This window comes from Kitasatospora sp. NPDC088160 (assembly GCF_044741445.1).
Lineage (GTDB): Bacteria > Actinomycetota > Actinomycetes > Streptomycetales > Streptomycetaceae > Kitasatospora.
The window spans coordinates 311,075-406,925 of the sequence record NZ_JBIUSS010000003.1 but is presented as its reverse complement, the minus strand read 5'-3'; the positions used below and the strand labels follow the sequence as shown (position 1 = coordinate 406,925).

65 protein-coding genes are annotated in these 95,851 nt (G+C 73.5%); 38 read left to right on the top strand and 27 right to left on the bottom strand.

Translation table 11 applies throughout. The annotated features are described in order from the left end of the window. Positions 1 to 127 precede the first annotated feature (127 nt). Positions 128 to 799 (bottom strand): TetR/AcrR family transcriptional regulator, encoded by a 672-nt coding sequence (locus ACIOGZ_RS06495; protein ID WP_363589099.1) that lies wholly within the window; start codon positions 797 to 799, stop codon positions 128 to 130. A 135-nt stretch (positions 800 to 934) separates the two neighbouring features. On the opposite strand from ACIOGZ_RS06495, the gene ACIOGZ_RS06490 reads away from it, so the two are divergent. Then, positions 935 to 1,972 (top strand): aldo/keto reductase, encoded by a 1,038-nt coding sequence (locus ACIOGZ_RS06490; protein WP_363589133.1) that lies wholly within the window; start codon positions 935 to 937, stop codon positions 1,970 to 1,972. A gap of 50 nt (positions 1,973 to 2,022) precedes the next feature. Continuing rightward, a complete protein-coding gene (locus ACIOGZ_RS06485) occupies positions 2,023 to 2,544 on the top strand; it encodes a GNAT family N-acetyltransferase (RefSeq protein ID WP_363630570.1) in 522 nt (173 codons plus the stop codon). Positions 2,545 to 2,558: 14 nt separating this feature from the next. Here the strand turns inward: ACIOGZ_RS06485 and ACIOGZ_RS06480 are convergent, their stop codons facing one another. Beyond that, entirely contained in the window at positions 2,559 to 4,625 is a 2,067-nt protein-coding gene (locus ACIOGZ_RS06480; protein ID WP_363630568.1) for an MDR family MFS transporter, read from the bottom strand. 229 nt (positions 4,626 to 4,854) lie between these two features. On the opposite strand from ACIOGZ_RS06480, the gene ACIOGZ_RS06475 reads away from it, so the two are divergent. Then, positions 4,855 to 6,324 carry an MFS transporter gene (locus ACIOGZ_RS06475; protein ID WP_363630566.1) on the top strand — a complete coding sequence of 490 codons (1,470 nt, stop codon included), beginning with the start codon at positions 4,855 to 4,857 and terminating at the stop codon, positions 6,322 to 6,324. 33 nt (positions 6,325 to 6,357) lie between these two features. On the opposite strand, the gene ACIOGZ_RS06470 is transcribed toward ACIOGZ_RS06475, so the two are convergent. Both ACIOGZ_RS06470 and ACIOGZ_RS06465 read right to left on the bottom strand, forming a co-directional pair. Further along, positions 6,358 to 7,209, bottom strand: a complete 852-nt coding sequence (locus ACIOGZ_RS06470) for an ABC transporter permease (protein WP_363589107.1) — start codon at positions 7,207 to 7,209, stop codon at positions 6,358 to 6,360. Further along, positions 7,206 to 8,117 carry an ATP-binding cassette domain-containing protein gene (locus ACIOGZ_RS06465; protein WP_363589109.1) on the bottom strand — a complete coding sequence of 304 codons (912 nt, stop codon included), beginning with the start codon at positions 8,115 to 8,117 and terminating at the stop codon, positions 7,206 to 7,208. The genes ACIOGZ_RS06470 and ACIOGZ_RS06465 overlap by 4 nt, the downstream gene beginning before the upstream one ends. A gap of 132 nt (positions 8,118 to 8,249) precedes the next feature. Here ACIOGZ_RS06465 and ACIOGZ_RS06460 point away from each other — a divergent pair, with 132 nt between their 5' ends. Continuing rightward, the gene (locus ACIOGZ_RS06460; protein ID WP_363589111.1) at positions 8,250 to 9,470 is read left to right on the top strand and encodes a histidine kinase; all 1,221 of its coding nucleotides are present in this window, start codon (positions 8,250 to 8,252) and stop codon (positions 9,468 to 9,470) included. Then, positions 9,467 to 10,207 (top strand): response regulator transcription factor, encoded by a 741-nt coding sequence (locus ACIOGZ_RS06455; RefSeq protein WP_363630561.1) that lies wholly within the window; start codon positions 9,467 to 9,469, stop codon positions 10,205 to 10,207. The genes ACIOGZ_RS06460 and ACIOGZ_RS06455 overlap by 4 nt, the downstream gene beginning before the upstream one ends. An 11-nt stretch (positions 10,208 to 10,218) precedes the next feature. On the opposite strand, the gene ACIOGZ_RS06450 is transcribed toward ACIOGZ_RS06455, so the two are convergent. The 4 genes from ACIOGZ_RS06450 to ACIOGZ_RS06435 all read right to left on the bottom strand — a co-directional run bounded on the left by ACIOGZ_RS06450 (position 10,219) and on the right by ACIOGZ_RS06435 (position 13,427). Beyond that, positions 10,219 to 11,058 (bottom strand): SAM-dependent methyltransferase, encoded by an 840-nt coding sequence (locus ACIOGZ_RS06450; RefSeq protein ID WP_363589115.1) that lies wholly within the window; start codon positions 11,056 to 11,058, stop codon positions 10,219 to 10,221. A 129-nt stretch (positions 11,059 to 11,187) separates the two neighbouring features. Further along, complete coding sequence (locus ACIOGZ_RS06445) at positions 11,188 to 11,949, bottom strand: hypothetical protein (protein ID WP_363630560.1); 762 nt, start codon at positions 11,947 to 11,949, stop codon at positions 11,188 to 11,190. Positions 11,950 to 12,069: 120 nt separating this feature from the next. Further along, positions 12,070 to 13,083, bottom strand: coding sequence for a DUF1648 domain-containing protein (locus tag ACIOGZ_RS06440; protein ID WP_363589119.1), 1,014 nt, complete (start codon positions 13,081 to 13,083; stop codon positions 12,070 to 12,072). Then, positions 13,080 to 13,427, bottom strand: coding sequence for a GntR family transcriptional regulator (locus tag ACIOGZ_RS06435; protein ID WP_363589121.1), 348 nt, complete (start codon positions 13,425 to 13,427; stop codon positions 13,080 to 13,082). Before ACIOGZ_RS06435 ends, ACIOGZ_RS06440 begins: the two co-directional genes overlap by 4 nt. A 136-nt stretch (positions 13,428 to 13,563) precedes the next feature. Here ACIOGZ_RS06435 and ACIOGZ_RS06430 point away from each other — a divergent pair, with 136 nt between their 5' ends. The 5 genes from ACIOGZ_RS06430 (at position 13,564) to ACIOGZ_RS06410 (ending at position 20,370) form a co-directional block, all read left to right on the top strand. Continuing rightward, complete coding sequence (locus ACIOGZ_RS06430; RefSeq protein WP_363589123.1) at positions 13,564 to 15,963, top strand: DUF4118 domain-containing protein; 2,400 nt, start codon at positions 13,564 to 13,566, stop codon at positions 15,961 to 15,963. Positions 15,964 to 16,250: 287 nt separating this feature from the next. Beyond that, entirely contained in the window at positions 16,251 to 16,805 is a 555-nt protein-coding gene (locus tag ACIOGZ_RS06425) for a universal stress protein (protein ID WP_363589125.1), read from the top strand. A gap of 3 nt (positions 16,806 to 16,808) precedes the next feature. Continuing rightward, a complete protein-coding gene (locus ACIOGZ_RS06420) occupies positions 16,809 to 17,225 on the top strand; it encodes a hypothetical protein (RefSeq protein ID WP_363589127.1) in 417 nt (138 codons plus the stop codon). 399 nt (positions 17,226 to 17,624) lie between these two features. Continuing rightward, positions 17,625 to 19,196, top strand: a complete 1,572-nt coding sequence (locus ACIOGZ_RS06415; protein WP_400985074.1) for an APC family permease — start codon at positions 17,625 to 17,627, stop codon at positions 19,194 to 19,196. Positions 19,197 to 19,311: 115 nt separating this feature from the next. Then, positions 19,312 to 20,370, top strand: coding sequence for a Clp protease N-terminal domain-containing protein (locus tag ACIOGZ_RS06410; protein ID WP_400985072.1), 1,059 nt, complete (start codon positions 19,312 to 19,314; stop codon positions 20,368 to 20,370). A 190-nt stretch (positions 20,371 to 20,560) separates the two neighbouring features. Here ACIOGZ_RS06410 and ACIOGZ_RS06405 read toward each other — a convergent pair whose 3' ends face one another. The 3 genes from ACIOGZ_RS06405 to ACIOGZ_RS06395 are packed head-to-tail and all read right to left on the bottom strand — an operon-like array spanning position 20,561 to position 22,325. Beyond that, positions 20,561 to 20,950, bottom strand: coding sequence for a roadblock/LC7 domain-containing protein (locus tag ACIOGZ_RS06405; protein WP_063350516.1), 390 nt, complete (start codon positions 20,948 to 20,950; stop codon positions 20,561 to 20,563). Next, positions 20,947 to 21,969 carry a hypothetical protein gene (locus ACIOGZ_RS06400; protein ID WP_400985070.1) on the bottom strand — a complete coding sequence of 341 codons (1,023 nt, stop codon included), beginning with the start codon at positions 21,967 to 21,969 and terminating at the stop codon, positions 20,947 to 20,949. Before ACIOGZ_RS06400 ends, ACIOGZ_RS06405 begins: the two co-directional genes overlap by 4 nt. Continuing rightward, positions 21,966 to 22,325, bottom strand: a complete 360-nt coding sequence (locus tag ACIOGZ_RS06395) for a hypothetical protein (protein ID WP_363587515.1) — start codon at positions 22,323 to 22,325, stop codon at positions 21,966 to 21,968. The genes ACIOGZ_RS06400 and ACIOGZ_RS06395 overlap by 4 nt, the downstream gene beginning before the upstream one ends. Before the next feature lie 141 nt (positions 22,326 to 22,466). On the opposite strand from ACIOGZ_RS06395, the gene ACIOGZ_RS06390 reads away from it, so the two are divergent. After that, entirely contained in the window at positions 22,467 to 22,832 is a 366-nt protein-coding gene (locus tag ACIOGZ_RS06390) for a hypothetical protein (RefSeq protein ID WP_363587517.1), read from the top strand. Positions 22,833 to 23,359: 527 nt separating this feature from the next. Here ACIOGZ_RS06390 and ACIOGZ_RS06385 read toward each other — a convergent pair. Together ACIOGZ_RS06385 and ACIOGZ_RS06380 are read right to left on the bottom strand one after the other, a co-directional pair. Further along, complete coding sequence (locus ACIOGZ_RS06385) at positions 23,360 to 23,776, bottom strand: DUF3592 domain-containing protein (protein ID WP_363631942.1); 417 nt, start codon at positions 23,774 to 23,776, stop codon at positions 23,360 to 23,362. 145 nt (positions 23,777 to 23,921) lie between these two features. Continuing rightward, complete coding sequence (locus ACIOGZ_RS06380; RefSeq protein WP_363631944.1) at positions 23,922 to 24,158, bottom strand: DUF397 domain-containing protein; 237 nt, start codon at positions 24,156 to 24,158, stop codon at positions 23,922 to 23,924. A gap of 364 nt (positions 24,159 to 24,522) precedes the next feature. Between ACIOGZ_RS06380 and ACIOGZ_RS06375 the strand changes: the two genes are divergently transcribed. After that, complete coding sequence (locus ACIOGZ_RS06375; protein WP_400985068.1) at positions 24,523 to 24,960, top strand: hypothetical protein; 438 nt, start codon at positions 24,523 to 24,525, stop codon at positions 24,958 to 24,960. Between the two features lie 204 nt (positions 24,961 to 25,164). Here ACIOGZ_RS06375 and ACIOGZ_RS06370 read toward each other — a convergent pair whose 3' ends face one another. The 4 genes from ACIOGZ_RS06370 to ACIOGZ_RS06355 form a co-directional block, all read right to left on the bottom strand. Further along, the gene (locus tag ACIOGZ_RS06370; RefSeq protein ID WP_400985067.1) at positions 25,165 to 26,427 is read right to left on the bottom strand and encodes an NAD(P)/FAD-dependent oxidoreductase; all 1,263 of its coding nucleotides are present in this window, start codon (positions 26,425 to 26,427) and stop codon (positions 25,165 to 25,167) included. A gap of 142 nt (positions 26,428 to 26,569) precedes the next feature. Further along, positions 26,570 to 27,001, bottom strand: coding sequence for a nuclear transport factor 2 family protein (locus ACIOGZ_RS06365; protein WP_363587527.1), 432 nt, complete (start codon positions 26,999 to 27,001; stop codon positions 26,570 to 26,572). 6 nt (positions 27,002 to 27,007) lie between these two features. Next, a complete protein-coding gene (locus ACIOGZ_RS06360) occupies positions 27,008 to 27,811 on the bottom strand; it encodes an MBL fold metallo-hydrolase (protein WP_363587529.1) in 804 nt (267 codons plus the stop codon). Between the two features lie 117 nt (positions 27,812 to 27,928). After that, complete coding sequence (locus ACIOGZ_RS06355; RefSeq protein ID WP_363587531.1) at positions 27,929 to 29,209, bottom strand: MFS transporter; 1,281 nt, start codon at positions 29,207 to 29,209, stop codon at positions 27,929 to 27,931. A 169-nt stretch (positions 29,210 to 29,378) separates the two neighbouring features. Between ACIOGZ_RS06355 and ACIOGZ_RS06350 the strand changes: the two genes are divergently transcribed. From ACIOGZ_RS06350 to ACIOGZ_RS06335, 4 genes are all read left to right on the top strand, one after another. Next, complete coding sequence (locus ACIOGZ_RS06350) at positions 29,379 to 30,476, top strand: DUF5937 family protein (RefSeq protein WP_363587533.1); 1,098 nt, start codon at positions 29,379 to 29,381, stop codon at positions 30,474 to 30,476. Between the two features lie 111 nt (positions 30,477 to 30,587). Beyond that, positions 30,588 to 31,445, top strand: a complete 858-nt coding sequence (locus ACIOGZ_RS06345; protein ID WP_363587535.1) for a PhzF family phenazine biosynthesis isomerase — start codon at positions 30,588 to 30,590, stop codon at positions 31,443 to 31,445. Between the two features lie 83 nt (positions 31,446 to 31,528). Then, the gene (locus tag ACIOGZ_RS06340) at positions 31,529 to 32,797 is read left to right on the top strand and encodes an aminoglycoside phosphotransferase family protein (protein ID WP_363587537.1); all 1,269 of its coding nucleotides are present in this window, start codon (positions 31,529 to 31,531) and stop codon (positions 32,795 to 32,797) included. 9 nt (positions 32,798 to 32,806) lie between these two features. Continuing rightward, the gene (locus ACIOGZ_RS06335) at positions 32,807 to 33,712 is read left to right on the top strand and encodes a LysR family transcriptional regulator (RefSeq protein WP_363587539.1); all 906 of its coding nucleotides are present in this window, start codon (positions 32,807 to 32,809) and stop codon (positions 33,710 to 33,712) included. Here the strand turns inward: ACIOGZ_RS06335 and ACIOGZ_RS06330 are convergent. The 3 genes from ACIOGZ_RS06330 to ACIOGZ_RS06320 all read right to left on the bottom strand — a co-directional run bounded on the left by ACIOGZ_RS06330 (position 33,693) and on the right by ACIOGZ_RS06320 (position 36,487). Beyond that, entirely contained in the window at positions 33,693 to 34,877 is a 1,185-nt protein-coding gene (locus tag ACIOGZ_RS06330) for an MFS transporter (protein WP_400806013.1), read from the bottom strand. The genes ACIOGZ_RS06335 and ACIOGZ_RS06330 overlap by 20 nt on opposite strands. A gap of 132 nt (positions 34,878 to 35,009) precedes the next feature. Next, on the bottom strand, positions 35,010 to 35,273 hold the full coding sequence (locus tag ACIOGZ_RS06325) for a ferredoxin (protein WP_363631955.1): 264 nt from the start codon (positions 35,271 to 35,273) through the stop codon (positions 35,010 to 35,012). Further along, positions 35,270 to 36,487, bottom strand: coding sequence for a cytochrome P450 (locus tag ACIOGZ_RS06320; protein WP_363587545.1), 1,218 nt, complete (start codon positions 36,485 to 36,487; stop codon positions 35,270 to 35,272). Before ACIOGZ_RS06320 ends, ACIOGZ_RS06325 begins: the two co-directional genes overlap by 4 nt. Positions 36,488 to 37,143: 656 nt before the next feature. On the opposite strand from ACIOGZ_RS06320, the gene ACIOGZ_RS06315 reads away from it, so the two are divergent. The 3 genes from ACIOGZ_RS06315 to ACIOGZ_RS06305 all read left to right on the top strand — a co-directional run bounded on the left by ACIOGZ_RS06315 (position 37,144) and on the right by ACIOGZ_RS06305 (position 39,388). After that, positions 37,144 to 38,229 (top strand): S-(hydroxymethyl)mycothiol dehydrogenase, encoded by a 1,086-nt coding sequence (locus ACIOGZ_RS06315; RefSeq protein ID WP_363587547.1) that lies wholly within the window; start codon positions 37,144 to 37,146, stop codon positions 38,227 to 38,229. 73 nt (positions 38,230 to 38,302) lie between these two features. Continuing rightward, complete coding sequence (locus tag ACIOGZ_RS06310) at positions 38,303 to 38,932, top strand: MBL fold metallo-hydrolase (protein WP_363617457.1); 630 nt, start codon at positions 38,303 to 38,305, stop codon at positions 38,930 to 38,932. A gap of 54 nt (positions 38,933 to 38,986) precedes the next feature. Then, entirely contained in the window at positions 38,987 to 39,388 is a 402-nt protein-coding gene (locus tag ACIOGZ_RS06305) for a pyridoxamine 5'-phosphate oxidase family protein (RefSeq protein ID WP_063350534.1), read from the top strand. Positions 39,389 to 39,409: 21 nt separating this feature from the next. On the opposite strand, the gene ACIOGZ_RS06300 is transcribed toward ACIOGZ_RS06305, so the two are convergent. From ACIOGZ_RS06300 to ACIOGZ_RS06290, 3 genes are all read right to left on the bottom strand, one after another. Beyond that, entirely contained in the window at positions 39,410 to 40,318 is a 909-nt protein-coding gene (locus ACIOGZ_RS06300) for a phosphotransferase family protein (protein WP_400806005.1), read from the bottom strand. A gap of 130 nt (positions 40,319 to 40,448) precedes the next feature. After that, positions 40,449 to 40,982 carry a DinB family protein gene (locus ACIOGZ_RS06295; RefSeq protein ID WP_400806002.1) on the bottom strand — a complete coding sequence of 178 codons (534 nt, stop codon included), beginning with the start codon at positions 40,980 to 40,982 and terminating at the stop codon, positions 40,449 to 40,451. Continuing rightward, positions 40,891 to 42,552, bottom strand: a complete 1,662-nt coding sequence (locus ACIOGZ_RS06290; RefSeq protein ID WP_400985066.1) for a serine/threonine-protein kinase — start codon at positions 42,550 to 42,552, stop codon at positions 40,891 to 40,893. The genes ACIOGZ_RS06295 and ACIOGZ_RS06290 overlap by 92 nt, the downstream gene beginning before the upstream one ends. 244 nt (positions 42,553 to 42,796) lie before the next feature. Here ACIOGZ_RS06290 and ACIOGZ_RS06285 point away from each other — a divergent pair, with 244 nt between their 5' ends. Further along, complete coding sequence (locus ACIOGZ_RS06285; RefSeq protein ID WP_063350538.1) at positions 42,797 to 43,351, top strand: TetR/AcrR family transcriptional regulator; 555 nt, start codon at positions 42,797 to 42,799, stop codon at positions 43,349 to 43,351. A 221-nt stretch (positions 43,352 to 43,572) separates the two neighbouring features. Continuing rightward, a complete protein-coding gene (locus ACIOGZ_RS06280) occupies positions 43,573 to 44,685 on the top strand; it encodes an agmatine/peptidylarginine deiminase (RefSeq protein ID WP_400985064.1) in 1,113 nt (370 codons plus the stop codon). Here ACIOGZ_RS06280 and ACIOGZ_RS06275 read toward each other — a convergent pair. Next, positions 44,682 to 45,290: a TetR/AcrR family transcriptional regulator gene (locus ACIOGZ_RS06275; RefSeq protein WP_363587559.1), complete on the bottom strand. Its 609-nt coding sequence runs from the start codon at positions 45,288 to 45,290 to the stop codon at positions 44,682 to 44,684. The genes ACIOGZ_RS06280 and ACIOGZ_RS06275 overlap by 4 nt on opposite strands. A 233-nt stretch (positions 45,291 to 45,523) precedes the next feature. On the opposite strand from ACIOGZ_RS06275, the gene ACIOGZ_RS06270 reads away from it, so the two are divergent. After that, positions 45,524 to 46,723, top strand: a complete 1,200-nt coding sequence (locus ACIOGZ_RS06270) for an agmatine deiminase family protein (protein WP_400985062.1) — start codon at positions 45,524 to 45,526, stop codon at positions 46,721 to 46,723. Positions 46,724 to 46,860: 137 nt separating this feature from the next. Here the strand turns inward: ACIOGZ_RS06270 and ACIOGZ_RS06265 are convergent, their stop codons facing one another. Continuing rightward, entirely contained in the window at positions 46,861 to 49,980 is a 3,120-nt protein-coding gene (locus tag ACIOGZ_RS06265; protein ID WP_400985060.1) for a phosphocholine-specific phospholipase C, read from the bottom strand. A gap of 268 nt (positions 49,981 to 50,248) precedes the next feature. Between ACIOGZ_RS06265 and eccB the strand changes: the two genes are divergently transcribed. The 8 genes from eccB to ACIOGZ_RS06225 all read left to right on the top strand — a co-directional run bounded on the left by eccB (position 50,249) and on the right by ACIOGZ_RS06225 (position 77,517). Continuing rightward, positions 50,249 to 51,727 carry a type VII secretion protein EccB gene (eccB, locus tag ACIOGZ_RS06260; RefSeq protein WP_363587565.1) on the top strand — a complete coding sequence of 493 codons (1,479 nt, stop codon included), beginning with the start codon at positions 50,249 to 50,251 and terminating at the stop codon, positions 51,725 to 51,727. 90 nt (positions 51,728 to 51,817) lie between these two features. After that, complete coding sequence (locus ACIOGZ_RS06255) at positions 51,818 to 52,144, top strand: hypothetical protein (RefSeq protein WP_363587567.1); 327 nt, start codon at positions 51,818 to 51,820, stop codon at positions 52,142 to 52,144. Between the two features lie 41 nt (positions 52,145 to 52,185). Further along, on the top strand, positions 52,186 to 52,482 hold the full coding sequence (locus tag ACIOGZ_RS06250; protein WP_363587569.1) for a hypothetical protein: 297 nt from the start codon (positions 52,186 to 52,188) through the stop codon (positions 52,480 to 52,482). A gap of 21 nt (positions 52,483 to 52,503) precedes the next feature. Beyond that, positions 52,504 to 52,869 carry a hypothetical protein gene (locus tag ACIOGZ_RS06245; protein WP_363587571.1) on the top strand — a complete coding sequence of 122 codons (366 nt, stop codon included), beginning with the start codon at positions 52,504 to 52,506 and terminating at the stop codon, positions 52,867 to 52,869. A gap of 89 nt (positions 52,870 to 52,958) precedes the next feature. Beyond that, positions 52,959 to 55,364: a hypothetical protein gene (locus ACIOGZ_RS06240; protein WP_400985059.1), complete on the top strand. Its 2,406-nt coding sequence runs from the start codon at positions 52,959 to 52,961 to the stop codon at positions 55,362 to 55,364. 146 nt (positions 55,365 to 55,510) lie between these two features. Further along, positions 55,511 to 55,963, top strand: coding sequence for a YbaB/EbfC family nucleoid-associated protein (locus tag ACIOGZ_RS06235; RefSeq protein WP_363587575.1), 453 nt, complete (start codon positions 55,511 to 55,513; stop codon positions 55,961 to 55,963). Next, a complete protein-coding gene (locus ACIOGZ_RS06230; RefSeq protein WP_363587577.1) occupies positions 55,956 to 56,258 on the top strand; it encodes a hypothetical protein in 303 nt (100 codons plus the stop codon). The genes ACIOGZ_RS06235 and ACIOGZ_RS06230 overlap by 8 nt, the downstream gene beginning before the upstream one ends. Positions 56,259 to 56,325: 67 nt before the next feature. Continuing rightward, entirely contained in the window at positions 56,326 to 77,517 is a 21,192-nt protein-coding gene (locus tag ACIOGZ_RS06225; RefSeq protein ID WP_400985057.1) for a hypothetical protein, read from the top strand. Between the two features lie 34 nt (positions 77,518 to 77,551). Here ACIOGZ_RS06225 and eccD read toward each other — a convergent pair whose 3' ends face one another. Continuing rightward, positions 77,552 to 78,901 (bottom strand): type VII secretion integral membrane protein EccD, encoded by a 1,350-nt coding sequence (gene eccD / locus ACIOGZ_RS06220; protein WP_363588560.1) that lies wholly within the window; start codon positions 78,899 to 78,901, stop codon positions 77,552 to 77,554. A 234-nt stretch (positions 78,902 to 79,135) separates the two neighbouring features. Here eccD and eccCa point away from each other — a divergent pair, with 234 nt between their 5' ends. The 6 genes from eccCa (at position 79,136) to ACIOGZ_RS06190 (ending at position 92,666) form a co-directional block, all read left to right on the top strand. Then, complete coding sequence (eccCa, locus tag ACIOGZ_RS06215) at positions 79,136 to 83,062, top strand: type VII secretion protein EccCa (RefSeq protein ID WP_363588564.1); 3,927 nt, start codon at positions 79,136 to 79,138, stop codon at positions 83,060 to 83,062. Next, complete coding sequence (locus ACIOGZ_RS06210) at positions 83,059 to 85,785, top strand: hypothetical protein (protein WP_363588558.1); 2,727 nt, start codon at positions 83,059 to 83,061, stop codon at positions 85,783 to 85,785. Before eccCa ends, ACIOGZ_RS06210 begins: the two co-directional genes overlap by 4 nt. Before the next feature lie 215 nt (positions 85,786 to 86,000). Continuing rightward, complete coding sequence (locus ACIOGZ_RS06205) at positions 86,001 to 86,447, top strand: hypothetical protein (protein WP_363588556.1); 447 nt, start codon at positions 86,001 to 86,003, stop codon at positions 86,445 to 86,447. Positions 86,448 to 86,514: 67 nt separating this feature from the next. Then, positions 86,515 to 88,017, top strand: coding sequence for a hypothetical protein (locus tag ACIOGZ_RS06200; protein WP_363588554.1), 1,503 nt, complete (start codon positions 86,515 to 86,517; stop codon positions 88,015 to 88,017). A gap of 63 nt (positions 88,018 to 88,080) precedes the next feature. Next, entirely contained in the window at positions 88,081 to 91,440 is a 3,360-nt protein-coding gene (locus ACIOGZ_RS06195) for a right-handed parallel beta-helix repeat-containing protein (RefSeq protein WP_400985055.1), read from the top strand. Continuing rightward, positions 91,437 to 92,666 (top strand): S8 family serine peptidase, encoded by a 1,230-nt coding sequence (locus tag ACIOGZ_RS06190; RefSeq protein ID WP_400985053.1) that lies wholly within the window; start codon positions 91,437 to 91,439, stop codon positions 92,664 to 92,666. The genes ACIOGZ_RS06195 and ACIOGZ_RS06190 overlap by 4 nt, the downstream gene beginning before the upstream one ends. A 191-nt stretch (positions 92,667 to 92,857) precedes the next feature. Here ACIOGZ_RS06190 and ACIOGZ_RS06185 read toward each other — a convergent pair whose 3' ends face one another. Next, positions 92,858 to 93,862 (bottom strand): hypothetical protein, encoded by a 1,005-nt coding sequence (locus tag ACIOGZ_RS06185; protein WP_363631978.1) that lies wholly within the window; start codon positions 93,860 to 93,862, stop codon positions 92,858 to 92,860. 565 nt (positions 93,863 to 94,427) lie between these two features. Here ACIOGZ_RS06185 and ACIOGZ_RS06180 point away from each other — a divergent pair. Together ACIOGZ_RS06180 and ACIOGZ_RS06175 are read left to right on the top strand one after the other, a co-directional pair. Then, on the top strand, positions 94,428 to 94,778 hold the full coding sequence (locus ACIOGZ_RS06180) for a hypothetical protein (protein WP_363588546.1): 351 nt from the start codon (positions 94,428 to 94,430) through the stop codon (positions 94,776 to 94,778). A 217-nt stretch (positions 94,779 to 94,995) separates the two neighbouring features. Further along, a complete protein-coding gene (locus ACIOGZ_RS06175; protein ID WP_350879510.1) occupies positions 94,996 to 95,694 on the top strand; it encodes a sigma-70 family RNA polymerase sigma factor in 699 nt (232 codons plus the stop codon). The last annotated feature ends 157 nt before the right edge of the window (positions 95,695 to 95,851 follow it).

Here is a 95,851-nt window from a genome sequence, read left to right as displayed (position 1 = left end):
CCGGCCCCCGCCGCCCCCCCCGCCGCCCCCGCCCCCCGCCCCCCCCCCGCCCCGCCCCCCCCCCCCCCGCCCCCCCCGCCCCCCCCCCGGCGCCCCCGACGGCTTTCCCGGACGTTCTCGGGCGCCGTCAGACGCTCTCCCGCCGGTGCGCCCCCGCCCGGGCGGCCGCCTCGGCGGCGGCCGCGGCGCGGTCGGCGGCGGCCTCGTCGAGCGGCTCGGCGGTGGTGAGCATCCGGTAGTAGAGCGGCGCGGAGACGGCCCGGACCACCTCGAACGCGTCGGTGTCCGGCGGGAGTTCGCCGCGTTCGACGGCCTCGGCGACGCACGGCGCCCACTCCTCGACCCGGCGCAGGTAGAAGTGCCGCAGCGCCTCGGCGGCGTCAGGGTCGCAGGTGGCGGCGACGATCACCGCACGGAACAGCGCTCCCTGCCGGGGGTCGGCCAGCGTGCGCTGGACCAGCCGGGCGTTGGCCCGCAGGTCCTCGGCGAGGGAGCCGCTGCGGGTGCGCGGCAGTGACTGCTCGGCCATGTCCGCGAGCAGGTCGGCGACCAGCGCGCTGGTGGTGCCCCAGCGCCGGTAGACGGTGGTCCGGCCGACCTCGGCCCGCTGGGCGACGTCGCCGAGGTCGAGCCCGCTGAAGCCGCGCTCGACCAGGGCGTCCTCGGCGGCCCGCAGGACGGCGGTGCGGACCCGGGCGGTGCGGCCGCCGGGGCGCCGCGTCCCGGGCGTGGGGGTCTCCGGCGCGTCCGGAGTGTCCGGTGCGTCCGGTGCGTCCGGCGCGGAGGGCTCGGCAGTCATTAACGGGATTCCTGTTCCATTAGGTCGATGGGCCCTGCTAAGGTCGAACCATCCTAACGGAATGGGAGTCCCGTTAAGGGCTCCGAGGGGAGAACTGCCATGGAAAGCAGCACGACAACCAGCACGGCAACCGCCATGGAATACCGCCGACTCGGCTCGTCCGGCCTCAAGGTCCCCGCGCTCAGCCTCGGCACCGGCACCTTCGGCGGCCGTGGACCGCTGTTCGGCGCCTGGGGCACCACCGACGTCCAGGAGGCCCGCCGCCTGCTCGACATCGCCATCGACGCCGGAGTCACCCTCTTCGACACCGCCGACGTCTACTCCGACGGCGCCTCCGAAGAGGTCCTCGGCCAGGCCATCCGCGGCCGCCGCGACCAGGTGCTCGTCTCCACCAAGGCCGGCCTGCCGACCGGCGACGGCCCGCAGGACGCCGGCACCTCCCGGGCCCGCCTCACCAAGGCCGTGGACGACGCGCTGCGCCGCCTCGGCACCGACTACCTCGACCTCTTCCAACTGCACGCCTACGACGCCGGCACCCCGATCGAGGAGGTACTGGCCACCCTCGACGACCTCGTCCGGGCCGGCAAGCTCCGCTACACCGGCGTCTCCAACTTCTCCGGCTGGCAGCTGATGAAGTCCCTCGCCGTCGCCGAGCGCTACGGCCGCCCCCGCTACGCCGCCCACCAGGTTTACTACTCGCTGGTCGGCCGCGACTACGAGTGGGAGCTGATGCCGCTCGCCCAGGAGGAGGGCGTCGGCGCCCTGGTGTGGAGCCCGCTCGGCTGGGGCCGCCTCACCGGCCGGATCCGGCGCGGCCGGCCGCTCCCGGCCGACAGCCGGCTGCACGACACTGCCGACTACGGCCCGCCGGTCGAGGACGAACTGCTGTACCGGGTGGTCGACGCGCTCGACGGGATCGCCGCCGAGACCGGTCGCACCGTCCCGCAGATCGCCATCAACTGGCTGCTGCGCCGCCCGACCGTCTCCTCGGTCATCATCGGCGCCCGCAACGAGGAGCAGCTGCGGCAGAACCTCGGCGCGGTCGGCTGGTCGCTGACCGACGAGCAGGTCGCCCGGCTCGACGCGGCCAGCGCCCGCACCGCGCCGTACCCGTACTTCCCCTACCGCCGGCAGGAGGCCTTCGCCCGCCTCAACCCGCCGCTCGTGGGCTGAACCGGGTAATCCGCTTGCCGTGCCGCCCGGCCTGCGGCAAGGTCCGCACCATGTCCGAACTGCACGAACCCGAACTGCACGAACCCGAACTGCGCCGGCTCGGCTCCGACGACTGGGTGCTCTGGCGCGAGCTGCGCCTGGCCGCGCTGACCGAGGCGCCGTACGCCTTCGGCTCCACCCTGGCGGACTGGCAGGGCGCCGGCGACCACGAGGCCCGCTGGCGCTCCCGCCTGGAGATCCCCGGCGCCCTCGACCTGGTCGCGGTGCTGGACGGCCGCCCGGTCGCGATGGCCAGCGGAGTCCCGGCCGACGAGGGCGGGGCGGTCGCCGAGCTGATCTCCCTGTGGGTCGGCCCGGCGGCGCGCGGCCGGGGCGTGGGGGACCGGCTGATCGGCGCGATCGCCCGCTGGGCCGCCGAGCAGGGGTTCACCACCCTCAAGCTGGCGGTGAACCCCGACAACGACGCGGCCATCGCCCTCTACCACCGCAACGGGTTCGCCGAGACCGACGAGCCCGGCGACCTGATGGCCGACGGCGTGCGGCGCGAACTGATCCTGGCGAGGAAGCCCTAGGTCCTGGCGGCGGCCTAGGTTCGCGCCGCGTCCTTCGAACGCGCGTGGGCCGGAAGGCCGTTGGCGAGGTCCTCGACCATCAGGCGCCAGGCGATGGCGGTCGCCGCGGTGCGCAGCTGGGGGCTGCGCGGGCGGCCGGCGTCGGCGTCCAGCCGGGCGTTGAGCCAGTCCGACCAGGCCTGGGCGAGGACGCGAACCTCCTGGGAGCCGGTCTCGGTGGGGGAGAGTCGGTCGCCGTCGCGGGTGAGGTAGCCCTCGGCGGCCATCCGGTCGAAGACCGGCTCCAGGACCTCGGGCGGCACCCGCTTGCGGGCGGCGATGAGGTCCAGGGAGGCCTGGCCGACGGCCTTGGTGTGGCCGGCGACCTCCATCAGCGCCCAGGCCCCGGCCAGGTCGACCCGGGTGTCGGCGTCGTCGACGATCGAGCGGACGGTGTCGAGGTCCACGCCGCGCACGAGCTTGCCGACGGCGTACTCCAGGTGCGGGTCGGAGTCGCTGGTGGTCGGCTGGGCGAAGCCCTCGCCCATGTCGGTGGAGCCGGCCCGGGCGGTGTCCCGCAGCTGCACCTGCTTGAGGAAGAGCGCGACCACGAACCCGACCAGGGCGACCGGCACCGTCCACAGGAACACGGTGTGCAGGGCGTCGGAGTAGGCCTGGACGATCGGGGCCGCCTGCGCGGCGGGCAGCCGGTGCAGGCCCTGCGGGCTCTCGGCGGCCCGGGTGAGCAGCGCCGGGTCCGCGCCGGTGAGGCGGGCCGAGGAGGCCACGCCCTGGGCGAGTTCGGTCTTGAGGCTGTTGGCGTAGATGGTGCCGAACACGGCGGTGCCGAAGGAGCTGCCGATGGTGCGGAAGAAGGTCACCCCGGAGGTGGCGGTGCCGAGGTCCGCGTAGTCGACGGTGTTCTGCACGGCGATGGTGAGCACCTGCATGCTCAGCCCGATGCCGACGCCGAGCACGAACATGTAGAGGGAGGCGAGCGCGGTGCCCGTGCCGGGTTCGAGCCGGGAGAGCAGGTAGAGGCCGACGGCCATCACCAGGGTGCCGACGATCGGGAACACCCGGTACCTGCCGGTCTTGCTGACGGCGTTGCCGCTGGCGATCGAGGCGAGCAGCAGCCCGATCACCATCGGCAGCGTCCGCACGCCGGAGACGGTCGCCGAGTCGCCGTCGACGTACTGCAGGAAGGTCGGCAGGAAGGTCAGCGCGCCGAGCATCGCGAAGCCGACGATGAAGCTGAGCACCGAGCAGACCGCGAACACCGGGTTCCGGAACAGCCGCATCGGCAGCATCGGTTCGACGGCCCTGCTCTCCACCCAGCAGAACAGCCCGAGGGCGACGGCGCCGCCGGCGAACAGGGCGATGATCACCCCGGAGCCCCAGGCGTACTCGTTGCCGCCCCAACTGGTCGCCAGGATCAGTGCGCTGGCGCCGATCGCGACCAGTGCGATCCCCAGGTAGTCGATCACCGGGCGCACCGCCGAGCGCACCGAGGGGATGGTCCGGGCGGCCGCGATCACCACCAGGATCGCGATCGGCACGTTGACGTAGAACGCCCAGCGCCAGGACAGGTGGTCGGTGAACAGCCCGCCCAGCAGCGGCCCGATCACCGTCGCCACGCCGAACACCGCGCCGATCGCGCCCTGGTACTTGCCGCGCTCGCGCAGCGGGATGACGTCCGCGATCAGCGCCATGGCCGTCACCATCAGGCCGCCCGCGCCGATGCCCTGGAGCGCCCGCCAGGCGATCAGCAGCGTCATGTTGGTCGCCAGGCCGCAGAAGAACGAGCCGGTGATGAAGACGACCGCCGAGATCTGGAAGAGCAGCTTGCGCCCGTACAGGTCACCGAACTTGCCGGCCAGCACGGTGGCCACCGTCTCGGCCAGCAGGTAGGCCGTCACCACCCACGACATGTGCGCGGCCCCGCCGAGGTCCGCGACGATGGTGGGCAGCGCGGTGCCGACGATGGTCTGGTCGAGCGCGGCCAGCAGCATGCCGAGCACGATGGTGCCGAAGACGACGTTGCGCTGCCGGGCGTCCAGCACCGGCGGGGCGGTCGGCGGGGTTTCGGTGGCGGCGTTCATGTCCTCAGCCTCCGGGGCGCCGGGGGAGGCCGCGATCGGGTTCGGCCGTCCGGGTGAGCGGCGGCGCGGGCGGCGCAGCCCGGCTGGCGGCTCCGGGGCCGCGCCGTCCACGATGGCCGTTCGGAGGGGGGCCGCGCGCGGCGGGCGGGCAGCCGGACCGGGAAGCCGGACGACGGCCGGCCGCCGGACGCGAAGCCAGACGACCGCCGGACGCCCGGAAGGTGCTCCCATGACGGCCCAACCCCCGTGCAGCACCCCGGAACAGCAGCCCGGCGCCTCCGCCGCGGGCCGGCGGGCCGAGGCGCGGCGCTGGCGGGCGCTGACGGTCTGCCTGGTCGCCGGGTTCATGACGCTGCTGGACGTCAGCATCGTCAACGTCGCCCTGCCGACCGTGCGGGCCGGGCTGCACATGTCCGACAGCGGCCTGCAGTGGGTGCTCAGCGGCTACGCGCTCGCCTTCGGCCTGGTGCTGGTCCCGTCCGGGAGGCTCGGCGACGCCCGCAGCCGCCGGGCCGTCTTCCTCACCGGGCTCGCCCTGTTCACCGCGGCCAGCGCGCTGGCCGGGGCGGCGCAGAACCAGGAGTGGCTGGTGCTGGCCCGGCTGTTCCAGGGCGCGGCCGGCGGGGTGCTGGTGCCGCAGGTCTCCGGCTTCATCCAGGTCCTGTTCCAGGGGGCCGAACGCGGCCGGGCCTTCGGCGCGCTCGGCGCCACCATCGGTCTGTCCACCGCCGTCGGCCCGCTGCTGGGCGGCCTGCTGATCCACCTGTTCGGCCCGCAGAACGGCTGGCGCTGGGTGTTCCTGGTCAACCTGCCGATCGGCGTGGCCGCCCTGCCCATCGCCTACCGGCTGCTCCCGCCGCCCCCGCCGGCGGCCTCGCGGGCCGGGCACCGGGACTTCGACCCGGTCGGGGTGCTGCTGCTCGGTGCCGGGACGGTCGCGCTGCTGCTGCCGTTCGTCCAGGCGCAGCAGTGGCACGGCTCGACGCGCTGGCTGCTGCTGCCGCTGGCGGCGGTGCTGCTGGGGGCCTTCGTGGGCTGGGAGCGGTACTACGCGCGGGGCCGGGAGCCGCTGGTGAGCATGGCGCTGTTCGCGGTGCGCCCGTACGCGGCGGGAGTGGCGCTGTCGCTGGTGTACTTCGCCGGGTTCACCGCGATCTTCTTCATCTTCACGCTCTACCTCCAAGCGGGCCTGCACTACTCGGCGCTGACGGCGGGCCTGGCGGTCACGCCGTTCGCGGTGGGCTCGGGCGTGTCCGCGGCGATCGGCGGACGGCTGGTGCACCGGCTCGGCCGCCGGCTGGTGCTGCTCGGCCTGGTGCTGGTGCTGGTCGGCCTGCTGGCCTCGGCCCTGGCGGTGCAGCTGTGGTCGGGGTCGGCGATCGGCTGGGCGACGGTGGCGCCGCTGCTGGTCGCCGGGGTGGGCAGCGGGCTGGTGATCGCCCCGAACCAGACCCTGACCCTCCAGCGGGTGCCGATCGCCCGGGCGGGCAGTGCCGGCGGCGTCCTGCAGACCGCCCAGCGGGTCGGCTCGGCGGTCGGCATCGCCATCGTCGGCTCGGTCTTCTTCGCCCACGCCCAGGGCCCGCACCCGGACTGGGCGCTGGCCTTCCAGCTGGGCGTGACGGTCGCGGCGGGCCTGGTCCTGGCGGCGCTGCTGGTGGCGCTGGCGGATGTGGCGGCGGGCCGCCGCGACGGGTGAGCACCGCTCCCGGCGCCGCCGCCGGACGGCGGGTCAGTGGTCGCGGCGCTGGACGACGGCCACGGCGACCACCACCGAGGCGAGCGCCCAGAGCGCGAACGTGGCCCAGGATCCGGCGACGGTGGCCGGGTGCGCCGAGGGCAGCGAGTGGGTCAGGTCGACCTGGGCCAGCCGGCGCCAGGCCTGGAGCGGCATGGCGTGCAGGAGGTCGGCCGACCAGCGGTAGCGCTCGTTGAAGAACGCCGGCAGGAAGAACAGCACCAGGACGGTGCCCACCACGGCTCCGGCGGTGTGCCGGATCAGCGCGCCGAGGGCGAATCCGGCGAGGGCGCAGACCGGGGCGAACAGGGCGGCGGCCGCGACGAAGCGCAGCGCGGCGGGGTCGGTGACGGAGACGCCGATGTGCGTGTCGGCGAGGACCGCCTGGCAGGCGCCGAAGGAGACGCCCGCGGTGACGGCGCCGTAGCCGAGCATGACCGCGGTCAGTACGCAGGCCTTGGCGGCGATCACGGCCCGGCGGTCCGGGACGGCCACCAGCGTGGTGCGGATCAGCCCGCTCGCGTACTCGCCGACCAGGACGAGCGCGCCGACGCTGCCCGCGACGATCATCACGACGTCGGCGGCGATCATGGTGAAGGAGTCGCCGAGCGCGACCTGCAGCATGGTCGCCGGATCGCCGTCGCCGACGGTGTAGTGGTCGTAGGTGTACCGGGCCGCCTTGAGGTTGGCGGCGATGACGAACAGGGCGCTCAGGCCCAGCACCCAGACGGTCGAACGCAGGGACCAGAACTTGATCCACTCGGCGGCGAGCAGGTCGCCGAAGCGGGCGCGCGGCCGGGGGAGGGGCCGGGGGCGGGACTGGGGGGCGGTGGTCGCGGTGCTCATCGGGGCTCTCCGGCCTGGTAGTCGACGCTGTCGGCGGTCAGTTCCATGAACGCCTCCTCCAGGGAGGCGGCACGGGTGGTCAGGGTGTGCAGCAACAGGCGCTGCTCCAGGGCGAGTTCGCCGATCCGGGTGGCGTCCAGGCCGGTCACGGCGAGCGCGCCGTCCGGGCCGGGGCGGACGGTGGCGCCCGCGGCGGTCAACACGGCCGCCAGCCGGTCGGGTTCGGCCGCCCGGACGGTGACGCCGGTGCGGTCGGCCCGGGCGGAGAACTCCGCCAGGCTCTCGTCCGCGATCAGCCGGCCCCGGCCGATCACCACCAGCCGGTCGGCGGTGTGCTCCATCTCGGCCATCATGTGGCTGGAGACGAAGACCGTCCGTCCCTCCTCGGCGAGGCGGCGGAACAGGCCGCGCACCCACAGCACGCCCTCCGGGTCGAGGCCGTTGAGCGGCTCGTCGAACAGCAGCACCGGCGGGTCGCCGAGCAGCGCGCCGGCGATGCCGAGCCGCTGCTTCATGCCCAGCGAGTAGCCGCCGATCCGGCGCCCGGCGGCCTTGGTGAGCCCGACTTCGTGCAGCACCTCCTCGACCCGCGCGGCCGGGATCGCGTTGGCGCGGGCCAGCGCCCGCAGGTGGGCCGCGCCGGTGCGCCCGCCGTGGACGTCGCCCGCGTCGAGCAGGGCGCCGACGTCGCGCAGGCCGCGCGTCCGCGCCCGGAACGGGCGGCCGTCGACGGTGGCGGTGCCGCCGGTCGGGTCGTTGAGGCCGAGGATCAGCCGCAGGGTGGTGGACTTGCCCGCGCCGTTCGGGCCCAGGAAGCCGGTCACATGGCCGGGCCGGACGGTGAAGGTGAGGCGTTCGACGGCGGTGGTGCGGCCGTAGCGCTTGGTCAGCTCGGTGACTTCGATCATGGGCTCCACGGTGCCGGGCGGGGCCGGGCCGCCGCATCGGACCGGCGCTGACACCGCGGGCCCCGGCTGTCACCCCCGGTCGTACAACCACGGTCCGATGACGGCGATTCAGGCCGCCGATACGATCTTCGTATGCTTGCGACGCCCTCTCCGCCCCTGTTCCGGCGCATTCCGCCCGAGGTCTGGGTCGGGCTCGCCTGGTGCGTGGCCGCCGCCTACCCCGCCGTCCTGCTCGGCGGCAACGCCCGGTACCACGGCGGGGCCGCCGCCCACGGCGGACTGGCCTTCACCCTGGCCACCACGGTGGTGGCCTTCGCCGGCGCCGCGCTGGTGCGCCGCCTTCCGGTGCTCGCGGTCGCCCTGCTGTTCGTCGCCGCCTTCACGGAGACCGACGGCTGGGCCGCCGACACCCAGGTGCCGCCGGCCTCCCTGCTGGCCGTGGACGTCGCGCTCTGCCTGATCACCGCCACCCGGCCGCGCCGCAGCTCGCGGACCGCGTTCGCGCTGGTGATGAGCCTGCTCGTGCTGCACATCGGCCTGGTGCACGGCAACACCGTCGGCATCTTCACCGGCACCCACATCGGCTCCGCCGACGGCGCCGCGCTGCTCGCCCTGGTCGCCTGGCTGGTCGGCCGCTCGATGCGGCAGAACCGCGAGCACGCCCGGGCGTTGAGCACCCGGGCGGCCACCGAGGCCGTCACCGCCGAACGGCTGCGGATCGCCCGCGAGATGCACGACACCGTCGCCCACACCATCGGCATCGTCGCGCTCCAGGCCGGCGCCGCCCGCCGGGTCATCGACACCCGCCCGGAACGGGCCAAGCAGGCGCTCGGCGAGATCGAGAACGCCGGCCGGGACACCCTGGCCGGGCTGCGCCGGATGCTCGTCGTGCTGCGCCAGGCCGACGGCGAGACGTCGGCGACCACCCCTCAAGGTCTGGCGAACCTCGACCGGCTGGCCGCCGCGACCACCGCCGCCGGCGTCCGGGTCGAGGTCCGGCGGCGGGGCGAACAGGGCCCGCTGCCACCGGAGATCGACCTCTCGGCGTTCCGCGTCATCCAGGAGTCCGTCACCAACGTGGTGCGGCACGCGGACACCCGCTCCTGCGAGGTCCTGGTCGACCGCCGCACAGCGGGTGAGGTGGCCGTGGAGATCACCGACCGGGGCCGCGGCACGGGCACCGGCACCGACCGGGACCGGGGCACCGGCACCGGTCGGGGCGGGGGCTTCGGCCTGGCCGGGCTGCGCGAACGGGTCGGCCTGCTGGACGGCGAGTTCGAGGCCGGGCCGCGCCCCGAGGGCGGCTTCCGGGTCGCCGTCCGACTGCCGATCCCCGGGGAGGTGACCGCATGACACGCGTCCTGCTGGTCGACGACCAGCCGCTGGTCCGGGCCGCGCTGGAGATGGTCATCACCGAGACCGCCGACGTCGAGGTGGTCGGCGAGGCCGGCACCGGTGCCGAGGCCGTCCGGCTGGCCGGTGAACTGCGGCCCGACGTCGTCGTGATGGACCTGCGGATGCCCGGTATGGACGGCATCGAGGCCACCCGCCTGATCACCGGCGGCGGTGGGCCGACCAGGGTCGTCGTGCTCACCACCTTCGACGACGACGACCACGTGTACGCGGCGCTGCGCGCCGGGGCGTCCGGCTTCCTGGTCAAGGACATGGCGCTGGACGACATCCTCGCCGCCGTCCGGGTGGTGGCCGCCGGGGACGCCCTGATCGCACCGAGCGTCACCCGCCGGCTGATCTCCTCCTTCGCGGACCAGCGGCCGGCCCCGGGCCCGGCGGCGGCTTCGGGCCCGGCCGCCGCGTCACCGACCGCCGCGTCACCGACCGGTGCGCCGGTGCAGGCCCCCGCGCCGACACCGGCCGCCCGGCGGCTGGGCGCGATCACCGGCCGGGAGCGGGAGATCCTCACCCTGGTCGGCCGGGGCCTGTCCAACACCGAGATCGCCGCCGAACTGGTCCTCAGCATCGCGACCGTGAAGACCTACATGACCCGGCTGCTCGCCAAGCTCGACGCCCGCGACCGGGTCCACCTCGTCATCCTGGCCTACGAGGCGGGCCTGGTCGTCGTCCCCGGCTGACGTCGGCAGGCTCAGCGCTTGATCGCCACGCCCGCGTACATCGCGATGTCCTGGTCGCGGATCGGCGCGGCCCCGGCGTCCGGGCGCCAGTGGTGGACCAGGGTGACGCCGGGGTCGAGGAGGTCGTAGCCGTCGAAGAAGGCCGCGGTCTCCTTCTGGTCGCGGATCTGCAGCGGGATGCCGCGCGCGTTGTACTCCCGGCCGACGCCGCCCACGCCCACCGGGTCGGTGTCCCCGGTGAACACGGTCAGGGCGAGGAAGCTGCCCGGTGCCAGGGCGTCCATGAAGCGGCGCACGATGCCCTGCGGGTCGTCCTCGTCGAGCACGAAGTGGACGATGGCGATCAGCGACAGCGCCACCGGCTGGGAGAAGTCGAGGACCTCGCGCAGCCGGGGGTTCTGGATGATCGACTCCGGGTCGCGGAAGTCGGCGTCCACGTAACAGGTGCGGCCCTGCGACGTGCTGGACATCAGGGCCCGCGCGTGGGTGAGCACGATCGGGTCGTTGTCGACGTAGGCGACCCGCGCGTCCGGGGCGATCGACTGGGCGATCTCGTGGACGTTGGGCGAGGTGGGGATGCCGGTGCCGATGTCCAGGAACTGCCGGACGCCGTACTCCTCGGTGAGGTGGCGGACGGCGCGCTGCATGAAGTCGCGGGTGGTGCGCATGGAGATCGGCAGCGACGGCCAGGCCTGCACCGAGGCGTGCGCGGCGACGCGGTCCGCCTCGAAGTTGGTCTTGCCGCCGATGAGGTAGTCGTAGACCCGCGCCGAGTGCGGTACGTCCATCCGCAGATCCACCGACGGGTACTCCTCCTGCGGACCGCGCCCTGCCCGGACCTCGTTCGACATGCTCGTCCTCCCGTTGCTGGGGTTCCGTCACCGGCCGCCCTGGTGGCGGGCCTTGGTGCGCATGGTAACGGTGTTTCGGGACGACAAGATGACTATCTCTTGGGGTTAAGGTCCCCTTGAGGACGCATCCTAGGGCTGGGCCGCCGGGCTGCCGGTGGCCGGGGAGCCGCTCTGCCCCGGGAGGAGCGGATGGTGTCCGTACGACCGACCGGCGGCGGCGAGTTCGAGCGCGGCGCCGGTCCAGGCGGCACCGAAGGCCCAGGTCGAGAACCACTCGCACAGGTACAGCGGGCGGACGGCCCAGTCCGTGCCGACGCCGGCCACCCCGGCGACGACGGCGAGCAGCAGGAGCGCCAGGATCAGCACCCCGGCCGCCAGGTAGGCCCGGCTGACCCAGGACGGCTGGGTGGAGCGCGGGTTGCGGAAGGAGTAGACGCAGAACATCGCCAGCACGAAGAGCAGCAGTCCGGCGAAGGCGTAGTGCAGCAGGCCGACCGCGCTCTGGAACGCGGTGGCGCCCTGCGGCGCGGTCGGGCACAGGGCGACCCCGAGCGCGAACACGCCGGCGGCGGTGCTCCAGCGGTCGTCCCGGCGGTCGAAGCGGTAGCAGATCAGGAACACCCCGAGCGCGCACAGGCCGCCCACGAAGAGGTTCCGGGTGCTGGTGTAGTACGAGCCGCTCATCGAGGCCGGCCAGAATCCCGCCGTGCTCTGGCCCCTGAGCTCGGCGAACAGCCAGTTCCCCAGGGGTAGTGCGAGCGGCAGCAGGATGCCGATCAGTCCGACGCCGAGTCGTAGGAAGGTGATGGTCCGTTCGTCCTGGTTGGTGCCTCCCCGGGCGTCGACCGCGTCGCGCTCCGGGTCTTCCGCCGTCCGCCGTTCGTGGGTCACGGACGCCTCCTTGCCCTCTGCACTTATGAGCAGCTGTCAGCTGGTGTACCCACGGTGCGGCCCCTGTCCACACCACCGGAACGGGCGGTTTGAAGACGGGCCCCAGCGGCGTGACGGGGGTCAGCCGGTGGGACTGGCGGACCTGGCGATGAGGGAGTTGAGCAGGGCCGCGCCGCGCTCGGCGTCGTCGACGCTCACGGCGAACTCGCGCCCGCGCCGGGTGCGGACCACCAGGCAGACGCCGCGGCGCAGCATCACGGTGGTGCCGAGGCCGTTGACGCGGTAGCCCCAGCCACCGGCCTGGGCGGGGGTGCGCAGCTCGGCGCGGGCCGAGTCGAGGTCGGCGGGGGACCAGCGCCGGCTGGGCCAGCCGAACGGGCCGAAGCCGACGGACAGGCCCTGCGCGGTCACCCGGGCCTTGACCGAGGCCGAGCACAGGACGATGGGGGAGGTGGTGACGAACGGCACGACCGTCGCCCAGCTGAACCCCATCAGCCCGCTGGCCGGGGCCAGCACGCCGACCAGCGCGCCCAGGGCGAGGACGGAGGCGCCCAGTTGCAGCCACGGGTTGGCGGCCTGGGAGAGCCAGACCAGCTGCTCGCCCGGCGCGGTCGCCGGCGCCGGGATCCGGGCCGCCGGGCTCGCCCCGGTCGGGGAGTCGATGCGCGGGCGGACGGCCAGCCAGGTCAGCAGGCCGGCCAGGCCCGCCGCCACGACCAGGACGACCACCTCGAAGCCCATCGGCGCGGCCTCCTGCCAGCGCGTGCGGTCCAGGTTGGCGTGCACGATGGAGGTCTGTGCCCCCGTCAGGAGCACCCCGACGGCCGCCAGTGCCGCCCCGGTGGCGCCGCCCGCCGTCCCGGCCCGGAACCGGCGGGCGGCCGCGGCGGCCAGCACCAGCACCAGCCAGACCCCCGCCGGGAACAGCGCGGACGCCGTCAACGACATGGAGCCGTCCGGGTCCTGTCCGCTCCAGTGGGTGGCGAGCGGGTCCGGCAGCCGGTGGCGCGCGGCCCACGGCAGCGCGATCAGCAGGGCCAGGACGCCCGCCGACCAGGCCACCGCGCCCCAGAGCGCGCCGCGCCCCGCCCCGGGCTCCCGGCGCTCCTTCGCTATGAGCTTCCCGTCCGTCACGACATCCCCCTGATCATGTCCACGAGATCGTTCCTGCTGTAGCCGGCCCGGGCGGCATCGGCAACCAACTGCCTTACCCGATCGGCGAGTTCGGAGCGCGCGTCGGCGCCTTCGGCGACCGTGACGCCACGGCCCCGGCGGAACTCCAGCACGCCCTCGTCGCGCAGCGTGCGCAGCCCGCGCAGGACGGTGTTGGTGTTCACGCCCAGTGCCCGGGAGAGCTCTCGGGCCGGTGGCAGCCTGTCGCCGGGGGCGCACTCGCCCTCGGCGACGGCCCGCCTGATCGCGCCCGCCACCTGCTCGTGCAGGGGACGGGCGTCACCGGTGTCCAGCTTCAGCAACATGGTGCTAATGACGATAGCACCATCCGGATCTTGCGGCGGTCCCCTCGTGCCCCCCGGCACCCGCCGGAGCGCCCGTCCCCTCGCGCACCCCGGCGTCCCGGCGGAGCATGGACACCGAGGAGGTGGCGGCACGGCGGTGAGCGGACGACTGCGGGTGTTCCTGGGGGCTGCGCCGGGGGTCGGCAAGACGTGCGCCATGCTCGCCGAGGGCCGGCGGCTGCGCGACGACGAAGCCCTCGACGTCGTCGTCGGACTGGTCGAGACCTACGGCCGCCGGGGCACCGAGCACCAGCTCGGGGACCTGCCCGTGCTGCCCCGCCGCACCGTCGGCCACCGCGGTACCACCCTCACCGAACTCGACGTCGACGCCCTGCTCGCCCGCCGCCCGCAGCTCGCGCTCGTCGACGAACTCGCCCACACCAACGCCCCCGGCGGCCGCCACCCCAAACGCTGGCAGGACGTCCGGGAACTCCTCGACGCCGGCGTCGACGTGGCCACCACCGTCAACATCCAGCACCTGGAGAGCCTCAACGACGTCGTCGAGCAGATCACCGGCGTCGCCCAGCGCGAGCGGATCCCCGACGAGGTGGTCCGCGCCGCCGACCGGATCGAACTCGTCGACCTCAGCCCGCAGGCCCTGCGCACCCGGATGGCCCAGGGCGCGATCTACCCGCCCGACCGGATCGACGTCGCCCTGGACCACTACTTCCGGGCCGGCAACCTCGGCGCCCTGCGCGAACTCGCCCTGCTCTGGCTGGCCGACCGGGTCGAGGAGGAACTCGCCGACTACCGCGCCCGGCACGGCATCCGGGCGCCCTGGGAGACCAAGGAACGCATCGTCGTCGCCCTCAACGGGGCCCCGCAGGGAGAGCACCTGATCCGCCGCGGCGCCCGCACCGCCACCCGGGTGCACGGCGACCTGATCGGCGTGCACGTCCGGCCCGACGACGGCGCCACCGTCCACGAACCGCCCGCCCTCGCCGGCCAGCGCGCACTGCTGCACGAACTCCACGGCGGCTACATCGAGGTCGACGGCAACGACGCCGCCCGCGCCCTGGTGGACTTCGCCCACGCCGAGAGCGCCACCCAGATCCTGCTCGGCCCGACCAGCCGCAGCCGCCTGCGCGAACTGGTCTCCGGCTCGGTGATCAACCGCGTCATCCGGATGGCCGGCCCGATCGACGTCCGGGTCGTCCCCCCGCCCCAACCCGGCCTGCTGGCCGTCCCGCCCGCACCCCGGCGCCGCCGCCCGGCCGCCGTCCCGCCGCGCCGCCGGCGCCTGGCCTGGCTGGCCGGCCCGGCCGCAACGGCCGCCCTGGCCTGGGCGCTCTCCCCGCTGCGCGACTCGCTCGCCCTCCCCGGCGCCCTGCTCTGCCTGCTGCTGGCCGTCGCCGCCACCGCCCGGCTCGGCGGCCTGCCGCCCGCCGCCGCCAGCACCGCCGCCGGGGCGCTCGCCGCCGACTACTTCTTCACCGCGCCCTGGCACAGCCTCGCCGTCACCCGGGGCGCCGACCTCGCCGCGCTGCTGCTCTTCCTCGCCGTCGCCGGGATCATCGCCCACCTCATCGACGGCCTCACCCGCCGCTCCCAGCAGGCCGACCGGGCCCGCGCCGAAGCGGCGGTGCTGGCCCGGCTGGCCGGGGCGGCGGTCGAATCCGGCGCCCGCGCAGTGCCCGACCTGGTCGCCGACCTGCGCCAGGTGTTCGGCCTGGAGGGCGCCGTCGTCCTGGTCCGCACCGGCCAGCTGTGGCGCCCCGCCGCCGCGTCCGGCACCGCCCTCCCGCAGCGCCCCGAAGAGGCCTCGCTCGCCGTCGACCTCGGCCCGGACGCCGTCCTGGCCCTGCGCGGACCGGCGCTCACCGAGCAGGACACCCGACTGCTCGGCCCCTACGTCACGCAGCTGCGACTGGCCCGGGAACGCGAACGGCTGGCCGCCCAGGCCGCCGCCGCCGAGACCCTCGCCCACACCGACGCCCTGCACACCGCGCTGCTGGAGGCCGTCGGACAGGACCTGCGCGCCCCGCTCGCCGCGCTGCGTCGCGAGGCCGCCGACCTGCCGGGGCCGCCGGGGCGGCGGATCGCCGCCGAGGTGCGGCGGATGGAAGGCCTGGTCGCCGACCTGCTGGACCTCGACCGGCTGCGGGCCGGCGAGCAACCGGTGCTGCTGCGTCCGACCGCGCTGGCCCCGGTGCTCGCCGCCGCGCTGGCCGCCCTGCCCGCCGAGCAGAGCGGCGAGCAGCGCGACGTGCGCCTCGCCCTCCCGGACGGCCTGCCGCCCGTGCTCGCCGACGCCGGCCTGCTGGAACGCGCCCTCGCGGACGTCCTGGCGGGGGCCGCCGGGCCCGCCCTGGTGGACGCGGGCGCGGTGGGCGGGCGGATCCACCTCCGGGTGAGGGCCCCGGGCCCGGCCGCCGACGGCACCGGCCTCACCGTGGCGCGGGGCTTCGTCGAGGCGATGAACGGCGAACTCACCGTCGAGCCGTCCCCCGCCGGCGGCACCGCCTACACCCTCGACCTCGCCCGCGCCCCGGCCTGACGTTACGGCTGATCGCCCGTGATCCGGTATCCGGGGTACCGCGTCGCCTCCCGGTTCCTGTCTCCTGCCTCCCGGCTCCCGTCCGCCGAACGGGTGAAACCAGGTGCCGGCGGGAGGCAGGCGTATGGAGCGCGTTGGGAAGGCGGCCCGGCGCGTCAGGAAGGCGTCAAGGACGGGCGGCGGCCGGCCGGCGCGGCGGTTGGGTGGAGGACGACACACCAGGTGACGCGCCAGGTGAGACACCGGGCGACACGCCGGGTACCGGAACGACGACGCGAGGACGGACCATGCACGGCAACGGGCGGCACCAGGGCAGCGGCACCGGCAGGGTGGTGGTCGGGGTCAGCGGATCGCTCGGCAGCCTCGCGGCCCTGCACCGCGGCGTGGCGGAAGCCCGCGGCCGTGGCGCCGAACTCGTCCCGGTACTCGCCTGGGAGCCGCCCGGCGGTGAGTTCGGGTATCGCCGGTCGCCGTGCCCGCCGCTGCTCGCGGCGGTGCGGGAGGCGGCCGAACAGCGGCTGCGGGACGCCCTCGACGCGGCGTTCGGCGGCGCCGACCCCGGCGTGCCGCTGCGCCCGCTGGTGATCAGGGGCGAGACCGGGCCCGCCCTCGTCCAGGCCGCCGACCGGACGGACGACCTGCTGGTCCTCGGCCGGAGCGGCGGCCTGCTGCGCCGTCGGCTGCGGCGCTCGGTCACGGCGCACTGCGCGCGCGAGGCGGGCTGCCCGGTGCTGACCGTCCCGGTGCCCGAGCTGCTGCACGAGCTGGAGGCCATGACCCGGCGCGCCCGGTGGCACCTGCCGGTCGGCCCGGCGCCCGAACTCGTCGCCGCGAAGGGGTAGGGCGTGCGGATGTACGCGGCCCGGCCGGGCGGGCGGCGCTACCACCCGGTCCTGGAGCGGCTCTCCGCCCCGACCTCGGGCACGGTGGCGCTGCTCGCCGGCGGCGTCCTGGCGATGGGCCTCGGCGGGCTCGGCGAACTGCACTCCGGCGGGCTCGCCCACGTCGCCTACCTCGGCCTGTGCGCGATGCTCGGCGCCTTCTCCCGGCCCCGGGCGGCGCCGCTGATCGGACTGGCGGCCTGGCTGTGCTGCAACGCTTTCGCCGAGCACCGGCACGGTGAACTGGGCTGGGCCGGGACCTGGCCGGAGGGCTCGCACTTCGCGATGTTCACCGCCACCGCCCTGCTGGTGGCCCTGCCCACCACCCTGCCGCGCCGGACGGTCCGGGTGGCGCGGCTGCGCCTCGACCAACTCGGGTGAAACCCCACAGACGGTCCCTCACCGGCCTTCGGGTCGGCGGGCGGACCACGCCGAGACCAGGGCTCCGGCCGGTACTCCGGAGCCCTCGGCAACCGGTGGAAAACAGGTAGGAGGCGCGCGGCGCCGTGGCGGCGGAGCGGTCGCCGTTCGGACAGCGGGCCCGCCGAGCCAGGCGGGCACCGCCGCGACCGCACCACGGCCCGCGCCGCGCGTCGTCCGTCCAGCCCAGCAGCCCAGCAGCCCAGCAGCCCGGCAGCCCGGCAGCCCGGCAGCCCGGCAGCCCAGCGGCCCAGCGGCCCGGAAGTCCTGCCCCCGGGCCGCCCGCCGAGGGCGGCGTTACGCTGAGACGACCAGATCCGTCCTCGCGGCCCCCGCTGCGCACTCAAGGGGGTGGGGCCAGTGCCGGCGTCCCCGACCAGCCCCCCGACCGGCGGTCCCCGTGACCGTCCGACGGGTTCCGGGGCGGGCGAGAAGGGCCTGAAGAGCGGCGCCCTGGGCCTGCTGTCCTCGGTGTGCATCGGCCTCGCCTCCACCGCCCCCGCCTACAGCCTCGCCGCGACCCTCGGCATCGTCGTGGTCGGGGTCGGCCTCCAGGCACCCGTCGTCACCGTCCTGGCGTTCATCCCGATGCTGCTGATCGCCTACGCCTACAAGGAGCTCAACGCCGCCGACCCGGACTGCGGCACCACCTTCACCTGGGCCGCCCGGGCGTTCGGCCCGCGCACCGGCTGGATGGGCGGCTGGGGCATCGTCGTCGCCGACGTCATCGTGATGGCCAACCTGGCGCAGATCGCCGGGGTGTACGGCTTCCGGCTGGTCGGCCTGGACTCGCTCGCGGACAGCCGGGTGTGGACGGCCACCGCCGGGGTGGTCTGGATCGTCCTGATGACCGCGATCTGTTACGTCGGCATCGAGCTGTCCGCGACCCTGCAACGCCGGCTGCTGGCCGTCGAGGTGGTGATGCTGGTCGCCTTCTCGGTCACCGCGCTCGTCAAGGCGTACGGCTCCGCCGCGCCCCCGACCGCCATCCCCGTCGACGCGTCCTGGTTCAACCCGTTCAACGTGCCCTCGACCTCGGCGTTCACCGCCGGCATGCTGGCCGCGGTCTTCATCTACTGGGGCTGGGACACCGCCGTGTCCGTCAACGAGGAGACCGCCGACTCCGCGCGCACGCCCGGCCGCGCGGCCGTCATCTCCACCGTGCTGCTGCTCCTCATCTACGTCCTGGTCGCCACCTCGGCGCAGTCCTTCGCCGGGGTCGGCGCGGACGGCATCGGGCTCGGCAACCCGGCGCACTCGGGGGACGTGCTGTCCGGCCTCGGTGACGCGGTGTTCGGCACCACCGGGATCGGCGCGGTGCTCAGCCGGCTGCTGATCCTGATGGTGCTGACCTCGGCCGCCGCCTCCACCCAGACGACGATCCTGCCCACCGCCCGCACCACCTTCTCGATGGCCACCCACCGGGCCATCCCGACCGGCTTCGCCCGGGTGCACCCGCGCCACCGGACCCCGACCTGGTCGACGGTCGCCATGGGCCTGGCGTCGATCGCCTTCTACGTCCTGCTCACCGCGATCAGCGGCAACGTGCTGGCCGACTCGATCGCCTCGGTCGGCCTGGGCATCGCCTTCTACTACGGCCTGACCGGCTTCGCCTGCGTCTGGTACTACCGCCGGGTCCTCACCCGCAGCGTCCGGGACTTCGTCTTCAAGGGCGTGCTCCCGCTGGTCGGCGGCCTGATGCTGCTGTACTTCTTCGCCTACGGCGCCTTCGACGTCTACGCCGATCCGGACTACGGCGCCACCTCGATCGACCTGCCGGGCGTCGGCCGGGTCGGCGGGGTGACGGTGATCGGGCTGGGCGCGCTGCTGCTCGGCGCGGTGCTGATGCTGGTGCAGCGGGTGGTGCAGGGGTCCTGGTTCCGCCACCCGGACGTCCCGGTGAGCGCCGCCGACCCGGCCTCCGCGCCCTGAGTTGCCGGTGCCCCGAACCGGCTGGTTCTGACGTTTCCTTGACGCGCAGTCACGTGTAAAGGACTAGCAAAGCAGGCATATAGTTCGGGCAAAGCATCGTGGTGGGAGGGGCCGGATGGAGACGACGCTGGAACCGGACTGGCGCACGCTCGGCGTCCTGGGCGCGGCCCGGGGCGCGCGCGGCGGGGGCGACGGCCGCCTCGGGACGGAACACCTGCTGGCCGCCGTCGCCGGGGCGAAGGGCCCGGCCGGCGAGGCCCTGACGGCCGCCGGGGCGACCGCGACCGCTCTGCTCGCCGTCCTGCGCGACCGCCAGGGCGGGGCCGACGCGACACGCTGGGACTCGGACGACGGGGCCGGTGCGAGCGTGCCGGCCCGCGACGCGCTCGGCCCGACCGGGGAGCGCGGCGTGCTGCTCAGCGGCGCCGCCGCCCGCGCCCTGACCGGTGCCATGGAGCGGGCCCGACAGGACGGCGAGCGGAAGTTCAGCGCCGAACACCTGTTGCGCGCCCTGCTCGCCGATCCGCGCGCCCGGGCCGCCGAACTGCTGCGCGCGGCGGGCGTCGCGCCGGGAGCGGTGCTGGAGCGACTGGCGGCGCCCGCCGGCCCCGACGCGCCGGACGGTCCCGGTGCCCCGGGCGCCCCCGACGACCGCGACGACCTCGACCCGCTGCTGCGCCCCACCCGGGACGCGCTGCTCGGCCGCACGCCGTACCGGCTGCCGCGCTGGAAGCGGCTGCTGGTACCCGGCTTCGCCAAGGTGAACATCGCGGCCGCGCCGATGGCCTGGGTCCGGCTGGAGGCCGACGGGCAGGCGCAGCGCCTCGGCCGCCGTGCGCCCGGCACCGAACACGTGCTGCTGGCCGTTCTCGCCGTGCACGAAGTCGCCTGCCGGCACCCGCAGTTGGCCGGCGAGGGCGGCGTCGACCCGGCCGAGCGGCACGCGGGCGGGGTGCGGCTGGCCCGGCTCGGCCTGGACTACGCCCGGGCCCACGCCGCGCTCACCGCCGGGCGGGTGCCGCTCGCGGCCGACCCGCGGGCGGTCGAGGCCTACCTGTCCGGCGCGGCGGACAGGCAGGGAACCGGGCCGTTGGTGGAGACGCTGCTCTCGGAGGAGACCCGGGCCCGGCGGCTGGTCGAGGCCCTGCGCGGCGACCGGCCCGATCGCCCCTGATTGCTGTAACTGAATGGCGTTGGGACTAGGGCGTGTTTCATAATTCGCGTCGGATCAGCGCGCGGCGTTGGGCGCCCGGCTGGGCGTGCCGGCGAAGCGTCCTCGTACTGGGCCGTACTTGGACGTTTCGCCGGTGCGTCCAGGCGGGATGCCCGGCGTCGCGCGCCCGGCGGGAATTATGAAACACGCCCTAGACCGCGGGGACCATCCCGAGCAGCTCGCTCAGGCGGCGGACCGTGGCGGGCGACTCGCGGTGCAGGCCGGCGACGTCGAGGCCCTCGTCTCCCAGGATCATCAGCAGCGCCTGCTCCCCGATCGCCAGCACCACGACGTAGCCGCTGTTGCAGCGGGTGACCACGTCACGCAGGCCGCCCACGCCGACCTCGGCCGCGGTGCGCCGGCCGAGGCCGAGCATGGCGGCCGACAGGGCGGCGGCCGACTCGGGGTGGACGGCGGCCGTGTCGGCGGCCACCAACAGGCCGTCGGTGGTGGAGATGACACTCTCCGAGATGCCCATGACCCGGTCGCGGAGGGACTTCAACTCGTCGACCAGTACGGCGGTCGGTGTCTGGCTGCTCATGGTGCGCTCTTCTCACTCTGCTCGGTCGTCTCGATACGCGCGGTGTGCTCGGCGCGGTGTGCGTTCGGTGGGCCGTCGGAAGCCGCCGCCGCTCCCTCGGATCGGGCGGGCAGGCCGCCGGGGCCGCCCGGACCACCCGCGCCGCGTCCGCTGCGGACGCGGCGCGGCAGCGGCCCGGTGTCGGCCGGCGGCGGTTCGCTCGTCGCTATGCGCGGGGCCACGCTCGGTGCCAGGGGAGCCGGGTGCTTCGGTTCCCGGTGGAGCAGGTGCCGGGCGTCCATCCGTACGACGTCGAGGAGTACCGCGAACACACCGCGTCCCAGGGCGAAGCCGAGGTCGCGCGCGGTGCGGCGGCCGGTGGCGGCGGCCAGGATCTCCCGGTAGCGGACCGGGATCCGCAGCGCGCCGGATTCGGCCCGGGCGGCAGGACGGATCCGGATGCGGGCCAGTTCGCCGGGCGGTCCCCAGAGGCGGGTCAGCAGGGCCGTCCGCCGGGCGGTCTCCGCGAAGAGCCGCTCCGGCTCGATGCCCGGGCGCAGCGCGATCCTGGCAGGCGGCGCCGCCTCGGCCGTCTCCCAACTGCCGGGCGGGCTCAGCACCAGGGCGAAGGCCCCGTCGAAGGCGGCGGCGGCGCAGACGGCTTCGAGCTCGGCGGCGCCGATCGACCCCTGAGCCACCAGGGCCGCGCCGAGGTCGCCGCCCCAGGTCGGGGGAGCGTCGGCCGGCCGGCCGACGGACGCGGCCACCTCGGCGGACGCCCACTCCTCCTCGCCGACGCGCCGTGACTTCAGCAGCAGGGTCGCGGCGGTCGGGGCCCCGGGGGTCTCGATCGCGGTGACCAGACCCTGCTCCAGGTGGATCGTGCCGCCCGGTGCGCTGGAGACGGTGACCGAGCCGGTGAACTCCGTCCGGCGCAGCGCGAGCAGCAGCGCGGGCACGTTGCGCGCGGTGGGCGGAGCCGGCGTCGTGGGAGCTGCGGGGATGGCGGGCGGCGCCGTGTCGTGGGACGGGTCGGTCATGCCAGCAAGTCCTGCGCGCGGTCGGCGGTCTGGCGGACGGCCAGCGCCAGGTTGGTCCGTTCCCGGTCCAGCACGGTGGCCAGCAGCAGGGGGTCGCCCTTCCGGGACACCACCTGGACGACCTGGTGATGGCGGGTGCTGGTGACCACCAGGCTCTCCAACTCGCTCTCCGCCCCTGCCTCGTACAGCCGCTCGCCGATCAGGTTGGTCAGCTCGGCGAGTTCGGCCCCGGTCCCGAGCAGCCGGTGGTCCCCGGCGGACTGGTAGCTGAGACCTGTGACGGCGTCGACGAGCGCGGCACCGACCACTCCGGGGGAGCCGAGCACATCGGAGAGGGAAGCTTCGAGTGCGCGCACCAGTACCCCTTCACGTTCTGAACCCCGGTAGCGTACTTTATTCCATCATTTTCACGAGGCGACCACAACCGGTGACTTCTTGCTATTTTGTTCCTGCACACGGGAGTTCTGCCCGGAAGTCACGCAAAGGACGAACAGCGCATGAACATTGACGACGCACTCAAGGACGCGATGGCCATCGAGGGGGCCATCGGAGTGGCTGTGGCCGACTACGATAGCGGCATGTCGCTCGGGTTCCTCGGCGGGGGGCAGCAGCTCGACCTGGAGATTGCGGCCGCCGCCAACACCGAGGTCGTTCGTGCGAAGATACGCGCCTTGGCCGCGCTGTCGATCGACGATGTCATCGAGGACATCCTGATCACCCTCGGCACCCAGTACCACCTGATCCGCCCGCTGACCCGCAGTCACGGCTCGCTCTTCCTCTACCTGGCGCTGGACCGCTCGCGCGCCAACCTCGCGCTCGCCCGGCACGGTCTCAAGCGCATCGAGGCCGCTCTCGACGTCTAGCCGAGGCCGGGCCGACGGCCAGGGTGTCCGCGCCCCGTCCGGAAGGCCTGCGCGGAAGCCCTGCCTGAAGGACTGCCCAAAGGACTGCCCGAAGGCCCGCCCGGAGGGCCCGCGCGGGCCGCGTGTCGCGCGTGGAATTCCGGGCGGAGCGAATGCGGGACGTGACGAACCGGCTACGGAGATCCGTCCGTGGGAATCGGGCCTCGAATATCGCGGGTGTGCGCCGACCATGAAAATGCGTGACTTTCTGATGACTGCGCGTCATATTCGCCCCGGCTGTTCCGGCCGGCGCCGGAGCGCCGGAATACCGTGGTCGAACCGCCGGAGCGCCGGTGTTTCGGCGGTGCCGCGGAATCGGCTCGACCACGCCGCGCGCGGCACGAAGGCGCGCCGCCGAGATCCGGCGGCGGGAGCGTCCCCGGACGCGGACGACGGGTGTGTGTGTCCGCGCTGGCCCCAGGTGCGGGCGCGCGGCGGCGTCATCGCGAACCCGGCCTCGTTCTCGAAGACGATTCAGGCGGGCAGCCTCACAGGACGGCGACCGCCAGTGTGATCGCGGCCAGCACCATCAGCAGCCCGAGCGCCACGAAGCCGTACTCCAGGGGTCTGCGCTCGCGGCCTTCCACCAGGACCTGCCGGGGGTCGGCTGGATCGTAGCGGACCTGCACGTGGCCGCCGTCCGGCAGCGGGTGGCGCGGGGTGGATGGGACGGGGGAGAAGACCTCCACCACCCGGCCGTCCTCGGTCTCGAACTGCAGCAGCGGGCGCGGCGGCAGCGCGCGGTCCTCCGGGGCGGGGACGCGGGCGCGCACCAGGGCCAGGGCCGGGACGCCGACCCGGTGCAGCCGCCGGAGGTCGCGTAGGCCGACCACCCCGGCGAGGTAGGCGACCACGCCGCCCAGGCCGCCGAACACCACCACGGCGAATCCGGCCGTCCCGCCCACCGCGCCTCCCTGTCCGAATCGCCCCCGGACACCCCAGTATTGCCGACCGCAGGGACTCCTGACGCCTGGAACCCGCCCAGTTCACGGCGGAGCCCCGCCACTCCGGAAAAAGGGGTGACGGGGCCCTCAGGGCGCCGCGCGTACGTCAGACGTCGCCGAACTCGCCGGTACGGACGGCGGCAACGAAGGCCGCGAAGCCATCGGGGGAGAAGGCGAGGGCCGGGCCCTCGGGGTCCTTCGAGTCGCGGACGGGGACAACACCGGGGACGTTGGCGGCCACCTCTACGCAAGCGCCGCCGTTGTCGCTGTACGAAGACTTGAACCGCTGAGGCTCGGTGGTCGCGGTAGATCCTCTCTTGGATTCCTGCCTGTGTTGAAACACCAGGATGAGACCAGGGTGGCCTACGACGGGATCGTCGAGCTCTGTACGTTGATGTTCACTGGCCGACGGTCCAGAAGAAGTTGATCAGCGTGACGGCCGCTCCGTACAGGATCGCGGCACCGTACGGTCTTGCCCGGGACGCGCGGTTGGGGTCAGTATCGATCACGGCTTGGTCCTCCTGTCGGCGTGTGGACGTGGCTCGTCCGACAGACAGGTGCACCGACCGAGTCCCTCCGCGACCGCAGACGGCGACCCCATCGGGACGGGGCGATGCGCCGGAGGTCGGGAATGGCCGCGACATACCATCGCAGTGAATACGAAGCGCCAGGCCGAGATTCCGGCACCGGTGTGAGGGAGGGCCAGGATGTTCGGTTCGCAGAAGAAGCTCAACGATCTGATGGCGCAGCTCAGGCCCGACCTGAGTCGGGAATCGCTCGGTGTCGGGCCCGACTTCCCGGGCGTCGCCCCGAACCCGTTCCTGAGCAGTGATGCATGGAAGCGCAACGCGGAACTGCGTACGGGGGCGCTTGCGCTCGGCGTTCTCGTCGACTGGCGGGAGGTCAACAGCAGTCCACGCGTGGTCCTGATGCTCGACGTGGAGACCGCCGACGGCATCTCGTTCCGCGGTATCGCGGACGAAGGCCTCACGATCACCGAGCTCACCCGACTCGCCCCAGGACAGACGTTCCCCGTGCGCTACCGGCCGGCCGTCATGGACCACTACGTCGCCCTTGCCCGGGACGCGGACCCCGTCCACGTGCAGCAGCTCGCTGACGAGATCGCGAGCCGCAAGCGGACCTGACCCGAAGCCATTGGCCGGATCCCTGGAAGCCTCTTGAAGATCCTGCTCCGACTGCCCGACTCACCCCGGATTGCCGGTAAGTGTCGATCAGGTCGAACTGGTACAGGCCGGGCGTGCTTTCAACAGCTTCATCAGGGAGCGGTCGGCCAGGAGACCCCGCCACTCCGGAAAGGGGTGGCGGGGTCCCAGGGCAGCGCGCGTACGTCAGACGTCGCCGAGCGGGGTGTCCGGGTCGGCCAGCGCCTTCGGGTCCACCACCCGCCTGGAGCGCACCAGTTCGCGGATCGGGTCGGTGACGTCCCAGACGTTGACGTTCATCCCCGCCAGCACCCGGCCGTCGGCCAGCCAGAAGGCGATGAACTCGCGGTTGGCCGGGTCGCCCCGGAACACCACCTGGTCGTAGCCGTCCGGTTCGACGTAGCCGACGTACTCCAGGCCGAGGTCGTACTGGTCGCTGAAGAAGTACGGGATCCGGTCGTACACCGCGTCCGGGTGCCCGAGCATCGCGCGGGCGGCGGTCTGCGGCTGGTTGACGGCGTTGGCCCAGTGTTCGACCCGCAGGTGCGTGTCGAACAGCGGGTGGTAGGCGTTGGCGACGTCGCCGGCCGCGTAGACGTCCGGGTCGGAAGTGCGCAGCTGCTGGTCGGTCTTGACGCCGTTGTCGATCTCCAGCCCGGCGGCCTCGGCCAGGCCGGTCGCGGGGGTGATGCCGATGCCGACCACCACCGCGTCGGCCGGCACCGTCGTGCCGTCGCCCAGCCGCACGCCGCTCACCGCGCCGCCGGAGCCGGTCAGTTCGGTGACCTCGACGCCGAACCGCAGCTGGACGCCGTGGTCGCGGTGCAGATCGGCGAAGACCTGCGCCACCTCCCGGCCCAGCACCCGCAGCAGCGGCAGTTCGGCGGCCTCCAGCACCGTCACCTCGGCGCCGGCCTCCCGGGCCGCGGCCGCCACCTCCAGGCCGATCCAGCCCGCGCCGATCACCGCGACCCGCGCGCCCGGGCGCAGCACGGCCTTGATCCGGTCGCTGTCCTCGACCTGGCGCAGGTAGAGCACGCCGTCCTGGTCCGCGCCCGGCACCGGCAGCCGGCGCGGGGTCGAGCCGGTGGTGAGCAGCAGCTTGGCGTACTCGATCCGGCCGTCGTCGGTGAGCGTCACGGTGTGCCCGGCCGGGTCGATCGCGGCCACCGCCGTGCCCAGCCGCAGCGTGACGTCCTGCTCCCCGTACCACTGCGGCGGGTGGACGTAGATCTTCTCCCGGGGCGTCTTGCCGAGCAGGTACCCCTTCGACAGCGGCGGCCGCTCGTACGGGCGCTCGTGTTCGTCGCCGATCAGGACGATGCCGCCCCGGTACCCGGCCTCGCGCAGCGCCTGGGCGGCCTTCGCGCCGCCCAGGGACGCCCCGACGATCACGATCGGCCGCTCGCGCCCGCCGTCCTCCGCCGTTCCCGCCGTGCCCGTGCCCATGCTGAACTCCTCGCTCTCCGGCCGGAATCAGGGGCCAGCCTGCCGCCGTCCGGGTGGCGTGTCGAGGGCGTGCCGGGCGCGCCGCGCCATGCTCCCCCTTACGGGTGAACGCGAACCGCTACGGGCGCGGTCAAGGAATTCGCTACGGGGTCATGGCCTCCCGGACCAGCGCGGTGTCGGCGAACTGCTCGAATCGGACGATCCGGCCGCCGCGCACCGTGAAGTGGTGGGCGACCCGCACCGCGAGCGGCTTTCCGGTGATCTTGTGGACGGCCGTGTAGCGGGCCAGCACCACCACGTTCTCGCCGTCGACCACGTAGGTGTCGTCGTGCGCCGTCCAGTTCTCCCAGGCGGCGGCCAGGCGCTCCATGACGTTGGCGGTGACGCCCTTCGGGGTGCGGTAGGTGCCGGCCAGCGGGAAGCCGGCCATCTCGGTCCACTCCACGTCGTCGGCGAGCGTGGCGCGCAGCGCGGCCAGGTCGCCGTGGGCGGAGGCCAGGTACTGGCGGCGGACCACGTCGGCCGGGGCGGAGGACTCGGCGAACGAGGCGGTGTCCCTCGGGATCTCGATCATCGTCGCTCAGCCCCAGGCCATCTCGCCCATGGCGACCTTGGTGCCGAGGTCGACGGCGATCTTCAGCCCCAGGTCGGGGAAGCGCCGTTCCAGCGCCTCCTTCGCGGCGGTCGCGTCCGGGGCCCGGCCGATCTCGGTCTCGAAGGCGCGCAGGTAGTCCCGGGTGTGACGGACGGAGGTGAGGTCGGTGGCCGCGCCGGCGGTGCGGTGGCCGGCCGCGACGAACTCCGGTTCGAGTGCCTCGATCCCGTCCAACAGGTCGATCCAGGCGGCGCGTTGGGCCGGTTCGGGGGTGTCGGCCGTCCACACGTGCAGGCCCTCGAAGAGCAGCACGCCGCCGAGCACGGCGCGGTGGTGGTGCTGCCAGAGGTAGTGCCGGTCGGGCAGGTGGAAGTCGGCGCCGCGCAGCTCGAACCGGTGCCCCTCGAAGACGAGTTCGTCCCCGTGCAGCAGCTCGGGCCGGACCAGCCGGGTGGGCAGCTCCGGGCCGAGGTGGGCCCAGGCCTTGAGCTTGCCCTCGAACGTCTCCTGGATGTGCTCGACGGTGGAGGCGGTGGCCAGGAACCGTGCCTGGGGGAAGGCGTCCTGGACCTCCTGGGCGCCGAAGTAGAAGTCCGGGTCCCCGTGGCTGACGAAGACCGCGGCCAGCCGCTTGCCGGCGGCGCGGATCCGCTCCACCAGCCGGCGGCCGTCGGAGCGGGTGAACCCGGCGTCCACCAGCAGGGCGTCCTTCGGGCCGGTGACCAGGACGGAGGTCTTGTTGAGCGAGCTGTCGGGGCTGTCGATGATCTCGAAGTCGAGAGCACTCATGGGTCTGTTGTCCTTCCTGCTGCCGGGCACGCCTCGCGGCCAGCATCGGCCTTGCGGGTGCGCTCCGCATCCGGAGGAGGGGCGGGGCCGGGCCCGATCCGACCCGCGCCGTGGGCGTCAGGTCCTCGGGGCCAGTCGCAGCACCGCCAGCGCCCCCAGCAGGGTCGCCCCGGCCAGCACCGGCCACAGCACCCCCGGACCGGCCGCGAGCAGCGCCATCAGCGCCGCCGGCGCCGCCGCCCGGCCCACGCCCGAGGACAGCTCCCAGCGCGCCAGCGCCCGCCCCAGCAGGTGCGGCGGGGCGGCGGCCGTCACCAGGGCCGTCCCCGCACCGGTGTAGAGGATCTCGCCCAGCGTGAACACCACCGAGACCGCCGCGACGCCCGCCGCGCCCGCCGTGCCGCCCAGCGACCCGACCGCCCAGTACCCCAGGTAGGCCAGGGCCAGCGTCACCCCCGAGGCGGCCAGCACCGCCCGCCGCGAACGGTCCGCGAGCCGCAGCACCAGCACCAGCTGCAGCGCGATCACCAGCACCGTGTTGCCCACGAACACGCCCGACGACCACGCCGGGGAGGCGTGCAGGTGCAGCACCAGCAGCGCCGGCAGCGCCACCTCCAGCACGTCGAAGCAGAACGCGTACGGCAGGTTGGCGAGGCTCAGCAGGCTGATCCGCCGCAGCGACTCGCCCTGCTCCCGCACGTCCACCGCCCGGTCGGCGGCCCGCTGCGGCGCGCGCACCCGCAGCGACAGCACCAGCGCGGCGGCGGCCAGGCAGGCCGCGCCCGTCACCCCGGCCAGCACCCTGATCGCGCCCGCCCCGCCGGTCACCACCAGCGTGGCCAGCAGCGCCCCCGCGCCCAGTCCCGCGTTGCGCAGCGACCGCCCGGCCGCCAGCGCGGCGTCCCGCAGGCGGCCCTCGGTCAGCGTGCTGACCACCGCCGCGTGCGTGGTCGGCCAGGACTGGCTGCCCACCCCGATCAGCACCGACGCCGCCACGAACCCCGGCAGGCCGTCCGAGACCAGCAGCGCCAGCGCGCCCGCCGCCCGCACCGCCAACGTGGCCGCCGCCGGCAGGGTCCGGGCGCCGCGGTCGATCCACCGGCCGGTCAGCGGCACCACCAGCAGGCCCGCCACCATCCCCGCCGACATCGTCAGCCCCGCCGCCGCCGCGCCCAGGTGCAGCACCCCGATCCCGTACAGCAGCAGGAACGGCCGCAGCAGGCCGGAGCCCACCGCGTCCACCACCAGCGCGGCCGCGTACCGGGGCCCGCCCGCTGCGGTCAGCAGCCGCAGCAGCGTGGACGGGCCCCCGCGGCTCGCACCGATCGGCGGGGCCGGCGGCACGCCGTCGCGGACGGCGGCGTGGTCATGGACGGACTTCTCCTGGATCAGGCTCATGGCCGGTACCGTCCGCCCTGCCCGGCCCGCCGGGCACGTCGATTGACGCTAACCGTCAATCGACGCGGGAGCGGATCCGGGCGGGTGGCAGGATCGCCGTCGTGAGCGAACCGATCATCGAGAGGCGCGGGTGGGCGAACGCCCCTGCCGGCAGGAGCACGGCGGGCGCATGAGCGTGACCATCGACATCACCGGCCTGCCGGACGAGCGCCTGCTCTTCACACCGTCCCCGCTGGGCGAGCTGACCGCGATGCTGGACGTCCTCGCCGAGCCCGCGCACCACCCCGCGCTGCACGGCTGGGCGTCCAGCACCGCCGCGACGATCCCGCCGGAGCTGTCCGAGCGGCTGCTGGAGGCCGACTTCCTCTGGCGCTCCTCCCGTGCCGACTTCCTCGTCCCCGGCCTGCCCGGCGCCACCCTGGCCGCCGAGCTCGACGCCGTCGACCGGATGGACGACGAGTTGTACGTCGCCGCCGCCCTCGTCACCACCTGCGGCGCCTCCCGGCCGGCCCGCCGGGCGCCCTCCCCGCTCACCGACCCGGTGGCCAACGAACGGGCCCGCGAACTCGCGCTCGCCCGGGGCCCCCGGCAGGCCGCCTTCGCGGACCGGCTGCTCGCCGACCCGCCCGCCGTGCGGGCCCTCGTCCGGCGGATGCTGGAGGACTGCGAGTCCGCGTTCTTCGCCGACGCCTGGCAGCGCGTCCTGCCCGCCCTCGCCGCCGACGCCCGGCGCAAGGCCGATCTGCTGGCCCGGCGCGGCCCCGCCGAGGCGCTGGCCGCGGTCTCACCCTCCGTCACCCTCGACCAGAGCGCCGACGGGCGGCGGCGGATCGTCATCGACAAGCTCCAGGACAACGCCACCAGCGGCACCGAGGGCGGCGGCGTCACCCTCATCCCCACCGCCTTCGGCCGGCCCCACCTCGTGGTGGTGTACACCCCCGGCTGGCGTCCCGTCCTCCAGTACCCCGTCGCCGAGGCGGGCATCCCCGAACCCGTCTCGCTGGCCCTCGTCCAGCAGCGGCTGGAAGCCCTCGCCCACCCCGTCCGGCTGCGCCTGGCCCGCACCATGGCCCGCGGCGCGCACACCACCGGCGAACTCGCCTCCACCTGGCAGCTCAGCGCGCCGGAGGTGTCCCGGCACCTGGCCGTCCTGCGCAAGGCGGGGCTGCTCATCACCCAGCGGCGCGGGCGGTACATGCTCTACCAGCTCGACCTGTCCGGCAGCGCCCGGCTCGGCTCGGACTTCCTGGAGGCGTTGCTGCGGTGACCGGTGTCGTGGTGACCGGCGGACCGGCGGACCGGCAACGGGTGAGCGGCAACGGGTGATCGGGAACAGGTGAGCGGGAACAGCGGGGGAGCGGAACGCGTTCGTCCGGGCATGACCGACGACGCCTCACCCCGCATCCTGCGCTACGCCGCCTTCACCACCCGCCCCGAGGGCGGCAACCCGGCGGGCGTCGTACTCGACGCCGCAGGCCTGACCGACGAGCGGATGCTCGCCATCGCCGCCGAGCTCGGCTACTCCGAGACGGCCTTCCTGACCGCGGGAGCGACCGAAGGTGCCTACGGAGTCCGGTACTTCAGCCCGCTCACCGAGGTGCCGTTCTGCGGCCACGCCACGGTCGCCTCCGCCGTTGCGCTCGCCGCCCGCACCGGCCCCGGGCAGTACGTCTTCACGACGGCCGCGGGCGAAGTCCCCGTCCAGGTCGACCAGGACGCGGAGGGCGTGCTGCGCGCCACCCTGACCAGTGTCGAGCCGCAGGTGGAGGACGTGACCGAGGCCGACGTCGAGGAAGTCCTCGCCCTGCTCGGCTGGGCCCGCACCGACCTGGACCCGACCCTGCCGCCCCGGATCGCCTACGCCGGCGCCCGCCACCTCGTCCTCGCCGCCGCCACCCGTGACCGCCTGGCCCGCCTCGACTACGACTTCGACGGCCTCGCCGCCTACACCCGGGCCCGCGACCTGGTGACCCTCCAACTCGTCTGGCGCGAGGCCGCGGACGTCTTCCACGTCCGCAACCCCTTCCCGGTCGGCGGCGTCGTCGAGGACCCGGCCACCGGCGCCGCCGCGGCCGCCTTCGGCGCCTACCTGCGGGAGCAGGGCGCGGCGGCGGCCCCGGCGGTGCTGACCCTCCACCAGGGCGAGGACCTGGGCCGCCCGGGCGTGCTCCACGTGGAACTGCGGACGGCGGACAGCCGGATCCGGGTGTCCGGCGCGGCGGTGGCGATCCCGTAGCGCGAACGCGATCGGCCCGGTCCCGGCCCGAGGCGTCCGGAAATTCGCTCGCGTACCGGGCCCGGGTGGGCGAAGCTGCCCGGATGCAGCGAGCGAGCGAACGCACCGTCACGGTCCATCTCACCCACGGGGCCGAGTACTTCGGCCCCGTGGGCCCGTTCCAGGCGGCGGGCGGGTGGTGGTCGTCGGTGGACGGGGTGGGGGCGCGGACGGCCGAACTCGCCGGGGTGCCGGTGCTGGTGCTGCGGCTGGTGGAGGGGCGGGGCGAGCAGGGCGGGCGCGGCGGGCACGGTGGGCAGGTGTGGTACCACGCCGAGGCGCTGGAGCGGCCGACAGCCGTCGAGGCCCGGCCGCTGGACGCCGGGACGGCCGCGCTGCTCGGCCCCACCGAGCGCCGCGCGGCCTGGGCCACGTCGGCCGGGCTGGGGGAGGCGCTGGCCTGGGCGGAGGCGGAGCTGGCCGGGGCGGGCCGTCCGGTCGCCGGCCCGGCGCGGCAGATCCGGACCTGGAACCTGTCGGGCCTCCTCCGCCTCCCGACGGCCACCGGCCGTGACGCCTGGCTGAAGACCACGACGCCCGCCTTCAACGCCCGGGAGGGCGAGGTGATCGCGCTGCTCGGCGGCGTCGACCCGGGCCTCGTGCCGCCGGTGCTGGCCGCCGACCCGGCGGGCGGGCGGCTGCTGCTGGACCACGTGCCCGGCGAGGACTGCTGGTCGCCGTCCCTCGACACTGTCGAGGAGGTGGTGCCCCGGCTGGTCGCCGCCCAGGCGGCGCTGGCCGCCGACGGGCGCGCGGCGAAGGTCGGGCTGCGCGACCGGACGCCCCGCACCCTGCTCGCCCAGGCGCAGGCGCTGCTCGACCGGCTCCCCGGCGAGACCGACCTGACGCCCGGGGAACTGGCCGACGTCCGCCGACTGGTCGCCGAACTGCCTGCGCTGCTGGAGGAGTTGGCGGCCTGCGGCCTCCCCGAGACCCTGGTGCACGGCGACTTCCACCCCGGCAACTGGCGCTCCGACGGCGAGCGTCCGGTGGTCGTCGACTACGCCGACTCCTGCCTCGGCCACCCCGCCCTGGACGGGCTGCGCCCGCGCGCCTACCTCGCGCCGGAGCGCTGGCAGCACCTCGTCGAGGTCTGGCTGAAGGCCTGGAGCGAGCACGCGCCCGGATCCCGGCCGTGGCGCGCGCTGGAGCTGGTCGAGCCGCTGTACCACCTGTCCTACGCGCTGCGCTACCAGGAGTTCCTGGACCACATCGAGGAGAGCGAACGCCCGTACCACGCGGGCGACCCGGCCGCCGAGCTGCGCGCGGCACTGGCCTGCGGCGTTCCCGACCTCACAGGTCGGAACACCTAGACTGCCGGGGTGGATCGGACGACGCCAGGCCCCGTGCTCCCGGAGCTGCCGCTCCAGGAACTGGAGTGCTTCTCCGTCCTGGTGCGCCAGTTGCACTTCGGGCGGACGGCGCAGCTCCTGGGCGTCTCGCAGGGCCGGGTCTCCCAGCTGATCAAGCGGCTGGAGGGCCGGGTCGGCGCCCCGGTGTTCGAACGCACCAGCCGGCGGGTCGAGTTGACCGAGCTGGGGCGCGAGCTGGCCGAGCAGGTGGTGCCCGCCGTCGACCGGCTCCGGGAGGGCTTCGAGGCGGCCCGCGCCCGGGCCGCCTCGACGGACCGGCCGCTGCGCCTGGGGTTCCAGTGCGCCGTGTACGAGCCGGTGGCCAGGGCGATCGCGGGCCTTGCGGAGGGGGCGGCCCAGCTCGTCGAACTGTCCTGGGGCGATCCGTTCTCCCACCTGGGCCGGGGCGAGGTCGACCTGGCCATCGTGCTGTCCCCGTGCCGGGAGGACGGCCTGCGGGTGCTGCTGGAGTTCTCGCGGCAGCCGATGTACGTCGCCCTCTCCGCCGGGCACCGCCTGGCCGGGGCGGCGAGCGTCTCGGCGGACGAACTGGCCGGGCTGGCGCTGATCGAACCGCGTGGGCCCGCCCCGGACTACTGGCGCCGGGCGAACGCCCCGCGGCGGACGCCGGACGGGCGGGAGCTGGCCTACCCGGCGGGCGCGGCCACGCTCCAGGAGGGGCTGTCGACGGTGGCCAGCACCCGCCTGGGGCTGCTGCTGTGCGAGGCGAGCACGGCGTACGTCCAGCGGCCGGACATCCGCTATCTGCCGGTGCCGGGCCTGGAGCCGTCCACGCTGCTGGTGGTGCAGGGCGAGCGGCCGCCGCACCCGCTGGCCGGGGCCTTCGTGCGGGCGCTCACCGCCGTGGGCGCGTGACGGCGGCGAGCAGCAGTCCGGCCGCCGTGATCAGCGACGCCGTGAGGAGCACGGCGTGGGTCCCGGCCCGGTCGATGACCAGGCCGCCGGCGAACGAGCCCAGCGCGATGCTCGCGTTGAACACGCCCGCCCACAGCGCCGCCGAGGCCTCGATCCGGGTGGGGTCGGCGATCCGGACCCAGGTCTGGGTGGAGATCGAGACCCCGCCGTACGAGGCGCCCCAGACGACGAGCGCGATCAGCACCGCCACCACGCTCCCGGTGAGGAGCGGCAGGAGGGCGGTGGCGAGCGCGACGCCCGCGAGGGCGGTGGTCACGGCCGCCTTGGGGCGCCGGCCGGCCGCCGGGCCGAGGGTGAAGTTCCCGGCGACGCCGGCCAGTCCGTAGACCAGCAGGCAGGCGGCGATGACGCCGCTGCTCAGGCCCGCGTCGAGTTCGAGCACCGGCCGTACGTACGTGTAGCCGGTGAAGTGGCCGAGCACGACCAGCGCCGTGACGGCGAGTCCGGCGGCGACTCCCCGGCTGCGCAGCGCGTCCGCGATCCGGTCGAGCCGGCCGCGCTCGTGGACGGGGAGGGCGGGGAGCGTGCGGGCGAGGACGGCGGCGGACACCGCGCCGAGCAGGGCGAGGGCCCAGAACGCGGAGCGCCAACCGAGCAGCGCCGCGAGGTAGGTGCCCAGGGGGACGCCGAGCACCGAGGCGATGGAGACGCCGGAGAAGATCAGCGTGGTGGCGAGCGCGATCCGCGGCCCGTCGGCGAGGCGTGGGCCCAGCCCCGCGGTGATGCCCCACACGACGCCCATCGCGAGGCCGAGCAGGACACGGCCGGCGGCCAGCACGGGGTAGTCGGGGGCGAGCGCGGTGAGCGCGTTGGCCAGCGACAGCAGCAGCATGAAGGCGACCAGCATGTGCTTGCGGTCCCGGAGCCCGATGAGCGCGGGAACGAACGGGGACAGGGCGGCGGCGAGGAGCCCGGTGATGGTCAGGGAGAGCCCGGTGACGCCGTCGGAGACGCCGAGGGTCTTCGAGACGGGGGTCAGCAGCCCCACGGGCATCATCTCGGCGGAGACCACGGTGAAGGTGGCGAGGGCCACGGCGGTGATCGGTGCCCAGCGGGGCGGGCTGCCGGGGGCGGTCGGGGGCGCGAGGGTGTCGGCGTCGGTCATGGAGCCAGCCCATCAGCCGCGCCGAGGGCGGAACAAGATCGATGAGCTCATCCGTCGATTAGCCTGGCTCATCGATCCAGGGATGCCCCCGGCGCCGCCGGCCGTGGTGCGGCAGGCGGCGCCGGGGCGCGGTCACTCCGGCGGGGCGATCCGGTAGCCGCCCGCGGCCGAGTAGAGGGTCAGCGCCTCGACCGGGCAGAAGTCGACCGCGTCGGCCAGTGCCTCCGTCAGCTCGGCGCCGTCGGCCGCGTAGTCGGCCACCGGCTCGGCCAGCCCGTCGGCGCCGAGCACCAGCGAGCCGGGGGCGCTCAGGGCGCACATCCCGGAGCCGATGCAGCGGTCCCGGTCGACCCGCACGACCACCGCGTCGGCGCCCGTCCCCGGGGTGGCCGTCACCAGGCGACCTGGAGGGTCTCGGGGCTGCGGGTGAGCAGGCCCTTCCGCCAGTCGATCTCCTCGACGGGCCCGGTCAGGCGCAGCGAGGGCAGCCGGCGGGCCAGGCGGTGCAGGGCGAGTTCGAGCTCCATCCGGGCCAGCCAGGCGCCCAGGCAGTGGTGCGGCCCGGCCCCGAAGGTCAGCATCGGCGCGGCCAGCGGGGAGAACAGCTCGGTGAGCAGGTCCCCGGTGAAGACCGACGGGTCGTGGTTGGCGGCGCCGGTGTCGGCGGCGACGACGCTGCCGGCCGGGATGACCACCCCGCCGATCTCGACGTCCTCGATGGTGCGGCGCAGCAGGCCGGGCAGGTGCTTGGCGTCGCCGAGCGGGACGGCGCGCAGGATCTGCTCGGTCGCGGCGGTCGCGCTGGCCTCGTCGGCGGCGAGCCGCTGCCAGGCCTCGCGGCCGTCGGCGAGCAGGTAGACGAGCGCGTTGCCAAGGCTGGTCATGGTGGTCTCGTGGCCGGCCACGACGAGGCCGATGACCAGCGTGACCAGCTGCCGCTCGGTGATCGATCCGTCCTCGGCGGCGGCCGCGAGCAGGCTGCTGACCAGGTCCTCGCCGGGGTCGGCGCGGCGCTCGGCGATCACGGCGGCGCCGAAGCCGGCGAACTCGGCCATGGCGGTGGCGATCTCCTCGGCCGTGTAGGCGGTGGCGGAGAGCGCGTGGTCGCTCCAGTGCGCGAGCTTCTTGCCGTCCAGGTTGTCCAGCCCCATCAGCCGGCTGATCACGTGGACCGGTAGCGGCCGGGTGTAGCCGGCCACGATGTCGGCGGGGGAGCCGTGGTCGATCAGCTCGTCGATCAGGGCCTCGACCACCGAGGCGACCCAGGGCCGCCAGCGGGCGATCGCGCGCGGGGTGAAGGCCCGCTGCACGGTGCGGCGCAGCCGCTGGTGCTCGGTGCCGTCGATGTTCAGCAGGCCCTGTGGGTCGTCGAGGATGTTGGGGATGGCGGTGATCGGCGGCGCGTCCGGCTCGTACAGCGGGGCGCGGCCCAGACGCGGGTCGGTCAGCACCTGCCGCACGTCCGCGTGGCGGCTGACCAGCCAGACGGGCGTGCCGGTGGGCAGCGCGGCGAGCCGGGGCGGGCCGGGCTCCAGGCTGCGCAGGCAGTGCAGCGGGATGAGCGGGACGGTGCCGGTTCCGGCACCGGTCGCACTGTTCTCGGCGGACATCCGTACTCCAGACTCCAGGGCGGGGGGCCGCGCGTGACGGCCCGACGGGGGGTGGAACCGGGATGGTGCGGGGACGGGTGGGGCGGGCCGGCGGGCGGCTCGGCCCGGGCCGGGTCCGGCGGACCGGGACGAACGGCGGATCGGGTGGGGCGGCAGATCGGGACGAACGGCGGATCGGGTGGGACGAACGGCGGATCGAAGGCGGAAGCGAAGGCGAACGCGGACCGGAACGGGGGATGGCGCGAATCGTGCGACGGCGTACGGTCGGTACGCCTCGGCGCGGACGGCGCGCGGTGGCGCACCGTCGGGTGGGGCGGATGTGCTGAGCGTGGTCGCGTGGACCGCTTCTGCTACGACCGTACGTGGGCGGTGGCGCGCGCGTCAGCGGCACTTCCAGCCAACGGCGCTCCTTTCCGGGCACTTCGAGGCACGCTGACGGGCGCTCGGCGCCGCCCGCGCGCCCTGTCCTGCGGGCCGCGCCGGGGGTCCGGCGGATATCTCGACGGCATATGACGCCCTCGCGGCCGGTGCGGTGAGCCGGATCACCGGGCCCGCCCCGTCGGTGCCCGTCGCTACGGGCGCTACGCTTCGTGGGCAGTCGTTTGTCGCAGGTCACGCCGGTGCAGAGCCGCATCGGCCGACGGAGGTGGAATCGGATGGCCCAGCAGGTCAAGGCAGTCATCGCGCGCGCCAAGGGCGCGCCCGTGGAGGTGACCACGATCGTGGTGCCGGACCCGGGGCCGGGCGAGGCGGTGGTCAAAATCCAGGCCTGCGGGGTCTGCCACACCGACCTCCACTACCGCGAGGGCGGCATCAACGACGAGTTCCCGTTCCTGCTCGGGCACGAGGCGGCGGGCGTCGTCGAGTCGGTCGGCGAGGGCGTCACCGAGGTCGAGCCGGGCGACTTCGTCGTCCTCAACTGGCGCGCGGTGTGCGGCCAGTGTCGCGCCTGCCGGCGCGGCCGCGCGCAGTACTGCTTCAACACCCACAACGCGAAGCAGAAGATGACGCTGCTGGACGGCACCGAGCTGTCCCCGGCGCTGGGGATCGGCGCGTTCGCCGAGAAGACCCTGGTCGCGGCCGGTCAGTGCACCAAGGTCGACCCGGCGGTCTCGCCGGCCGTCGCCGGCCTGCTGGGCTGCGGTGTGATGGCGGGCATCGGCGCCGCCATCAACACCGGGGGCGTCGGCCGCGGCGACTCGGTCGCGGTGATCGGCTGCGGCGGCGTCGGCGGCGCGGCGGTGATGGGCTCGCGGCTGGCGGGCGCGGCGAAGATCATCGCCGTCGACATCGACGACCGCAAGCTGGAGACGGCCCGCAAGCTCGGCGCCACCCACACCGTCAACTCCCGCAGCACCGACCCGGTCGAGGCGATCCGGGAGCTGACCGGCGGCAACGGCGCGGACGTGGTGGTCGAGGCGGTCGGCCGCCCGGAGACCTACAAGCAAGCCTTCTACGCCCGCGACCTCGCCGGCACCGTCGTCCTGGTCGGCGTGCCCACGCCGGAGATGACGCTGGAGCTGCCGCTGCTCGACGTGTTCGGCCGCGGTGGCGCGCTGAAGTCCTCCTGGTACGGCGACTGCCTGCCCTCGCGGGACTTCCCGATGCTGATCGACCTCCACCTCCAGGGCCGACTGGACCTCGGCGCGTTCGTCACCGAGACCATCGAACTCGACGCGGTGGAGCAGGCGTTCGAGCGCATGCACCAGGGCGACGTGCTCCGTTCGGTCGTGGTCCTGTGAGCGAGCGTAGCGAGCGAACCATCGAGAGGTGCGCATCGGGCGAAGCACCTGCCAAGCGAAGCGAGGTGGGCGCATGAGTCCGCGCATTGACCGGCTGGTGACGGCCGGGACCTTCGAACTCGACGGCGGCAGCTGGGAGGTGGAGAACAACGTCTGGATCGTCGGCGACGACGAGCAGGCGGTGGTGATCGACGCCGCGCACGACGCCGACGCGATCGAGGCCGCGCTCGGCGGGCGCCGGCTGCTGGCGATCGTCTCCACCCACGCGCACAACGACCACATCGACGCCGCCCCGGCCCTCGCCGCCCGCACCGGCGCGCCGATCCTGCTGCACCCGGACGACCTGCCGCTGTGGAAGCTCACCCACCCCGAGCGCCTCCCGGACGGCGAACTCGCCGACGGGCAGCGGATCGAGGTGGCCGGCACCGAGCTGACCGTCCTGCACACCCCGGGTCACGCCCCGGGCGCGGTCTGCCTGTACGCGCCGGAGCTCGGCACCGTCTTCACCGGCGACACGCTGTTCCACGGGGGCCCGGGCGCGACCGGCCGGTCGTTCTCGCACTTCCCGACGATCATCGACTCGATCCGTGAGCGGCTGCTGTCGCTCCCGGCCGAGACGGTGGTCCGCACCGGCCACGGCGACCCGACCACCATCGGCGCCGAGGCCCCGGCCCTGCCGGACTGGATCGCCCGCGGGCACTGACGATGAACGGCCCCCGGAGCACGGCGCGTGCTCCGGGGCCGTAGCATCGCGATCATGGCCCATGATCCCCGCGACCTCGACGACGCCTTCCTCGCCTTCTGGCGGGAGCGTCACATCGCCACCCTGACCACCGCTCGCCCGGACGGCTCGCCGCACGTGGTGCCGGTCGGCGTGACGTACCAGCCGGAGACCGGGACGGCCCGGGTGATCACCAGCCGCACCAGCCGCAAGGCCCGCAACGTGGCGGCGGCCGGCCCGCAGGGCCTGCGGGTCGCGGTCTGCCAGGTGGACCGGGCACGCTGGTCGACCCTGGAGGGCGTGGCCGTCGTCCGGGACGAGCCGGAGCAGGTCGCCGACGCCGAGCGGCGCTACACCGAGCGCTACCGCGAACCCCGGGCGAACCCGGACCGGGTGGTCATCGAGATCGCCGTCGACCGCGTCCTCGGCCGGCCCTGAGAGCCCTGCTCCCGGGCTTCCTCACGCGTGGCCCGCGCCCATCCTGAGCGCGAGCTCGCGGGCGTGGTCGGCCGCCGCCGGGCCCCGGCCGGCGTCGGGCGCCTCGGAGAGGAAGACGAGCGCCAGCATCAGCGCGGCGTCCAGCCGGCCCACGACCAGGCACGGATCGTCGTCGGCCGGGGCGGTCGCCGTCCTCGCGTACCCGCTGCGGACCGCCGCCGGGTCGAGGTCGTTCTCCGGGTACCGGGCGTACTCGACGAGCCGGCCGAACTCCAGGGCCGGGGGCCCGAGCAGGGCGTTCGACCAGTCGAGCAGGGCGACCGCCCGCCCCTGGTGGCGGCGGATGTTGGCGCTGCGCACGTCGAGGTGCAGCAGGCTGTCCTCGGTGAAACCGGCGAGGTGGCCGGCGATCAGGGAAGCGGCCGGCGGCTCGGGCCAGTCGCAGACGCGGCGGCCGATCTCGGCCCAGCGGCGCCCGATGCGTGCGGCGATCGCCGCCGCCGTGCCGGTTCCCTCCGCCGCGACGGGCCTCAGCTGCGGCGGCGGCACCCGGTGGAGCCGCGCGAGGAGGTGACCCAGCTCGAAGGAGTCGAGGTCCGAGCCGTCGTCGGGGACGTAGGCGGACAGCAGTACGTCGGGGGCGGCCGGGTCGTCCGCCAGGACGAGCTCCCTCGGCTGCGCGACCGGCAGGCCGTGGGCGGCCAGGTGCTTCGCGATGGCGTACTCCTGCCGGAGCAGGGTCCGGGTGTCCACGTGGGGGTCGTTGGCGTTCGACTCGAACCGCTGGCGCGCGAGCCGCACCGCGACGGGCTGCCCGTCCCGCGCCTGCGCCCGGAACACGGAGAACTCCAGTCCCTGGCCGACGAGTTCCAGGCCGCTCAGGCCCCACCGCTCGGCCAGGTCGTCCAACGCGGCGAATCGCTCACTCATGTGCACCTTCGGGGTTTCGCGGTCGCAGGTCGGCCTGCGTCTTTCACCACCAGTGTGAAGGCGCCGGGCGGGCACGTCAGGCGTTCACCGGAGACAGCGCGGGATGGCGCGGGTGCGGCTCCTGCCCGGCTCAGCCCCGGTTGTGGTCGCCGGCCGCGCCGTCGAGGAGTTCGCGCAGGATGTCCATGTGGCCCGCGTGCCGCGTGGTCTCCGTCACCATGTGGATGAGCACCCAGCGCAGCGACACGGCGTCGCCGAACCAGGCCTTGCCCAGGTCGTCGAGGTCGAGCTCGCCGATCATCTGGTCGGCGGCGGCGGCGGCGGCGCGGGCGCGGGCGTAGTACGCCAGGACGTCCTCGGTGGACTCGTGCGGCTCCACCCTCATATCGGAGGTCTCGTCGGCCTCCAGGTCGAAGGGCAGGGGCCCCGTCCCGCGGCCGAACGCCTCGCAGAACCAGCCCGGCTCGGCACCCCCCGGGTGCTTGACCAGGCCCGGCAGGTTCGTCCCCGACGGGGTCATCGGTCGCCGCAGCTGCTCGTCGTCCAGGCCGTCCGCCCGGGGTGGCGCCGCGTCAGGCGGAGCGGTGGTAGGAGGTGAGCGAGATCCGGACCGGGCCGTCGTCGGCCGTGGCGAGGATGCGGATGATGGCGATGTCCTGGCCACCCTGGGCGCGGACGCAGAAGCTGCGGTCGGTGCGCAGGGCGTTGAAGGGCAGGGAGGAGACCGGCTGGGTCTCGACGCCCTTGACGCAGTCGGGGAGGGTGAGCCGGCCGGTCGGCGCGACGTAGGCGTCGCTGTCCTCGGGGATGGAGAACTCGCCGGCGTGGCGGCCCAGGTACCAGGTGGAGGCGTCCTGGGCGGTGACCTTCCCGGCCTTGAGGTCGAACTCGTAGGTGGGGTCGGGGGAGGCGAGTTCGAGGTTGGTGTGGACGGCGGTGTACCCGGCGGCCGTCGTGGTGGTGGCGGCGGCGGTGGTGGCCTGGCCGGGGGCCGGGGCGGTGGTGGCGGCGCCGGCGGACGGGGCGAGGCCGGCGGCGACGTTCTGGTCGTCGAGGTCGTCGAGGTACTCGGGATCGAGCAGGACGAACGCGGCCGCGGCGCCGACGAGGAGGGCGGCGGTGGTCAGGAGCACGGTGCGGGTGCGGGTGCGGGTGTGCCGGCGGGCCGGGGCGGCGGGCTCGGGTCTGTCGGGGGCCGGTTGCAGCCGGGTGGGCGGCGGGGCGGGGAGGCCGAGCGTGGTCGGGGCGTCGGCCGCGGCCCGGGCCGGGGAGAGGACGGTGGCGGGCGGGGCGGGTGTGCCGGGCGTGGTCGGCAGGTCGCTGTGGCGGCGGATCGCGCTGCTGACCCGCTGGGGCAGCCAGTCGTCGGAGAAGCGGAGCTCGCCGCCGGTGGCGGGGTGCCGGCGGGCGGCCTCGATCAGCTGGGCGGTGCCCGGCCGGTCCTCGGGGCGCTTGGCCAGGCAGAGCCGGACCAGTTCGTGCAGTCCGGGCGGCAGCTGGGAGAGGTCGGGCTCCTCGTGCACCGCCCGGTACAGCGAGGCGGGCTCGGGCCCGTCGCCGAAGGGGGGAGTGCCGGAGCCGACGTAGGCGATCAGGGCGCCCAGCGCGAAGACGTCGGTGGCCGGGGCGGCGGACAGGCCGAGGGCCTGTTCGGGGGCCATGAAGCCGGGCGAGCCGATCCGCAGACCGGTGCCGGTGAGCGGGCTGGCGTCGGCGGCCCGGGCGATGCCGAAGTCGATGACGCGGGGGCCGTCGGTGGCGACGAGGACGTTGCCGGGCTTGAGGTCGCGGTGGACGACGCCCGCCGCGTGGATCGCCTGGAGGGCCTCGGCGATGCCGGCGAGGAGCAGCAGGACGCTCCGTTCGGGCAGCGGTCCGTAGTGCTGGACGACCTGCTGGAGGGAAGGACCGGGCACGAAGGTGGTGGCCAGCCAGGGAGTGGCGGCGTCGGTGCCCGCGTCGACCACCTGGGCGGTGTAGAGGCCGTGGATGCGCCGGGCGCTGGCGACCTCCTGGGCGAAGCGGTGCCGGAACTCGGGATCCTCGGCGAGTTCGGGCCGGACGACCTTGAGCGCGACCGGCCGCCCGCCGGGGGTGTAGGCCAGGTAGACGAGGCCCATGCCGCCTGCGCCGAGCCGCGCGCAGAGGCGGTAGCCGCCGACCTCGCGGGGGTCGTCCGGGGACAGCGCCTGGAACGCCGTGGGCGACGGGGCGCCGAAGGGCTCTGCGGTCATGCTGGCTCCCAGCGGGTCGTGCGGGTGGGACGGGGGAGTGGCGGAGCGGGGGCGGGGCAAGGCGGGGCGGGGCGGGGCGGGGCGAGGGTGCGGCGGGTGGGCCGGGGCCCGGGCGGACGCCGGTGTCGTGAAGCGCACCGGATCATACCCCGACTGGGATTTCAGTCAGGAATGGGGTCCTCCGGTCGGTCGGTGCCCCGTCCGGGTAAGGTGATTCCTTGTGGCTGACCGTCGAACCTTGATCATGGAAGCGGCTGCGCGGGTCATCGCCCGGCGCGGCGTCCGCGGGCTGCGCGTGGAGGAACTGGCGGCGGAGGCGGGTGTGTCCACCGCGCTGATCTACTACCACTTCAAGGACCGCGCGGGGATCCTCCGCGCGACGCTGGAGTTCATCAACGACCGGGCCGAGCGCTACACGACGGAGCGCGCGGCGGACGCGCCGCCGCTGGACGCCCGGGGCGAGCTGGAGCAGACGCTGCTGCTGGAGCTCCAGGACACCCCCGAGGTGCGGGAGAACAGCACGGCCTGGGGCGAGCTGCGGGCGAGTGCGGTGTTCGACCCCGAGCTGCGGGAGGACCTGGCCCGGGCCACCCTCGTCTGGGTTCAGGAGGTCGCGGAGTTGCTCGGACAGGTGCGGCCGATGAACGGGGCCGCCGCCCTGGCGGCCTCGGCCGAGCGGCTGACCGCGCTGCTGGAGGGGCTGAGCGTCCGTTGGCTCAGCGGCAGCCTGCCGGTGGCGCACGCGCGCGAGCTGATGGCCGGCGCGATCGAGGCCGAAGTGGAGCGACTGCGCGGGTAGCGCGCGTCGCGTTCCGGCCCCGGGCGAGGCGGCCCGGGGCCTTCTCGCGTGCCGGGGCCTTCTCGCGCGCCGGGCCTCTTCCCGGGCCGGGCCTTTTCCCGTGTCGGGGCCGGCTGGGCAGTTCCATGATCTGGAGCTTGACTGAAAATTCAGTCAATGTCAGAGTTGCGGCTGCGGGGCCACCGGTCACTCGGTGGGCAATACTTGATTCGGAGATCGTCATGAGCAACACCCACGGTGACAACCGCTCCCTGTTCGACCGCCTCTTCGGGGCCCCGCCCCCGCACCAGGCGGAGCACGGGCTGCCGTACGCCGGCGAGGCCGGGCTCCCGCAGTGGTGGGTGGACCGCGACGACGTCCCGCACGCCCGCACCTGGATGTCCTGGCCGTCCTGCAAGTCCGTCTGGGGCCGGCAGCTGGCGGGTGTCCAGCAGGACATCGCGCTCATCGCCCGGACGATCGCCCGATTCGAGCCGGTGGTCATGTGTGCCCCGGACGACTACAGCGTCCGGGAGGCCCGGTCCCTGTGCGGATCCGCCGTCACCGTGACGGACGCCGTCCCCACCGATGACCTCTGGATGCGGGACACCGCCCCGGTGTTCCGGCGCGACGGCTACGGGCGGCTCGACGCCGTCGGCCTCAACTTCAACGGCTGGGGCGGCAAGCAGACCCACCGCGACGACGCGGAGGTCGCGCGCGGCATCGCCGAGATGCTCCGACTCCCCTTCTCCTACGCGGAGTTCGTCGGCGAGGGCGGCTCGGTCGAGACCGACGGCGACGGCACCCTGATGGCCACCGAGAGCAGCCTGGTCAACAAGAACCGCAACCGGGGCATGAGCCGGGACGAGATCGAGGAGGCCGTCCTGGAGGTGTACGGCGCGGACAAGATGATCTGGGTCCCCGGGATCAAGGGCCGGGACATCACCGACGACCACATCGACGTCACCTCCCGGTTCGTCCGGCCGGGCGTCGTCCTGGTGCAACTGCCCCCGGCGGACCGCCACGACGTCTGGGCCCGGGACGCCCGCGAGCAGTTCGACATCCTCTCCCGGGCCACCGACGCCAGGGGCCGCCGGCTCCGGGTGATCCGGGTGGACGGCCCCGACACCGTCCGCTCGCGGGACTCGAAGTTCGTCGACTCGTACCTGAACTTCCACGTCGTCAACGGGGGCGTGATCGCGGCGCAGTTCGGCGACGTGTACAAGGACGAGGCCGCCCGGCGCACCCTCGCCGAGGCCTTCCCCGGGCGCGAGGTCGTCCAGCTCGACGTCGACCGCCTGATGGCCGGGGGCGGCGGCATCCACTGCTCCACGATGCAGGAACCGCTGCCTTAGGGCCTGTCCGGTCGGCCCGGGAGACGTTCGGCCCGCCAGCCCGCGATCTCCGTGCCGATCGCCTCGCCGAGCAGGCTGCGCGCGCGGTCGAGCGGCAGCGAGCCGCTCAGCCACCGGATGGAGAGGCCCTCCAGGAGTGCGGTGAGGCGTTCGGCGGAGGCCGCGTGCGCGGGCGCGGTGCCGAACGGGTGGGCGCGGCCGAGCAGGCCGGCGATCTCGTGCACCCAGGTGTGGGTGGCCCTGGCCAGGTCCTCGCGGAGGCGGGACTCGAAGACCGCGCTGGCCCGCAACTCGCCCCAGGCGGTGCTGTTCTCGCGGACCTCGGTGGAGTCCTGGAGTTCCAGCAGCAGGGCCTGGGCCAGTTCGCTCCAGGGGTCGTTCGCGGGCGCCCCGGGCTCCGGTTCGGCGGTGTAGCGGTCGGCCCGTTCGCCGATGAACTCCAGGGTCTCGCGGAGGATCCCGGCGCGGTCGGTGAAGTGGTAGTAGATCAGCGAGGTCGACACCCCGGCCGCGGCCGCCAGTTCCCCCACCCGCAGTCCGCGTACGCCGCGTCGCGCGATGAGTCTCGTGGCCGCTCTCAGTATCTCTGTTCGACGGTCTGGCACGGTGGTCCACTGTACTCGAATTATTGACTGAACTTTCAGTCTCTCCCGGGAGGCGCCCACCCGGCCCACCCGGCCCACCCGGCCCACCCGGCCCACCCGGCCCTCCCGGCCCGGCGGATCGCCCGATTCGCCCGATCGGCGCCGCGCGGGCTCGCCGCCGGACCCGCCGGCCGCCCCTACTGTCGGATATCGCCCGTTTCGGGGTGGAATCCGTGTCGACGAGGGGACCTGCCGTGAGAGAACCCGCCCTGTCCCGCCGGGCCGTGCTGCGCTCCGGGGCGGCCGTGGCCGTGGTCGCGATGGTGGAAGGCTGCGGTTCGTCGGGGGCCTCGTCCCCGAAGGACGAGCCGACCACGGCCGCCGGCACGGGCACGGGAGGAGCCGCGAGCGCCGCGGCGTCGTACGCGATGCCGGCCGAGTGGCGTCCGCACACCAGGACGTTCATGGCCTGGCCGGCCCTCGACTCGGTGTGGGGCGACCAACTGCCCGCCGTCCGCCAGGACATCGCGCACGTCGCGCAGGCCGTCGCCCGGTTCGAACCGGTGGTGCTGATGGCCCGACCGGACCAGAGCGCCGCGGCCCGGCAGCTGTGCGGCTCCAGCGTCGAGGTCCTCGACCTGGCGGTGGACGACCTGTGGGCCCGCGACACCGCTCCGACCTTCGTCACCGGCCCGGCAGGGCTGGCCGGCGTCGACCTCAACTTCAACGGCTGGGGTGGCAAGCAGACCCACGACAGCGACGCCAAGGTCGCCCGGAACCTCCTCGACCACTACGGGATCCGGCGCATCCAGGCGCCGATCACCGGCGAGGGCGGCGCGATCGAGGTCGACGGCGAGGGCACCCTGATGGCCACCGAGAGCTCGTGGGTCAACTCGAACCGCAACCCGGGCACCAGCCGCGACCAGATCGAGGGGGCCCTGAAGGACCTGTTCGGCGTCCAGAAGGTCATCTGGTTCGCCGGCGTGGCCGGGCAGGACATCACCGACTGCCACATCGACGCCCTGGCCCGGTTCGCGGAGCCGGGCGTGGTCGTCATCCACCGCCCCGGCCCCGACACGCCGCCGGACATCTGGTCCCGCGCCTCCGACCAGGCCTTGCAGGTGCTCGGCTCCACCACCGACGCCAAGGGCCGCAAGCCGCGGATCGTGGAACTCGCCGAACCCGACCTCACCGGGCAGCCGGACCGGGGCAAGGACTTCCTGGCCACCTACCTCAACTACTACGTCGTCAACGGGGCCGTGATCATGCCCCAGTTCGGGGACAAGGCCTCCGACGACCGGGCGGCGGGCGTGCTGGCCGACCTCCACCCCGGCCGCGAGATCGTCCCGGTGAGCATCAACGCCATCGCGGCCGGCGGTGGCGGCATCCACTGCTCGACCCAACAGCAGCCCGAGGCCGCCGGGGCCTCCGGCGGCTCCTCGGGCCCGGCCTGACCGATCGGTCCGAGCGGCCGGGCCCGACCGGCCGACCAGGCTTGACCGAGCGGCCGGGCCTGACCGAGCGGCCGGGCCGCGCCGAGCCCGGAAAGCAGGGGCGGCGCAGCACGGCCGATCGGGCCGTTCCCGGACGGTCAGCCCGTGATCGGCCGGCTGTCCAGGCGGACGTGGTCGACCGCCCAGTACCAGTTGTTGCCCGCGTCGTACATCCGGAACTTCAGCGTCACCGCCTGCGCCCCCGCCGGGACGGCGAGGCGGCGGGTGACGAGGGTGTTCTGGACGTCCTTGCCGGCGTTGTCGTTGCCGGTGGCGTCGGCGCTGTAGAAGACCAGGCGGGTCTCCGTGCCGTTGTCGAACACGGCGGTGACGGACGCCTTCTGCGGGGCCTCCTGCCGGTAGTGCGAGTCGAAGGCCAGGTACAGGGTGTCGGCGCCGGCCGGGAGGCGGACGGCGGGGGAGACGAGCGTGGAGTCGAAGACGCCCTTCCGGGAGGGGGAGCCGGTGTCGTCCCAGTCGTCCGGGTCGGCGACGGCGAGGACGCCCAGGCCGCGGGTGAAGTTGCCGCGGTCCTGCCCGGCCGGGGTGGACCACTCCCGCTTGGTGTGGAAGGTCCAGCCCTGGAGACGGACGGTGCCCTGCGGCATGCCGGGGGCGTTGACCACCGACCAGCCCTGCGGCGCCTGAGCCGTCCAGCCGAGCACGCCGTCCTGCGGCTGGAGCACGCCGGCCAGCGACTCGAAGTCCTCGCCCAGCAGGTGGCCGGCCATCACGGGGGCGGGGCGGGCGGCGAGTTCGCCGTCGGCGATCGCGAAGCGGTCGCCGGCCAGCGCCCGGGCGGTGACCAGGATCCGGTGGGTGGCGCCGTCCGGCAGCTGGGCGGGCGGGGTGACCTCCCAGACGGCGGTGGCGGTGGCGCCGGCGGCGAGCGAGGCGGGCGGCGCGGTGACGGCGGTGACCGTCCAGCCCGGCGGGACGATCGGCTGCGCCTCGACGGCGGTGAGCGCGGTGGTGGCGGTGAGCACGGCCGAGACCCGGGCCGGGCGGCCGGGCAGCAGGACGGGTTCGTCGATGGTGCTGGAGGCGGCCCCGAGGGCGACGTCCACGGCGAGCGGGTCGGCCAGGCCCAGGGCCGGGTCGGTGACCGTCCGGTCGTCCCAGGGGAAGCGGCCGGCGATCCGGCGGCGGAAGGTGAGGTCCCCGCGGACGGCCACCGCGACGTCGTACCAGCCCTCGGGCCGGACCGCGAGGTTGACGGTCCGGTCGTCGCCGGCCGCGACCCGCACCTCGCGCAGCCCGTCGCCGTAGGCGAGGTCGCCGACCAGGAAGGTCTGGGCGGTGCGCGAGCGGTTGATCACGTCGACTTCGAGGACCTTGCCGTCGCGCTCCTCCGACAGCGACACCTCGTACGTGGCGGCGGCATCGCCGCGCAGGTGCCACAGCGCGCCGTTGGGGCCGTGGACGCGCAGGTCGTAGCCCTCCGGGCCGACCGTCCAGACGTCGGAGAGCCGGCTCTTCGCGCCGACGGTGTAGTGCCGGGGCGCGCCGCCCGGTGCCGGGTAGACGGCGAACACCGCGCCCTGGCGGCCCTGGTTGACCAGGTCGAGGGTGAGCTCGCCGCCCTTCAGCCGGGGCTTGACCAGCAGGTCGTAGGGCGCCGGGCGGGCCGAGCGGGTGCCGCGCTGCTGCTGCGGGAAGGCCTGCGGGCTGGGCACGGTGGGGGCGGGGAGCTTGCCGGTGTCGACCACCTTCTGCCGGTTGCCGCTGGTGTCGGGCAGCTGCGGCCAGACCGGGTTGCGGCCGGAGAAGTCGAAGACGTTGGTGAGGTCGCCGCAGACGGTGCGCCGCCACGGGCTGATGTTGGGCTCCTGGACGCCGAAGCGCTGCTCCAGGAAGCGCAGCACCGAGGTGTGGTCGTAGACGGTGGAGTCGACGACCCCGCCGCGGGTCCACGGCGAGACCACGACCATCGGCACCCGCACGCCCAGACCCATCGGGTACGGGCCGGAGACCAGGGTCTCGCCGGCCGGCAGGGTGTCGGACCAGGTGAGCGAGCCGTCCGCGGCCTTGACCCGGTACTTGCCGTCCTGACCGACGACCCGGTGGTAGGTGGCGGAGCCCTTGCCGACGCGGACGACGACCTCGCCGTCCACCGGCACGGTCGACTTGCCGCGCCCGGTGGCCAGCGGCGGGACGGGCGGCAGCTGGTGGTCGAAGAAGCCGCCGTGCTCGTCGTAGTTGAGGATGAAGACGGTCTTCTGCCACACCTCGGGCTTCGCCGCCAGGGCGGCGAGCAGCCGGGCGGTGAGGTGCTCGCCGTTCGGCGGCGCGTAGTTGGCGTGCTCGGAGAGCGCGGCCGGGGCGACGATCCAGGACACCTGCGGCAGCTGGTCGGCCTGGACGTCTGCGGCGAAGGCGTCGACCAGGGCGTCGCCCATCGCGAACGGGTCGTTCTTCTTCGCCGGGTCGCCGACGGCCCGCATGCCGCGCTCGTACAGCGGCTCGCCGGGCTTGGCCTTGACGAAGGGGGCGAACCAGGCGAGCGCGTTGTCGTCGAAGTTGTCCAGCGCCTGGTAGGTCTTCCAGCTGACGCCGGCCCGCTCCAGGCGCTCGGCGTAGGTGGTCCACTCGTAGCCGCCGGGGATCTCGGTGTTGTCGGTCACCGGGGTGTCCCGTACGGTGCCGCCGCTGGTCCCGGTCATCAGGTGGTCGCGGTTGGTGTTGGTGTTGCACTGGACGGACGCGTAGTAGGCGTCGCAGGTGGTGAACACCGAGGCGAGCGCGTGGTAGAAGGGCATGTCGGCGCTCTCGTAGTAGCCCTGGCCGAGCCAGCCGCCGGAGCGGCGGGTGACCGAGCCGTCGGCGAGGCCGTCGTTCCAGGCCTTCATGGAGTCCACGAAGCCGAAGGCGGGCGCGCCCTGCTGGTAGGCGCTGGTGTGCGCGGCGTTCATCGGGAAGGGCAGCAGGTGGCCCTCCTTGCGGCCCGGGTCGGGCTGGTGGAACACCGAGCGCCCGTTGATCCCGCGCACCGCCGTCCGGTCGCCGAAGCCGCGGACGCCCGCCAGGGTGCCGAAGTAGTGGTCGAACGCGCGGTTCTCCTGCATCAGCACCACGACGTGCTGGATGTCCGCCAGCCGTCCGGGCTTGGCCGGCGCGGCGAGCGCCTCCTGGACGCTGATCGGGAGGGCGGACAGCACGGCGGCCGCCGCCGCGCCGCCGAGCAGGCTGCGGCGCGACAGTTCGGGCATCGGACTCATCGGGTGGGGCTCCTTGCTGACGGGCGCCGGACCATCGGTTCGACCCGGACCAGTCATGTTTCTAAGTGACCGAGGTGACCGGGGCCGGGGAGTTCGATGACGATCCGATGGCCGCCAAGGGGCCCGGAGCTGTACAGACAACTTGACTTGACGCCGAGCCACGGAGAACCGCGGTCGACGAAGCCCGGTGAACTCTCGCGCCCCTCCGGGCCGTAGCACCGGGGTGGGGGCGCGGAAGCGGCGCGCCCGGACACCGGGGAGGAACTGGATGCAGTCCCGACGCGACCAGGTGCAGGCGCACCTGTTCGTGATGAGCAGGCTGGCCTCCGGCATGCTGCGGGCCGAGCCCGACGCGCCGGACACCCCCACCGGGCGGACCACCCGGGGCACCACGACCGGACTGGCCGTGGCCGTCCTGATCGGGCTCGGGGTCGTGGTGTACGGGGTCATCAAGCCCGGCGGCGACGCCGGCTGGACCAAGCCCGGCACGCTCGTGGTGGTGGAGGAGACGGGCGCCCGCTACCTGTTCGTGGGCGGGCAGCTGCACCCGGTGCTGAACGACACCAGCGCCCGGCTGGTGGCCGGCGACCAGATGGCGGTGGCCCAGGTCGGCCGGGCGTCGCTCGCGGACGTGCCGCGCGGCGCTCCGGTCGGGATCGTCGGCGCCCCCGACGGGCTGCCGCCGGCCGCCGAACTCGCGGGCGGCACCTGGCTGGTGTGCGGGACCGTCCAGCCCGGCCCGACCGGCGCCCCCGCGCCCCGGCTGGGCCTGCTGATGGACCCGGTCAAGGAGGGCAAGGCGCTGACCCCTGGTCAGGCCGTGCTGGTCTCCCTCCCGGACGGGACGGTGCACCTGCTCTGGCAGGGCCAGCGACTGCGCGTCGACACCGCCAACCAGGCCCTGCAGGCACTCGGCTACGGCGGAGCGACGCCCTTCCCCGTCCCGGCCGGGGTGCTGAACGCGCTGCCCGCCGGACCGGATCTCGCCTCCCCCGCCGTCCCCGGGCGCGGCGGCGACGGCCCGGTGCTCTCCGGGAAGCCGACCCGCATCGGCCAGCTCTTCGACGTCGCCGGCGGTGCGCACTACCTGCTCACCAAGGACGGCCTGGTCCCGCTCACCACGACCCTGTACGAGCTGCTGCGCGGCGATCCGCGCACCCAGAAGGAGGCGTACGCGAACAACGCCCCGGCGCCCGCGCTGATCGGCCCGGTCGACCTGGCCGCCCACACCGCGCCGGGCGGGGCTCCGGCCACGGGACTGCCCGAGACGCCGCCGACCCTGGTCACCCCGCTGCACGGCGAGGGGGTCTGCGCCGACCTGCACACCGGCGCCGGCTCCCCGGTCACCGCGATCACCCTCCTGGACGCGGCCGCGGCGGACACCGGCCGCCCGCCGACGGTCCCGTCGGGTGCGGCGGGCGGCACCTGCGCGGTGGCCGACCGGATCTCCGTCCGGCCCGGGCGCGGGGCCCTGGTCAAGGCGGTCTCCGGCGCGGGCACGGGCAGCACCGAGTACCTGGTCACCGAGGCCGGGGTGCGGTATCCGTTGCCCTCGACGGCCGTCGCCAAACAGCTCGGCTACGGGGGCGCCACGCCGGTCTCGGTGCCCGCCCCGGTGGTCGGGCTGCTCCCCGCCGGGCCGCTCCTCGACCCGGCGGCGGTGGCCGACGGGGCCGCCGCCACGCCGACGGCCGCCTCGACGGCCGCCGCCGCGGCCGCCGCGCCCGGTTCGGCCCCGTGCAGCTGAACCACCCGGTCTCGCGGGCCCGTTGAGTCGGTCAGGAACGTGTGCGGGGTCGCAGTCGCGCCCCCGCTCGTGCAGGGAAGGGAGCATGCCGTGGGCACACCGTCCATGTTGACGAAGGAAGACGAGGCGATCCGCCAGGTTCTTTCGAGCCTGGAGCAGCAGATCGAGAACATGGTGACCGCCGGCCGCACGGTCGAGCGGATCAAGGAGGAGCTCGCCGCCGGCTACATCTCCGGGGCGAGCAGCATGTTCCAGTCGAGGGTCGACGACTGGATGCAGCGCTACCAGCAGGTCATCGGTGCCTTCGAGCACTTCGTCCAGTCCACCCAGGGCGCCAACCAGATCCTCACCCAGGCCGAGGACGACGCCCGGGCACACGCCGCGGACGGCATCTACAACGGGCTCCAGGGCGCCTGAGGGCGCGTCGGAAGAGCAGGAAGACTAGGGAAAGCGAACCGATGGACTTCGGAAACATCCAGCTCCACCACGAGACGGTCGAGCAGTCGGCGGCCGAGCTCCGGCAGGCCGGCAACCTGATGCGCAGCAACCTGGACGAGCTCATGGGCAAGCTGAGGGGCGTGATCGACGGCGGGCACTTCCAGGGTGTCGCCGCCACCGCCTTCGAGGAGCTCTCCCGGGTCGTCGCGGCCAACGAGTCGAAGATGGACGAGGACATCGAGGGCGCGGCGGGCACGCTCACCAAGATGCACGACATCATGATCGAATCGGACTACAACGCCGGCAAGCAGTTCTAGTCCGGGCGGGGGCACGCGACCATGGGTGAATCGACGATCAAGGTGACGGTCGAGGGTCTTGAGACCTTCGTGAAGGACCTGAACGCCTTCGAGCAGGACGTCAACGGCCAGAAGACGTCCTGGAGCGAGGTGCCGGCCCTGAAGCCGGGGCGGGAATCGTTCCCCGCGACGAAGGCCTTGAAGGCCAACTTCGACGCCTTCTCCAAGAGCGTGGGCGAATCGATCGAGGCCATCCGGGGCGACGTCGACAAGATCGTGCTCGACCTGATCAAGGCGCGGGAGAAGCTTCACCTCGGAGACGGTGAAGCCCTGACGGAGGCCCAGATGATGGACGTCCTCAAGGACGTTCTCGGCGGAGTCACCGGAGCTCCCGCCCCGCCCAAGTGAGGGCCGTCGTCGGATCGGACGGTTGTGGGGCCGCCCGATCCGACGGCACACCGATGTCCTGACCCGTGTCACCGCGTTCGGAGGAAACCATGGCGGACGAGCCGCCCAAGACAGAGCCGCCCAAGGTCACGTACACCTGGGAACAGATGCTGGAGGCGTTCGCGGGGTCGGACCACAGCGCCATCGTGAAGCGGGGGGACGTCACGGGGCAGCCGTGGATCACCGGGCAGGAGCTGGTGACGGACTCCCGGTACAACAACAACCTGCGCAAGAAGAAGGACGGCCTGTCCACCCACAACGCCGGCTACGACATGTGGGCGGAGTGGGACTACGGTGACGGCAACGCCACCACCGCGTTCACCACGATCCTGGGTGTGACCTACAACTGGCCCTTCTTCGACGACAAGCCCTCCGGTAAGACGGGGAGCGTGCTGCACCTGTTCCATACCGACCCCGGAGAGATCCTCGGCGGGGCCATCTTCCAGGGGGGCCCGGGTAACGACAACACGAACTACAAGACGCTGACCGAGGCGGCGCGGATCCTCGCCCTGGTGGACACGTTCTTCGCGGACAACCGGGCGAAGATCCACCAGTGGGCCGAGTCCGTGGACGGCGCGGGCAGCGATTTCCAGGGCAGTGCGGCCGGCCGGTTCAAGGAGGTCCTGGTCGGGCTGCAGAACGAGTTCAAGACGCTGCACTACCGACTCAGCGGCGACCTCGACGCGTTCAAGGACGACGCCCCCGCGCCGGCCGCGGGCAGCAGCATCGCCGACAAGCTGAAGGCGGCAGGCGATGCGCTGGTCAAGGTCCAGCAGGACATGTACAACAACGGGTACAACCCCTGGCGCGGGTACAGCGCCTTGACGGACCCCACGGGCTCGTGGGCGTACAAGAAGAACGACGACCCGGACAAGCACGCCACGTACGCCTGGCCGGACCTGTGCATCCACTACGCGTTCACGCAGGAAGTCCAGAAGCTGACGGCGACCCGCTACCCGACGAACGACGCCTCAGGGGATTCGTACGAGGCCACGGTCACCGGCGGCTCTACGACCATGACGAGCGGTTCCACCGGAACCGCGTCGGTCGCCGCCTTCGCCACGGTCCTGAACAACGCGGCGACCAAGCAGTGGACGGACGAGGTCGTCAGGGTGCTCGACAAGGCGGCCACCGACGCCGGGACCGCCCTGGCGACCGCCTACGAGGCCGCGGCCAGGGTCCTGATGTCGTTCGCGGCCCCGGGCATGGACCTGGCGCCGGACAAGGTGGACCCCCCGAAGGACGGCCCCGACAAGGGGCCCGGCGGTCCTGACGGCCCGAAGGACGACACCAAGGGCCCGCCGAAGGGCGGCGCCGGTGCTCCGCCGCCGGGCATCGCGCCGCCCCCGCCGCCGAAGCCCGGCGGGATCGGCGGCGGGGGCGGTGGCAAGGGCGGCGGCACCGGGACCGGTGGCATCGGCGGCATTGGTGGCATCGGGGGGATCGGCGGAGGCAACGGCCAGGCGCCGCTGCTCGACAAGAACGGCAAGCCGGTCCTCGACAAGGACGGCAAGCCGATGTACGTCCCGCCGGGGACGACGGTCAACGGCAAGGGCGAACTCATCGGCCCCGACGGCAAGCCGCTGCTCGGCCCCGACGGCAAGCCCCGGCACGTGCCGGTGGGCACCGTCGTGGGCCAGCCGACCACGGGGTCGGGCGGCTCGGGCGGTTCGGGCGGTTCGGGCGGGTCGACGTCCAATACGCCGTTCAAGGTGCCGCCGGGCTCGAAGATCAACGACGACGGCACGGTCACCACCCCCGAGGGCAACCTGCTGAAGGACTCCAACGGCAACCCGGTGGTGCTCCGCAAGGACGACAAGATCGACGCGGACGGCACCGTCCGCACCGCGAGCGGTCGGCCCGTCTCGCAGTTCGAGCAGCTGCTGTCCGACGAGGAGCACGCGCTCTCCGGGCGGGGCGGCGGGCTCGTCGTCGGTGGGGGAGGTGGCAGCGGCGGCAGCGGCAGCAGCTGGACCGGCCTGCCGAGCTCGCTCGGCGGCGGCGGAATCTCCTTCGGCGGTTCCGGCGGTTCGAGCTCCCTCAAGAGCGGCACCGACCTGTTCGGCGAGCCCTTCAGCGGCCAGGGCTCCGGCCCCAAGACCATGGGCGGCATCGCCGCTCAGGGACCGCCGCGCATCGGCGTCAGCGACCGCCTGGCCTCCGCCCTGGGCATCGACAAGGGGGCGACGGCCGCCGAGGAGGCCATGGCCTCCCGCACCATGGCGGCCGAGCGGGCGTCAGCGGCCGGGCTGGCCGGCGAGGAGGCCCAGCTGATGGGCCGGGGGGTCTCCACCACCGGTGGCGGCGGCCCCATGATGCCGCCGATGGGCGCCGGTGCCGGCGCGGGCGCGGGCGGTCAGGGGGAGAAGGAACGGCAGCGCACCACCTGGCTGGCCGAGGACGAGGAGGTCTGGGGCACCGACTCGGGCGCCGTGACGGGCGTCATCGGCCGCTGACCGGGCGATTCGCGTCGGCGGTCGAACCGCAGGACCCCGCCCATCCGTAGAGAGAACCGTACGACCCCACGAGCCGGCGCGTCCCGGGCCTCACCCCCGTAGGCCCGGGACGCGTCATCGGGATTCGGGACGAGACGGAAGTGCGGGTGAAGGCGTTGTCGTACGCCGAGCAGATCGAACAGGCCATGGCCGCTCTGGAGGAGCAGCAGGCCAAGATGGCGGTGGCCGCCAAGGAGTTGCAGGCGGCCACCGCCTCGGTGACGTCCAAGGACCGGATGGTCACCGCGACGGTCGGGGCGCAGGGGCAGGTGGTGTCCCTGGTCTTCCACACCACCGCGTACCGGTCGATGGCACCGGCCCAGCTGGGGCAGGTCCTGGCTGACGTGCTGAACACCGCGCGGGCCGACATCGGCGAGCGGGTCGCGGAGACCATGGGCGCGTTCAGCGGCCTGGGCGAGGCCCTGCGGGCCTCGATGACCGGCGGGACCGAACTCGACGACCTCTTCGCGCCGCTGCGGGACATGCGGCCCGGCTACGCCGACGAGGCCGCCGCGGCGGACCGCCGCAAGCGCGACCGGCAGGAGGAGTTCCGTGGCTAAGCCCCAGCTGACCGCGATGGCGGACCTGAAGGACAAGTTCGCCAAGTTCGGCCCGCTCTCGGACACCATCGAGGAAGTCCGCCGGTGGACCGACGAGATCAACGAGTTCAACAAGAGCTCGGCGGGCAACGACGACATCGGCAAGGAGTACCACAAGAACGTGGACGGGCCGACCGCCGATCTCGACGACCTGTTCAAGAAGGTGCGCGACCAGGTCGAGGGCGCCGGAACCAAGGGTCAGAAGACCTCCGAGATGCTGAAGAACGCCGACGAGGAAGCCAAGAACCAGAACTGACGATCCGTCAGGTTCTCGGTCCGGCCCGCTTCGCCCAACCCTCGACGAACGCCAGGAGTACGCCCCCGTGTCGATCATGCTTCCCCCGGCCCTGGCCAAGCTGTTCGGGTTCGTGACCGGCATGAAGTGGCCCGAGGCCAACGAGGACCGGCTGCGCACGGCCGGTGACGACTACCTGGAGATCTACAAGAAGGTCCCCGAACTCCGCTCCTACCTGCTGGAGTTGGTGAACTACGTCAAGGAGGAGTTCGAGGGCGAGGCGGCCGACCGGTTCGTCCAGCAGATGGGGCAGCTGATCGGCGCCGACGGCGGCACCGACTACGTGACGGCCTCCGGGGATTCGGCGAAGGAACTCGGCGACTACGCCCACAAGACCGCCAACCAGGTCGAGTACGCCAAGTGGATGATCATCGCCCAGCTGGTCCAGCTGGCCGCGCAGATCGCCTGGGCCATCGCCAACATCCCGCTCACCTTCGGGGCTTCGCTGGCCACCATCTTCGCCGCCGAGGTGGCGACCAGGGAGCTGGTCAAGCAGGTCTTCATCTGGCTGTTCAAGCAGATCGCCCTGCACGAGTTCCTGAACATCACCACCTCCATGATCATGGACGGGATCATCCAGGGCATCCAGATCGGCCAGGGCCACAAGGACCACTGGGAGAAGGACACCTTCCTCCAGGCGATCGAGTTCGGCGCGATCAACGGCCTGCTCACCGGCCCGCTGGAACTGTTCACCTTCGGTTTCGGCAAGCTCTTCGGGAAGATGTTCGGCGGCGGCATCGGCAAGGAGCTGCAGAACAACCTCAAGAACCTGGCCGGCGCCGAGTTGAAGACCGCGGCAGACCTCGCCAAGGGCGCGGGCCGCTCGCTGGAGAACGCGGGGCTCAACACCCTCAAGAAGACCGGCGAGGGCGGGCTGGCGGGCCTCGGCAAGACCGGGGTGAAGGACGGCCTCAAGGGCGCGGCGGAGGGTGCGGCCAAGACCACGGCCAAGGACGCGGTCGAGGGTGCGACGAAGACCACGGCCAAGGGTGCGGCGGAGGGTGCGGCCAAGACCACGGCGAAGGACGCCGTGGAGGGTGCGACGAAGACGACGGCCAAGGGTGCGGCCAAGACCGCAGGCAAGGACGCGGCCAAGGGCGCGGCGGAGGGTGCGGCCAAGACCACGGCCAAGGACGCCGTGGAGGGTGCGGCCAAGACCGCAGGCAAGGACGCGGCGGAGGACGCGGTCAAGGCCGCCGAGAAGAAGCTGTCCAACGTCGAGAAGTTCACCCAGGAGATGGGCAAGTCCTTCGAGGAGCAGCTCGGGAGCCTGGGCATCTCCAAGGACCTGGCGAACGAGGCCGGGCGGAAGGTCGCCGAGACGATCGCCGGCAGCGGCGCCCGCTACGCCGTGGACCTCGGGACCGTCCGCAAGCTCCTGGACGCGGCGGTCAAGGACGCCGGCAAGGGCGGCGAGCACCAGGCCGTCAAGGACCTCGCGGACCGGACGCTCCACCTGATGGACGGTCTGCGGCCGCAGACCGGACTGCAGATGCTCTACAAGTTCGGCGAGGGCATCGGCGGCTACCTCAAGGGCGGCGTCCAGAACATCCTGACCGAGGGCACCTACAACTCGATCTTCGGCGACGGCTCGTTCTCGGTCACCGCCGAGACCTTCTTCGCTGGCGTCGCCATGGGCGCGATCGGCCACGCCGGGCACACCCTCACCGGCCCGGCCCGGCTCCGCTTCCAGGACAAGATCCGCGCGTGGGACGAGGAGTCCAGGAACACCAGCGACGCCACGTACTACGGCCTGGGGCATCCGCGGACCCTGCTGGCCATCGCGTCCACGCTGATGGGGCACCCGACCTCGCTGCTGATCCCCCGGCCGGAGGGGCCCAAGGCCCGCGAGGCGCGGCTGGCGGCGGAGGGGAACTTCGAGCACGCCACCCAGCCGAAGGACTTGCCCACCAGTTCCGACGGCTCCAAGTCGCAGCCGTCCACGACGGGGGAGCGGCAGACCAAGGACGCTCCGACCAAGACGGAGGCCAAGGCCCCCGAGGAGACGTCGAACAAGCCCGAGCCGCCGGCCAAGGTACCGACGTCCGGCGGCGGCTCGCACGAGCAGGGGCAGAAGTCGACGCAGCAACCCCCGGCGCACGAGACGGTGCCCGCGCCCGCCACGACGTCCGAATCCAACGTCCTCGCCCCCGCCCACGTCCCGGTGACCGGCGGGCACGAGCAGCCGAACCCCCGGGAGCAGCAGAACCCCCGGGGGAACGAGAACACCCGCGACAACGAGAACCCCCGGGAGAACGAGAACCCCCGGGAGAACCCGAAGACCCCCGAGCAGCAGAACCCCCGGGGGAGCCAGAGCGCCCACGAGAACCAGAAGACCCCCGAGCAGCAGAGCGCCCACGAGAACCAGAAGACCCCCGAGCAGCAGAACACCCACGAGAACCAGAACACCCACGCCCGCAACGAGGAACTGCAGTACCTGGAGGTCGACGAGTCCAACGCCCCGAAGGAGCACGGCCACCACCTGCCGTCCGCCGGCCCGGAGCGGCAGCCCGGCTGGGTGCTCGGTGACAGGCCGTCCCAGGAGACGTTGAAGGCCCTGGAGCGCCTGCCCCTCGACCCGTCCCGCTTCGCCCTGGTGATCCACACCAACGAGCACGGGATGCCGATGCACAACGGCCGCGAGCTGTCGGTGGAGAAGCTGGCCTCCGTCGTGCGCGGGCTCGCCCAGACCGGGCACCTCGGCGGGGACCGGCGCACGATCGAGTTCGTCGCCTGCGACCTGAACGGGCCGCTCAACTCCCGGTACGTCCAGGAGGTGATGGAGCACGTCTGGGCGGACCCGAAGCTCGCCGACGTCAAGGCGGTGGCGGCCGACGGCCCGGTCTGGGTGGTGCCGGGGTTCGACTCCCCGACCGCGATGAAGGAGGGCCCCGGTACGGGCCACGTCGTGGTCGCCGCGAAGGTCGGCTTCGGCCGGGACGGCAAGCCGGTCGTCGAGGGCGGCGGGAACTGGTACGAGTACGTCAACCCCGCGTCCGAGGAAGGCCGGGCGCGCGTCGAGGCCGGCGAGCCGCTGGTGCGCTCGTACCCCTCGCCGCTGCCCGAGCACTACACGTCGGGGCCCAAGCACACGGACATGGCGGAGGCCGCGGTCTTCGGCGACGCGGCGAAATCCGCGCAGGAGCACGGACAGCCGGCCCCAGGACAGGAACCGCCACCGGCCTACCACTACACCGACGCGCCCGAACACGTCCGCGCCGACGAGGACGGCCGGCGCGAGGAGCAGTGGCGCCAGGCCCAGCGGGACCTCCAGGACGCCTACGACGCCAAGCTCGCCGAGGCGGCCGACAAGCTGCGCCAGGACCCGGACGGCAGCGGCCACGTCCATGACGCGCAGGCCGAGGAACTGCTCCGCGAGTCCTTCACCGAGGGGCCCGTCCGCTTCCCCGACGACGCGCCGCCGGGCCTGCCCACGGCGGTGTGGAAGCGCGCCAAGGACCTGATGTACCAGGAGCTGACGGCCCGGCCGCAGGACCGCGAGCAGATCCTCGACGGCCTCGACGGCCTCACCCACCTCGCCGCGGTCCGCGAGGCGGCCGTCCGGGTGGCGATGGAGCGCTTCGACCGGACGGTGACCGAGTGGAGCGCCCCGCCGCGCGCCCTCGGCGACGGCCCCGTCACGGTTTCGCACGCCGACCTCCCGGCGGTGACCCGGGACCTGATCCGCAGCGAGGCGCGGGGCGGCTTCAGCGCCCGGGCCGAGGCCGAGGTGGCCCGGATCTACGCCCGCCCGGAGGACCTCACCGGCGCGGGCAACGCGCAGGCCCAGCACGCCCTGAACCGGCTCACCGAGCACCTGCGCGGCGAGCTCGACTTCCGCGCCGACCACGAGACCGCGCTCGCCCAGGCGGAGCACCTGGTCGAGCGGGCCACCGCCGACTGGTACGACCGCCTCTCCCCGGCCGACCGGGAGCTGCTCGCCGCCGCCGGGGTGACGGAGCGCCCCGAGCTGTCACCCGACAGCGTGACCCTGATCAGGGAACAGCTGCGGGACCGCCTCGGCACCGACTTCGAGGAGGTCGCCGGCCCCGTCGACACGGCCGCCGGACCGCGCCGCGAGCGTACCCAGGCCGCGGACCTCTTCGGCCTGGCGCTGGCCGGCCGCGCCCAGGGCCTGCCGCACGAGTTCGCCGTCCAGGCGGTCCGCGAGGCGGCGATCCGGCGCGCCGCCACGGAGGCGGAGAAGGCGACCGAATCCTGGAACACGGACGCCGGCGCCGAGCGCAAGGACCGGGCCACCGCCTTCGGGGCGACCGAGCACGACGTCCAGCAGGCCCGTGGCACCGTCACCCGCGAACTGGCCCGGGACGTCGACCGGCTGGTCGCCGACCACCTCAACCGGAACACCGAGGACACCGAGGCGTTCGGGCGGGAGCTCGACGAGCTCACCGGCACCGGCGCCGTCCACGACCGGCTCACCCACCAGGCCGCCCGCCTCGCGGCCCGCCGCGCCGCCGAGGAGGCCGCCGAGAAGGCCGCCCAGGAGCACGGCGGCCTCACCGGGCACGGCATCGGCCGCCTGAAGGAGGGGCACAGCGGCCGGATCGCCTCGGCCTTCGACGAGGTGTTCGGCAAGCCCGAGGACCTGAAGGTCCGCCAGGAGGAGTGGGACGCACGGCACCGGGAACTCACCGAGGAGCTGGCCGAGCACGCCGCCTTCGAGGCCGAGGCCGCGCCCGCCCTGCACGACGCCGCGGCGGGGTTCGAGGACCGGGCGGCGCCGCACGTCCTCACCGACGACGTGATCGCCTTCCTCAAGCGCGAGTACGGCGACGAGTTCTTCGAGCGGTACCGCGAACTGTGGAAGCTCGCCCACCTGGACGCGGCCGGCTGGCGCGCCCACGAACGCGGCCACGAGGACGCCTTCGCCCGCCGCCGGGAGGAGGAGGCCGCGGCCGCCGAGGAGCAGCTCGCGCTGGTCCGGACGACCGCTCGCCCCGACACCCCGGAGGGGGCGGGCCACCACACGGATTTGCGCGAGACGGATTTGCGCGAGACGGATTCGCACGAACGCCCTCGGCAGGACGACCTCCCCGAGTCCATCGAGACGGCGCTGACCGGCGCCACCACCCGGCCCGAGGAGCAGCCCGCACCGTCGCACACCGAGGCCCCGTCCGACCTCACGCTGCGGCCCCGGCCCGACGGCGAGGCGGTCGTCCACACCTCCGACGAGACGGTGGTCGTGCATGAGTCCGTGGAGTCGCCGGTGTCGGCGCCGCGGATGGTGGTGGATCGGACGCCGCGTTTCGTGGTGCAGTCGTCGTTCGAGGCGCGTCGGTTCGATCATGAGGGTCCGGTGACGGATCTGACGGTGCGGATCGATTTCGTCGAGGGTGGTCGGGGTCACAACACGGCTCTGGTGTGGGACAAGGTCGTTCGGGGTGTGGAGGAGTACCTCAACGCGCCTGGTTACCGGTTGGCCAATGGTGACCGGATGCATGTCACGGTGTTGCCGGCCAGGCTGGGTGAGCGGGCGCATCTGACGGTCGACCTGGTTTCGCGGGGCCGGGAGATGGACCAGAAGTCCTGGTGGCTGGACGCGGATCCGATCGACTACGCGCACGAGTTGGGCCACCAGATCGGTCTGCGGGACGAGTACCGGGCTTCGGGTCTGTCTCATCGTCCTGCGGTCGAGGGGAGTCTGCTGGGTGACCACCGGGCTCCGGCGCCGGAGGGGTTGCGGCAGGGTGGTCTGCGGGAGCGGCACTTGCAGCTGATCTCGTCGGTGGTGGGGCACCTGGACCCGGCTGCTACGCATGGCCGGACCTGGGATGAGGCCTGGTCGTTGGCGGCGGTGCATGACCGTGAGCATGTCTGGGTGGACCCGGTGTCGGCTCCGCTCGGGATCGGCTCGCACGAGGGTGGCCCGCTCGACGTCGCGCCGAGGGCGAACATCCATGAGGACAACCTGCCGGCGGAGCACAAGCGGCTCATCAAGCAGCCGGGCTATTCGTCCGGTGACCAGTTCGGGATCTCGGTCGCGCTGCTGAACGACCCGAATCTGCATGTTCTGATCGCGCGGGGGCCGCGGACGGCGGAGGGTCATGCCGTCAATCCCAAGGACAAGTCCCAGGAGATCGAGGCCTTCTACCGTTCCATCGGGATCTCCGACGACCGTATCCACACCGTGGACGTACCGAGCATGGAAACGAGTCATCTCTACGCGGTGATGGACGCGGAGGCTCATCGCATCGTGGCCGAGGACTGGGAGGTCCTCTCCGAGCAGGACCAGGAGGCGGTGGTCAAGAGCGTCACGTTCGGTACCGACAAGGTCGCCAAGGTGTTCTCGGAAACCCTGCGCGAGACCGTCCGTGACGCCTGGAAGATGGACCCCGCGCGCGACCAGCAGGTCGCGGGCTGGCTGGGGGAGCGTGGGATCACGCTTCCTGCCGAGGGTGCGAAGGTCCTGGTGCTGTGGTCCCGTTTCACCGGCAAGGTGACCCAGTGGGCCGACCTGGGTGGCCGGATGGAGCACGACACGAGCTTCCAGGGCGTGCGGCAGATCCTGCGGGAGGTCGCCCGTGAGCAGGGCATGGTGCTCATCACCGGTGACCCGCACCCTTCTCGGCAGAACAAGTGGAACGAGTTGGTCGCGGAGATGCGCGCGGAGCTCGGGATCGACACCATCCACCACATCACCGGCTTCTGGAAGGACGGCGGACCGGACCCCTCGGTCTGGACGGAGAACCTCAGGACCGGGCAGTTGAGGCTGTACGACTTCCTGGACCGCCACTACGACATGAACCACCTGGGGACCCGCTCCGGAAACCTGGAAGCCGCCGCGCTGCTCGGCCACAAGGTCACGTACCTGGAGGAGAAGGGCTCCAGCGGACGGGAGCGGATGGAGAAGTGGCACGAGCAGGACGCAGGCAAGACCAAGGCCGGAGGCATGGCGCCGGGCTACGAGCGTGTGGTGATCCCCACCCCGCCCACCGCGTCCGGCCGGTTCACCGTCCCGTTCGATCAGAAGCACGGCGGCCGCCTGGCGGCGGGTGAACGAGACAACGGTCTTGCGCCGGTGGGCAAGGGCAATGGCCACCAGCCGCTGGGCATGGTCGACCACGGGTTCCAGCCGCCGGGTGGGACCGTCCTGTGGCGCAAGCCCGCGGCGGTCTACGGCAAGGAACGCGGCTTCGGCTTCGAGGCACTGGCCAAGATCCGGGAGCAGTTGGGGTTGTCAGGTGACCGGCCGCTCGACGCCGGGCAGTTCGCCGCCGACCGTGCCCAGCACCTGCAACGCCGGTACGACAAGCTGCGCGGCGACATCGTGACGTACTCGGGCGGCGGACCGGAGGTGGAGAAGTACCTGGACACGTTCGACGAGGTCTTCCACGCCGACAGGCCGCGGTACGCCGAGAGCGCCCCGTGGCAGGTGTACCGGAGGATGGCCGAGGAGGGGCTGCCCTTGCTGCCCGAACTCTGGACGTACCACCGCAGCCTCCGCGACCGCTCGGACCTCTACCAGCTGGGCTACCAGATCCACGAGGTGCCCCGCGACGGCGACTGTCTCTACCACTCCGTCAACCACCAGCTGGGGACGGCCGTCAGCCCGCAGGCAGTGACGACGCTGCGCAACCGCGTCACGAGGTGGATCAGCCAGAACCGTGACCTGGTCACCGTCTTCGCGACCGAGCGCGGGTCGACCTTCAGCGACCTGGCCTGGATGGCCAAGACCAGGGGGTGGTGGGCCGGGTCCAACGGGGACCTGATCCCGACGATCGTCGCCTCGGCCCTGGGGGTGCGGCTGCACATCTTCGACGGGGTCAACTGGCACTCCTTGGCGCCGGTACCCGGTGCCCCCGAGGGCAACAGGGATGTGTCCCTGTTCCTCTCCGAGAGCCACTACTCCCCGCTGAGTCCTGTCCCCGCTCCGGAAGAGGCACCGGCTGCCGCCAGCACCCAGGAGGGCGATGGGGCCCCGAAGCGGCCGCTTGAGCACAACAGTGACTCGGAGCCGGAGGATTCGGCGGAGAAGAGGCTTCGGCCGGCGCCTTCGGGGGTGTCGGAGGAGTCGGTGGTGGTGAATCCGCTGGCGGTGGAGCACGGTGGTGGTATGCCGGTTCCGGGGCCGTTGCATGAGCGGGTGCAGGCGTTGGAGCACCTCGGCCCGGAGGCCCGGCGGGAGCTCGCGGCCGATACCGCTTTTGTGGAGAGCCTGCGGTCGGAGTTGTCGGCGGAGGACTTCGCGCAGGCGGCGGCGCGGTTGGTGATCGACGTCGATCCCCGTGTGCATCAGCCGGTTGCTTCGCGGCGTGAGGCTGAGTTGCAGGTCGCGCGGATGTTGCAGGACAAGGAGGTCGCGGCCAGGCTGGTGGCGGCTGGTGTGCGCGTGGTGGTGGTGCCGCGTGATGTGCCGTTGACCGGTGTTGCGGGTTTCGAGCGGCTTCGCGGTGTCCTGGTCGATGGTGAGGCGGGCAACGGGCGCAGTGTTGACCAGTTGCGGGGGGCGAACGACGAGCTTGTGGTGGCGATCCCCGAGGAGAACCTGCTCGGTGAGCGGACGACGGTCGGTCCGCATGCCACGCAGCCGGAGGGGTATTCCTCGGCGACTCATGAACTTGCGCACGCGGTCCTGGAGTTCGGGCTGAGTCGTGAGCAGAGGGCGCTGGTCGAGGAGGTGTACCGGGGCAAGCGTCTCGCCGACGGTCTGGCCGATCTGTTCGGTGACGAGTCCGTGACGGTCTGGCCCGATGGATCGCGGCGCAATGCTGCGGGTGAGTTGGTCGGCAACTATTCGTCGGCGGATGTGCATGAGTTCTTCGCTCAGTTGAGCAACACGTATCTCGGGACGAATCACGGGAACGATCCGCAGACCGGGAAGCCTCGCAATAACGGTGTCGACTGGGTCCGTGAGAACGAGCCGGAGCTGCTGCCGCTGCTGGAGCACCTTTACGGCACCGACCCGCAGTCCGTCCAGGCGCGGCCCTCGAATCAGGTCAGCCGGGCCCGGGCCGAGGAGGAGATGTACGAGGGCTTCCGTGAGTTCATGGAAGCGACCGGAGAGGAGCGGCACACCGTCTCCCACGAGGAGTCCATGCCGCAGGAATCGGTGGTTGTCCACGAGTCCGTGGAGTCGCCGGTGTCGGCGCCGCGGATGGTGCTGGATCGGACGCCGCGTTTCGTGGTTCATTCCTCGTTCGAGGCGCGTCGGTTCGATCACGAGGGTCCGGTGACTGATCTGACGGTGCGGATCGATTTCGTCGAGGGTGGTCGGGGGCACAACACCGCTCTGGTGTGGGACAAGGTCGTTCAGGGTGTGGAGGAGTATCTCAACGCGCCCGGTTACCGGTTGGCCAATGGCGACCGGATGCATGTGACGGTGTTGCCTGCCAGGCTGGGTGAGCGGGCGCATCTGACGGTGGACCTGGTTTCGCGGGGCCGGGAGATGGATCAGAGGTCCTGGTGGCTGGACGCGGATCCGATCGACTACGCGCACGAGTTGGGCCACCAGATCGGTCTGCGGGACGAGTACCGGGCTTCGGGTCTGTCTCATCGTCCTGCGGTCGAGGGGAGTCTGCTGGGTGATCACCGGGCTCCGGCGCCGGGTGGTCTGGGGCAGGGTGGTCTGCGGGAGCGGCACTTGCAGCTGATCTCGTCCGTGGTGGGGCACCTCGACCCGGCTCCCACGCATGGTCGGACCTGGGATGAGGCGCGGGAGTTGGCGTCGCCGCATGACCGTGAGCATGTCTGGGTGGACCCGGTTTCGGCCCCGCACGGGACCGGTTCGCACGAGGGCGGCCCGTTGGACGTCGCTCCGAGGGCGAACATCCACGAGGACAACCTGCCGCCGGAGCACCGGCGGTTGGTCAAGCAGCCGGGTTACTCCTCCGGTGACCAGTTCGGTATCTCGGTGGCGCTGCTGAACGATTCGAACCTGCACGTCCTGATCGCGCGGGGGCCGCGCACGGCGGAGGGCCACGCCGTCAACCCCAAGGACAAGTCCCTGGAGATCGAGGCCTTCTACCGCTCCATCGGGATCGACGGGGATCGCATCCACACCGTGGAGGTGCCGACCATGGAGACGGGCCGCCTCTACGAGGTGATGGACGCGGAGGCCCGCCGCATCGTGGCCGAGGACTGGGAGGTGCTTTCCGAGCAGGACCAGGAGGCGGTGGTCAAGAGCGTCACGTTCGGTACTGACAAGGTCGCCAAGGTGTTCTCGGACGAACTGCGCCAGACCGTCCGCGACGCCTGGAAGATGACTCCTGCGCACGATCAGCGGATCGCCGACTGGCTGACGGGCCGTGGGATCACGCTGCCTGCCCGGGGTTCGAAGGTCTTGGTGCTCTGGTCCCGTTTCACCGGCAAGGCCACGCAGTGGGCCGACCTGGGCGGCCGGATGGAGCACGACACCAGTTTCCAAGGCGTGCGGCAGATCCTGCGGGAGGTCGCCCGTGAGCAGGGCATGGTGCTCATCACCGGTGACCCCCATCCTTCTCGGCAGAACAAGTGGAACGAGCTGGTCGCGGAGATGCGCGAGGAGCTCGGGATCGACACCATCCACCACGTCACCGGCTTCTGGAAGGACGGTGGATCGGACCCGTCCGTCTGGACGGAGAACCTCAGGACCGGCCAGTTGAGGCTGTACGACTTCCTGAATCGCCAGTACGACATGAACCACCTCGGGGCCCGTTCCGGCAACCTGGAAGCCGCCGCACTGCTCGGCCACAAGGTCGCGTACCTGGAGGAGAAGGGCTCCAGCGGACGGGAGCGGATGGAGAAGTGGCACGCAAACGACGTGGGGGAGACTGGATTCGGAGGCAAGGCGCCGGGCTACGAGCGGGTGGTGATCCCGACCCCGCCCACCGCGTCCGGCCGGTACACCATCCCGTACGACGAGAAGCACGGCGCCTCCAAGCAGTCGGGGGCGGGCGGTAAGGGCAAGGAGAAGAAGCAGTCGGGTGGGGGCGGCAAGGGCAACCAGCCGCAGGCCAAGCCCAACCACGGTTTCCACCTGAGGGGCGACATCCTCCGGTGGCGCAAGCCCGTCGACGTCTACGGCCAGGAACGCGGCTTCGGGTACGACGCTGTGGCCAAGATCCGGGAGCAGCTGGGGCTTTCGGGTGACCGGCCGCTCGACGCCGGGCAGTTCGCCGCCAACCGCGTCCAGCACCTGCGGAACCGGTACGGCAAGCTGCGCCAGGAGGTCGTGACGGCCTCGGGCGGCGGACGGGCGGTGGAGGATTACCTGGGCAAGTTCGACGAGGTCTTCGCCGACGGGCCGCGGTACGCCGACAACCCCCCGTGGCAGGTGTACCGGAGGATGGCCGAGGAGGGGCTGCCCCTGTTGCCCGAACTGCAGTCGTACCACCGCAGCCTCCACGACGGCGCGTACCTGTACGAGATGGGCTACCAGATCCACGAGGTGCCCCGCGACGGGGACTGTCTCTACCACTCCGTCAACCACGTTATGGGCACGGCCGTCAGCCCTCAGAACGCGGCGATGCTGCGCAACCGCGTCTCCAGGTGGATCGGCCACAACATGGAGCTGGTCACCGCATTCGCGCAGACGCACGGGGCGAAGCCCGATGATCTCGGCTGGATGGTCAAGACGAGGGGGTGGTGGGCCGGGTCGAACGGTGATCTGATCCCGTCGATCGTCGCCTCGGCTCTGGGGGTGCGGCTGCACATCTTCGACGGGGTCAACTGGCACTCCTTGGCGCCGGTACCCGGTGCCCCCGAGGGCAACAGGGACGTCTCCCTGTTCCTCTCCGACAGTCACTACTCCCCGCTGAGCCCTGTCCCCGCTCCGGAAGGGGTACCGGCTGCCGCCAGCACCCAGGAGGGCGATGGGGCTCCGAAGCGGCCGCTTGAGCACAACAGTGACTCGGAGCCGGAGGATTCGGCGGAGAAGAGGCTTCGGCCGGCGCCTTCGGGGGTGTCGGAGGGTTCCGTCATGGTGAATCCGCTGGCGGTGGAGCACGGTGGTGGTATGCCGGTTCCGGGGCCGTTGCATGAGCGGGTGCAGGCGTTGGAGCACCTCGGTCCGGAGGCCCGGCGGGAGCTCGCGGCCGATACCGCTTTTGTGGAGAGTCTGCGGTCGGAGTTGTCGACGGAGGACTTCGCGCAGGCGGCGGCGCGGTTGGTGATCGACGTCGATCCCCGTGTGCATCAGCCGGTTGCTTCGCGGCGTGAGGCTGAGTTGCAGGTCGCGCGGATGTTGCAGGACAAGGAGGTTGCGGCCAGGCTGGTGGCGGCTGGTGTGCGCGTGGTGGTGGTGCCGCGTGATGTGCCGTTGACCGGGGTGGCGGGTTTCGAGAAGCTTCGCGCGCTGGTGGCCGGCGGTGAGGCGGGCAACGGGCGCGGCGTCGAGCAGTTGCGGGGGGCGAACGACGAGCTTGTGGTGGCGATCCCCGAGGAGAACCTGCTCGGTGAGCGGACGTCGGTGGGGCCGCACACTACGCAGCCGGAGGGGTATTCCTCGGCGACTCATGAACTCGCGCACGCGATCATGGAGTTCGGGCTGAGTCGTGAGCAGAGGGCGCTGGTCGAGGAGGTGTACCGGGGCAAGCGTCTCGCCGACGGTCTGGCCGATCTGTTCGGTGAGGAGTCCGTGACGGTCTGGCCCGATGGATCGCGGCGCAATGCTGCGGGTGAGCTGGTCGGCAACTACTCCTCGGCCGATGTCCACGAGTTCTTCGCTCAGCTGAGCAACACGTATCTCGGGACGAACCACGGGAACGATCCGCAGACCGGGAAGCCTCGCAACAACGGTGTCGACTGGGTCCGTGAGAACGAGCCGGAGCTGCTGCCGCTGCTGGAACACCTCTACGGCACCGACCCGCAGTCCGTTCAGGCGCGGCCCTCGAATCAGGTCAGCCGGGCCCGGGCCGAGGAGGAGATGTTCGAGGGTCTCCGGGAGTTCATGGACGGGAGGGCCGAGGAGCAGCGCGTAGAGGAGATGTTCGAGGGTCTCCGGGAGTTCATGGACGGGAGGGCCGAGGAGCAGCGCGTAGAGGAGATGTTCCAGGGCTTCCGGGAGTTCATGGACGGAAGGGGCGAGGAACAGCACATCGTCGTGCCCGAGGAGACGGCGGTCGTGTCGCAGGACACCTCCCACGTCGTCTCCGAGACCGAGTCGGTAGAGCAGGCCGTCGACCACACCGTCTCCCACGACGAGTCCACCACGCAGGAATCGGTGGTCGCCGAAGAGAGCGGCCTGCCGCTGACCACGGACGATGAGGGGGCTGCGCTCCAGCAGACCTCCTCGCACACCGAGGAGACCACCGAGGAGACCACTGAGGGGATCACTGAGGGGATCACTGAGGGGATCACCGAAGAGTCGCTGACGGTGGCGAACTCCCATGAGGTCACGCAGAGCTCGCAGCAGCAGCAGGATCAACAGCAACAGCAACAGCAGCTGGAGCAACAACAGCAGCAAGAGGTGCAGCCTCCGCCGCCGCCCGCCCCGCTACCGCCGTCCCGTGTCGGCGAGCGCGGGTTGGCCGCGTACGACGTCCTGGTCGCTCTGAACCACGACGACGTGCGGATTCTGAACCAGCTCACCGACCGGTTCGCCGAGGCGCTGCACGGGGACCGGGATGCCGCGCGGACGCTGGCGAACAGCCTGTTCGGCGGCGAGGTGCTGCGGCCGACGGTGTCCGCGTTGTCCCGGGGCGATGTCCGGGAGGTGGACTTCCAGGCGGGCCAGTGGTCCGGCACGGTCCGGATCACGGGTGGCGCGGGGGACGGCACGTACGTCGAGACGGTGTCCGGCTTCGAGTTCGAGTACGGCTCGGAGCAGCAGAGCATGATCGGCGTCACCTCCGACGGGTTGACGCAGGCCAACCTCGGTGTGCAGTTCAAGGCGAAGTTCGGCAGCTCGGGGGATCTCACCGAGACGCTCGGCTATCAGCACGGCTGGCTGCACGGCAGTGCCACCGCCGAGGCCAGCAGGACACTGGCCCGGGGTAAGACCGTCGAGCCGGCGGCGCTGTTCGACACGCCGTTCAACGTGCGGGTGGAGTTCCTGGACGCCCGCCTCCAGGGCGCACCGGGGCCGTGGAAGGTGCCGCAGCCGATCGACCTCGGTTTCACCGGGCGGGTCGCCGTGCCGGTGCGGGAGACCGCGAACGCGCCGCAGGTGCCCCAGGCCCACTACACGGTGCCGCGGGAGACCGCCGAGAACCTGCGGCTGGCCGGCTCGCACATCGTGACCGACGTCTGGACGACCGCCCGCCCGCCGGCGCCCGTGCCGAACGCCGCGGGCGACATCGAGCTCGCCCCGGTGAACCAGCCCGTCGCGCCGGCCGGGCACGGCGCGGCGGCCCTGGCCACGTTCGTGGCGGGCTTCGAGGGCCAGGCCGAGCAGTACTTCGAAGGGCGCTGGCCCGCCCTCAAGCGCAGGCTGCTGGAGGAACTCGACCTCGGCACCCTGCACCAGGAGCTGAAGGGGGTGATGTCCGGCCAGAAGCTGACCATCGTCGACGACAGCCTGACCGGGCCCGCCGCGGTGATCACCATCGGCGGCGGGACCGTCTCCCGGATGCAGCAGGTCCACACCCTGCCGAGCACCGAGTTCAACATCGCCACCGCGACGACCCGTTCGCACGTCGAGCAGAAGACCGGCAGCAAGGACTGGCAGACGCTGCCGTCCTCGGTCGGCAACTGGATCGCCAAGAACGGCGGTGCCGGGGGCGGGCTGGGCGGCCGGGCCGGCCGGGACGACGTCGAGCTCCACGGCTCCGGTGACGACCTGGGGCTCGGCACCAAGGTCAAGAACCCGGCGGTGCTCTTCGAGGGGGCGGCCGACCTGACCGTCACCTTCGGCTGGCGGAGCAGGCTGGCCCAGCCCGCCGACCAGGACGCCCACGTCGATCTGGGTTTCCGGGTGGTGATCGACCAGGCCGAGGCGACCCTCGTCACCCCGGTCGAGGAGGTCGTGCCCGGCACGCAGCCGCCCGTGTTCACCGCTGCTCAGCAGCTCACGCCCCCCGAGCACGCCCACGCGGTGGGAGACGAAGTCCTGGCCCCCCGAGACGAGTTCTGGCAGGGGCTGCCCGACACCGCCACCGTCCGGGACCTGCGCAGCGTCGCCCCGCTGCACGCCGAACTCGACCGGATCGGCCGGGAGGTGTTCGGCGGCGAGCAGGGCTGGTCGGCGGTGCGCGAGGACATCCTGCAGGCCTACTCGCATGCCGCCGTCAGCGCCCACCTGGTCGGGATGTCGCGCGGATCCGAACTGCGCGGTCCCGAGGTCACCCTCGGCCCGTTGGAGAAGATGCACGTCTCCGTCACGGCCCGGGTCACCCGGATCGACCACGTGCGGCCCCAGAGCAACGCCGAGCTCAACCCGATCCGCGAGAGCAGCACCTTCGACTCGTCGCGTCACCTGCGCTCCGACACGAAGACCGTGCAGGGCCAGGGCGGCGGCAAGGGTCCGGTGCACACCCGGGAGGTGCTGGACGCCGCGGGCAAGCCCTTCAAGGACACCATGCAGGGCAACGTCACGGCCTCCGTGGAGTCGCGGGTCCGCGACGGGTGGCGCGGCGGGGAGTCCAGCAAGAGCTACGCGAACGGCAAGTACGGCAGTGCGCAGGAGCTGTTCCGGACGGAGATCACCCTGGACGTGACGGTCAACGGGGAGCATCGCGGGTCGGTCCCGCTCTCCGCCGAACTGAGCCTGGAGCAGGTGCACACGGCGCTGCGCCAGGTCGGCGAGCACGACCGGAACGGCTTCACGGCTCCCTCGGCCCCGCACCAGGAGGTCGCGGAGCAGGTGGCCACGCAGCGGACGGTCACCCGGCTCGGCCAGTCCGACGTGGTGCTGAGCCTCGGCAGGGGCGACACCGCCGTGCTGAGGCAGATCAGGGAGACGCTCGAACGGCAGTCCGGCCACCCGGTGCCCGAGCGCGTCCTGGCGCGGCTCGCCAGGGCGGTCGACCCGTACGGCCTCAAGGCCGCGCTGTCCCGGCTGAGCCGGGGCGAGCGGATCCGGATCCCGGTCGACCTCGACGGGTGGAAGGGAACGGTCGTGGTGGCGGCCGAGCTGATCAACCCCCGGCCGAGGGAGACGCTGGTCACCGGCTTCGAGTTCGAGGTCGGCAGCCAGCAGCGCACCACCACCGGCACCACCTCCGACCTGCGCACCCGGTTCCGGTTCCGGCTCAAGCTCGGGGGTTCCGTCCCGCACGTCGACCTCGCCGGGGAGGCCTCGCACACCCGGGACTTCGTCAAGGGGCTCTCGATCGACCGCACCGGCGGCACCAACAGCCGGGCCAAGGCCACGGAGTTGGCCCGACTGTCCGACTCCACCGCCGAGTTCACCGTCTCGTTCGAGCCGTCGAAGCGGTCGGCGAGGCTTGACGACCTGACCGTTCCGGTGTCGGCCGTGGTGGCCGCGCCGCACCGCACCATTGATCCGGCCGCGCCCGTGCGGCAACTGCCGAGCCACCGGCTCGGCTCCTCCGACGTCGTCACCGCCGTCTACCGGGGGCTGGGCCGGGAGGGGACGGTCCACGAGGTCGTCCAGGATCTGGGCCGCAGGGCCGCGGGCTTCCTGGGCAAGGACTGGCCCGGCATGCAGCGGAAGCTGCTCGCCGAGCTGGACTTCGACCGGCTGCACACCGACCTCAAGTCGGTGATGGCCGGCCACCCCATCGTGGTGAAGCACGGCCGCAGCCGGGCGTGGATCACCGCCGAGGTACGGGAACTGACCCCGACCGGTCCGGCACCGGTGGTCGAGTTCAACATCGGCCACGGCGCCCAGACCTCGCTCACCAGCGCCGACGGCGGGACCAACACCGGCGGCGGCCAGGGCACCGCGATCACCGGCAGCCTGCTGGCCACCACCGACGTGCTGGCCACGGGGGCGGCGTTCGTCGGCGGCGGCAGCGTCACCGGGGCGTGGGGCGTCGACCGGCTGGAGCACGGCAGTGCCAGCACCGCCAGCGGGACGGCCGTCAAGAGCAAGGTGACGGACGGCCGGTCCTACCGCGCGGACGTGGTGCTGAAGGTCGAGTTCGAGCGCAAGCCGGCGGTGAGCCTGGCCTCCCCGCACAAGATCCGCCCCAGCCGCGAGGCACGGGAGCAGATGTTCCGACGGCAGGACAGGGAGCGGCAGGACGCCGGCGGCAGCGCCGCCCCGTCCAAGTTCCAGGCCCTCAACCGGGAGCTGGTCAGGACCGGGGACCGCCTCGCCCGCGTCGGCCTGTACCGGCGGACGGTCGTCGAGACGCGGATCCACGCCGACGTGCTGCTGGAGTCCGGCCGGGGCGAGCCCGTCCGGCCGCCGCGCCCGGACGATCCCGACCGGCAGTTGCCCCCGATCCCCCCGGCCGTGCCGTCCGCGACGCAGGTCGTCCGGCGGCCGCCGGAATCGGTGTTCACCCACGGGGTGCACGAGACCGGCGTCGTGCGCTGGCTCGACGACACCTCCGGCGTGCGGGACCTGCTGACCGTGTTCGGTGAGCGCTTCTTCCGCGAGGGGACGTGGTCCTGGCTGGAGTCCGTCGCCCGGAACACCCACAGCCACGCGCAGTTGTCCGCCCTGTTCGGGTCGGTCGCCCGGGGCCGGGAGATCCTGCCGCCGTCGGAGGAGCACCCGAACGCCCCGCGCCGCGACGCGGTGGTGCAGGACGGCCGGACCATCGAGACCCCGTCGGCCGGCAAGCGCCTGTTCGTCGACGACGCCGGCATCAGCGCCACCATCTCGATCGTCCAGTTGGAGTACCACAGCGACAACCGGGTGGCCGCCTTCAGCCCGGCCAACGACTCCACCAGCGGCGGGCGGCACACCCGTCTCGACTGGCGGCGGTGGAACGTCCAGGGCCAGCTCGGCGCCAAGTTCGGCGCCAAGGGCGCCGCCGAGTTCACCACCGGCGTCGTCGGTGGGGGCGGCCACCGGTGGCGTGAGGGGCCGTCCGCAGGCTCCTCCGGGAAGACCGTGGCCAACGCCAAGATCCCCACCCCGGCCGCCCGCTACGTCGGCCAGGCCGAGGTCCAGCTGACCTTCCGGGACGGCGACCGGACCGAGACCGTGCAGGGCCTCGTCCCGATCGAGATGGAGATCCCGATCAGCGAGACCACCGTCGTCCAGTCGGTGAGCAACCACCGGGTGCTGTACTCGGTCCTGCACCCCGAGGGGCAGACGATCAGCCGCGGCTCCACCGCCGACGCCGTCGCCGAGACGCTCGCCACGCCCCTGCCCGGCCCCGCCAACGGGGTGCACTACCTCGCCGACCTGAACGAGCGGGGCACCCCCGCCGCGCAGGCTGTCCTGGAGGCGCTGAGCCACCTCCCGGCGGATCCCCGGTACTTCACCCTCGCCTACCACACCCTCCAGCACGACGGGGCGCCGACCTGGCTCGGCAGGGAGCTGAGCCCGGAGGAGATGGCGGGCGCGCTGCTGCGGCTGGCCGAAGGCGGCCAGTGGCAGGGCGAGCCGCTGCGCTTCCTCTCCTGCAACTCCGGTTACCGCCCTCCCGGCCCCGAGGGAAGCGCCGAGCGCCAGGCCTCCTACGCCGACAGGACCCTGCTCGCCCTCCACGAGGCGCTCGCGGCCCGCCGGGCCTTCGCCGAGGCCAACAACCTGCCCCTCAGCCCGGCGCTGGAGCGCCTCGGCCGCCCCGAGGCCTTCGCCGCCGGGGGCCTGGTCCACCTCACCGGCGGGGACCAGCCCCGCATGGTCGTCGCCGCGCGCGTCGGCTACACGGGGAACGGCCTCCCGAGGGTCGAGGGGGCCGGCGACTGGTACCACCTGGCGGTCACCGAGCACGGCACCGTCCAGTCCACCGCACATGGCCAGGAACTCCTGCGCCCGGACGAGGAGCCCGTCCCCCAGGCCACCGAGCACGACCCCATCGACCCGGACCAGCCGGTGCCGGTCGTCCTGGGCGACGTGGGCCAGGTCGGCGTCGGACATCTGGGCGATGAGGATCAGGTCGTCGCCGGGCATGCGGGCGATGAGGACCAGACCGCCGCCGGATCTTCGAGCAGCGACGGCGATTCCGTCTACTCGGTCCTGATGACCTTCGGCGTGACAGTGCCCCTGCCGGTGGCGGAGACCCCGGCCGCGCCGAGGCCCCCGGCCGAGTGGTCGGTTCAGCGCACCCGCGCCTTGGAGCTGCTCCAACCGCCGAAGCGGAACCGGATCGAGGGGGAGGTGTACGGCCCGACGGACGGCGGCGGCGCACCCGGGTCGAGGAGGCTGGAACGGCTGGCGTACGACTACGGCACCGGAGAAGCGGCCCGCACCGCGCTGGAGCTGCGGCTGCGTGATTCCGCCACCGTGGCCACGGTGGCGGTCACCCGGCCGGGCGGCTCCGCCGAGGTGTGGACCGTCCGCAGGAACACCGCGGAGGAGGGAGGTGGCCTGCACTGGGAGCTCAAGGAAGCACAGGAGAACGTGGAACAGTCCGCCAGCGCGGTCGTTCCCCCGTCGATCACGCCCGACACCCACCTGTGGGTGACGGCGTCCGGTGACCACGTATCGGCGGACGGTCTGAAGCTGCTTCCGAAGACGACTTACACCATCAGGGCGGAGAACTCCGGCGACATGTACCACATGCGCGCCGCCCTGGTCGCCTATCCGGACCGCGGCCTGGTGATCTGGAACGTCACCGAAGCCACCAAGGGCCAGGTCGAACAGATCATCAATCTGCATGACGACCTGATCCGATCGGGGCGCACGGTGGTGTACACGACCGAGACGCAACTGCCGAGCAAGTTCGGTCGCAACGAGACCGACGCGTCGGAGGATCTCGCCGCCTACCTCAAGCGGCCGCTCGTCGCCGACCATCTGAAACTGGTCAACAGTGCCGTGCCGTCCGCGACGAGGAACGCGGAGACCAAGGAGCAGGTGCAGGTGCAGGTGCAGGAGCTGACACGGGCCGTGGGCATGGTCGAGAAGCGCACCGCGAACTATCAGGATCCGACGGGCGAGGTGACGTTCCAGGACGCCCGGGTGACGGAGTTCGCCCGTGGCTACGGGCACTACACCCCGGAAGAGGGCGAGGCCTTCCGGCGGGACCTGGCGAATCCGGACTTCGGGGGCTTCGAGGAGGGGAAGAAGTACGTGCTCGTGGTGTACCGGGGCAGCGGTCACAGCGGCCGGGCCGGCGCCAACGCACCGGCCCTCGACACCGGTACGGAGGGCGTGGTGCAGATCATCGAGCAGGCCAAGGCGGCGCTCGGGGACGGTCACACGATCGTTCCGATGGGCGAGGAGCCCGCCGTCTGGGAGGGGCCGGCCCTGCGGGAGTACTGGAACTGGCCGTCGGTCGGGAACCGCCGCAAGGAGCTCGCGCTCCTCAAGTACCTCTCCGACACGTACGAGGTGGTCGGAGCGGTCGGCATGCGCAGCGGCGTGATGGACGAGCTCTCCTTCGCCGGAATCAAGATCGTCTCGATCGACATCAGCCCGCACCGCAACGAGGGCGACGGGCTGCCGAACCTCAAGCAGTCCAAGGGATGGACGCGCGGACTGAAGTTCGAGGAAGCCATGGGGCGGAACTACGGCCGGGCATTCATCACCGAGGCGAGGGCGAATGACCGGATGCTCGAAGGCGCGTTCCCCGGAAAGTTCCTGGGGGGCGATCCGAAGGTGATTCGAAGTGCGATCGAATTCTATCTGGGCCGTCACGAGAGGCCCATGGAAGTCGGGCACGAGTCCCACCCGCACCTGGCGGATCCCGTGCGCGTGGGCCTGGATCAGATGAAGGCCGTCGAGGAGATGACCGGCTTCGAACTGGCGAAGCAGACCCTGCCCTACCTGCGTGAATTCAACGAATTCAAGGAGCGCCTCGCTCCTGACGCGTGGGAGCAGGTGGAGGGGCAGCTGGCTCTGGCGGAGGACATGGCGCACGAGATCGAGTCGGCGGCCGCCAAGGTCTGCGCGACTGCCGTGCCGGAGTTCGGCGCCAACGGACTCAAGGCGCTCGGAGTCACCTGGATAGCCGACAACCACTGGAAGGTCCTGGCGGAGGACTACACCGGAACCATCGACAAGAAGGTCAGCAACGCCGCTTTCAAGGCGATCAGGGAGGGGCTGGAGGAGGCTCTCGCCGAGTACTTGACGAGGCAGGCCAACCCCGGGGTGGACGAGAAGACCATCAAACAAATGCGGAAGGGTTTCTGGACCCCGGAAGTCAAGGAAATGGTCCGGAAATTGACCGAGGACCAGCTGAAGAGGATCTACCAGATCTGCCGTGAGCAGTACAAGGCCCCGTCGGACGAAGACGGCGAGGCCCCGGCCGGATGATCCGGCCGGGGCCCGCCCCGGGGGCCTTGGCGGCTCAGCCGCCGAGGCCCCGCAGGGTGTGGTAGACGCCGCAGGCCTGGAGGGCGAGCGGAAGCAGGGAGAGGGCGCTGAGGGTGTGCAGGATGTCGGCGATCCGGCCCCAGTAGGGGAGCAGGCGCCGGCCGGGGACCGTCCAGGCGACGACCAGCAGGGCGACGGCCACCGCCAGCAGGCCGCCCAGCAGGCCGAGCCGCTCGGCGGGCGAGGCCGTGTGCGCCGCCCGGGAGACCAGCACCAGGCCGCCGTAGACCCCGGGCAGCAGGATGCTCAGCCGCTGGCGGATGCTGCCGACGGCCCGGCCGTGCAGCAGGAGCAGCAGGCTGAGTGCCGCGGCCTCGGCCGGGCCGGCCCAGCCGTCGGTGAAGGCGAGGACGGTCAGGCAGGCCGCGCAGACGGCGCCGATCGCCGTGTAGAGGGCCATCAGGTAGTCATCGGCGATCAGGGCGCGCGGCAGTACGGCGGCGGCCGGGACGGGCTCGATGTTCTCCTGCAGTTCCTCGGCGTTGCGCGGGAGCATCGGCAGCCGCAGACCGGAGAGCCGGAAGGCGAACGACGGCACGAAGGCGCCGATCAGGACGGCCACCACCGCGACCACGGCGACCAGCTTGCCGAGCGTCAGCCCCGCCAGCACCAGCACCCCCGCCAGCACCCCGAGCACCGCGACCAGCACCACCCCGAGGAAGAGCGGGGCGGCCCCGCCCACCGCCGCCAGGGCCAGCACCGCCGCGCCGGCCCCGGCGGAGGCGGCCGCCAGCACCCGGGCGCCGAGCAGGTCGTCCCCGCCCGGGCCGCTGGGCAGCAGCAGGGCGGCGAGGCCCAGGTACGGGACGGCGGCGGCGCCGAGCGCGGCGCCCGCGCCGGCGTCGGCCATGGCCCGGGAGGCGCTGGCGGCGCCGAGCAGCAGCAGGGCCGCGACGGCCGCCGCGGCGGCCTGGCGCGGGCCGGCGGGGCCGGGCAGGGCGAGCAGCACCCAGGCGGCGGCGAGGGCCGTGAGGGTGACGGCGAGAGCGAGGCGGCGGGTGAGGGCGGGGCGCCAGGTGTCGCCGCGCTCGTTCATGCCGGAGGCCACGCCGTCGACCAGGTCGTCGAAGTGGACCGGCGGCAGGGCCTGGTGGCGCGGGCGCAGGTGGACCGCGTCGCCGTCGTGCAGCTTCAGCGCCTCGGTGCTCTGCTCCTCGTCGAGCGGATCCTCGCCGAGCCGTTGCAGCACCCAGCCGCCGTGCTCCAGCCCGGTCTCGGCGAGGTCCGGGCCCGCGTGGCCGAGGATGGCGGGAAGCAGGTCGCCGAGCGGTACGTCGGCCGGGACGGCCAGCTCGAAGACCACCTCCGGCGCGTGGAACCTCAATCGGCACAGTCCTGCGACGACACTGCTGCTCACGCCAGTCCTCCGGCTCGGTGGTGTTCTCCGCTCGGTTGAACGGGCGGCTCGGCGCGCCGCGTTCAACCGCGGTTGAACCCCGGGTGCCACGCCGTCCGTGAGCCAGAGGGACGGCTGTCGCAGTGAGGAGCCCGTCACAGTGAGGAGCCCTGAGTGAGCGTTGTGCTGGTCACCCGGACGCCCCGGCGCCCGGGGCCCGAGATGCCGGACGGCGAGATCCAGTTGCAGGAGCCGCCGGGTCTGCCGGAGAAGCAGAGCGGCATGGCGAGCGTGATCAGCATGGCCCCGATGGCGCTCGGCTCGCTGTCGATGGTCTTCATGTTCCTGCACCCGGGCGGCGGCGAGGGCGGCGGTGGCGCGCTCAGCTACCTCGCGATGGGGATGATGGCGCTGTCCGCCGTCGGCATGCTGGTCACCCAGCTGATCCGCGGCTCCAGCGACCGCAAGCAGCAGTTGCGCGGCGAGCGCCGCGACTACCTGCGCTACCTCTCCCAGGTGCGCCGCCAGGTGCGGCGTTCGGTCGACGCCCAACGGCAGGCGCTCGCCTGGCGGCACCCGGCCCCGGACGAGCTGTGGTCACTGGTGGGCACCACCCGGCTGTGGGAGCGGCGGGCCGCCCACCCGGACTTCAGCGACGTCCGGATCGCGGTCGGCGCCCAGCGCCTGGCCACCCCGCTCGCCCCGCTGGCCACCAAGCCGGTCGAGGACCTGGAGCCGCTGTGCGCGCACGCGCTGCGCCGCTTCATCCACGCCTACGGCACCGTCGCCGACCAGCCGATGGCGATCCACCTGCGCGGCTTCGCCCAACTGCTGCTGCGGGCCGAGGACCCGGAGGCCGCCCGCGCCCTGGTGCGCGCCGTGCTCGCCCAGCTCGCCGTCGTGCACGGCCCGGACGAACTGCGCATCGCCGTCGTCACCGACGCCGAGCGGCGCACCTCCTGGGACTGGGCCAAGTGGCTGCCGCACGCCCTGCACCCGACCGACACCGACGGCGCCGGCCCGGTCCGGCTGGTCGCCGGCAGCCTCGGCGAGGTCGAGCAGCTGCTGGGCGAGGAGTTCACCAGCCGCCCGGGCTTCGAACCGGACGCCGTGCCCAACCGGGACGAGCCCTTCACCGTCCTGGTGCTCGACGGCCCCGGCGCCCACACCGGCAGCCGCGCCGCGCTCACCGGCTACCGCAACGCCGTCCTGATCGACCTGTCCGACAGCCTGGAGTGGCGCGCCGCCCGCACCACCCTGCGGCTGCGGATCGACGACGGACGGCTCGCCATGATCGGCGCCGACCGCAACCGCAAGGACGTCGTCACCGACCTCGGCCGCCCCGACGCGCTCGCCGTGCCCGCCGCGACCCGCCTCGCCGCGCTGCTCGCCCGCTACCGCATCGCCGACGGCGTGGACGTCGCCGAGCCGCTCGCCACGGACTTCGACCTGACCGCCCTGCTCGGCATCCCCGACCTGAACACCCTGGACGTCGAGGCGCTCTGGGGCCAGCGCGGCATCGCGCAGCGGCTGCGCGTCCCGCTCGGGCTCGGCCCGGACGGCCGCCCGGTCGACCTCGACCTGAAGGAGTCCGCGCAGGGCGGCATGGGCCCGCACGGCATGCTGATCGGCGCCACCGGCTCCGGCAAGTCCGAACTGCTGCGCACCCTGGTGATGGCGCTCGCCGTCACCCACTCCTCCGAGGTGCTCAACTTCGTCCTGGTCGACTTCAAGGGCGGCGCGACCTTCCTCGGCCTGGACGGCCTGCCGCACACCTCCGCCGTGATCACCAACCTGGCCGACGAGGCCGCGCTGGTCGACCGCATGCGCGACGCCCTGCACGGCGAACTCATCCGCCGCCAGGAGCTGCTGCGCGAGGCCGGCTACGCCTCGCTGCTGGACTACGAGACGGCGCGCGCCGGCGGCGCCGCGCTGCGCCCGATGCCCACGCTCTTCGTCGTCGTCGACGAGTTCAGCGAACTGCTGTCCGCGCACCGGGACTTCATGGAACTCTTCGTGATGATCGGCCGGCTCGGCCGCTCGCTCGGCGTCCACCTGCTGCTCGCCTCCCAGCGCCTCGACGAGGGTCGGATGAGCGCGCTGGAGTCCCACCTGTCCTACCGGATCGGCCTGCGCACCTTCTCCGCGATGGAGAGCCGCGGCGTCCTCGGCGTCCCCGACGCCTACCAGCTGCCCTCCCAGCCCGGCAACGGCTTCCTGCGCAGCGACATCTCCACCCTCACCCGGTTCAAGGCCGCCTACGTCTCCGGGCCGTACCGGCCCAAGCGCCGGGCCTCCCAGCAGGCCGCCCTCGCCGGGCAGGTCGTCGCCTACGGCACCGACTACGTGCTGCCGCGTCACCTCCCGGCGACCGCGGCCGAGCCCGAGGAGGAGCAGGCGTCCGACGGTTCGCTGCTGGAGGTCGCCGCCGGCCGGCTGCGCGACGCCGGACCGCCCGCCCACCGGGTCTGGCTGCCGCCCCTGGACGTCCCGCCCACCCTCGACGAACTGCTGCCGCCGCTCGTCCCGCACCCCGAACGCGGCCTCACCACCGAGGACGAGCGCTCCCACGGCTCGCTCGGCCTGCCGGTCGGCATCGTCGACCGCCCTTTCCAGCAACTGCGCGACCTGCTCACCGCCGACCTGGCCGGCGCCGGCGGGCACGTCGGCATCGCCGGCGCCCCGCAGAGCGGCAAGAGCACCATGCTGCGCACCCTGATCACCGGCCTCGCCCTCACCCACACCCCGCGCGAAGTCCAGTTCTACTGCCTGGACTTCGGCGGTGGCACGCTCTCCGCCCTGCGCGGACTGCCGCACCTCGGCGGCGTCACCGGCCGGCACGACGGCGAACGGGTGCTGCGCACCGTCGCCGAGGTCAACGGCATCATCACCCGCCGCGAGCAGTACTTCGCCGAACTCGGCATCGACTCCATCGCGTCCTTCCGCCGCCGCAAGGCCGCCGGGGAACTGCCCGACGACCCGCACGGCGACGTCTTCCTCGTCATCGACGGCTGGAACACCCTGCGCCAGGAGTTCGGCGACCTCGTCCAGCCGCTCACCCTGATCTCCCAGCGCGGCCTCAACTACGGCGTCCACCTGGTCATCGCCACCACCCGCTGGGGCGAGATCAGCGGCGGCCTGCGCGACCAGTTGCAGACCCGCTTCGAACTGCGGCTCGGCGACTCCGTCGACTCCGTCATCAACATGCGCGCGGCCGCCAAGGTCCCCAAGCTGCCCGGCCGCGGCCTCACCGACGAGCAGCTGCACTTCCTCACCGCCCTGCCCCGGATCGACGGCTCCGGCGACACCGACGACCTCGGCGACGGAGTGGCCGACCTGGTCGACGCCGTCGCCGCCCACTGGACCGGCCCACGGGCCCCCGAGGTCAGGATGCTCCCGCTCACCCTCGACGCCGCCGGGCTCCCCGCCCCCGAGGGCCGGCTGCGCGTCCCGATCGGTCTGGAGGACACCGAGGTCTCGCCGCTGTGGCACGACTTCGAGGAGAACCCGCACCTGCTGGTCGTCGGCGACAGCGAATCCGGCAAGACCAACCTGCTGCGGCTCATGATCAACGCCATCACCTCCGCCTACACCCCCGCCGAGGCGCGGATCATGCTGGTCGACTACCGGCGCGGCCTGTTCGACGCGGTGCCCCAGGAGTACCAGCTCGGCTACGCGGTGGCCGTCGACAAGCTCCGCCAGATCGTCGACGGCGCCTCGCGCGCCATGAAGAACCGCATCCCGCCCGCGGACATCACCCCCGCCCGGCTCAGGCTGCGCGACTGGTGGACCGGGCCCGAACTGTTCATCCTCGTCGACGACTACGACCTCGTCGGCTCCACCAGCGGCGCCCACCCCTTCGCGGCCCTGCTCGAAGACCTCTCCCAGGGCGCCGAGATCGGCCTCCACCTGGTCGTCGCGCGCGGCGCCAACGGCGTCGGGCGAGCTCTCGGCGACCCGCTGATGCGCAAGCTCCAGGAGGTCAACTCGCCTTCCCTGCTGCTCTCCTGCCCGCCCTCGGAGGGGTACCTGTTCGGCAACGTCAAGCCCCGGCAGTTCCCCGCCGGGCGCGGCCTCTACATCACCCGGCGACGCACCGTCCAGGTGCAGACCGGGCACGTGGCGGACGAACCGGAGGCCGGCCGGTGACCGCCTCCACGCTGCGGGCGCTCGGCCCGCACTACGTCATCGCGCCGCCCGGCGCGGAGGCCGCCGGACTGGCCGAAGCCCTCGCGCCCGTCGGGGCCGAACCCGGCGCGCTGCTGCTGCTGGCCGCCGCCGCGGACGCCGCGCCCGTCCTGCTCGCCTCGCTCGACGACCTCGTACGGGCGGCGGGTGAGCGCGGCGCCGACGTGCTGGTGCTCGCCGCCTCGGGACTCGCCGCGATCGGGCCGGACGGACGGCGGCCCGCCGAACTGCTCGCCGCCCGCTCCGGGCTGACGATCGTGGCGCCCGACGCGATGGTCAGCATCGAGCCGGACGGAACGCTGTCGGCCCCGGACGGCTCCTGGTGGCGCTGCCCGCCGGGCGGCGCCCAGCTCCGGGCCGAACCGCTCGGCGCGCGGTGGCCCGCCGCGGCCGCCATCACCCCGCTGACGCGCGATGCGTACTGGGTCACCGAAATCGCGGGCCGGGCGCGGCCCGCCGCGCTGGACCACGCGGCCGCGACCGACGGCGGACTGCTGCTCGTCCTCGGCGAACCGGCCGGGCGGCTGCCCACCGGGGCCCAACTCGCCAACGCCGCCGCGCTGCTGCTCGGGACGGTCGCGGAGGACGCGCGCCTCACCCTGAGCGCGCCGTGGGCCGCGCCGGTCGAGCTCATCGAACTCGCGGCGGTCGCGGCGGCCTCGCTGGGGCGCGAGGTCCGGGCGGCCGTCGGCCTGCCGGTACGGGGCGCGGCCGGGCTGCGCCACGTCCACCTCGCCGCGGACGGCACCGAAGGGTGGGAGCCCTACCTCACCGAACTGGTCGCCTGCCCGACCGACCGCACCGTCACGGCCGTCGGCTGGCGCAGCCGGCCCGACCTGCCCGCCGCCCCCGGGCCCGCGCGCTACCCGGCCTTCCCCGGCTGGGAACTGGAAGCCGTCGCGGCCGGACTCTGGCTCCGCCCGGCCGCCACCGCGGACCGCGGCCCCCGCCTTCGGAGGCCCGACCCGGCCGGCCCCGCGCTGGTCGTCGGGTCCCCGGGACGCCCCGTCCCCGAGACACTCTGGGACCACCTCGGGGCCGTGCTCGGCTCGCTCCCGCCGGCGCCCGCGCGCCTCGCCCTCGCCGTCGAGGGGACGCTGGACGTCGAGTCCGGGGCGGTCGGGCGTTTCTGCGCCCGGCTGTACGGGCTCGACTGGGTCGGACCCGCCGCTGCTTCGGCTGCCGTGGCGGCGCCCGGCCCGGAGGCGGCGCCCGCGCTTGCGGCGGGGCCCGTAGCTGTACCTGAGCCCGCGTCGGTGGAGCTCGGAGCGTCGGCGGAGGCGGACCCGGCGCCGCTACCGGTGTCGACCGAGCCCGGGGCGCCGGAGCCGGTGGCCGCGACCGGTCCGGTGTTCGAGATCGAGACGGAGGCTGGGACCGGGACGGAGACCGAGACCAGGACGGAGTCCGAAGCCGGGATTGGGACGGAGAGCGGGATCGAGACGGATCCGGTGGCCGTACCGGTCCCTATGGCCACGATGGGGGTCTTCGGAGGAGAGCCCGGGGAACGCCCCGCTTCCCCTCCCACCCCCGAGCCCGCCCCCGGGCCGACTGCGGCCGCGGTGGGCGACACCGGCACGACGGTGGCCCCGGACGCCGGCCCCGGCCCGGCCGTGGAGCCGGGGGCGAGCGTCGCACCCGGGGGAGGAGACCGGACGCCGCCCGACGGGGAGGCCGGCCCCGGGCCCGCGCCGGCAGCCGCTTCGGAGGAGAGCATCCCCGTAGCGGAGGAGGTGCCGACCCCTGCCCCGGCACTCGACCCTGAGCTGGCCGTGTCCACGGAGGCCGCCGAGTCCACGGAGCCGCCGGGAACCATGGCGGGCCAGGCCGGGGCACACTCGACGCCCGAGCCTGCGGCCGGCTCCACGCCAGTGCAGGCCCCGGGGCCTGCCCCCGAGCAGGTCCCCGAGCAAGCTCAGGCGCAGTCGACCGCCCCCTTGTCGGACCTGGTCGAGCTCTCCACCCCCGCCGAGGACCGCGCGGCCCTGGTCACCCTCCTCGGGCCCGCCTACCAGCGCTTCGTCCGGCGGGCCGAGGACGTCGCGACCCGCCTGCCCGGCCTGCGGGCCCGGGCCGACGAGGGCGATCCGCGGCCCGAACTGGTCGCCGTGCTGCTCCACCACACCGACTCGACCGTCCTCGCCGAGCGTGCCGAGCTCCGCGCCGCGGCGCGGTCGGGCGCCCCGGGCCCGTTCGGCCCGTACCTGCGCTGCCTCGCGGCCGGGCTCCGGCGGCTGCCCAGCCACTACGGAGGCGTGCTGGTGGCGGGCCCGGTCGAGTCGGCCGACCTGGCCGCCTACACCCCGGGAACCGTGGTCACCGAGCGGGCCCCGGTCAGCGGCCTGGCGGCGCCGGGCGCGGACTTCGGCGAGGACGTCGGGGTGGAGTTCGCCATCTGGTCCGTCGGTGGCCGCCGCAGCTCGGTCTTCGGCGAGCCGGGCGACCAGCCGACCGTGATCTTCGCCCCGGGGACGGAGTTCGAGGTGGTGGACGTCGACCTGCCGGACGAGACGACCGGGCGTCCGGCCCGCGTGCTGCTCCACGAGATCGGCGGCGTCCGCCCGCGCCCCGACCGCCTGCGCAGTTGGCTGGCCCGGCGCGACGCCGTCGCTCCCGCCGACCGGATCCGCCCCGCCGACCCGGCCCGCTACCTCCTGGACCTCGGCGGCGCGGCCGGACGGTGACGTCCTGTGGGGGCCGGGCGGCCGCGTCGTGGCGCGGATCACCTGGTCCGAGGCGCGGCACCGGCGCCCCTCCCACTCTCCCCGGCCGGTGGTGGGCCCTGGCCCCGACCCGGCCGGTCGGGCCGTCGGCCGACGGACCGGCACCGCGATGAACCCGGGGCGGCCTTCCGTCCGTCGGACGAAGCGTAGGGGCGAACCGGCGGGAGGAGTGCGGGATGAGCGGGACGAGCGGGACGATGCGGGACGACTTCCGGTTGGCGTCGGTGTTCGACGCCGTGGACCCGGTGACGGGGCCGGGCTTTGGGCCGGACCGGCCGAGGATCGAGGAGCGCGCGGAGCGCGAGGCACTCGTCGGCTACCTGCGCGCGGGCGCGCCCGTGCTGCTGACGCCGATGCTGATGGACGACGTGGTGGACCGGCAGCGGCGCTCCATCGTCCCGATGGGCTTCCGTACCGACGGGTCCTGGATCTGGACCGACACCGTGACGTACTACCTGGAGGAGTACGGGCTGGCGCCCGACCCGGAGCTGCTCGCTCACGTCCGCGCGCAGGGCGACGGTCCGTGGGCGGCGCCGGACGCGGCGGTGCTGGAGCGGGCGGTGTCCTTCGTCCTGACCCCGCCGGACTCCGACGAGGAGCCGGTCTGGACGGTCGGCTCGTAGCGGCTGAACCGGTTCGGCCACTCCGTCCGTACCTCCCCACAGGAGTGTCGTCGAGTGCAGGGGATGCATGGTGGCCGAGGAGAAGCGCGGCGAGGCGGGGCGGACGGGCGCCGGGTTCCAGCTCCCGGAGGTGAACTGGGCCCTGGCGGCGGAGGTCGAGCCGCCGGAGGGTGCGTCGGCGGCGGCCGCCTCGGAGGGAACCGCCTCGGCGAAGGGTGAAGCGGCGGAGGCGGGTTCCGGCGCCGCGACCGCGGTGCTGCCCGCGCAGCCGGAGCGCGAGCAGCCGGCTGCACCTCCCGCCGTCCCGCCCGTGCCCGCACCGGCCACGGCCACGACGACCGCAGCACCCGCCACCGCAGCACCCACCGCCGCCGGGACGCCCGAGGCGGTGGCCGCCGCGAGCGTCGCCGAGCCCTCCACCGACACCGGCACCGACCAGGGCCCCCGGCCGGGCCGGGTCTCCCGCCCGATGATCGCGGCGGCCGTCGCCGTCGGCCTGGTGCTGGTGGGCACTTCCGTGGTGGTGACCCAGCTCGGCGGCAACGAGCACAAGGGCGGCCCGGCCCAGGCGGACGCCCCGCCCGGCTACGGGCAGAGTGGTGGGGACGGCGGCAACGGCTTCGTCCCGAACTTCGACGAGCACGGTGGTACCAGCGGCTCCGGCGGCACCCCTGCCCCCGGTCAGCCCGACGCGGTGGTCCCGGCCGCGGACGCCGGCACGGGCACGCCCGCCCCGGGCGACCAGCCGGCCTCGGCCCCGAACGGCACCGGAAGCAGCGGAGGCGCGGGAGGCACTGCCGCTCGATCCGGCGGAGCCGCTAACTCCGGTGGTGGAAACGCGAGTTCGACCACCGCTCCAGGTCGCGCCCAGGGCGGCTCCGGCTCCGGCTCGGGTTCCGGCTCGGGTTCCGGTTCCGGTGGCGCCGCCGCTGCCGCCGCAGGTGGCGCGGCGGGGAGCGCGGCCGGTGGCGCCGCCAACCCCGCCCCGCAGAACCCCGCGCCGCAGCAGCCGGCCCCGCAGAACCCCGCGCCGCCGCCGGCTTCCCAGCAGCCCGCGCCGCCGCCCCCGCAGAAGGCCGCGCCCACCGTCGTGGTCACCGGCCCGTACTGCGGCAACAAGAGCGGCGTGTACAGCCAGAAGGGCTGGTTCGACCAGGGCGACTCCGGCTGGCGGAGCAACTCCGGCGGCTACAGCGGCGACGGCTGCAACGGGACGTACACCTCGGTGCCGATGTCCGGGGACGGCTCGGACGACAAGAACTCGGTGGTGTGGACCTTCACCGTGGACAAGGTCACCAGCTGCACCCTGGACGTCTACATCCCGGCCAGCGGGGACGTGAAGAAGGTCGGCGGGAACCCGACCTACTACACCGTGCAGAGCGGCAGCGGGTCGAGCGACTTCAAGATCAACCAGACCTCCAACCAGGGCCGTTGGGTCGGCGAGGGCACCTTCCAGTACCGCGGCTCGCTGTCCGTCACCCTGCACACCCGCGGCCAGGACTGGGTCGGCGGTAACAAGACCTACGCCCACCACGCCGCCAGCGCCATGCGCGTCACCTGCACACCCTGACCTGACCCTCATCCTCCGAGCAGGTCACGAACGAACGCCCCACGACGAAGGGAACCCCCAGGCATGTCGCGCCCGGTGCTGACGGTCTGCGCGGAGCAGCGGGAACGCGGCTCCTACCGTACGATCGGCGAGGCCCTCCAGGCAGCCCGCAGCGGCGCGGTGATCTCCGTACGCCCCGGCCGGTACGAGGAGAACCTGGTGCTCACCAAGGTGGTGACCATCACCGCCGAGGACGTCCGGGGCAGTGTGCGGATCAGTCCGCGCCGTGGCTCGGTGGTCCAGGTCCTGGCCGAGGCCGTCCAGCTGACCGGCCTGGTGATCCAGGGGCAGGACGACGACCTGCCCGCCGTCGACGTCCCGCGCGGCCAGCTCGCGCTACAGGACTGCGAGGTGATCGGCAACGCCTGGACGGCCGTCCTCACCCGCCAGCAGGGCGAACTGGCCATGCGCGGCTGCCGGGTGGTCAACACCGCCGGCGCCGGGCTGGTCGAGACCTCCACCGGCGCCAGCGTCATCGAGGACAGCGTCATCGAACACCTCGGCACCTCCGCCCTGGTGATCGGCGAACGGGCCAACCCCACCGTGCGGCGCTGCGTCCTGCGTGACGCGCGCGGCAACGGCATCTGCGCCAACGGGGAGGCGCGCGGAGTCATCGAGGACTGCGAGATCTCCGCCACCGACAAACCCGCCGTGGCCCTGGAGGAGCAGAGCACCACCCGCCTGCTGCGGACCGAGGTCCGCGACAGCGCGGTCGGCGTCTTCCTCGGCTCCACCGCGCGGGTGGTGCTGGAGGACTGCACCGTCACCGCCGTGCGCGGCCACGGCTACGTCCTCACCAACGGCACGGACCCCCTGCTGCGCCGCTGCCGCGCCGTCCGCAGCCAGGGCCACGGCCTGCACATCGCCGGCCGTGCCCGCGGCACCTTCGAGGACTGCGAGGTCACCGCCGCCGCGCAGGCCGGCATCCACGTCGACGAATCGGCCAGCCCCAGCCTGGTGCGGGCCGTGGTGCGCGACAGCGAGACCGACGGCGTCGACCTCACCGGGGAGAGCGCCGCGGAGTTCGACCGCCTGGAGGTGCGCGACGCGGCCGGCGCCGGCATCGTCATCCGTGACGGCGCCAACCCGCTGCTGCGCCGCATCACCGTCACCGACGCCGGTGGCCACGGCGTCGAGGTGGCGCGGGACGGGCGCGGCCGGATCGAGGACGCCACCGTGCTGGACGCGGGCAAGAACGGCATCCGGATCGCCGACGGCGCCAACACCTACCTCGGCGGCAGCCTCGTGCGCGGCAGCAAGGCCTGCGGCATCTCGATCGGCGCCGAGGGCATCGCCACCCTGCGCGACGTCGAGTCCGCCGACAACGCGTTCGACGGCGCGAGCGTCGAACACGGCGGCGAACTCACCGCGACCAGGACCAGGCTGCGGGCCAACCGCCGCCACGGGCTCCACCTGCTGCCCGGCGCCCGCGCCACCCTCACCGGCTGCCAGCTGACCGACAACACCGTGGACGGCCTGCGCTCGGAGTCCGCCGAACCCGTCCGGCTCACCGACTGCGTCACCGCCGAGAACCAGGGCGCCGGGCTGCGGCAGAGCGAGCCCACCGACCGGCTCGCCGTCGAGAACCTCGACAGCCGGGACAACCGCTCGCCCGACGCGCACGGCACGGTCACCGCCGCGGCGACCGCCGCCGGGGACGAGGGCGAGTCCGCCGACGGCACTCCGCAGGAGGCCCCCGCCGCTCCCGGGCCGCAGGGCCCGCAGGCCGTCCTGCAGACCCTGGTCGGGCTGGAGGGCGTCAAGGAGCAGGTCGCCACCCTGGTCAACCTCAACAAGCTGGCCCGGCGCCGCGAGCAGGCCGGGCTGCCCTCCCTCCCGATGAGCCGCCACCTGGTGTTCGCCGGCCCGCCCGGCACCGGCAAGACCACCGTCGCCCGGCTCTACGGCGCCATCCTCGCCGAACTCGGCGTGCTGCGCAGCGGCCACCTGGTCGAGGTCGCCCGCGCCGACCTCGTCGCCTCGATCATCGGCGGCACCGCGCTCAAGACCACCGAGGTCGTCATGGAGGCGCTCGGCGGCGTGCTCTTCATCGACGAGGCGTACACCCTGTCGGCCGGCTCCGGCGGGACCGGACCGGACTTCGGCCGCGAGGCCATCGACACCATCGTCAAGCTGATGGAGGACCACCGCGAGGACCTGGTGGTGATCGTCGCCGGGTACGAGAACGAGATCCGTGACTTCCTGGCCTCCAACCCGGGCCTCGCGTCGCGGTTCAGCCGCACCGTCGAGTTCCAGAACTACAGCGTCGACGAACTCACCACCATCGTCGAACACGCCGCCGGGGGCCACGGCTACGAGCTCGCCGACGGCACCCGCGAGGCCCTCGCCGTCCACTTCGACCGGATGCCCAAGGGCGCCGACTTCGGCAACGGCCGCGCCGCCCGCAAGGTCTTCGAGGAGATGGTCGACCGCCAGGCCTCCCGGCTCGCCGAACTGGAGGACTTCGACAACGCCGACCTCAGCCGGCTGCTCCCCGCCGACGTCGGCGAGCAGGCCGCCGCCGCCGTCGCCCGCGCCGCCGCCGGAGCCGACCAGCCCGAGGAGCCCGGCCTGCTCGACCGGCTGCGCGGCATGGTCGGCCTCGCCGCGGCCAAGGAACAGGTCGAGGACCTGGTCAACCTGACCCGGCAGACCCGCCGCCGCGTCGAGGCCGGACTGCCCGCTGCCACCATCAGCCACCATCTGGTCTTCTCCGGCCCGCCTGGCACCGGCAAGACCACCATCGCCCGGCTCTACGGCGAACTCCTCGCAGAACTCGACGTCCTGCCGGCCGGTCAGCTCATCGAGACCGCCCGCGCCGACCTCGTCGGCCGCTACATCGGCCACACCGCGCAGCTCACCCGCGACGCCTTCGAACGCGCCCGCGGCGGCGTGCTCTTCATCGACGAGGCCTACACCCTGACGCCCCGCAACGGCACCGGCGGCGACTTCGGCCAGGAGGCCGTCGACACCCTGATGAAGCTGATGGAGGACCACCGCGACGAGGTCGTGGTGATCGTGGCCGGCTACCAGGAGGAGATGCGCGGCTTCCTCTCCTCCAACCCCGGTCTGGCCTCCCGCTTCTCCCGCGAGATCACCTTCGACCACTACGCGGACGACGAACTCGTCACCATCGTCCGCCTCCAGGCGGAGACCGCCGGGTACAACTGCACCCCGGAGACGCTGGCGGCGCTCGGCGAACTCTTCGCCGCCGTCCCGCGTGACCGGTCCTTCGGGAACGGGCGCTTCGCCCGGCAGGTGCTGGAGTCGATGATCACCCGGCAGGCCGGCCGGCTCTCCCGGCTGGAGGTGGCGGACCTGGACGAACTCAGCCTGCTGCTGCCCCAGGACATCCCGGCCGGGCGGATCGGCAGCCTCGCGTGAGGACGGCGGTCGCCCTCCTCGCCGTCGGACTGCTGCTGCCGACGGCGGGCACGGCCCTGGCCGACACCCCCGCCGGCGACGACAGCCTCCCGGGCGTCACCCAGCTGCGGCGCGACGCGTCCGGGAAGCCGGCCGGCTGCCTGCCCCCGTCCACCAAGCGCACGTCGCTCACGCCCTGGCCCCAGACCTTCCTGCGCCCCGACCGGGTCTGGCCGCTCAGCCAGGGTGACGGCGTCACCGTCGCCGTCCTGGGCTCCGGCGTGACCGACGGCACCGGCCTGCTCGCCGGTCGCCTCGACTACGCCCCCAAACTCACCGGAGGCGGGGACCCAGCCCGTGACTGCGTCGGCCACGGCACCTTCCTGGCCGGCCTGATCGCCGCCGACCGCCGCGACGGGACGGGCTTCGCCGGACTCGCCCCACGGGCCCGGATCCTCGCCGTCTCCGTCACCGACGACGGCGGTGCCACGACGGCGGACCTGCTCGCCCAGGGGATCACGGCGGCGAGCGAACGGGGAGTGCGGATCATCGCGGTCGGGGCGGCGTTGCCGGCCGGCAACGACGCGCTCGCCGGGGCGGTGCGGGCGGCCCGGAGCAAGGGGGCGGTCATCGTCGCGCCTGCGGCCCCTGACGTCCAGCCCGGCTCGGGGAAACCCGGACCGGCCTATCCGGCCGCCTACGGCGAGGTCCTCGCCGTCCGCGACCTCGCCCCCGGCGGCGCCCTCCCCTCGGGCGCCGGAGCCGTCCCGATCGGCGGCCGGGTCGACCTCGCCGCCCCGGGCGACGCCGTCACCGGCACCGGCCCGTCCGCCGGCGGCAACTACACCGGCGCCGGGCCGAGCTTCGCCGCCGCCTTCGTCGCCGCCACCGCCGCCCTCACCCTCGGCAGCCACCCGGACCTCACCGCCGACCAGTTGATCCGGCGCCTGGAGACCACCGCCTACCACACCGTCACCACCCCCGACCCGCAGGTCGGCTACGGCACCATCGACCCCGTCGCCGCCGTCACCCAGATCTCCGTCCCCGACCAGGCGCCCCCCGCCGCGACACCGGCCGCCCTCGCCATGCCCCCCGCTCCACCCGCCTCCACCGCCCCCACCCAGGCCGTGGTGATCTCCCTGGCCGCACTGGCCGTCATCGCCCTCGTTGCCGCCGCCGGCGCCGTCACGCCGCGTGCCCGTGCTCGCGGCTGGCGCCCGGGGAGGGCGGAGGACGGCCAGGCGTGAGAGGTCGGCCCGGCCGTCCTCCCGCTGCACCGTCGCGCCGCTCCTCGGGCGTGGGCACCGCGCCCTCGACCGCCGGGCTCCCGGTGGCCCCGGCGCTCGTAGCCGCTCTCCGGGCGGGGGCGCCCCCTGGTTCGTCCCGTGACGCACGTACCCCGAGGCCGCCCATCCGTCCTCCGGGCGGGGGTGCGGCCTCAGACGGTGTGGCGGATGGCCAGGGCGTCGCCGACGAGGGCGGCGAGTTCGAGGTAGGCGAGGTGGGTGTGGGGGCGGAGCCGGCCGGGGGTGCCCGGGGTGTGCGCGGGGAGGAGGACGACGTCGCGGCAGAGGGTGCGGAAGTGGGCGAGGAGCTGGCGGTCGGCGACGGGGCGCTCGGTGGGCGGGCTGGGGACGAAGACGACGGTGCCGCCGCGGACGAGGTCGCCGTGGCCGCGGAAGGTCAGGTGGTCGATCAGCGCTGAGGCGTTGCGGGCGCCGTCGGCGGAGGCGTGTTCGCAGATGACCAGTTGGTCGGCGAGTTCGACGGCCGTGAGCTGGACGTCGTCCGCGGCGGCCGTGGTGTCGCTGAGGATCATCGGGTAGCGGCCGCTGAGGTCGGTCAGGGCGTCCCGGAACGCGGGGCCCGGGGTGTCCGGGCGGACGGCGAGGATGTCGAGCCGGCCGGCCGCGCTCCGGTCGAGGATCCGCCGGTCGGCGTGCGAGACGCGGGAGGCGTCGGCGAGGTCGAGGACGATCACCGGGTCGGGCCGGTGCTGCGCCAGGAGGGCGCCGAGCGTGACCGGGACGCCCTCGGCGGGCCTGCCCAGGAGGGCGATGCGGTGGCAGCTGCGCAGCGGGGTCCGGATCCGCTCCACGAGGCGGCGGCGCCGGGCCTCCGTGCCGCCGCCGAAGGGCAGTCGCAGGGCGCGCGGGTGGGCCGCCCGGTCCTGGCGCGCGGCGGGGGCCGTGGCCGGGGACGGCGTGGGTACCGCGAGCAGGGCGGTGGGGGTGGGGTCGCCGGGCGGTGCGGGCGGCTGCGCCTGAGACGCCGGTGTGCGGGTGAACAGCCGCCGTTCGGCGGGCGGGATCAGGACGGTGCCGAGTGGGTCGAGGGGCTGCCGGGGGAACAGCGGGACGGGCTCGGGCCAGGCGGCGGGTGTGTAGTCGGGCCGTTCCGGGGTGGCGGCGGCTCCGTCGGGGCTGCCGTCGGAGAAAGCCATCGGGTGACCTCCTGGTTCACGGTGCGCCGGGCCGGACCGTCGGTGCGTTCAGTCGGGACTACGGGCGAAGGGCCCGTTCCGGTTCAACGCGCGTCACCCTGCGGATCGGTGAACCGCCCCCGGTGGAAGGTCCGTTGAGCGGGACAGGGCGCACCTCGCGTTCCTCGTCACGCTCGGAGGAGCTCATGCGCGCCACCAGGAACCGCGCCGTCACGACGGCCGGTCCGCCGTCGTCGGCCGGTCCTCCGGCCGGTGCGACCGGTGCCACCGGCGGCGGCCCGGCCTCGACGGCGGTCTGGGGCGGGGCCGGTGTCGTGGTGCGGGGTGGGCGCCCGCCCGGTGGCCGCGGTGTTGCCGAAACGCGGAGGCCCAGCCGGGCGCCTCGTCGCCGGCCGAACCGGTGTGCGGGCGGCAGCTGAGCGGCAGCTGCCCGGCCGTACCGGAAAACCCTCTGCTGGACCGGCTGTCAGTAGATACCGTCTTCGGATGGCACTCGATGCGGAACGAGTGCCATGCAGGAGCAGCCGGCGTGACTCCCGTGGGACGGGATGGGGGAGGGACAACGATGGATCCGGACGGGCCGGACGTGCGCGAGGTGGTCGCGGCGCTGGTACGGCAGGAGGAACCGAGCAGGCCCGGGCCGCCCGCGCTGGTGGTGCCCGAGGGCACGGCGGAGGAGGTGACCGCCGCCGCCCGGCGGCTCGCCCTGCGGGCGCTGCCGACCGAGCGGCGGAGGCCGGAGCCCGCACCGGGGCTGCGGGAGCTGGCGGCGGCGCTGGTGGTCGACGAGCACCCCTCGGCACCGGCCTGGTCGGCGGTGGAGCGGGAGCAGCTGGCGACCTGGGTCGCGGTGCTGATCGAGCACCGGGGGGAGGACGGGGTCCAGGAACTGGTGCGCGTGCTCAACGAGGCCTGAGGGGCGGCCTGGTGGCCGTGGGGCGGCCGGGAGATGGCTGCGAGATGGCTGGCTGGTGTCCGTGCGGAGTCCTGGCCTGCGGCCCGGCCGTGCGGGGCCGGGGCGTTGGCGGATCGTTGGTGCGGCCTTGGCGGCTGCGGGCAGTCTGCTGCTTGTAGCCGCCGGGGAAGTCCGGTCGGTGTGTCGCCCTGCCCTTGCCCGATCTGAGAGGCCGCGCGTGTCGAAGCAGCCCGTCGCCCAGCCCACGTCCGTCGCCCAGCCGCCCGTCGGCCCGCCGGCCGGCACGGACCCGTCGGCCACCACGGGATCCGCCCCCGCGCCCGGCACGCCGAAGGCGGCCCGCCCGACCCTCGACCCGGACACGCTCGCCGAGATCCACCGGCTGCACGGCGGTTACCTGCTGCGCGCGCTGCTGCGCGCCACCGGCGGCGACCGGGGCAAGGCCGAGGACATCCTCCAGGAGACCCTGCTGCGCGCCTGGCAGCACCCCGAGGCGCTGGCGGCCGGGGCCGAGCAGAGCCGCCCCTGGCTGTTCACGGTGGCCCGGCGGATCGCGATCGACCACTACCGGATGGCCGCCGCCCGCGCCAAGGAGGTGATCGGCGAGCCGCTGGAGGACCGTCCGCTCGCCGAGGACCCGTACGAGCAGGTGGTCGTCGCCCGGGACATCGCGCTGGCCCTGCGCCGGGTGCAGAAGCACCACCGCGAGGTGCTGGTCGAACTGCACCTGCGGGACCGCTCGGTGGTGGAGGCGGCGGCCCGGCTCGGGGTGCCGCCGGGGACGGTCAAGTCCCGCAACTTCTACGCGATCCGGGCGCTGCGCCCGGTCCTCGCGGCGGAGCACGGCTACGGCCCGGCCGACGGCCGGGGCCAGGCGGCCGCGCTCGACCGCCCGGGTGCCGCCGTCTCCCGCTGACCGTTGACTGCTGACCGCTGACCGGCTCCCCGTGGCGGGCCCCCCGCGGCCCGGGGGGCCCCCCGGGGGGGCGGGGCGGGGCGGGGGGGGGGGCGGGGGGTGGGCGCCGCCGCCCGGGGGGGGGGGGCCGCGGGGGGGCCCCCGCGCCGGCGGGCGG

What these genes read in the sequence shown, in the direction of transcription:
- ACIOGZ_RS06495 (WP_363589099.1), bottom strand. Translation starts at nt 799, where the DNA reads ATGACTGCCGAGCCCTCCGCGCCGGACGCACCGGACGCACCGGACACT.
- ACIOGZ_RS06490 (WP_363589133.1), top strand. Translation starts at nt 935, where the DNA reads ATGGAATACCGCCGACTCGGCTCGTCCGGCCTCAAGGTCCCCGCGCTC.
- ACIOGZ_RS06485 (WP_363630570.1), top strand. Translation starts at nt 2,023, where the DNA reads ATGTCCGAACTGCACGAACCCGAACTGCACGAACCCGAACTGCGCCGG.
- ACIOGZ_RS06480 (WP_363630568.1), bottom strand. Translation starts at nt 4,625, where the DNA reads ATGAACGCCGCCACCGAAACCCCGCCGACCGCCCCGCCGGTGCTGGAC.
- ACIOGZ_RS06475 (WP_363630566.1), top strand. Translation starts at nt 4,855, where the DNA reads ATGACGGCCCAACCCCCGTGCAGCACCCCGGAACAGCAGCCCGGCGCC.
- ACIOGZ_RS06470 (WP_363589107.1), bottom strand. Translation starts at nt 7,209, where the DNA reads ATGAGCACCGCGACCACCGCCCCCCAGTCCCGCCCCCGGCCCCTCCCC.
- ACIOGZ_RS06465 (WP_363589109.1), bottom strand. Translation starts at nt 8,117, where the DNA reads ATGATCGAAGTCACCGAGCTGACCAAGCGCTACGGCCGCACCACCGCC.
- ACIOGZ_RS06460 (WP_363589111.1), top strand. Translation starts at nt 8,250, where the DNA reads ATGCTTGCGACGCCCTCTCCGCCCCTGTTCCGGCGCATTCCGCCCGAG.
- ACIOGZ_RS06455 (WP_363630561.1), top strand. Translation starts at nt 9,467, where the DNA reads ATGACACGCGTCCTGCTGGTCGACGACCAGCCGCTGGTCCGGGCCGCG.
- ACIOGZ_RS06450 (WP_363589115.1), bottom strand. Translation starts at nt 11,058, where the DNA reads ATGTCGAACGAGGTCCGGGCAGGGCGCGGTCCGCAGGAGGAGTACCCG.
- ACIOGZ_RS06435 (WP_363589121.1), bottom strand. Translation starts at nt 13,427, where the DNA reads ATGTTGCTGAAGCTGGACACCGGTGACGCCCGTCCCCTGCACGAGCAG.
- ACIOGZ_RS06425 (WP_363589125.1), top strand. Translation starts at nt 16,251, where the DNA reads ATGCACGGCAACGGGCGGCACCAGGGCAGCGGCACCGGCAGGGTGGTG.
- ACIOGZ_RS06410 (WP_400985072.1), top strand. Translation starts at nt 19,312, where the DNA reads ATGGAGACGACGCTGGAACCGGACTGGCGCACGCTCGGCGTCCTGGGC.
- ACIOGZ_RS06405 (WP_063350516.1), bottom strand. Translation starts at nt 20,950, where the DNA reads ATGAGCAGCCAGACACCGACCGCCGTACTGGTCGACGAGTTGAAGTCC.
- ACIOGZ_RS06400 (WP_400985070.1), bottom strand. Translation starts at nt 21,969, where the DNA reads ATGACCGACCCGTCCCACGACACGGCGCCGCCCGCCATCCCCGCAGCT.
- ACIOGZ_RS06390 (WP_363587517.1), top strand. Translation starts at nt 22,467, where the DNA reads ATGAACATTGACGACGCACTCAAGGACGCGATGGCCATCGAGGGGGCC.
- ACIOGZ_RS06375 (WP_400985068.1), top strand. Translation starts at nt 24,523, where the DNA reads ATGTTCGGTTCGCAGAAGAAGCTCAACGATCTGATGGCGCAGCTCAGG.
- ACIOGZ_RS06370 (WP_400985067.1), bottom strand. Translation starts at nt 26,427, where the DNA reads ATGGGCACGGGCACGGCGGGAACGGCGGAGGACGGCGGGCGCGAGCGG.
- ACIOGZ_RS06365 (WP_363587527.1), bottom strand. Translation starts at nt 27,001, where the DNA reads ATGATCGAGATCCCGAGGGACACCGCCTCGTTCGCCGAGTCCTCCGCC.
- ACIOGZ_RS06360 (WP_363587529.1), bottom strand. Translation starts at nt 27,811, where the DNA reads ATGAGTGCTCTCGACTTCGAGATCATCGACAGCCCCGACAGCTCGCTC.
- ACIOGZ_RS06355 (WP_363587531.1), bottom strand. Translation starts at nt 29,209, where the DNA reads ATGAGCCTGATCCAGGAGAAGTCCGTCCATGACCACGCCGCCGTCCGC.
- ACIOGZ_RS06350 (WP_363587533.1), top strand. Translation starts at nt 29,379, where the DNA reads ATGAGCGTGACCATCGACATCACCGGCCTGCCGGACGAGCGCCTGCTC.
- ACIOGZ_RS06345 (WP_363587535.1), top strand. Translation starts at nt 30,588, where the DNA reads ATGACCGACGACGCCTCACCCCGCATCCTGCGCTACGCCGCCTTCACC.
- ACIOGZ_RS06340 (WP_363587537.1), top strand. Translation starts at nt 31,529, where the DNA reads ATGCAGCGAGCGAGCGAACGCACCGTCACGGTCCATCTCACCCACGGG.
- ACIOGZ_RS06330 (WP_400806013.1), bottom strand. Translation starts at nt 34,877, where the DNA reads ATGACCGACGCCGACACCCTCGCGCCCCCGACCGCCCCCGGCAGCCCG.
- ACIOGZ_RS06320 (WP_363587545.1), bottom strand. Translation starts at nt 36,487, where the DNA reads ATGTCCGCCGAGAACAGTGCGACCGGTGCCGGAACCGGCACCGTCCCG.
- ACIOGZ_RS06315 (WP_363587547.1), top strand. Translation starts at nt 37,144, where the DNA reads ATGGCCCAGCAGGTCAAGGCAGTCATCGCGCGCGCCAAGGGCGCGCCC.
- ACIOGZ_RS06310 (WP_363617457.1), top strand. Translation starts at nt 38,303, where the DNA reads ATGAGTCCGCGCATTGACCGGCTGGTGACGGCCGGGACCTTCGAACTC.
- ACIOGZ_RS06305 (WP_063350534.1), top strand. Translation starts at nt 38,987, where the DNA reads ATGGCCCATGATCCCCGCGACCTCGACGACGCCTTCCTCGCCTTCTGG.
- ACIOGZ_RS06300 (WP_400806005.1), bottom strand. Translation starts at nt 40,318, where the DNA reads ATGAGTGAGCGATTCGCCGCGTTGGACGACCTGGCCGAGCGGTGGGGC.
- ACIOGZ_RS06290 (WP_400985066.1), bottom strand. Translation starts at nt 42,552, where the DNA reads ATGACCGCAGAGCCCTTCGGCGCCCCGTCGCCCACGGCGTTCCAGGCG.
- ACIOGZ_RS06285 (WP_063350538.1), top strand. Translation starts at nt 42,797, where the DNA reads ATGGAAGCGGCTGCGCGGGTCATCGCCCGGCGCGGCGTCCGCGGGCTG.
- ACIOGZ_RS06280 (WP_400985064.1), top strand. Translation starts at nt 43,573, where the DNA reads ATGAGCAACACCCACGGTGACAACCGCTCCCTGTTCGACCGCCTCTTC.
- ACIOGZ_RS06265 (WP_400985060.1), bottom strand. Translation starts at nt 49,980, where the DNA reads ATGAGTCCGATGCCCGAACTGTCGCGCCGCAGCCTGCTCGGCGGCGCG.
- eccB (WP_363587565.1), top strand. Translation starts at nt 50,249, where the DNA reads ATGCAGTCCCGACGCGACCAGGTGCAGGCGCACCTGTTCGTGATGAGC.
- ACIOGZ_RS06250 (WP_363587569.1), top strand. Translation starts at nt 52,186, where the DNA reads ATGGACTTCGGAAACATCCAGCTCCACCACGAGACGGTCGAGCAGTCG.
- ACIOGZ_RS06245 (WP_363587571.1), top strand. Translation starts at nt 52,504, where the DNA reads ATGGGTGAATCGACGATCAAGGTGACGGTCGAGGGTCTTGAGACCTTC.
- ACIOGZ_RS06240 (WP_400985059.1), top strand. Translation starts at nt 52,959, where the DNA reads ATGGCGGACGAGCCGCCCAAGACAGAGCCGCCCAAGGTCACGTACACC.
- eccCa (WP_363588564.1), top strand. Translation starts at nt 79,136, where the DNA reads ATGCCGGACGGCGAGATCCAGTTGCAGGAGCCGCCGGGTCTGCCGGAG.
- ACIOGZ_RS06205 (WP_363588556.1), top strand. Translation starts at nt 86,001, where the DNA reads ATGAGCGGGACGAGCGGGACGATGCGGGACGACTTCCGGTTGGCGTCG.
- ACIOGZ_RS06200 (WP_363588554.1), top strand. Translation starts at nt 86,515, where the DNA reads ATGGTGGCCGAGGAGAAGCGCGGCGAGGCGGGGCGGACGGGCGCCGGG.
- ACIOGZ_RS06195 (WP_400985055.1), top strand. Translation starts at nt 88,081, where the DNA reads ATGTCGCGCCCGGTGCTGACGGTCTGCGCGGAGCAGCGGGAACGCGGC.
- ACIOGZ_RS06185 (WP_363631978.1), bottom strand. Translation starts at nt 93,862, where the DNA reads ATGGCTTTCTCCGACGGCAGCCCCGACGGAGCCGCCGCCACCCCGGAA.
- ACIOGZ_RS06180 (WP_363588546.1), top strand. Translation starts at nt 94,428, where the DNA reads ATGGATCCGGACGGGCCGGACGTGCGCGAGGTGGTCGCGGCGCTGGTA.